Source organism: Micromonospora sp. RTBAU3-60, from assembly GCF_054963695.1.
The window spans coordinates 109,355-190,942 of sequence record NZ_JBUEGB010000013.1; the positions used below are offsets into that span (position 1 = coordinate 109,355).

At 73.5% G+C, this 81,588-nt stretch carries 83 protein-coding genes, 1 tRNA gene, 1 pseudogene and 2 riboswitches (1 of these 87 running past the window's edge); of the genes and pseudogenes, 34 read left to right on the forward strand and 51 right to left on the reverse strand.

Translation table 11 applies throughout. The annotated features are described in order from the left end of the window. On the forward strand, positions 1-373 hold the 3' portion of the coding sequence (locus ACY34I_RS15630; protein ID WP_148800621.1) for an Hsp20/alpha crystallin family protein. The gene continues 59 nt to the left of window position 1, outside the view; the window shows 373 of its 432 coding nt (coding positions 60-432); its start codon lies off the left edge, out of view; it ends in the stop codon at positions 371-373. 17 nt (positions 374-390) lie between these two features. On the opposite strand, the gene ACY34I_RS15635 is transcribed toward ACY34I_RS15630, so the two are convergent. Continuing rightward, positions 391-1,422 (reverse strand): helix-turn-helix transcriptional regulator, encoded by a 1,032-nt coding sequence (locus tag ACY34I_RS15635; RefSeq protein WP_462755758.1) that lies wholly within the window; start codon positions 1,420-1,422, stop codon positions 391-393. 166 nt (positions 1,423-1,588) lie between these two features. Here ACY34I_RS15635 and ACY34I_RS15640 point away from each other — a divergent pair, with 166 nt between their 5' ends. From ACY34I_RS15640 to ACY34I_RS15650, 3 genes are all read left to right on the forward strand, one after another. Then, positions 1,589-2,581, forward strand: coding sequence for a tyrosine-type recombinase/integrase (locus ACY34I_RS15640; RefSeq protein WP_462755759.1), 993 nt, complete (start codon positions 1,589-1,591; stop codon positions 2,579-2,581). A gap of 76 nt (positions 2,582-2,657) precedes the next feature. Then, entirely contained in the window at positions 2,658-3,293 is a 636-nt protein-coding gene (locus ACY34I_RS15645; RefSeq protein ID WP_462755760.1) for a TetR/AcrR family transcriptional regulator, read from the forward strand. Then, positions 3,290-3,664: a VOC family protein gene (locus ACY34I_RS15650; RefSeq protein WP_148800627.1), complete on the forward strand. Its 375-nt coding sequence runs from the start codon at positions 3,290-3,292 to the stop codon at positions 3,662-3,664. The genes ACY34I_RS15645 and ACY34I_RS15650 overlap by 4 nt, the downstream gene beginning before the upstream one ends. Before the next feature lie 16 nt (positions 3,665-3,680). On the opposite strand, the gene ACY34I_RS15655 is transcribed toward ACY34I_RS15650, so the two are convergent. Continuing rightward, entirely contained in the window at positions 3,681-4,085 is a 405-nt protein-coding gene (locus tag ACY34I_RS15655; RefSeq protein WP_462755761.1) for a winged helix-turn-helix transcriptional regulator, read from the reverse strand. 96 nt (positions 4,086-4,181) lie between these two features. Between ACY34I_RS15655 and ACY34I_RS15660 the strand changes: the two genes are divergently transcribed. Beyond that, positions 4,182-5,003, forward strand: coding sequence for an SDR family oxidoreductase (locus tag ACY34I_RS15660; protein WP_462755762.1), 822 nt, complete (start codon positions 4,182-4,184; stop codon positions 5,001-5,003). A gap of 47 nt (positions 5,004-5,050) precedes the next feature. On the opposite strand, the gene ACY34I_RS15665 is transcribed toward ACY34I_RS15660, so the two are convergent. Continuing rightward, the gene (locus ACY34I_RS15665) at positions 5,051-5,422 is read right to left on the reverse strand and encodes a VOC family protein (RefSeq protein ID WP_462755763.1); all 372 of its coding nucleotides are present in this window, start codon (positions 5,420-5,422) and stop codon (positions 5,051-5,053) included. Positions 5,423-5,573: 151 nt separating this feature from the next. On the opposite strand from ACY34I_RS15665, the gene ACY34I_RS15670 reads away from it, so the two are divergent. Then, positions 5,574-6,032, forward strand: a complete 459-nt coding sequence (locus ACY34I_RS15670; RefSeq protein ID WP_148800633.1) for an Rv0361 family membrane protein — start codon at positions 5,574-5,576, stop codon at positions 6,030-6,032. Between the two features lie 45 nt (positions 6,033-6,077). Then, positions 6,078-6,155: riboswitch (ZMP/ZTP riboswitch) on the forward strand. Positions 6,156-6,176: 21 nt separating this feature from the next. Continuing rightward, a complete protein-coding gene (locus ACY34I_RS15675; protein WP_462755764.1) occupies positions 6,177-7,067 on the forward strand; it encodes a metallophosphoesterase in 891 nt (296 codons plus the stop codon). 13 nt (positions 7,068-7,080) lie between these two features. Here the strand turns inward: ACY34I_RS15675 and ACY34I_RS15680 are convergent, their stop codons facing one another. Genes ACY34I_RS15680 through ACY34I_RS15690 form a run of 3 tightly spaced genes read right to left on the reverse strand, consistent with a single transcriptional unit; the run spans position 7,081 to position 10,025 of the window. Beyond that, positions 7,081-7,797 (reverse strand): thymidine kinase, encoded by a 717-nt coding sequence (locus ACY34I_RS15680; protein ID WP_148800635.1) that lies wholly within the window; start codon positions 7,795-7,797, stop codon positions 7,081-7,083. A gap of 54 nt (positions 7,798-7,851) precedes the next feature. Further along, on the reverse strand, positions 7,852-9,243 hold the full coding sequence (locus tag ACY34I_RS15685) for an MFS transporter (RefSeq protein ID WP_462755765.1): 1,392 nt from the start codon (positions 9,241-9,243) through the stop codon (positions 7,852-7,854). Between the two features lie 14 nt (positions 9,244-9,257). Further along, entirely contained in the window at positions 9,258-10,025 is a 768-nt protein-coding gene (locus ACY34I_RS15690) for a glycerophosphodiester phosphodiesterase (RefSeq protein WP_462755766.1), read from the reverse strand. A gap of 99 nt (positions 10,026-10,124) precedes the next feature. Between ACY34I_RS15690 and ACY34I_RS15695 the strand changes: the two genes are divergently transcribed. Both ACY34I_RS15695 and ACY34I_RS15700 read left to right on the forward strand, forming a co-directional pair. After that, the gene (locus ACY34I_RS15695; protein WP_462755767.1) at positions 10,125-10,580 is read left to right on the forward strand and encodes a helix-turn-helix domain-containing protein; all 456 of its coding nucleotides are present in this window, start codon (positions 10,125-10,127) and stop codon (positions 10,578-10,580) included. Beyond that, positions 10,573-10,944 (forward strand): DUF4180 domain-containing protein, encoded by a 372-nt coding sequence (locus ACY34I_RS15700; RefSeq protein WP_462755768.1) that lies wholly within the window; start codon positions 10,573-10,575, stop codon positions 10,942-10,944. Before ACY34I_RS15695 ends, ACY34I_RS15700 begins: the two co-directional genes overlap by 8 nt. 90 nt (positions 10,945-11,034) lie before the next feature. Here the strand turns inward: ACY34I_RS15700 and ACY34I_RS15705 are convergent, their stop codons facing one another. Then, positions 11,035-11,814, reverse strand: a complete 780-nt coding sequence (locus tag ACY34I_RS15705; protein ID WP_462755769.1) for a lysophospholipid acyltransferase family protein — start codon at positions 11,812-11,814, stop codon at positions 11,035-11,037. Between the two features lie 177 nt (positions 11,815-11,991). Here ACY34I_RS15705 and ACY34I_RS15710 point away from each other — a divergent pair, with 177 nt between their 5' ends. From ACY34I_RS15710 to ACY34I_RS15720, 3 genes are read left to right on the forward strand one after another with little or no spacing between them, the layout of a single operon-like run. Beyond that, positions 11,992-13,404 (forward strand): cytochrome ubiquinol oxidase subunit I, encoded by a 1,413-nt coding sequence (locus ACY34I_RS15710; RefSeq protein ID WP_462755770.1) that lies wholly within the window; start codon positions 11,992-11,994, stop codon positions 13,402-13,404. A 14-nt stretch (positions 13,405-13,418) separates the two neighbouring features. Further along, complete coding sequence (gene cydB, locus ACY34I_RS15715; RefSeq protein WP_462755771.1) at positions 13,419-14,417, forward strand: cytochrome d ubiquinol oxidase subunit II; 999 nt, start codon at positions 13,419-13,421, stop codon at positions 14,415-14,417. Between the two features lie 60 nt (positions 14,418-14,477). After that, entirely contained in the window at positions 14,478-15,515 is a 1,038-nt protein-coding gene (locus ACY34I_RS15720; RefSeq protein WP_462755772.1) for an NAD(P)H-dependent flavin oxidoreductase, read from the forward strand. Between the two features lie 17 nt (positions 15,516-15,532). Here ACY34I_RS15720 and ACY34I_RS15725 read toward each other — a convergent pair whose 3' ends face one another. Next, positions 15,533-16,219 carry a hypothetical protein gene (locus ACY34I_RS15725; protein WP_462755773.1) on the reverse strand — a complete coding sequence of 229 codons (687 nt, stop codon included), beginning with the start codon at positions 16,217-16,219 and terminating at the stop codon, positions 15,533-15,535. A gap of 187 nt (positions 16,220-16,406) precedes the next feature. Here ACY34I_RS15725 and ACY34I_RS15730 point away from each other — a divergent pair, with 187 nt between their 5' ends. Beyond that, positions 16,407-17,135 (forward strand): SDR family oxidoreductase, encoded by a 729-nt coding sequence (locus ACY34I_RS15730; protein WP_462755774.1) that lies wholly within the window; start codon positions 16,407-16,409, stop codon positions 17,133-17,135. Positions 17,136-17,166: 31 nt separating this feature from the next. On the opposite strand, the gene ACY34I_RS15735 is transcribed toward ACY34I_RS15730, so the two are convergent. The 3 genes from ACY34I_RS15735 to ACY34I_RS15745 all read right to left on the reverse strand — a co-directional run bounded on the left by ACY34I_RS15735 (position 17,167) and on the right by ACY34I_RS15745 (position 20,009). Next, on the reverse strand, positions 17,167-17,289 hold the full coding sequence (locus ACY34I_RS15735) for an MFS transporter small subunit (protein WP_255472309.1): 123 nt from the start codon (positions 17,287-17,289) through the stop codon (positions 17,167-17,169). Continuing rightward, positions 17,286-18,704 (reverse strand): OFA family MFS transporter, encoded by a 1,419-nt coding sequence (locus ACY34I_RS15740; protein ID WP_462755775.1) that lies wholly within the window; start codon positions 18,702-18,704, stop codon positions 17,286-17,288. Before ACY34I_RS15740 ends, ACY34I_RS15735 begins: the two co-directional genes overlap by 4 nt. Positions 18,705-18,851: 147 nt before the next feature. Beyond that, positions 18,852-20,009 carry an FAD-dependent monooxygenase gene (locus tag ACY34I_RS15745; protein WP_462755776.1) on the reverse strand — a complete coding sequence of 386 codons (1,158 nt, stop codon included), beginning with the start codon at positions 20,007-20,009 and terminating at the stop codon, positions 18,852-18,854. Between the two features lie 68 nt (positions 20,010-20,077). On the opposite strand from ACY34I_RS15745, the gene ACY34I_RS15750 reads away from it, so the two are divergent. Next, positions 20,078-20,707 carry a TetR/AcrR family transcriptional regulator gene (locus tag ACY34I_RS15750; protein ID WP_462755777.1) on the forward strand — a complete coding sequence of 210 codons (630 nt, stop codon included), beginning with the start codon at positions 20,078-20,080 and terminating at the stop codon, positions 20,705-20,707. 14 nt (positions 20,708-20,721) lie between these two features. Here the strand turns inward: ACY34I_RS15750 and ACY34I_RS15755 are convergent, their stop codons facing one another. Then, positions 20,722-22,131, reverse strand: a complete 1,410-nt coding sequence (locus ACY34I_RS15755) for an aminotransferase-like domain-containing protein (RefSeq protein WP_462755778.1) — start codon at positions 22,129-22,131, stop codon at positions 20,722-20,724. Between ACY34I_RS15755 and ACY34I_RS15760 the strand changes: the two genes are divergently transcribed. The 5 genes from ACY34I_RS15760 (at position 22,130) to ACY34I_RS15780 (ending at position 28,867) form a co-directional block, all read left to right on the forward strand. Continuing rightward, complete coding sequence (locus tag ACY34I_RS15760; protein WP_462755779.1) at positions 22,130-23,068, forward strand: DMT family transporter; 939 nt, start codon at positions 22,130-22,132, stop codon at positions 23,066-23,068. The genes ACY34I_RS15755 and ACY34I_RS15760 overlap by 2 nt on opposite strands. Positions 23,069-23,232: 164 nt before the next feature. Next, positions 23,233-23,682, forward strand: coding sequence for a helix-turn-helix transcriptional regulator (locus ACY34I_RS15765; RefSeq protein ID WP_148804594.1), 450 nt, complete (start codon positions 23,233-23,235; stop codon positions 23,680-23,682). A gap of 5 nt (positions 23,683-23,687) precedes the next feature. Further along, complete coding sequence (locus tag ACY34I_RS15770) at positions 23,688-24,098, forward strand: VOC family protein (RefSeq protein WP_462755780.1); 411 nt, start codon at positions 23,688-23,690, stop codon at positions 24,096-24,098. An 88-nt stretch (positions 24,099-24,186) separates the two neighbouring features. Next, positions 24,187-26,577: an ATP-binding cassette domain-containing protein gene (locus tag ACY34I_RS15775; RefSeq protein WP_462755781.1), complete on the forward strand. Its 2,391-nt coding sequence runs from the start codon at positions 24,187-24,189 to the stop codon at positions 26,575-26,577. 439 nt (positions 26,578-27,016) lie between these two features. Continuing rightward, positions 27,017-28,867 carry a CocE/NonD family hydrolase gene (locus ACY34I_RS15780; protein WP_462755782.1) on the forward strand — a complete coding sequence of 617 codons (1,851 nt, stop codon included), beginning with the start codon at positions 27,017-27,019 and terminating at the stop codon, positions 28,865-28,867. A gap of 626 nt (positions 28,868-29,493) precedes the next feature. On the opposite strand, the gene ACY34I_RS15785 is transcribed toward ACY34I_RS15780, so the two are convergent. Beyond that, a complete protein-coding gene (locus ACY34I_RS15785) occupies positions 29,494-30,261 on the reverse strand; it encodes a glucose 1-dehydrogenase (RefSeq protein WP_462755783.1) in 768 nt (255 codons plus the stop codon). Positions 30,262-31,088: 827 nt separating this feature from the next. On the opposite strand from ACY34I_RS15785, the gene ACY34I_RS15790 reads away from it, so the two are divergent. Then, positions 31,089-32,099, forward strand: a complete 1,011-nt coding sequence (locus tag ACY34I_RS15790) for a tyrosine-type recombinase/integrase (protein WP_462755784.1) — start codon at positions 31,089-31,091, stop codon at positions 32,097-32,099. A gap of 50 nt (positions 32,100-32,149) precedes the next feature. Then, a complete protein-coding gene (locus ACY34I_RS15795; protein WP_148804587.1) occupies positions 32,150-32,350 on the forward strand; it encodes a hypothetical protein in 201 nt (66 codons plus the stop codon). A 30-nt stretch (positions 32,351-32,380) separates the two neighbouring features. On the opposite strand, the gene ACY34I_RS15800 is transcribed toward ACY34I_RS15795, so the two are convergent. Together ACY34I_RS15800 and ACY34I_RS15805 are read right to left on the reverse strand one after the other, a co-directional pair. Then, positions 32,381-34,123 (reverse strand): ABC transporter permease subunit, encoded by a 1,743-nt coding sequence (locus tag ACY34I_RS15800; protein WP_462755785.1) that lies wholly within the window; start codon positions 34,121-34,123, stop codon positions 32,381-32,383. Beyond that, entirely contained in the window at positions 34,120-35,607 is a 1,488-nt protein-coding gene (locus ACY34I_RS15805; RefSeq protein WP_462755786.1) for an ABC transporter substrate-binding protein, read from the reverse strand. The genes ACY34I_RS15800 and ACY34I_RS15805 overlap by 4 nt, the downstream gene beginning before the upstream one ends. 202 nt (positions 35,608-35,809) lie before the next feature. Here ACY34I_RS15805 and ACY34I_RS15810 point away from each other — a divergent pair, with 202 nt between their 5' ends. Both ACY34I_RS15810 and ACY34I_RS15815 read left to right on the forward strand, forming a co-directional pair. Continuing rightward, positions 35,810-36,835, forward strand: a complete 1,026-nt coding sequence (locus ACY34I_RS15810; protein ID WP_462755787.1) for a hypothetical protein — start codon at positions 35,810-35,812, stop codon at positions 36,833-36,835. A 94-nt stretch (positions 36,836-36,929) separates the two neighbouring features. After that, a complete protein-coding gene (locus ACY34I_RS15815) occupies positions 36,930-37,808 on the forward strand; it encodes a bifunctional 5,10-methylenetetrahydrofolate dehydrogenase/5,10-methenyltetrahydrofolate cyclohydrolase (RefSeq protein ID WP_148801271.1) in 879 nt (292 codons plus the stop codon). A 42-nt stretch (positions 37,809-37,850) separates the two neighbouring features. Here ACY34I_RS15815 and ACY34I_RS15820 read toward each other — a convergent pair whose 3' ends face one another. From ACY34I_RS15820 to ACY34I_RS15830, 3 genes are all read right to left on the reverse strand, one after another. After that, entirely contained in the window at positions 37,851-38,879 is a 1,029-nt protein-coding gene (locus tag ACY34I_RS15820) for an alpha/beta hydrolase (protein WP_462755788.1), read from the reverse strand. A 2-nt stretch (positions 38,880-38,881) separates the two neighbouring features. Next, complete coding sequence (locus ACY34I_RS15825; RefSeq protein WP_462755789.1) at positions 38,882-39,793, reverse strand: hypothetical protein; 912 nt, start codon at positions 39,791-39,793, stop codon at positions 38,882-38,884. A 125-nt stretch (positions 39,794-39,918) separates the two neighbouring features. Continuing rightward, entirely contained in the window at positions 39,919-40,698 is a 780-nt protein-coding gene (locus tag ACY34I_RS15830; RefSeq protein ID WP_462755790.1) for an endonuclease/exonuclease/phosphatase family protein, read from the reverse strand. Positions 40,699-40,884: 186 nt separating this feature from the next. Between ACY34I_RS15830 and ACY34I_RS15835 the strand changes: the two genes are divergently transcribed. After that, positions 40,885-41,658, forward strand: coding sequence for a sulfite exporter TauE/SafE family protein (locus ACY34I_RS15835; RefSeq protein WP_264998584.1), 774 nt, complete (start codon positions 40,885-40,887; stop codon positions 41,656-41,658). A gap of 9 nt (positions 41,659-41,667) precedes the next feature. Here ACY34I_RS15835 and ACY34I_RS15840 read toward each other — a convergent pair whose 3' ends face one another. Continuing rightward, on the reverse strand, positions 41,668-42,267 hold the full coding sequence (locus ACY34I_RS15840; RefSeq protein WP_148801267.1) for a malonic semialdehyde reductase: 600 nt from the start codon (positions 42,265-42,267) through the stop codon (positions 41,668-41,670). A gap of 94 nt (positions 42,268-42,361) precedes the next feature. On the opposite strand from ACY34I_RS15840, the gene ACY34I_RS15845 reads away from it, so the two are divergent. From ACY34I_RS15845 to ACY34I_RS15855, 3 genes are all read left to right on the forward strand, one after another. Next, entirely contained in the window at positions 42,362-42,724 is a 363-nt protein-coding gene (locus tag ACY34I_RS15845; RefSeq protein ID WP_148801266.1) for a winged helix-turn-helix transcriptional regulator, read from the forward strand. A gap of 24 nt (positions 42,725-42,748) precedes the next feature. Then, on the forward strand, positions 42,749-43,522 hold the full coding sequence (locus ACY34I_RS15850; RefSeq protein ID WP_462755791.1) for a GNAT family N-acetyltransferase: 774 nt from the start codon (positions 42,749-42,751) through the stop codon (positions 43,520-43,522). A gap of 163 nt (positions 43,523-43,685) precedes the next feature. After that, positions 43,686-45,260, forward strand: a complete 1,575-nt coding sequence (locus tag ACY34I_RS15855) for a VWA domain-containing protein (protein WP_462755792.1) — start codon at positions 43,686-43,688, stop codon at positions 45,258-45,260. A gap of 46 nt (positions 45,261-45,306) precedes the next feature. Here the strand turns inward: ACY34I_RS15855 and def are convergent, their stop codons facing one another. Both def and ACY34I_RS15865 read right to left on the reverse strand, forming a co-directional pair. After that, positions 45,307-45,816, reverse strand: coding sequence for a peptide deformylase (def, locus tag ACY34I_RS15860; protein ID WP_462755793.1), 510 nt, complete (start codon positions 45,814-45,816; stop codon positions 45,307-45,309). A gap of 22 nt (positions 45,817-45,838) precedes the next feature. Next, on the reverse strand, positions 45,839-46,372 hold the full coding sequence (locus tag ACY34I_RS15865) for a MarR family winged helix-turn-helix transcriptional regulator (protein WP_462755794.1): 534 nt from the start codon (positions 46,370-46,372) through the stop codon (positions 45,839-45,841). Between the two features lie 50 nt (positions 46,373-46,422). On the opposite strand from ACY34I_RS15865, the gene pip reads away from it, so the two are divergent. After that, complete coding sequence (gene pip / locus ACY34I_RS15870) at positions 46,423-47,370, forward strand: prolyl aminopeptidase (protein WP_148801261.1); 948 nt, start codon at positions 46,423-46,425, stop codon at positions 47,368-47,370. Between the two features lie 137 nt (positions 47,371-47,507). Here pip and ACY34I_RS15875 read toward each other — a convergent pair whose 3' ends face one another. Beyond that, a complete protein-coding gene (locus ACY34I_RS15875; RefSeq protein WP_462755795.1) occupies positions 47,508-48,704 on the reverse strand; it encodes a chorismate-binding protein in 1,197 nt (398 codons plus the stop codon). A gap of 123 nt (positions 48,705-48,827) precedes the next feature. On the opposite strand from ACY34I_RS15875, the gene ACY34I_RS15880 reads away from it, so the two are divergent. After that, positions 48,828-49,028, forward strand: a complete 201-nt coding sequence (locus ACY34I_RS15880; RefSeq protein WP_088962150.1) for a DUF5999 family protein — start codon at positions 48,828-48,830, stop codon at positions 49,026-49,028. Between the two features lie 79 nt (positions 49,029-49,107). On the opposite strand, the gene gcvP is transcribed toward ACY34I_RS15880, so the two are convergent. Both gcvP and ACY34I_RS15890 read right to left on the reverse strand, forming a co-directional pair. Beyond that, the gene (gcvP, locus tag ACY34I_RS15885) at positions 49,108-51,927 is read right to left on the reverse strand and encodes an aminomethyl-transferring glycine dehydrogenase (RefSeq protein WP_462755796.1); all 2,820 of its coding nucleotides are present in this window, start codon (positions 51,925-51,927) and stop codon (positions 49,108-49,110) included. Between the two features lie 73 nt (positions 51,928-52,000). Then, a riboswitch (glycine riboswitch) is annotated at positions 52,001-52,100 on the reverse strand. A 65-nt stretch (positions 52,101-52,165) separates the two neighbouring features. After that, the gene (locus ACY34I_RS15890; protein WP_462755797.1) at positions 52,166-53,038 is read right to left on the reverse strand and encodes an NAD-dependent protein deacetylase; all 873 of its coding nucleotides are present in this window, start codon (positions 53,036-53,038) and stop codon (positions 52,166-52,168) included. 132 nt (positions 53,039-53,170) lie between these two features. Between ACY34I_RS15890 and ACY34I_RS15895 the strand changes: the two genes are divergently transcribed. After that, complete coding sequence (locus ACY34I_RS15895) at positions 53,171-53,830, forward strand: NAD(P)H-binding protein (RefSeq protein ID WP_462755798.1); 660 nt, start codon at positions 53,171-53,173, stop codon at positions 53,828-53,830. A gap of 128 nt (positions 53,831-53,958) precedes the next feature. Here ACY34I_RS15895 and ACY34I_RS15900 read toward each other — a convergent pair whose 3' ends face one another. The 15 genes from ACY34I_RS15900 to ACY34I_RS15970 all read right to left on the reverse strand — a co-directional run bounded on the left by ACY34I_RS15900 (position 53,959) and on the right by ACY34I_RS15970 (position 65,908). Further along, a complete protein-coding gene (locus ACY34I_RS15900; RefSeq protein WP_462755799.1) occupies positions 53,959-54,705 on the reverse strand; it encodes a DivIVA domain-containing protein in 747 nt (248 codons plus the stop codon). A 46-nt stretch (positions 54,706-54,751) separates the two neighbouring features. Beyond that, positions 54,752-55,918 (reverse strand): globin domain-containing protein, encoded by a 1,167-nt coding sequence (locus ACY34I_RS15905; protein WP_462755800.1) that lies wholly within the window; start codon positions 55,916-55,918, stop codon positions 54,752-54,754. Continuing rightward, complete coding sequence (locus ACY34I_RS15910) at positions 55,919-56,314, reverse strand: group I truncated hemoglobin (RefSeq protein WP_148801253.1); 396 nt, start codon at positions 56,312-56,314, stop codon at positions 55,919-55,921. It lies immediately after the preceding gene. 502 nt (positions 56,315-56,816) lie between these two features. Beyond that, a complete protein-coding gene (locus ACY34I_RS15915; protein WP_148801252.1) occupies positions 56,817-57,404 on the reverse strand; it encodes a MerR family transcriptional regulator in 588 nt (195 codons plus the stop codon). A 213-nt stretch (positions 57,405-57,617) separates the two neighbouring features. After that, the gene (locus ACY34I_RS15920) at positions 57,618-58,082 is read right to left on the reverse strand and encodes a bifunctional nuclease family protein (protein WP_073833177.1); all 465 of its coding nucleotides are present in this window, start codon (positions 58,080-58,082) and stop codon (positions 57,618-57,620) included. 213 nt (positions 58,083-58,295) lie between these two features. After that, entirely contained in the window at positions 58,296-58,997 is a 702-nt protein-coding gene (gene ftsR / locus ACY34I_RS15925) for a transcriptional regulator FtsR (protein WP_462755801.1), read from the reverse strand. 50 nt (positions 58,998-59,047) lie between these two features. Continuing rightward, positions 59,048-59,500, reverse strand: a complete 453-nt coding sequence (gene odhI / locus ACY34I_RS15930; RefSeq protein ID WP_007071101.1) for an oxoglutarate dehydrogenase inhibitor Odhl — start codon at positions 59,498-59,500, stop codon at positions 59,048-59,050. Positions 59,501-59,716: 216 nt separating this feature from the next. Further along, positions 59,717-60,097 (reverse strand): glycine cleavage system protein GcvH, encoded by a 381-nt coding sequence (gene gcvH, locus ACY34I_RS15935; RefSeq protein ID WP_462755802.1) that lies wholly within the window; start codon positions 60,095-60,097, stop codon positions 59,717-59,719. 57 nt (positions 60,098-60,154) lie between these two features. Continuing rightward, positions 60,155-61,075: a DUF881 domain-containing protein gene (locus ACY34I_RS15940; protein WP_462755803.1), complete on the reverse strand. Its 921-nt coding sequence runs from the start codon at positions 61,073-61,075 to the stop codon at positions 60,155-60,157. Between the two features lie 6 nt (positions 61,076-61,081). Continuing rightward, the gene (locus ACY34I_RS15945; protein WP_148801247.1) at positions 61,082-61,414 is read right to left on the reverse strand and encodes a small basic family protein; all 333 of its coding nucleotides are present in this window, start codon (positions 61,412-61,414) and stop codon (positions 61,082-61,084) included. Beyond that, positions 61,411-62,358, reverse strand: a complete 948-nt coding sequence (locus ACY34I_RS15950) for a DUF881 domain-containing protein (RefSeq protein ID WP_462755804.1) — start codon at positions 62,356-62,358, stop codon at positions 61,411-61,413. The genes ACY34I_RS15945 and ACY34I_RS15950 overlap by 4 nt, the downstream gene beginning before the upstream one ends. Continuing rightward, the gene (locus ACY34I_RS15955) at positions 62,355-62,996 is read right to left on the reverse strand and encodes a CDP-alcohol phosphatidyltransferase family protein (protein WP_462755805.1); all 642 of its coding nucleotides are present in this window, start codon (positions 62,994-62,996) and stop codon (positions 62,355-62,357) included. The genes ACY34I_RS15950 and ACY34I_RS15955 overlap by 4 nt, the downstream gene beginning before the upstream one ends. A gap of 326 nt (positions 62,997-63,322) precedes the next feature. Continuing rightward, positions 63,323-63,793 carry a MarR family winged helix-turn-helix transcriptional regulator gene (locus tag ACY34I_RS15960; protein WP_462755806.1) on the reverse strand — a complete coding sequence of 157 codons (471 nt, stop codon included), beginning with the start codon at positions 63,791-63,793 and terminating at the stop codon, positions 63,323-63,325. Positions 63,794-63,830: 37 nt separating this feature from the next. Continuing rightward, positions 63,831-65,018 (reverse strand): PP2C family protein-serine/threonine phosphatase, encoded by a 1,188-nt coding sequence (locus tag ACY34I_RS15965; protein WP_462755824.1) that lies wholly within the window; start codon positions 65,016-65,018, stop codon positions 63,831-63,833. A 143-nt stretch (positions 65,019-65,161) separates the two neighbouring features. Next, entirely contained in the window at positions 65,162-65,908 is a 747-nt protein-coding gene (locus ACY34I_RS15970; RefSeq protein WP_462755807.1) for an SAM-dependent methyltransferase, read from the reverse strand. A gap of 129 nt (positions 65,909-66,037) precedes the next feature. Between ACY34I_RS15970 and ACY34I_RS15975 the strand changes: the two genes are divergently transcribed. The 3 genes from ACY34I_RS15975 to ACY34I_RS15985 are packed head-to-tail and all read left to right on the forward strand — an operon-like array spanning position 66,038 to position 67,662. Then, on the forward strand, positions 66,038-66,919 hold the full coding sequence (locus tag ACY34I_RS15975) for a universal stress protein (RefSeq protein ID WP_462755808.1): 882 nt from the start codon (positions 66,038-66,040) through the stop codon (positions 66,917-66,919). A 60-nt stretch (positions 66,920-66,979) separates the two neighbouring features. After that, positions 66,980-67,189, forward strand: coding sequence for a phosphatidylethanolamine-binding protein (locus ACY34I_RS15980; protein WP_073833194.1), 210 nt, complete (start codon positions 66,980-66,982; stop codon positions 67,187-67,189). Further along, positions 67,186-67,662: a hypothetical protein gene (locus ACY34I_RS15985; protein WP_462755809.1), complete on the forward strand. Its 477-nt coding sequence runs from the start codon at positions 67,186-67,188 to the stop codon at positions 67,660-67,662. Before ACY34I_RS15980 ends, ACY34I_RS15985 begins: the two co-directional genes overlap by 4 nt. On the opposite strand, the gene ACY34I_RS15990 is transcribed toward ACY34I_RS15985, so the two are convergent. Further along, positions 67,659-67,865: a hypothetical protein gene (locus tag ACY34I_RS15990; RefSeq protein WP_148801239.1), complete on the reverse strand. Its 207-nt coding sequence runs from the start codon at positions 67,863-67,865 to the stop codon at positions 67,659-67,661. The two genes, ACY34I_RS15985 and ACY34I_RS15990, sit on opposite strands and share 4 nt — an antisense overlap. A 127-nt stretch (positions 67,866-67,992) precedes the next feature. Here ACY34I_RS15990 and ACY34I_RS15995 point away from each other — a divergent pair, with 127 nt between their 5' ends. Next, complete coding sequence (locus ACY34I_RS15995) at positions 67,993-68,646, forward strand: hypothetical protein (protein ID WP_462755810.1); 654 nt, start codon at positions 67,993-67,995, stop codon at positions 68,644-68,646. Positions 68,647-68,649: 3 nt separating this feature from the next. Here the strand turns inward: ACY34I_RS15995 and ACY34I_RS16000 are convergent, their stop codons facing one another. The 11 genes and pseudogenes from ACY34I_RS16000 to ACY34I_RS16050 all read right to left on the reverse strand — a co-directional run. Continuing rightward, the gene (locus ACY34I_RS16000; protein WP_148801237.1) at positions 68,650-68,832 is read right to left on the reverse strand and encodes a hypothetical protein; all 183 of its coding nucleotides are present in this window, start codon (positions 68,830-68,832) and stop codon (positions 68,650-68,652) included. Positions 68,833-68,907: 75 nt separating this feature from the next. Next, positions 68,908-70,185: a hemolysin family protein gene (locus tag ACY34I_RS16005; RefSeq protein WP_462755825.1), complete on the reverse strand. Its 1,278-nt coding sequence runs from the start codon at positions 70,183-70,185 to the stop codon at positions 68,908-68,910. Between the two features lie 34 nt (positions 70,186-70,219). After that, entirely contained in the window at positions 70,220-70,417 is a 198-nt protein-coding gene (locus ACY34I_RS16010) for a hypothetical protein (RefSeq protein WP_073833287.1), read from the reverse strand. Between the two features lie 79 nt (positions 70,418-70,496). Beyond that, positions 70,497-72,260: a selenocysteine-specific translation elongation factor gene (gene selB / locus ACY34I_RS16015; protein ID WP_462755811.1), complete on the reverse strand. Its 1,764-nt coding sequence runs from the start codon at positions 72,258-72,260 to the stop codon at positions 70,497-70,499. A 2-nt stretch (positions 72,261-72,262) separates the two neighbouring features. Next, positions 72,263-73,555: an L-seryl-tRNA(Sec) selenium transferase gene (selA, locus tag ACY34I_RS16020; protein ID WP_462755812.1), complete on the reverse strand. Its 1,293-nt coding sequence runs from the start codon at positions 73,553-73,555 to the stop codon at positions 72,263-72,265. A gap of 49 nt (positions 73,556-73,604) precedes the next feature. Beyond that, a tRNA-Sec gene (locus tag ACY34I_RS16025) sits at positions 73,605-73,700 on the reverse strand. 59 nt (positions 73,701-73,759) lie between these two features. Then, on the reverse strand, positions 73,760-75,049 hold the full coding sequence (locus ACY34I_RS16030; RefSeq protein WP_462755813.1) for an L-lactate MFS transporter: 1,290 nt from the start codon (positions 75,047-75,049) through the stop codon (positions 73,760-73,762). Positions 75,050-75,096: 47 nt separating this feature from the next. Next, positions 75,097-76,344, reverse strand: coding sequence for an NrfD/PsrC family molybdoenzyme membrane anchor subunit (gene nrfD / locus ACY34I_RS16035; protein WP_462755814.1), 1,248 nt, complete (start codon positions 76,342-76,344; stop codon positions 75,097-75,099). Continuing rightward, complete coding sequence (locus ACY34I_RS16040; RefSeq protein WP_462755815.1) at positions 76,341-77,384, reverse strand: 4Fe-4S dicluster domain-containing protein; 1,044 nt, start codon at positions 77,382-77,384, stop codon at positions 76,341-76,343. The genes nrfD and ACY34I_RS16040 overlap by 4 nt, the downstream gene beginning before the upstream one ends. Further along, complete coding sequence (fdh, locus tag ACY34I_RS16045) at positions 77,381-80,644, reverse strand: formate dehydrogenase (protein WP_462755816.1); 3,264 nt, start codon at positions 80,642-80,644, stop codon at positions 77,381-77,383. The genes ACY34I_RS16040 and fdh overlap by 4 nt, the downstream gene beginning before the upstream one ends. 751 nt (positions 80,645-81,395) lie before the next feature. Then, positions 81,396-81,588, reverse strand: a pseudogene (locus ACY34I_RS16050) (hypothetical protein); the annotation flags it as partial.

An 81,588-nucleotide genomic window follows, 5' to 3' on the forward strand; every position in this document is an offset into this window, starting at 1 on the left:
CACCACCGCCCGGCCGGCGGTCATGCACCTCGACGCGTACCGCGACGGCGATTACTTCTACGCCGCATTCGACCTGCCCGGCGTCGACCCGGACAGCATCGACTGCACGGTCGAACGCAACGTGCTGACGGTCCGCGCCGAGCGACGCCGGCCTACCGGGGACAAGGTCGAGCTGATCGCCGCCGAGCGGCCGATGGGCACGTTCACCCGGCAGCTCTTCCTCAGCGACACTCTCGACACCGACAAGCTGGAGGCCGGCTACGACAACGGGGTGCTGACTCTGCGCATCCCGATCGCCGATCGGGCCAAGCCGCGTCGGATCAGCGTCACCACGACCGCCAACGGCAACGGCCGCAAGCAGATCAGCGCCTGACCAGGCCCCAGCAGAGGTCAGTGCTGGTCGTCGGCTCCGGTGGGTCTATCCGGGGCGGACACCCCCACCGGCGTCCGCCCCGGATAGAGCCGGGCCAGCGCGTGGGCGGTGGCGGTGAGCCGCTCCCGCAGCTCGGCCGGCGCCAACACCTCCACCTCCGCGCCGAGCTTGAGCAGCTCGGTGTGGGCGTGCTTCACCGACTCGATCGGCACGGTGGTCTCCAGCCAGCCGTGCTCGTCCGGGTCACCGGCCGCCGCCCGGGCCGCCCGGCTCATCTCGGGCGGGAAGACGTGCTGCGTGAACTCCAGCGCGGCCACCGTCATCCGCACCCGGGCCTGCCCACGGTAGACGTCCCGCTCATAACGCGCGGTCCACTCCCGCCAGTAGTCGGCCAGGTCGAAGCCGGCCGGCCGCGCGTACCGCTCGTCGCGCACCACCACGTCGAGCACCGCGCCGACCCGGTAGGTGCGCAACTGCTCGCCGCACCGGGCCACCAGATACCAGCGGCCCGCCTTGAGCACCACCCCCAGCGGGGCCACCACACGGGTCACCTCGCGCGGGGCCCGCCAGCGCCGGTAGCGGATCTCCACCAGCCGGTCCTCCCACACCGCCCCGGCCAACGCGGCCAGGTGCGGGGTGGGTTCGGGCTGACGGAACCACCCGGGCGCGTCCAGGTGGAACCGCTGCCGTACCCGACCGCTGCGGTCGGCCAGCTCGTCGGGGAGAGCGGCGAGCAGTTTCAGCTCGGCCGCGGCCATCACCGGCCCGAGGCCCAGCTCGGCGGCCGGGCCGGGCATCCCGGCCAGGAACAGCGCCTCCGCCTCCGGCGCGGTCAGCCCGGTCAGCCTAGTCCGGTAGCCCTCCAGCAGCCGGTACCCGCCGGCCGGGCCCCGGTCGGCGTACACCGGGACGCCGGCGGCGCCGAGCGACTCCACGTCCCGGTAGACGGTCCGGACGGAGACCTCCAGGGCGTCGGCGAGCTCCTGGGCGGTCATCCGCCCCCGGGTCTGCAGGAGCAGCAACAGGGACACCAGGCGGCTGGCACGCACCCGCCGACGGTATCCCGGCCCGGAAAACCGCTGGTGGCCGGCCGGTGGGCGGGCACAGCCGGCCCGGTCGGCGACGCCGACCCGCAGGAGCCGGTGTGACGTTCGTCGGATCCTCCTCGGGCGCGCCTCGTCGCGATTCACCCCGTCGGCTGAGAGCCTTTCTCACATGTTGCGTCCCGAGGTGCTGCCCCGCGGGTCGGTGCTTCCCGCCCTGGACGGCGGGCCGGCCGACTTCACCGAGGCGTGGCTGCGCAACCGCCGGCTGTCGGAGCACACCCGCGACGCGTACCGGCGGGACGTGGCCGGCTGGCTGAGCTGGTGCGCCGGCCGCGGCCTCGACCCGCTGCGGGCCACCTTCCTCGACGTCAACGCCTACGGCCGCGAGCTGGAGGCGACGCTGGCCGTGCGCAGCGGCCGGCCGCTCACCCCGGCCACCGTCGCGCGCCGGCTGTCGGCCCTGTCCAGCTGGTACGACTTCCTGGTCAAGCTGCGCGCGGTCGACGCCAACCCGGTCGCCGCCGCCGACCGGCCCCGGGTCGACCGGGACCACTCCGCCACCGTCGGCCTGACCCCGGAGGAGGTCGACGCGCTGCTCGCGGCCGCCGAGGCGGACACCGGTCCGACCGCCGCCCGCAGCCGGGCCGCCATCGCCCTGCTGGCCGACCTGGGCCTGCGGGTCGGCGAGCTGATCTCGCTGGACCTGACCGACCTGGGCGCGGAACGCGGGCACCGCAGCGTCCGGTTCGTCGGCAAGGGCGGCAAGGTCCGTCGCCGCGCGCTCACCCCCGGCACGGCGTACGCCCTGGACGCCTACCTGGCCGCCCGGGCCGCCGCGCAGGGGGTGACCGTGCCCGAGCTGACCGGGCCGCTGCTGGTCACCGCCACCGGCGCCCGGCTGGACCGGCACGCGGTGTTCCGGCTGGTGCGCCGGCTCGCCCGGGCCGCCGGGATCCCGGCCTGGGCGAAGCTGTCCCCGCACTCGCTGCGGCACGCGTTCGCCACCACCGCCCGCGCGGAGGGGGTGCCGCTGGAGGACGTGCAGGACGCGATGGGGCACGCCGATCCGCGCACCACCCGCCGCTACGACCGGGACCGGCACAACCTCGACCGGGACCCGGCGTACGTCATCTGGGCCGCCCGGGCCCGCCGCCGCAGCTGACCCGCCACGGAGTCCTCGAAGTTCGCGCCGGCGCCGCTCTTGACGGAGTGAGTACTCACTCCGCATGCTGGGTGGCATGGCAGATCCCGCCCCCCACCGGCGCCGCGCGCCCGGCATGAGCCCCGACCAGCGCCGGGCCATGATCGTGCGGGCCGCGTTGCCGCTGCTCGCCACCCACGGCGCGGCGGTCACCACCGCCCAGGTCGCCCGCGCCGCCGGCATCGGCGAGGCGACCGTCTTCCGCGCCTTCCCCGACAAGGACGCGCTGCTCGACGCCTGCGTCGCCGAGGCGCTGCACCCCGGGGCCGCGCTCGCCGACCTGGCCGCGATCCCCCTGGCGCAGCCCCTCGGCGACCGGCTCACCGCCGCGGCCACGGCCCTGCGCGCGCACCTCGACCGGATCGGCGCGGTGCTCGCCGCCGCCCACGCCGCCGGCCGCCCCGGCCGCGGGCAGCGCGACGTCCCGCCGGTCCGCGACCGCGCTTCGGGCCGGGAGGAGTCGGTCGACGCGGTCCGGGCCGCCGTCGCCGCGCTGTTCGCGCCCGAGGGGCACCGGCTGCGGCTGCCCGCCGACCAACTCGCCGTCCTGTTCCTGGCCGTCCTGGTGCCCAGCCGCACCCCACTGGCCGGCGCCGCGCCGACCCCGGCCGAACTGGTCGACCTGTTCCTGCACGGCGCGCTCGCGCCGGCCGACCCGGAGGAGAACCGATGAGCGTCACCCTCAACCACACGATCGTCCCGGCTCGGGACCACCGGGCGGCGGCCCGGTTCTTCGCCGACGTCATGGGGCTGCCGGTGCTGCCGCCGGCCGGGCGCACCGGCCACTTCGCCCCGGTACGGGTCAACGACCAGCTCACGCTGGATTTCATGAGCGTGCCCGCGCCTGAGGGCCACCACCTGGCCTTCGACGTGGACCCGGACACCTTCGACGCGATCCTGGCCCGGCTGCGTCAGGGCGGGGTGCCGTACGGCAGCGAGCCCGGCGCACCGGACAACGGGCGAACCGACCATCCACTGTGCGCCCGGGGGCTGTTCTTCCGGGACGACTCCGGCAACCTCTACGAGGTGATGTCCCCGGCGTGACCGACGCCGGCGAAGGTCAGCGCCGGCCGGTGCCCCGCTGCCGGGCGTCGTAGTCGCGCCGGGCCCGGTCGACCAGGTCGAGGTTGGTGGCCGACCACTCGGCGAGGGTGGCGAACAGCGGCGCGAGGCTGCGGCCCAGCTCGCTGATCTCGTACTCGACGCGGGGCGGGACCTCCGCGTAGTAGGTGCGCACCACCAGGCCGTCGCGTTCCAGCTGCCGCAACCGTTGGGTGAGCACCTTGGGGGTGATGGTGACCAGCCGGCGTTCCAGCTCGACGAACCGTTGCCGCCCGTACTCGTGCAGTGCCCAGAGGATCGGAGTGGTCCAGCGGCTGAACACGATGTCGACCACGGGTGCGATCGGGCAGGCCAGCTCCGGGTCGAGCTCCGCCGGGGACATCGGCGCGGTGGTGCTGGTCACAATCGCCTCCCAGGCCATTACTTTCCTCTAGGTACCTACTATACGCAGGCGATTAGCGTCTTCGGTGTCCAGACAAGACATCGAGAGGAACAGATCATGATCGTGGTGACGGGAGCGACGGGCAATGTCGGACGGCCGCTGGTGCGGGCGCTCGCGGCGGCCGGCGAGCAGGTGACCGCCGTGTCGCGGCAGGTCGCGCCGGCCGAGCAGCCGCCCGGCGTACGAGTCGTCCCGGCCGACCTGACCGACCCGGCCGGCCTGAAGCCGGCGTTCGACGGCGCCGACGCGCTGTTCCTGCTGCTCACCGGCGAGTTGCTGGCGACCGACCCGGGTGACCTCCTCGCCGCCGCACGCGACGCCGGCGTGCGGCGGGTGGTTCTGCTGTCCTCCCAGGGCGTGGGCACCCGGCGCTACCCCCCGCACGTGGAGGAGGCGGTCCAGGCATCCGGGCTGGAGTGGACGGTGCTGCGGCCGAGCGGGTTCCACACCAACACGCTCGCCTGGGCGGAGACGGTACGCGGGGCCCGGATGGTGGCCGCGCCGTTCGGGGACGTCGGGCTGCCGTTCGTCGACCCGGCCGACGTCGCCGAGGTCGCCGCCGTCGCACTACGTGGGGACGGTCACGGCGCCGCCACGTACGAGTTGACCGGTCCGGCGCCGGTCACGCCCCGGCAGCAGGCGGCGGCGATCGGCGGCGCCCTCGGCGAACCGGTTCGGTTCGTGGAACTGAGCCACGCCGAGGCGCGGGAGCGGATGCTGCCGTTCATGCCCGAGCCCGTCGTGGCGACCACCCTCGGCATCCTGGGTACGCCGTCACCGGCCGAGCAGCGGGTCAGCCCGGACGTCGAGCGGTTGCTGGGACGGGCGCCAGGTACCTTCGCCGACTGGGCGGCGCGGAACGTGGCCGCCTTCCGCTGACCGAGCGGCTCGCCGGGCGGTCAGCCGCCCGGCGAGCCGGCCCGTGGTCAGCCCTGCGGACGGGGGCAGACGCAGAACGGCTGGCCGATCGGGTCGAGCAGCACGGTCCACCGCTCACCGCCCGGCTGGAACTCCGGCTTCGTCGCCCCGGCCGCCACGAATTCCTTCTCGGCGACGGTCACGTCGTCGACGTACACGTCCAGGTGGTAGCGCTTGCCGGCGGTGGCGTCCGGCCAGGCCGGCGGCGCGTACCCGTCGACCAGGCCGAAGCCGATGGAGGTCCCGTCCTTGCTGATCATCGCGTATTCGGCCTGGCTGTGGGTGATCTCCCAGCCCAGGACACGGGAGTAGAACCCGGCGTGGGCGGCCGGGTCGGAGCTGTCGAGGTTGACCATCGCGAGGTCGGCGTGCACTGTCATGCCAGCTATCCTGCCGACAGATCCTGACATCCTCTGGCAGGTACCGGGCCGATCTTTCAAAACACCGGGGTCGAGGCGCGCGTGTTCCACGAGCGGTGACCGACGCGATGTGCCTGCGCGGGGACGTATCGGGCGCATACGGTCGATCCCGATGGGCAAGGAGCAGCCATGGAGCCGACCGGCCCGGCCCCGCCGGCCGGTCCGCAACGGCCTGATACTGGGTGGGCTCGGGCTGGGTCTGTGCCTGATCGGCGTGGCCGGCCTGGGTGTCTGGAACGTGCAGATGATGATGCAGGCCAACGGCCCGGTGCGGGACACCGCCGACGCGTTCCTGCGGGAGGTGGCGAGCGGCGACACCGACAAGGCGTACGAGAAGCTGTGCCGCAACGCGCGCAGCCGGTGGAGCGCGGTCGGCTTCGGCAGCTGGGTACGCACCCCGCCGCAGGTCAGGGGCTACCAGATCACTGACGTGTCGGTGGCCACCCAGCGCGGCATCCCGCGCGCCACGGTGAAGGCTCGGCTGACCCGGGAGGGGGGCGCCAGTGAGGAGCGCACCCTGTCGGTGGTGCAGGAGGACGGCAAGTGGCGGGTGTGCGGGGACCCGTTCTGAGCTCAGCCGGGCGGGGACGACACGGTGGGCGGCGGTGTCCTATGGTGTCGACACCACGACTGGCGAGGGTGGGTCACCACCGGGGAGTGCGGGTCGGGGGCGTCGACCGCCTGGGTGCCCCTCATCGACGAGATGAGGAACCACATGTCCATCGCCCCGGCCGGTCGTCATCGGATCCTGCACCTGTCTGACACCCACGTCACCGCCAGCGGGGTGGACGAGGACGGCGTGGATGCCGTGGCGGCACTCGACCGCATCCTGCACGACGTGCGGTTCGTGCCGGGCATCGACCTGGTGGTCGTCAGCGGGGACATCGCCGACGACGGGTCAGTCGCCGGCTGCGCCGCCGTGCGGGCCAGGGTCGGCCGGTTCGCCCGGGACCGGGGGATCCCGCACGTCTACTGCCCCGGCAACCACGACACCCGCGAGTCGTTCGCCGCGGTGCTGGGCACCGGTCACCTGGCCGCGGACGGCGCCGACGTGGGCCAGCCGGCCGACCTCGGGTCCGGCCAGCGGGCGGCCGTGAGCGTGATCCGCGGGCTGCGGGTGGTGACGCTCGACAGCCTGGTGCCCGGGGCGGTGCACGGCGTGGTCGGTGACGAGCAGCTGCGGTGGCTGCGGTCGGTGCTGGCCCGGCCCGCCGAGGCCGGCACCGTCGTGGTGCTGCACCACCCGCCGATCGCGCTGCCCTTCTCGCCGCTGATGGGCTCGGTCAACCTGCGCGACGCCGAGCAGCTCGCCGCGGCCGTTGCCGGCGGCGACGTGCGGGCGGTCCTCTGCGGGCACTACCACCTGCAGCTGTCCGGGTCGCTGGCCGGCGTTCCGGTGTGGGTCACACCCGGCGTGGTCACCCGCATCGACCTCACCGCGCCACCGCGGCTGGAGCGGGCCGTCACGGGCGCCGGCGCGTCCGTCGTCGACCTCGGGGGTCCCGGGTCGCCGATGTTCCACACCCTGCACGCTCGCGACCCGCAGGCCGGCCGGCAGGTCTACCTGGTCGACGCGGTGTCGGGCGTGGACGTGCCCGGGGAGTGACGGCCCCGGCCGGTCAGCCGCGCGGGCCGAGGTCGCCGGAGCGGTAGTGCCGGCGGCAGAGGACCTGGTAGCGCACGTCGGCGTCGTCCACGGTGTCGCCGATGACGACCTGCTCGCCCTCGCGGACCACCCGCCCGTGGACGACGCGGGCGTTGAGCAGCCCCTCCCGGCCGCACCAGCAGAGCACCTCGACCTGGATGCGGGCCACCTCGTCGGCCAGCTCGAACAGCCGCTGGGCGGCCGGGAACAGGCAGGAGCGGAAGTCGGTGGCCAGGCCGAACGCGTACACGTCGACGTCGTAGTCGTCGACCAGCTCGGCCATCTGCTCCACGTGCTCGAGGTTGTAGAAGGACGCCTCGTCGCAGATCAGGTAGTCGACGCGTATCCCGTCGGCGAGCGCGTCGCGGACCAGGTCGCGCAGGTCGAGTGAGTCGGTGACCTCGATGGCGGCGTGCGCCAGGCCGATGCGGGTGGTGACCTGCGGGCCGAGCGACCGGTCGATGCGGGTGGTGACCAGGCCGCGGCGGCCCTGCCGGGCGTGGTTGTAGTTCATCTGCAGGGCCATCGTGGACTTGCCGCAGTCCATCGGCCCCCAGAAGAACTTCAGCGCGGCGGCGTGCAGCGGCCGCCCGTCGACGCCGCGCGCGGCGGCGCAGCCGCCGGCACGGTCGTCGCCGGAGCCGGAGAGGGGCCGGGCCAGGCAGATCGGGGCGGCGGCGTCGTCGGTCACGTCGGGGCAGCCTAGTCGATCGACCGCCCCCGATCAGGCCGGTGCGCCGCCGGCTTACAGCACCCGGGGCGGGGTGTTGCCGGCGGCGACGACGGCCCGGCGGATCGGCACCGCCGCGAGCAGCGCGAACCCGAGGACGAAGAAGATCAGCAGGGAGACCAGGCCCACCCGGTACGAGGCGGTGAGCTGGAACACCAGCCCGAAGGCGAGCGGTCCGAGCCAGCTGGTGCCCTTGTCGCTGATCTCGTAGAAGCCGTAGTACTCGCCTTCCTTTCCGGTGGGGATGAGCTGGCTGAACAGTGACCGGCTCAGCGCCTGGCTGCCGCCGAGCACCAGCCCGATGCAGCCGCCGAGCACCATGAACGGCAGTGGCGCCTCGGCGGGCAGCCGGAACGCGGCAATGATCACCGCGGTCCACAGCACCAGGGACAGCAGCACGGTCTTCCAGGCGCCGATGCGCCGGGCGAGGGCGCCGAGGGCGAGCGCCCCGCCGAAGGCGAGGAACTGCACCAGCAGGATCGTCACGATCAGGGTGCTCTGCTCGAGCTTCAGCTCCTCGGTGCCGTACTGGCTGGCCAGGGTGATGACGGTCTGGATGCCGTCGTTGTAGACCAGGAAGGCGAGCAGGAAGAACAGCGTCAGCGGGTACGCCTTGATCTCCCGCAGGGTGCGGCCGAGCTGCTTGAATCCGTCGGTGAGCACGTTGCCGCCGCCGTGCAGCGCCGCGGCGGTGGGGTGTTCGCGCAGCCAGCGCAGCGGCAGCAGGGTGAACGCGGCCCACCACACGCCGGCCGAGACGATGGACCAGCGGGCCAGGTCCAGGGTGCGCTGTGGGTTGCCCTCCTCGCTGAGCATGCTGACCGCGACCAGGTTCAGCGCGAGCAGCAGCCCGCCGCCGAGGTAGCCGATGGCCCAGCCGCGGCTGGAGATGGCGTCGCGGTCGTCGGGGCCGCCGAGTTGCGGCAGGAACGAGTTGTAGACCACGACGGCCGCGCCGAAGGAGATGTTGGCGATCAGGAACAGCGCCCCGCCGAGCAGGTACCGCTCGCCGGTGACGAAGGCGAACGCGATGGTCGCCCCGGCGCCGGTGAACGCCGCGGCGGCCAGCAGCCGTTTCTTGTGCGTCGACCGGTCGGCGATCGCTCCGATCACGGGCAGCACGAACACGGTGAGGAACACCGACAGCGAGATCAGGTACGGGTAGTAGGAGCCGGCGGCGACCCGGATGCCCAGCGGGTGCACGTACCCGTGGCAGCTGTCGGCGCCCAACTCGCAGCCGGCGGCCAGTTCGGTGACGGTGGTGAGGAACGGCCCGAGGAACACCGTGATCACGGTGGTCTGGAAGGCGGAGTTCGCCCAGTCGTAGAAGTACCAGCCGGTGCGTTCGCGGCGGGTGCTGCCCGGGCGGGCGGGCTCGGCGACGGCGGGGGTGACCGTTTCGGCCATCGGGGTCCTTCGATTCAGGCGGCCCAGTGGCCGCGGCTGCGGTAGACGTCGCGCAGCACGCCGACGTGATCGGTCATGATGCCATCCACACCAAGATCAAGTAAGTCGTGCATGTCGGCAGGTTCGTCGATCGTCCAGACGTGCACCTGCAACCCGAGCCGGTGGCAGTAGGCGAGGAACCGCCGGTCGACCACGGGGATGCGGCCGTACCGGACGGGGACCTGGGCGGCGACCACGGACGGGGGCAGCCGCAGCGGCCGCCCGTGCAGGGAGGCCATCCGCAGCCGGGCCACCGCGCGCATGCCGAGGCTGGTGGCGACCTTCGGCCCGGCCAGGGCGCGCAGCCGGGTCAGCCGGGCGTCGCTGAACGAGGCGAGCAGCACCCGGTCGGCGGCGCCGGCCCGGGTGACCGTGTCGACGGTCGGTTCGACGCCGCCGTCGGCCTTGACGTCGACGTTGAACCGGACCTCCGGCCAGGCGGCGAGCACCTCGTCGAGGCGGGGCACGACGGCGGCGCCGCCGACGCGTACCGAGGCGAGGTCGGCCCAGCGCAGGTCGGCGATGCGGCCCCGTTCGCCGGTGACCCGGCGCAGGGTGGCGTCGTGGAAGATCACCGGCACGCCGTCGGCGGTGGCGTGCACGTCGGTCTCCACGTACCGGTAGCCGAGGGCGATGGCGCGGGCGAACGCGGCGGCGGTGTTCTCGTCGCCGTCGGCCGCGCCGCCGCGGTGGGCGAAGGCCAGCGGCGCGGGGGCGTCCAGGTAGCCGTGACGGGGCTGCACGCCGGAAGTATGCCGCGCCTCGGTGGCGTCCCGGTGACAGGCCGACGTCGCCTCAACAAACTTCCCTAACCTTCCCTATCCTGCGTAGGATCGGGAACGATGAGTAATGACATGTACTCGGTGGAGCAGGTGGCCGAGCTGCTCGGGCTGCACGTACGCACCGTGCGCGGCTACATCCGCGCCGGCCGGCTGCGCGCGACGCGGATCGGCAAGCAGTACCGGATCTCCCGTGCCGACCTCGACGCGCTGACCGGACGGCCCGCGCCGGCGCCGCCCACCGGCGCACCGGCGCTGGAGGTGTCGAGCATCGTGCAGGTCGACGGTGTCGACCGGGCCGCCGCCGACCGGCTCGCCACGCTCGTGCTCGCCGGTGTCAACACCAACCACGACCCCACGCGCCCGCTGCGGGTGCAGACCGTCCACGACGAGGAGCGCCACCGTATGAAGATCATTGTGCTGGGCGACGCCGCCGCCACCGCTGACCTGCTGGGTCTGCTCGACGCGGTCCTGCACGGCGACAACGGCCTGCTCACGGGGGAGGCCGGCGATGCCTGACGTGCTCCAGGAGCGGGCCGGGGTGGCGGTGCTGGTGTGCGACCCGGCGGGGCCGCCGGTGACCACCACCGATCAGGCCCTCGACCTGATCGGTGGCGCGGCCTTCGGCGGCGCCGAGGTGGTGGCCGTGCCGGCGGACCGGCTCGACCCGCGCTTCTTCTCCCTCGGCACCCGCTTCGCCGGGGAGATCATGCAGAAGTTCGTCAACTACCGGCTGCGGCTGGTGGTCGTCGGGGACATCACCGGGCACCTCGCGGCCAGCGCGGCGCTGCGCGCCCTGGTGGCCGAGTCCAACCGCCACGACCACGTCTGGTTCGTACCCGATCTGGCCGCGCTCGACGCCCGGCTGACCGCCACCACCTGACCGCTTCGCCCCGCGTCGTGCGGTGCGGGGCGCGGGCGGTTCCGGGCATCAGCTCCGGTCGGGGCAGCAGGGCCAGCGGCCCCGCGTCGGTCAACGGCTCGGCCTGCGGCGGCGGTGGGCGCGGGCCGTGTCGGCCGGGCGGCCGGGGTCGACGTGGCGGGGCCAGTACGGCTCGTCGGGGCGCAGCGGCGCCAGGTTGTCGGTGATCGCGTCGATGATCCGATCGGTGGCCCGCCGGGCGGCGCCGGGCGTGCCGGGATCGAGGTGGCTCAGGACCACCGGGGTGCCGAAGTGCACCCGGATCACCGGTCGCCGCACGACCGCCCGGGCGACGGCCCGCAGCAGGCCCTTGGGCGCCCGGTACGGCAGCACCTCGTGGGAGCCCCACTGGGCGACCGGCAGGACCGGGGCGCCGCTGGCGAAGGCGAGCCGGGCGGCGCCGGTCTTGCCGCGTTCGGGCCACATTCCCGGGTCCAGCCCGATGCGCCCCTCCGGATACAGCAGCACCACCGAGCCGCCGGCCACGGCCGCGGCGGCGGCGTCCAGGGACTGGTGCACGGCGCTGGTGCCCCGGTCGACGCGGATGTGCCCAGCGCGGCGCATCAGCGGGCCGATGACGGGGGCGCGGAACAGCCCGCCGGTGGCCATGATCCGCGGGGCGACGCCTCGGGTCCGGCAGGCGGCGGTGAGGACCACGGGGTCGAAGGGGTTGATGTGGTTGGCGGCGAGGATCAGCGGCCCGTGGCGCAGGTCGGCCGGCACCTCGCCGGTGACCTCGAGGCGGCCGAGCAGGCCGACGACGCCGCGGGCGAGCAGTTGCGCGGCGCGCCACAGCAGCGGCGCCCGCCAAGGGGTGGTCGGGGTGTCCATCAGTGCTGGATGGTCGCACGTGTCGGGGTGGGCGCGAGACCCGATCCCGGGTCGGGTGGCCGAGGTGATCAGGGTCATTGGTCCCGGGGCGGGTCGGGCCCCCCGGCCCTGCCGATTCGTCTACGACGCCGAGTAGTATTTACTACGTCTCGTAGTACGCACAGCTGGGGGTTTCAGGTGGACGCGTTGGACGTCGCCCGCTGGCAGTTCGGTGTCACCACCGTCTATCACTTTCTCTTCGTGCCGTTGACCATCGGCCTGTCCGTGCTGGTGGCCATCCTGCAGACCATGTGGCACCGCACCGGCAAGGAGCGCTACCTCAAGCTCACCAAGTTCTACGGCAAGCTCTTCCTCATCAACTTCGCGATGGGCGTGGTCACCGGCATCGTGCAGGAATTCCAGTTCGGGATGAACTGGAGCGACTACTCCCGGTTCGTCGGGGACATCTTCGGCGCGCCCCTCGCCATCGAGGCGCTGGTCGCGTTCTTCCTCGAGTCGACCTTCATCGGGCTGTGGATCTTCGGCTGGGACCGGCTGCCCAAGCGGCTGCACCTGGCCGCCATCTGGGCCGCCGCGATCGGCACCAACCTGTCCGCGTACTTCATCCTGGCCGCGAACTCGTTCATGCAGAACCCCGTCGGGTACCGGGTCAACCCGGCCACCGGCCGGGCCGAGCTGACCGACTTCTTCGCCGTGCTCACCAACAAGGTCGCCCTGATCACCTTCCCGCACACCCTGTCCGGGGCGTTCCTGGTCGCCGGGTCGCTGATCGTCGCCGTCGGCCTGTGGCACCTCATCCGCAACCGCGGCAGCGCCGACACCGACGCCTACCGCTTCGCCAGCAAGTTCGGCTCCTGGGTGGTGCTCATCTCCTCGGCCATGGTGCTGCTCACCGGCGACATCCAAGGCAAGATCATGACCGAGGTGCAGCCGATGAAGATGGCCGCCGCCGAGGGCCTCTACACCACCGAGAGCCCCGCCTCGTTCTCCGTGCTCACCGTCGGCAGCCTCGACGGCAGCCGCGAGGTCTTCGCCCTCAAGATCCCGTACCTGCTGTCGTTCCTCGGCACCGGCGACCCCCACGGCACCGTGCAGGGCATCAACGACCTGCAGGCCCAGTACGCCGCCCAGTACGGCGCCGGCAGCTACACCCCGATCATCCCGGTCACCTACTGGAGCTTCCGGTTCATGATCGCCCTCGGGCTGGCCGCCGCCGCGATCGCCCTGCTCGTGCTCTGGACCCAGCGCAAGGGCCGCACCCCGCGCAGCAGGTGGCTGCTGCGCGCCGGCCTGGTCATGCCGCTGCTGCCGCTGCTGGCGAACTCGTTCGGGTGGATCTTCACCGAGATGGGCCGCCAGCCGTGGATCGTCTTCGGTGAGATGCTCACCCGCAACGGCGTGTCCCGCAGCGTCTCGCTGACCGAGGTGCTCACCTCGTTCACCGCGTTCACCCTCATCTACGCCACCCTCGCCGTGGTCGAGTTCAAGCTGCTGGTCCGCTACGCCAAGGCCGGGGTGCCCGACGTCACCCCGCAGCCCGTGGACGACGACACCGACGACGCCGAGCGCCCACTGGCGTTCGCCTACTGACCCCGGAGCCCATCGTGGAACTGACCACCGTCTGGTTTCTCCTCGTCGCCGTGCTGTTCACCGGCTACTTCATCCTCGAAGGCTTCGACTTCGGTGTGGGCATGCTGCTGCCCGTCCTCGGCCGCGACGACCGGGAACGCCGCGTCCTGATCAACACCATCGGCCCGGTGTGGGACGGCAACGAGGTGTGGCTGATCACCGCCGGCGGCGCCATGTTCGCCGCCTTCCCCGAGTGGTACGCCACCCTCTTCTCCGGCTTCTACCTGCCGCTGCTGCTGATCCTGCTCGCCCTGATCGCCCGTGGCGTCGCCTTCGAATACCGGCAGAAGCGTCCCGAGGCGTCCTGGAAGCGCCGCTGGGACCGGGCCATCTTCTTCGGCTCGCTGCTGCCGGCGATCCTGTGGGGTGTGGCCTTCGCCAACATCCTGCGCGGGGTGCCGCTGTCGGCCGACCACGAGTACGTCGGCGGCCTGCTCGACCTGCTCAACCCGTACGCCCTGCTCGGCGGGGTGACCACCCTGGGCCTGTTCCTCACCCACGGCGCGGTGTTCCTCGCCCTGAAGACCACCGGCGAGATCCGGGAGCGGGCCGGCGCCCTGGCCGTCAAGCTCGGCGCCGGCACCGCCGTGGTGGCGGTGGCCTTCCTGGCCTGGACCCTCAGCATCCGCTCCAGCGCGGCCGCCGTCGTGCTCGCCGCCGGCGCCACCCTCGCCCTGCTCGGTGGTCTCGCCGCCGCCCGGGTACGCCGGGAGGGCTGGGCGTTCACCGGCACCGCCGTGGCGATCGGCCTGGCCGTGGCGACTCTGTTCGCCGCGCTGTTCCCGAACGTGCTGCCGTCCACCCTGGACGCCGCCGGCACCCTGACCGCCAGCAACGCCGCGTCCACCCCGTACACCCTGAAGATCATGACCTGGGTAGCCGTGGTGTTCACCCCGATCGTGCTGGCCTACCAGGGCTGGACCTACTGGGTGTTCCGCAAGCGAATCGGGGTGGCCAACATCCCGCAGCACTGAGCGCCGACGCGGGGGCCCGGGCAACCCGTCGCCCCGGCCCCCGCGCACTACAGTGACCCTGTGACCGGTGAACCGTGGACCCACCTGTTCGGCAGCGCGACCCCGGTCGTCGGCGCCCCGCTGGGCGGCGGCGCCACCACCCCGGCCCTGGTGCGGGCCGTCACCGCGGCCGGCGGCTTCGGCTTCCTCCCCGCCGGCTACAAGACCCCCGACGCGCTCGCCGCCGACCTGGCCGACCTGCACGCCACCGGCACCCCCTACGGGGTGAACCTGTTCGTGCCCGGCCCCCGCGAGATCGACGAAACCGCCTTCCGCCGGTACGCCCGGCAGATCGCCGCCGAGGGCGAACCGTACGGCCTCGACCTGGCCGACGCGCCGCTGGTCCACGACGACGACCACTGGGCCGACAAGATCGACCTGCTGGTGCGGCACCCGGTGCCGGTGGTCAGCTTCACCTTCGGGCTGCCCGACCCGGCGGCGCTGGCCGCACTGCGCCGCGCCGGCTCCCGGCTGCTGGTCACCGTCACCTCCGTCGCCGAGGCGCTCGCCGCCCGCGACCTCGGCGTCGACGGGCTGGTCGCCCAGGGCACCGAGGCGGGCGGGCACAGCGGCACCCACACCCCGCGCCGGCCCGCCCCGCCCACCTCCACCCGGCCCCTCGTCCGCGACGTCGCCGCGGCCACCGGGCTTCCGGTGGTGGCCGCCGGCGGCGTCGCCGGCCCCGCCGACGTCCGTGACCTGCTCGCCGCCGGCGCGAGCGCGGTCGCGGTCGGCACGCTGCTGCTGCGCACCGACGAGAGCGGCGCCAGCCGCACCCACCGCGACGCCCTGGCCGACCCGGCCCGCACCAGCACCGTGCTCACCCGCGCCTTCACCGGCCGGCCCGCGCGGGGGCTGCGCAACACCTTCATCGACCGGTACGAGCCGGTCGCGCCGCTCGGCTACCCGGAGCTGCACCACCTGACCCGGGGCATGCGCGCGGCGGCCGCCGCGGCCGGGCACCCGGACCGGGTGCACCTGTGGGCCGGCACCGGCTACCGGCACGCCGCCACCGGCCCGGCCGCGGCCGTGGTCGAGCGGCTGACCGCCGCGCTCTGACCGCCGGCCCCGCCGGCTCAGTGCGCCTCGCGCAGCTCCGCCAGCCGGGCCTCGATCTCCGCCAGCTCGGCGCGCAGCTTCTCCGCCTGCTGCTCCGCCTCCGCCCGCTCCGCGGCCAGGATCTGCTCCACCGCCTCCTGCACCCCCGGCACGTCCACCAGCGCCACCATCCGCAGCGCCTCCGCCGGCTTCACCACGTACGGCTTCGCCAGGGCCTTCGCGCCCTGCTGCGCCGCCACCGTCCACTCACCCTCGGCGTAGGCAAGGGTGACCGTCAGCCCGGCCGGGCTCTTCGGCTTCGCCGCCTTCACCGCCCGGCGCGCCGGCTTGCTCTCCACCTGCTGCTCCAGCTTCGGCTCCTCCCGGCGCTGCGCCGGCACCGGCACCGGCGGCGTGTCCAGCACGAACTCGGGCTCCGCCGGCGCGGGCACCTCCTCGACCTCCGGCTTCGGCTCGGCCGGCTTGCGACCCGCGCCGCGCGGCGCGATCGCCACGTCGGCGGGGGAGAAGGGCAGCTCGTCTCGGCCGAACCGCACCACCACGAATTCCTCGGAGACCTCCGGATCGGTCAGCTCGATCACCTGACCGATTTGGCCGGCCATCTGACCCGCCGCCGCGGTGAACACCACCTTCGGTTTCCGGCCCGCGGCCAACGCCTCCCGGATCCCGTGCACCTCGTCAGTGGACAAACCCTGGCCCGCCATCACAGCCCTCTTCCGTACACACGTTTGATTGCAGCCTTGATACCAGCCGCCTGCGACACGACGAAGATCAGCCCCCCGGTCTCAGCGCCCACCGCGCGCGCCGCGTCACGTGATCTTCCCCTCGCGGCCGGGACGCGCCGGCCACGGTAACGTCGGCCCAGCAGCCACGGCAGGGGAGAGGCACACATTGGATCCCGTCACCATCGTCACCGGCGGTAGCCGCGGGATCGGCGCCGCCACCGCCCGCCGCCTCGCCGCCGCCGGGCATCACGTCGCCATCGCATACCGCCGCGACCACGACGCCGCCGCGGCCGTCGTCGCCGACGTCGAGGCCGCCGGCCGCCGCGGCGTCGCCGTGGCCGCCGACACCACCGACCCCGACCAGGTCGCCGCCCTGTTCGACGCCGCCGCCGACCTCGGCCCCCTCACCGGCCTGGTCAACAACGCAGGCGTCACCAGCCCGATCGGGCCGTTCACCGAGCTGCGCTTCGACGACCTGCGCCGGGTCGTCGACGTCAACCTCATCGGCTACGTCCTGTGCGCGCAGCAGGCGGCCCGCCGGATGACCCGCGGCAGCGCCATCGTCAACGTCTCCTCCTCCGCCGCCACCCTCGGCAGCCCCGGGGAATACATCCACTACGCGGCCGTCAAGGCCGCCACCGACACCCTCACCGTCGGCCTGGCCAAGGAACTCGCCCCGCACGGCATCCGGGTCAACGCCGTCGCCCCCGGCATCATCCGCACCGACATCCACGCCGTCTCCGGCGTGCCCGACCGCCCGGACAGCGCCGCCGGACGCATCCCGCTGGGCCGCGCCGGCGAACCCGACGAGATCGCCGGCGCCATCGCCTTCCTCCTCGGCCCGGACGCCTCCTACACCACCGGCGCCGTCCTGCGCGTCGCCGGCGGCCTCTGACCCCACGGGGCCCGGGCCGCCCGTGCTCACCTCAGCTGGTGAACAGCTTCGCCGCGGTGATCACCGTCTGCGCCACCCCGTACCCCAGCAGCACCGACACCACCAGCCAGGAGACCACCAGCCGGACCTGCTGCCCACGCGGGTTGCCGTTCATCGCGTACCGCTCCTCTCCGCCGTCGCCGGCTCGTCCTCGACCACGTTCCGGCCCGTCGCCGGTTCGTGGAACCGCTGCGGCACCGGCCGGATCAACAGGTTCGCGACGAACCCGACCGCCAGCACCCCGACCATCGTGAACAGCGCCGGCCGGTACGCCGCCGCCGTCAGCGTCCCCGGCTTGCCCTGGGCGTCGAGGAACCCGTTCACGATCAGCGGCCCGGCCACCCCCGCCGCCGACCACGCCGTCAGCAGCCGACCGTGGATCGCCCCCACCTGGAACGTGCCGAACAGGTCCCGCAGGTAGGCCGGCACCGTCGCGAACCCGCCGCCGTAGAACGACAGGATCACGCACGCCAGCAGCACGAACAGCGCCGTGGCCGCGTGCCCGACCAGGGCCAGCAGCACGTACAGCACCATGCCGACACCCAGGTACACCAGGTAGATCGGCCTGCGGCCGATCACGTCCGACGTCGACGACCACACGAACCGGCCCGCCATGTTGAACAGCGACAGCAGCCCCACGAACCCGCCGGCCGCCGCCACCGACACCGACGACGTCCCGCCGTCGCGGAAGAAGTCCTGGATCATCGGGCTCGCCTGCTCCAGGATCCCGATGCCGGCGGTCACGTTGCAGAACAGCACCACCCACAGCAACCAGAACGCGCGGGTCTTCACCGCGTTCGCCGCCGACACGCTCGCCGTGGTCACCAGCGGTCGCCGCGCCACCCGCGCCGGGTCGAACCCCGCCGGCCGCCAGTCCGCCGCCGGCACCCGCACGTTGAACACCCCGAACATCATGATCACGAAGTAGCCGATGCCCAACGTCACGAACAACCACACCAGCGCCGACCCCGACGCCGTCGAGGCCGCGTTCGCCGGGTCGTACCCGGAGTCGTAGAACGACAGCAACTGCCGGGACAGGGGAGAGGCCACCATCGCCCCACCACCGAACCCCATGATCGCCAGTCCCGTGGCCAGGCCCGGCCGGTCCGGGAACCACTTGATCAACGTGGAGACGGGGGAGATGTAGCCGATCCCCAGGCCGATCCCGCCCAGCACCCCGTACCCGAGGTACAGCAGCCACAACTGCCGCGTCGCGATGCCCAGCGCACCGACCAGGAACCCGGCCGCCCAGAAACACGCGGAGACAAACATCGCCTTACGCGGCCCGTTCGCCTCCACCCAGGTGCCCGCCACCGCCGCGGACAACCCCAGCATCACGATCGCGATGCTGAAGATCACCCCGACCGCCGTCTGGCTGGCGCCGAAATGAGCGATCAGCGAGTTCTTGTACACGCTGGTGGCGTAGACCTGCCCGATGCAGAGGTGGATCGCCAACGCCGCCGGCGGAATCAGCCAACGGCTGTACCCGGGCGGCGCGACGGTGTGCCGACGATCGAGTGCGGAAAGCATGCTGCTTCCTCTCCGGAAGGGGCCGAGAAACGTGCTCCTACATGCCCCCGCCGCACTCCGCAGGCAAACCCGCCGCGCGCCGGACGGTCGAAACGGTGAGCCGAACGGTCACCCGACTCTCCCGGCCCCGCCTGCGGCGGCGCCTGGTCAGGCGGGCGGCTGCCAGTCCGCGTACCGGGCCATCGACCGCAGCGCCACGCGCGCCGGGGTCAGCCGCAGCAGCACGTTGCGGAGCGCCACCGCCGCGGGATGGCGCAGTTGCTGGCCGAACCGCCCGGCCCGCCACGACGCCACGGCGACCGCCTGGCTGCGGGCCCGACGCTGCCGGTCGTACGCCGCCAGCGCGGCGGGCACCTCACCGCCGGGTACCCCCGCGCAGACCGCGCCGAGGGTGACCGCGTCCTCGATCGCCTGGCAGGCGCCCTGCCCCAGGTTGGGGGTCATCGCGTGCGCCGCGTCCCCCAACAGCGCCACCCGGCCCCGCACGTACGACGGCAGCGGCGCGCCGAGCTGGTAGATGTCGTTGCGCAGCACCGCCTCGGGTGGGGTCGCCGCGAGCAGCGCCGGGATCGGGTCATGCCAGGACCCGAAGCGCTGCCGCACCGCCGCCAGCTCGTCCGGCGCCCGCCCGCCGGGCGGGGCCAGGACCGCGCCGAACCAGTAGACCCGGCCACCGCCGATCGGGATCATCCCGAACTCAGTGCCCGGCCCCCAGCTGACCGCGGCGGGAACCGCCGTCGGGAAGTCGACCACCCCCCGCCACGCGGTGCTGCCCACGTACACCGGGGGCGGGGCGCCCTGCCACAGCCGGGCGCGCAGCGCGCTGCGCAGACCGTCGGCGCCGACCACCAGGTCGGCGCGCAGTTCGGCGGGCTCGCCGTGCCGGCGGTACCGGACCTCCCCGCCATCCGGGTCCACCTCCGACACCTCGGCGCCGGTGTGCAGCGCCTCGGCCGGCAGCGCCTCGCGCAGGATGCGGTGCAGGTCCGCGCGGTGCACACCCACCGCCGTGGCGCCGAGCACCCCGGTCAGCGCCGCGGCGTCCATCCGGGACAGCCACCGTCCGTCCGAGGTGCGCAACCCGCCCGGCGTCTCGAGGTGCCCCCGCGAGCGCACCGCGGACCCGAGCCCGAGCGCGTCCAACCCCCGCAGCGCGTTGGCCATCAGCGTCAGTCCCGCGCCGACCTCGCCGAGTTGGCCGGCGCGTTCGAGCACGGTCACCCGCCAGCCCCGGCGGTGCAGGGCCACCGCCGCCGCGAGCCCGCCGATGCCCCCGCCGACCACGACCGCCCGCGCCCCACCCATCCCGCCCACCCCTTCTACACCTGTAGAAGCGATACTACGACAGGGGAACCAGATGGAGGGAGGGGCGCGTGGCCGACCGCGGCAACCGGGTGGCGCTGCTGGCCGACACGGCCATCGACCTGCTCGCCGAAGGGGGCATGCGAGCCCTGACCCACCGGGCGGTCGACACCCGCGCCGGCCTGCCGCTCGGCACCACCTCCGCCTACCTGCGCACCCGGCAGGCGCTGATCCAGGCGGTGGTGCAGCGGCTGGCCGACCTCGACCGCGTCGACCTCACCGACCACGAGCTGCCCGCCGACGCGCCACCACGCCGGCCGCAGCGACCGCTCACCGCCACCGACCTCGACCAGCTCGCCGCGGCGACCGGCGACCTGCTCGACCAGTGGCTCACCGCCGGACGCCACCGCACCCTGGCCCGCTACGCCTGCCTGCTGGAAGCCACCCACCGCCCCGAACTGCGATCGATCCTCCAACACGGCACCGTCCTGCGGGCACAGGCCCGCGACCTGCTCACCCGCGCCGGCGCCCCCGACCCGCGCCGGCAGGGCGACCAGTTCATCGCGTTCGTCGACGGGCTGCTCTTCGACCGGCTGGTCGGCGCCGGCGCCCTCAGCGCCCCCGAGCCCGGCACACCGGCCAGCCGAGCCGACCTCAGCCACGCCGTCCGCACCCTGCTGCTCGCCTTCACCGGCCGCTGACCACGGCCGAAACATCACGCCGGCGGTCTCGGCTTCTGCCCAACAGCGCGAGCGAGACGACGCACCGCCTCGTCCATCAGATCGGGTGGGGCCGCGGCGTAGGTCAGGCGCAGGTGCGGCGCCGGCGGCTCGGCCGCGTACCACGGGCGGCCGGGGAAGACGACGACGCCTTCGGTGGCCGCCGCGGCGGCCACCGCGACGTCGTCGGCGCCGTCGGGCAGCCGGACCCACAGGTGCAGGCCACCGCGGGGGACCACCGGTGGGACGAGCCCCGGCAGGTGCCGGCGCAGCCCGGCCAGCAGCGCCTCCCGCCGGGCCCGCAGCGCGGTACGCAGGCCGCGACGGTGCCGCGCCCAGGCCGGCGCGGTGACGAACTCCAACGCGGCCTGCTGCAGCGGACCGGCGACGAAGAAGTCGTCGAGCAACCGGGCCGAACGCAGCCGGGCGCCGGCCGGCCCCCGGGCACCGATCGCGGCGACCCGCAGGCCGGGTGCGGCGGACTTGGTCAGTGAGCGCAGATAGATGACATGCCCGTCCGGGTCGTCGGCGGCCAGCGGCGGCGGGGCCGCCGCGTCGACGGTGAGGTCCCGGCCGTAGTCGTCCTCGATCAGGAACGCCCCGGCCTCGCGTACGGCGTCGGCGACCGCGGCCCGGCGGTGGGCCGCCAGTGTCGCACCGGTCGGGTTGGCGTAGAGCGGCTGACAGTAGAACAGTCGCGCGCCGGTCCGGGCGAACGCGGCGGCGAGCAGGTCGGGCCGTACGCCGTCGGCGTCGGCGGGCACCGGCACGACCCGCAGCCCGGCCGCCCGGGCGGCGGCCAGGGCGCCCAGGTAGGTCGGCGACTCGACGAGCACGGTGTCGCCGGGCACGGTGAGCGCCCGCAACGCCGTCGACAGCGCGGCCTGACCGCCGGGGCAGATCACCATGTCGTCGGCGCGCAGCCCGGTCCCGGCCTCGCGGGCGAACCAGGCGCGCAGATCCGCACGCCCCTCGACCGGTCCCCGCTGCCACGACGCGGGCTGCCGGGCGGCGCGGGTGAGCGCCGCGCCCAGCGCGGCGGCCGGCTGCAGATCCGCGTCCAGGTAGCCGCCGGACAGCGGGATCGCCCCTGCCGGCGGTAACGCCAGCAGCGCCTGCATCTCCTCCCCGCCTGGCCGGCCGGGGCCGAGCGCGACGGTCTGCCAGGACAGGTCGGGGGCGCGCCGCTCGTCCGGCGGGGCGGCCACGAAGGTGCCCCGGCCGGATCGGGTCTCGACCAGCCCCTGCGCCACCAGCTGCCGGATCGCCTCGGCGACGGTGACCGGCGAGGCCTGGTGCCGGGCGGTCAACTCGCGGACCGAGGGCAGCCGGGTGCCGGGATCCGCGGCCGCCACGAGCCCACGCAGATCTTGGATAACACGCTCGGCTGCATTACCGTAACTCATGAAGGATCAAAGTAGCGCTACTGCCGCCAGCACGGTAACAGCGGACCGGATCATCGGCCTCACCCTCGGCGCGCTGGGGGTGCTCGCCTTCAGCATGTCGCTGCCGGCCACCCGCGTCGCCGTCCAGCAACTCGACCCCTGGTTCGTCGCCTTCGGTCGAGCCACCGGCGCCGCGCTGCTGGCCTGGGCGTACCTGCGCCTCACCGGCGCGCCCCGACCCACCCGCGACCAGTGGCGGCGGCTGTCCATCGTCGCCCTCGGCGTCGTCGTCGGCTTCCCACTGTTCACCTCGCTGGCCCTCATCACCCAGACCTCCGCGCATGGCGCGGTCGTCATCACCGTGCTGCCCGCCACGACCGCCGTGTTCGCGGTGCTGCGGGCCGGCGAACGCCCGCCGCCGCTGTTCTGGGCCGCGAGCGCCGGTGGGCTGCTGGCCGTGCTCACCTTCCTCGGCGCCAGCGGCGCCGTCCACGGCGCCCTGTCCCTGGCCGACCTGTCCCTGCTCGCGGCGGTCGCGCTCTGCGGCCTCGGGTACGCCGAGGGCGGCGCGCTCGCCCGCGAACTCGGCGGCGCCCGGACCATCTGTTGGGCGCTGCTGCTCTCGCTGCCCGTCACCGCGCCCATCACGGCCGTCGCCGCCGTGGCCGACCCCCCGCACGCCGACGCCGCCGCCTGGTCGGCGTTCGGCTACCTCACCGCGGTGTCCATGTTCCTGGGCTTCTTCGCCTGGTACGCGGGCCTGGCCCGGGGCGGCATCGCGCAGGTCGGCCAGATCCAGCTCGCCCAACCGGTGCTCACCCTGGTCTGGTCGGCGCTGCTGCTCGGCGAGAGCGTCACCCCGGCCTCGGTCGCGGCCGCCCTGGTGGTGCTGGTCTGCGTCGTCCTGACCCAACGCACCCGCCATCGCACCCCGACCCCCGCGGTCGCAAAGACCTGACCACCGACGGCCAGGCGGGGGAGAAGAACCGTCAAGGCGGGGTCCGCCACAACGGGCGCCGCGAGCGGGTCAACGGACAGCCGGGCGACCACCGGGAGGAACCAGACACACGGCCGGGTGGGAACGTTGGGCAAACCCCGCCACCACGTGGCACGATCACGCAGGTGAGCAGCCGACCCGACCTCACGCAGCACCTGCGCGACCTCGCACTGCTGCGTCGCGTCCGCGACCGGATCGACCGCGAATACGCGCAGCCGCTGAACGTCGAGGCGCTCGCCCGCGGCGTGCACATGTCGGCCGGACACCTCAGCCGCCAGTTCCGCCTCGCCTACGGCGAGTCGCCGTACTCCTACCTGATGACCCGGCGCATCGAGCGCGCCATGGCGCTGCTGCGCCGCGGCGACCTCAGCGTCACCGAGGTCTGCTTCGCCGTCGGCTGCTCGTCCCTGGGCACCTTCAGCACCCGCTTCACCGAGCTGGTCGGTGTGCCCCCGAGCACCTACCGCACCCAAACCGCCCACGTGACGGCGGAGATGCCACCGTGCCTCGCCAAACAGGTGACCAGACCGATCAGGAATCGAGAAGCCCCGGTCACGGAGCCGCACCTAGCCTGACAGCCATGGACATCAGCATTCACTACGCCTTCCTCCCGCACACCGACGCCGACGCCGCCCTGGCCTTCTACCGCGACACCCTCGGCTTCGAGCTGCGCAACGACGTCGGATACAGCGGAATGCGCTGGCTCACCGTCGGTCCCCCCAACCAGCCGGGCACATCCATCGTCCTGCACCCACCGGCGGCCGACCCCGGCATCACCGACGACGAGCGCCGCACCATCCTCGAACTGATCGCCAAGGGCAGCTACACCGCCATCACCCTGGCCACCCACGACCTCGACGGCGTCTTCGACCGGCTGCAGGCCAGCGGCGCCAACGTCGTCCAGGAGCCCACCGAGCAGCCGTACGGCGTCCGCGACTGCGCCTTCCGCGATCCCACCGGCAACCTGATCCGCATCAACCAGCTGCGCTGAAACCATCCGACAAGCCACCACCCGCCCACTGACCCGGACGGCGAGGCACCGCCGCTGGCCACGCCGACGGACAACTGATGGAGACACGATGACCACCGCCCCGAGGACCGACACCCGGTCACCCGCGCCGCACGACGCCGACAGCCACGACCTGATCCGCGTGCACGGCGCGCGCGAGAACAACCTCAAGGACGTCAACGTCGAGATCCCGAAGCGCCGGCTGACGGTCTTCACCGGCGTCTCCGGCTCCGGCAAGAGCTCACTGGTGTTCGGCACGATCGCCGCGGAGTCGCAGCGGCTGATCAACGAGACCTACAGCACCTTCGTGCAGGGCTTCATGCCGACGCTCGCCCGCCCCGAGGTCGACGTACTCGAAGGGCTGACCACCGCGATCATCGTCGACCAGGAGCGGATGGGCGCCAACCCCCGCTCGACCGTCGGCACCGTCACCGACGCCAACGCCATGCTGCGCATCCTCTTCAGCCGGCTGGGGCAGCCGCACATCGGCTCGCCCCAGGCCTTCTCCTTCAACGTGGCCTCGGTCAGCGGCAAGGGCGCGGTCACCATCGAACGCGGCGGCGGCAAGACCGTCGAGCGCCGCAGCTTCAGCATCACCGGCGGCATGTGCCCCCGCTGCGAAGGCATGGGCCGCATCTCCGACATCGACCTGTCCCAGCTCTACGACGACTCCAAATCGCTCAACGAAGGCGCGCTCACCATCCCCGGCTACAGCATGGACGGCTGGTACGGCCGCATCTTCACCGGCTGCGGCTTCTTCGACCCGGACAAGCCGATCCGCAAGTACACCAAGAAGGAGCTCCACGACCTCCTCTACAAGGAACCGACCAAGGTCAAGGTCGACGGCATCAACCTCACCTACGAGGGGCTGATCCCGAAGCTGCAGAAGTCGATGCTGTCCAAGGACCGCGAGGCCCTGCAGCCGCACATCCGAGCGTTCGTGGACCGCGCGGTCACCTTCACCACCTGCCCCGACTGCGGCGGCACCCGGCTCAGCGAAGCCGCCCGATCCTCGAAGATCAACGGGACCAGCATCGCCGACGCCTGCGCGATGCAGATCAGCGACCTGGCCGCCTGGCTCCGCGAACTCGACGAGCCGTCGGTGGCGCCGCTGCTCACCGCGCTGCAGCACACCCTCGACTCGTTCGTGAAGATCGGGCTGGGCTACCTCTCGCTCGACCGGTCCTCCGGCACGCTCTCCGGCGGCGAGTCGCAGCGCGTGAAGATGATCCGCCACCTCGGCTCGTCGCTCACCGACGTCACCTACGTGTTCGACGAGCCGACGATCGGGCTGCACCCGCACGACATCCAGCGGATGAACGACCTGCTGCTCCAGTTGCGGAACAAGGGCAACACCGTGCTGGTCGTCGAACACAAGCCGGAGACCATCGCGATCGCCGACCACGTCGTCGACCTCGGCCCCGCCGCCGGCGTCGGCGGCGGCGAGGTGGTGTTCGAGGGCACCGTCGACGGGCTGCGCGCCAGCGGCACCCTCACCGGCCGCCACCTGGACGACCGGGCGTCCCTGAAACCGTCGGTACGGACCCCGTCGGGCATGCTCCCCGTACGCGGCGCCAGCACCCACAACCTGCGCGACGTCGACGTCGACATCCCGCTCGGCGTGCTGGTCGTGGTGACCGGCGTGGCCGGATCGGGCAAGAGTTCGCTGATCCACGGCTCGGTGTCCGGCCGCGAGGGCGTCGTGTCGGTCGACCAGGGCGCGATCAAGGGCTCGCGGCGGAGCAACCCGGCGACGTACACCGGACTGCTCGACCCGATCCGCAAGGCGTTCGCGAAGGCCAACGGTGTGAAGCCCGCGCTGTTCAGCGCCAACTCCGAGGGCGCCTGCCCCACCTGCAACGGCGCCGGCGTCATCTACACCGACCTGGCGATCATGGCCGGCGTCGCCACCATCTGCGAGGAGTGCGAGGGGAAGCGGTTCCAGGCATCGGTGCTCGAGTACCACCTCGGCGGCCGCGACATCAGCGAGGTGCTCGCGATGTCGGTGACCGAGGCCGAGGAGTTCTTCGGCGCCGGCGAGGCCCGCACACCGGCCGCGCACGCCATCCTCAACCGGCTCGCCGACGTCGGACTCGGCTATCTCATCCTCGGCCAGCCGCTCACCACGCTCTCCGGCGGCGAGCGGCAGCGGCTCAAACTGGCCACCCACATGGCCGAGAAGGGCGGCGTCTACGTCCTCGACGAGCCGACCACCGGCCTGCACCTCGCCGACGTGGAGCATCTGCTCGGCCTGCTCGACAGGCTCGTCGACTCCGGCAAGTCGGTCATCGTCATCGAGCACCACCAGGCCGTCATGGCGCACGCCGACTGGATCATCGACCTCGGCCCCGGCGCCGGCCACGACGGCGGCCGGATCGTCTTCGAGGGCACACCCGCCGACCTCGTCGCCGCCCGCTCCACCCTCACGGGCGAACACCTCGCGGCCTACGTCGGCGCCTGACGGGCCTTCCCGGCACCTCGCGTGGCGCTCTCGATCACGACGGGGGAGCAGCGCCGCTGACGCCCGTCCGGGACTCGTGCGGTGCGCCTACCAAGGCGGCTCGTCAGCACACGAGCCGCCTTGGTAGGCGCTCACCTTCGGTGCCCGGTTCCTCATCAGCGGCCCGGCCACCTGCTCGGTCACTCCGAAGGCAGGGGCCAGCGCCGTCACCGTCCGGGACAGGCGCGGGCTCCGGTCGCATCATCAACACCGGAACCGTCGATACCGCACGACATCTGTCGTAACGGGGGAGAGCCTCTCCACTACGGATGGTCATTGACCCACTCGATCAATATCGACCACGCTGTATCAACCATGTGTCTCTGGAGCTGACGGAGGTAGGGACATGGGAGTTGTACGGCGACTGCTAGCCGTCGGAACTGCTGTCGGGGTGGTGATCATGAGTGCGCCCACTTCGGCGAGCGCCACGGCGGACACACCCGGGATCGTGATCGAAAACGGTGTGACGCAACCTGTCTTCTCGTACGGCGAGGCGGTCCAGGAGGTCGTCTACGTCGAGGCGCCGATGGACAGTGACGCCGACGGCCGCCGGGACCTGATCGAGGTCGACGTGATCCGGCCAGCGGAGACCGAAGCGGGCCTGCGGGTGCCCACCATCATGGAGGCCAGCCCGTACTACGGCCGGGACCCCGGCGACCCGCTGCCAGACAAGACCCGCGGATTCCCCGGCTGGTGGGACGAGTACTTCGTCCCCCGGGGCTACGCCGTCGTCCAAGTGGAGATGCAGGGCACCGGGCGGTCCTTCGGCTGCCCGACCACCGGCCGACCCGAGGACACGATCAGCATCAAGGCGGTCGTCGACTGGCTCAACGGCCGCGCGCCGGGCTTCCACCACGACGGCAGCGCGGCGGTCGCCGACTGGAGCACCGGGAACGTGGGGATGCAGGGCGTGTCCTACGTCGGCACCCTGCCCAACGCGGTCGCCACCCAGGGCGTACCCGGCCTGCGGACCGTGGTGCCCATCTCCGCGATCTCCAGCTGGTACCGGTACGTGAACGACCAGGGGATCGCCTGGTCGACCTGGAGCGAGAACGTCAACTCCCGGTACACCGAGTACCTCGCCGACTACGTCTCCGTCGGCCGCACGCTACCGGGTTCGGCGTCGGCGCCGGCCTGCGAGTCGGTCATCACCGGGCTCGGCGACGCCGAGGAGGCCAGCGCCTCCGACTTCACCCCGTTCTGGCAGGAACGGAACTACCTGCCCGACGCCAACAAGATCAAGACAGTGGACACGTCCGTGTTCATGGTGCACGGTCTCACCGATTTCAACGTCAAGACCATGCACTTCGCCGACCTGTGGCGTGAGGTCGAGAAGCGCCAGATGCCGCGCAAGATCTGGCTCCACCGCGGCGCCCACGTGAACCCGACCAGCTTCCGGCTCACAGAGTGGCAGGCGGTCATGCACAGGTGGATGGACCACTGGCTGCACGACATCCCCAACGGGATCATGGACGAGCCGATGGCGGACATCCAGCGCCCCGACGGCACCTGGGAAACCCACTCGACCTGGCCGGACGCCAACGCCGAGAAGGTGGACCTGCGCTTCGGTCCGACGACGGCCGACGCGGCGGGCACCCTGTCGCTCAACGCGCCGAAGGGCAACCCCTCGCAGAGCTTCGTCGACCAGATCGAGTCGCAAACCGTCAAGATCGGTAACGCCGAGCAGACCAAGCCCGGCCGGCTCGCGTACGTGACCCCTCCGCTCACTGCCGACGTACGCCTCTCCGGCACGCCGGAGCTGGCGGTCCGGATGTCGACGACGGCCGAGACGGCGCTGCTGTCGGCCCTCCTCGTCGACTACGGCCCGGGGCCGACCGTCACCGTGGCCGGCAAGGACCCGCTGGAGGTGGTGCAGGAGTCCTGCGAGCCCGAGGACCTGGCCGACCGGACCGGGTGCGCCGAACCGATGGAGGCGAGCGTCGAGATCACGCCGGAGCGCGTCCTGGCCTGGGGCCACATCGACGTGAAGAACTCGCCCGACCTTCGACGGAGCCACGCGCTGACGCCGGGCGAGGAGTACAACGTGCGGTGGAAGACCCTCCCGTCCGAACACGTCATCCCGGCCGGACACCGGATCGGCGTCGTCATCACCGGCAACTACAACGCAAACCCGACGTCCAACCGCCCGGCGCGCGACGCGGCCGCGGTGGGCAGCCAGGTCACCGTGTACCTGAATGGCAGTGCCCTGACGCTTCCCGTCGTCGGGGGCACGGGCCTCCTGGGCTTCTGACCAGGAAGTCCCGTTGTTGACCGCCTGAACGAGCGGGCGGCCCCTCACCAGGGCTGGTAACCGAGGTGAGGGACCGCCCGCAGGTCACGCGTCAGGCCGCCCAGCCCGCGTGTGGGCAACAGTCCGCCGGCGTCGAGAGTGGCCCAGGGCGAATGAGAAGTAACAGCTCAGGTCCCGTGTGACCTGGCCCAACGCCAGATTCGATAATGTACATTATGTCAAGTTCACCGTCACCGGACTGCTCAGCTTCCGCCTGAGGAACATCGGGCAGCATCCGCCTGTACCGCCCTAACGACGCCCCGCCCGGCTGGCCCGCGTTCGGCGCCTCGCTGACGCGGCCGATCCGCTGGGAACTGATCGAGCAGCAGTACGACCAGATGAACGGGGCGCGTGGCGGGTGCTCGACTGATCCTGTGGCGCCCGCGAACTGCCATGGAGCTTTGTCCGAGCCCGGACGCGCGATCGCAATCCACGTCACTTCACGGTGTATCCGCCGTCGACGACGAGTGCCTCTCCCGACGCCGTATAGCCCCCTCACGCACATCCGTCGTACTGCTGCCTCTGCTTCGGCATGAGCCCCAACTTCCCGTGCAGCCACGTCTCTACGCTATGAGCGGAGGCTCACATCAGTGGGCGGTGAAGCCACCATCGACGGGGAGAGCTGTTCCGGTGACGAAGCTGGCGCCGGGGCTGCACAGCCACAGGACCGCTGCTGCGACCTCGTCCGCTCTCCCCAGTCGGCCGATGGGCTGTTCCTTGAGGATCCCGGCCATGGCCTCGGCCTGGTTCTCGACCATGTCGGCGACCATCGGGGTGTCGATGACGCCGGGGCACACGGCGTTGATGCGGATGCCCCGGGGCGCGTACTCGACCGCGGCGCTGCGGGTCAGGCCGATGACGCCGTGCTTGGAGGCGTGGTAGGCCGCACGCTCGGGCAGCCCGACGAGCCCGCCCAGGGATGAGCAGTTGACGATGGCGCCACTGCCCTGCTCTCGCATCTGTCGCAGTTCGTGTTTCATCGCCGCCCAGACGCCGCGCAGGTTGACGGCGTTGACCCGGTCGAAGGAGTCGGCCGTCTCGTCGGCCGCGTCGGTCGGCGGCACCTGGATGCCGGCGTTGTTGAACGCCATGTCCAGGCGGCCGTACTCCGTCACCGCGCGCCGCACTGCCGCTTCCACTTGCTGTTCGTCGGTGACGTCGCAGACGACACCGATCGCCCGCCGCCCGCGGCCGGTGATCTCCTCGGCTGCGTTGTGTACGGCATCGTGGTCGAGGTCGGCCAGAACCACGGCGGCGCCGGAGTCGGCGAAGGCACTGGCTGCGGCCAGGCCCATGCCGGAGGCGGCGCCGGTGACCAGGGCCACCTGCCCGGAGAAGTCGTAGGTGGGACTCACTTTTGCTCCTTCATCATCACCGGGGTGACGTAAGTGGGTGGTCGTATCGACGAGTTCCGTCGCTGCGGCGAGGCGCGATGCGCAGCTCATCGGCAGTCGCGATGCGTTCCAACTCGTCGGTGTTCCACGTGCTCATGGCGGAGATTCCTTCACTGCGCGAGGTCGTGGGGAGAGCTGTTCACCTGCCCACGAGACCCATGTGGTGCTCGTTGCAGCGATCGCCGCGGGCGCCCGCCCGCGCCCCAGTGCGTCGAGGTCCGCGATCTCGTCTGCGGACAGAGCGACATGCGTGGCTTCGACGTTCTCCCGGACGCGCTCGGTGCGGTCGAGCGCCAAGAAGGCTCACCGTGACCAGGCTGCGGTCCCCGCGGCGACAGGCCGGGGCGCTCCCAGAAGTCGCCGATGAGCACATTGTCGGTGACCTCGACCAGCTTCGGTGCGACCTCCACCAGTTTCCCGCGGTGCAGTCTGCTTCGCCATGTGATGACTCCCTGGGGTGGTACGCATACGTTCCGGACGGCCCACGCACTGCGCGTGCAGCAGGCCCGTCCCGCGGCCGCAGACAGTTCCGAACCCGTCCGGGGTGGCTGACCGCGTACCGCCGGTATCGAGGAAACAGCAGGACACGCGCGTGTGCCAGGTGCTGTCGTGACACGTACTGGCAGAACACCCCAGTCGGCCCTACGGCTGTCTCAGCCAGGCCGCCGCAGCGGCGAGCGCGCCATCACGCCGCTACTTTGCGGCTGGTGTCTGAGCTGTGAACCAGGCTGCCCCGCTCCCCCTTCCGAGGCGTGACCGGAACCCGAAAATCATGCATAATATGCCTTATGCATGACAAACCGGACGAGTCGGTAGGGCTACTGATCGAGGAGTTCCTGACCGCCCGGGCCACCCGCAAGCCCTCCCCCCACACCCTGGCGGCGTACCGGCGGGACCTCACCACCGTCGCGGCCCTGGTCGGCGAGGACGAGGCCACTCCCCTCCCCCTCGATCAACTGCCGATCACCGCCCTCTCCCCCCGCGTGATGCGGGCGGCGTTCGCCCGGTTCGCCGCCCCGCGCGCGGCCGCCTCCGTACACCGGGCCTGGTCCACCTGGAACAGCTTCTTCACGTTCCTGGTGGCGGAGGGGGTCGTACCGGGAAATCCGATGCCGGCGGTGGGGCGGCCTCGCACCCCGCTCCCCCAGCCCAAGCCGCTGCGCGGCGAGGACACCCCGGAGGAACTCCTCACGGCGGTTACCCGGGACCACGGCCGGCAGCGCGACCCGTGGCCGGAGCGTGACCTCGCGGTGCTGTCCCTGGCGCTGTGTGCCGGGCTGCGCCTGTCGGAGCTGCTGGCGTTGCGGGTGGCGTCGCTGGCCGGGCGGCCCGGCGAGCGGCGGGTGGACGTGGCCGGCAAGGGTGGGCGCCCGCGGACGGTGCCGATCGAGGCGGGTCTGGACCGGGTGCTGGCGGACTACCTGGACAGTCGGCGGCGCCGGTTCGGCGCGCGCAGCGTGCGGCCGGATTCGCCGTTGCTGGTGGATCGGCGGGGTGAGCCGTTGCGTCGGGGTGGGCTGCAGTATCTGGTGGAGTCCTGTTATCGGCGGGCCGGTATTGGTGATCGGGTGCCGCGGGGGGCGCGGTTGCACGCGTTGCGGCATACGTTCGCGACTCGGTTGGCGGAGGACGGGGCGAGCGCGGCGGAGATCATGCGGTTGCTGGGGCATGCGTCGTTGGCGTCGTCGCAGACGTACATCGAGGTGACGGCGGGTCAGCAGCGGGCGGCGGTGCGGTCGAACCGGACGAATCGTGCGTTGGTGGCGCTGGTGGGTGTTCGAGGTGTCGATGCGGGGTGAGGTTCGCCCGTTCGGGGTGTGGTCGGGCGTGGGGGCGTGATGCTGCAGCTATGCGTGACGTAGCTGATGTTCCGATCGTGGGTGGGCCGGCCGACGGGCGTACCGCGACGGTGGAGCTGGACGATCGCGGGGACCCGCCGGCCGAGTTGCACCCGGGTGAGGTCGACGTGGTCGGTGACGGCCTGTACGTGCGGGAGCCGGTGGTCGGTGCGGGGCCGCCGTGGACGTACCACTGGCAGGCGACCGCCTGACCGGGCGGGCCGGGGTGTTCGTCTCGCCGGTCAGGTGGCGGTGGCGGGTTTCTGACGGGTCCGGCGCGTGCGGATCGCGGTGGCGGTGGTGACGGCGAACGCGCCGAGCAGTGCCAGCGCGGCGGCGGGGGCGAGCGCGGCCCAGGGGGCGCGTTCGACGTAGGGCATGGCCTCGGCGAGTAGGAGTCCCCATTCGGGGGTGGGTGGCTGGGCGCCGAGCCCGACGAAGCCGAGGGAGGCGATCGCCAGTGCGATGCCGGGCAGGCGTAGGACGGCGTGGCGGGTGACCAGGGGCAGCACCCCGGGCAGCACGTGGGTGCGGAGGATGCGGGCGGGGCTGGCTCCGAGCATCCGGCTGGCCTGTACGTGGCCGCTGCCGTGTTCCTCGCGGACGAGGGCCGCGGTGTGGGCGGCCAGGGGTGCCCAGGCGGTGGCGGCGATGGCGATGGCGGCGCCGGCGGTGCTGGGCCCGAGCGCCGCGGCGACCAGCAGGCCGGCGATCACGGGTGGCAGGGTGTTGGCGACCTCGATGGCGCCGGTGGACAGTCGTGGGAGCAGGCCGGCGGCCAGGCCGGTGAGCAGGGCGGCGGCGCCGACGGCGGCGGCGGTGCCGAAGGTGTGCAGGGCGCCGTGGCCGAGGCGGGCGAGGACGTCGCGGCCGAGCGCGTCGTGGCCGAATGGGGCGTCGAGGGTGGGCCCGGCCAGTCGGAGGTGCAGGTCGACGGCGGTCGGGTCTCCGGTGAGCCCGGCCAGGGTGGTGGTCACGAGCAGGCCGCCGAGTGTTGCCGGGAGGAGCCAGCGGCGGCGGTGGGTGGGCGGGTTCGGTGGCGGTGGTGGGGTGAGCGCCGCGGCGGTGTGGGCCGGCCCGAGGGCCAGCTGGTGCGCGGCGGCGGCGAGGCCGCTCGCCGTGGTCGCGACGGCGAGCAGCATCAGCACGGCGCCCTGTAGCAGGGGCAGGTCCTGGGCGGTGGCGGCGCCGAGCGCGACGCGGCCGAGTCCGGGGATCGCGAAGAGGATCTCCACGGCGACGGCGCCGCCGACCAGGCCGACGACGACGAGGGCGAGTTGCGGGAACAGCGGGGGTAGGCAGCGGCGCAGGGCGCCGTGGGCGAGGGTTCGCCAGGGCAGGCCGGCGGCGCGCCAGGTGCGCGCCCACGGCTCCCGGTACGCCCCGGGCAGCGCGTCGTCGGCGAGTCGGCCGAGCAGCCCGCCGGCCGGGATGCCGAGGGCGAGCGCGGGCAGTACGAGGTGTGCGGGTGTCGACCAGCCGAACGGTGGCAGCCACCGTAGCCAGACCGCCCCGATGAGCAGCAGCAGCGTGCCGAGCAGGAATTCGGGTACGGCGGCGAGGGCGGCGCCGGTTGCGCCGGCGCGGGGTTGGGTGTGTCCGCGTAGGAGGCGGCGGCTGGTGAGCAGGGCGGCGATGGTGAGGGCGACGGTGAGGGCGGCGCCCATGAGGGTCAGCGACACTGCCAGGGCCTGCCACACGGTGGGTGCGACGGGGTGGCCGGTCACCCAGGAGGTGCCGAGGTCGCCGTGGGTGAGTCCGGTGAGCCAGCGGTGGGACAGCGCCAGCGGGCCGTCGTCGAGGTGCAGCCGGTCGCGGATCGCGGTGAGCGCGGCGGGGTCGGGTTCGCGTTCGCCGTACTGGGCGCGCAGGATGCTCAGCGCGGGGTCGCGGCCGGACAGCCAGGGCAGCATGCTGATCAGGGTGAGCAGGGCGGCGGTCGCGGCGAGTCGGGAGACGGCGGTCAGGGTGCGGTTGCTGTTCATCGGGTGACGCGGGTGGTGAGGCCGATGAGCAGTCGCTCGCGGGGGTCGAACACGGCGTCGATGACGCCGGGCCGGTTGCCCTGGATGACGCGTTCGTGCAGCAGTGGCACGGCGGCGTCGGTTTCCAGGATGGTTTTCTCGGCGGCGAGGATCCGGGCGCGTCGGGCGGTGAGGTCGGCTTCCGCGCCGGCCCGGGCGACGGCTCGGTCGACGGCGGGGTCGCACAATTGGGCGAGGTTGAAGCCGCCGTGGCAGGTGAAGTCGCTGGTCAGGTAGGCGACGGGGTCTCCGGAGTCGAGCATGGTGGCGCGGGAGAGGATGAACGCGTCGAAGCGGCCGGCGAGGGCGTCGGTCTCGATGTGGGCGTATTCGCGGACCACCTGCCGCACGGTGAAGCCGGCGGCCTGTAGGTGTTGGGCGAGGGTGGCGGCGACTTCGGGAAGTTCGGGGCGGTCGCTGAAGGTGGCCAGCACGATCGTTCGGCCGGGCGCGGGGGCGGCGGGGTGCTGGGCGCGGGTGGGGCGGGCGGCGGTCCAGGGCAGGGCGGGTCCGAGCAGCCCGACTGCGGGGTCGGCGCGGTTTTCGTACACCCCGCGGACGAGGTCGTCGCGGCGGACCGCGGCGCGGGCGGCGGCGCGGATGGCGGGGTCGGTGAAGGGGCCGCGTCGGGTGTTGAGGTAGAGGGTGTTGGTGCGTGGCATCGCCACCTCGCGGTAGGTGTCGGTGGTGAGCAGCGCCGCCTGGGCGGCGGGTACCGCCTCGACGATGTCGGCGGCGCCGGTGCGTAGCGCGGCGGTGCGGGCGGTGCCGTCGGGGACGAAGGCGACGTCGATGCCCGGCGCGGCGGCGCGTCCGGCCCAGTGCCCGGGGAAGCGGTCGAGGGTGGCGCCCTGGGTGCCGTTGAGGTGGGTGAGCACGAACGGGCCGGTGCCGGCCTGCCGCGGGTCGACGGTGTCGCCGGTGTACGCCTTCGCGGCGAGGATGGACAGTTGCGGGCTGGACAGGCGCTGCGGCAGCAGCGGATCCGGTGTTCCGGTCCGCGCGACGAGGGTGGTGGGGCCGTCGGGTGCGACGGTCAGGTCGACGCCGTCGAGGATGCGGGGTTTCGGTCGGGCGGTCGCCGCCCGGGTGATGGAGGCGGCGGCGCGTTCGGCGTCGAGGGTGGTGCCGTCGTGGAAGCGGACGCCGGCGCGCAGCGCGAACCGCCAGGTCCGGTCGTCGGTGCGGGACCAGGACACGGCCAGGGACGGCTGGGGTGCGCCGTCGGCGTCGAGGGTGGTGAGGGCTTCGGCGACGCCGAGGCGGGAGAGTTTGAAGGCGTCGTCGCTGAGTGGGGACAGCGCGGCGCGGGGTGGCAGCAGCATCACCACGCGCAGCCGCTGCCCGGTGGGGTGGTTCGGGGCGGGGCCGGCGAGGCAGCCGGCGGCGGCGAGCGTGACGAGCGCGGAGGAGATGGCGATGGTGCGTCGGATCGGATGTGGCATGGGCCTTCCTCAAGGTGGGGAACGGCCCGCAGCATAGTTGCTATCGGTTGTCATTTTCATATCGTCTGGACGGCATGGGTACGACCGGCCGGCAGTCGCGCCGGTGCCGGGGCTCGCTGAGGGCCGCGGAGGGCCGGCCCGACTAGGCCGGGTCTCGTAGGGCGTGGCCATCGGCCGGCCGCGCCGTGGCAGCATCGGCGGGATGCGGGTGGGTGCGGCGCGGGCGGTGGCGGTCGACTGGGTACGCGAGCGGATGCGCCGTGACCCGGCCGTGCGGGGCGCGTTGTTCAGCGGCTCGACCGTGGCGCTGCCGGACACGGCGACGCTGCCGGCGTCGTCCGATGTGGACGTGCTGCTGGTGCGCGACGAGTCGGGCGCGAAGCTGGGCAAGTTCCGCCACCGCGGGGTGCTGCTGGAGGTCACCGAGCTGACCTGGGCGGACCTGGGGTCGGCCGACGACGTGCTCGGGTCGTGGGTGTTCGCGCCGCTGTTCCGTACGGACACGGTGATCGCGGACCCGACGGGCCGGCTGGCGGCGATCCGGGAGCGGGTGGCGGCGGGGTTCGCCGATCCGGGGTGGGTGCGGCGGCGGTGCGCCGGGCTGCGCCGGCGCGTCGAGGACGGGCTGCGGCGGCTGGACGACGCGGCGCCGCCGCACGCGCAGGTGACGGCGTGGTTGTTCCCCACCTCGCTGACGGCGCTGCTGCCGGTGGTGGCGGCGCGGCGGGACCCGACGGTACGCCGCCGGTACGTGCTGGCGCGGCAGGTGCTGGCCGAGCACGGGCTGTCCGCCCGGTACCGGGAACTGCTCGGCTGGCTGGACGGTGGCGGGGTGTCCCCCGCCCGGATGCGGGAGCACCTGAACCGGCTGGCGGAGACGTTCGACGAGGCGGCGCGGGTGGCGCGGACGCCGTTCGCCTTCCGCGCGGACATCACCGCGGCGGCGCGGCCGGTGGTGGTGGACGGTGGCGCGGAGCTGGTCGCGGCGGGCGCGCACCGGGAGGCGATGTTCTGGATCGTGGCGACGTACGCCCGCTGCCACACCATCCTGGCCGCCGACGCGCCGCAGCGGGAGGTGGCGTTGCGGCCGGCGTTCGAGGCGGCGGTGGCGGACCTGGGGGTGGCGTCGGCGGCCGACCGGCGGCGGCGGGCCGACGAGGTGCTGGCGGCCCTGCCCGGCTGGTGGGAGGTGTCGCGTGCGATCGGCGGGTGGGATGTGGCAGGCTGAGCGCAGACGCGACTGGCGGCACGGGGATGGCAGCAACTATCGGGGAGCTCGTCGCGGGGGTCGACCGCCTGGGCCTCCGCGGGCGAGGTGAGCCATGTCTTCTGCGGGTACGACGGCCCGGATTCTGTCCGGCAAGCCGGTGGCCGACCAGGTGTTGGCCGAGGTCACCGAGGCCGTTCAGGCGTTGCGCGCCGCCGGGGTGACCCCGGCGCTGGCGACGGTGCTGGTGGGTGACGACGACGCCAGCGCCGGCTACATCCGGATCAAGCAGCGGCAGGCGGCGGAGCTGGGGTTCGTGTCCCCGCACGTGCACCTGCCGGCGTCGGCGTCGCAGGCGGATCTGCACGCGGTGCTGGCGGACTTCAACGCCGACAAGGACGTGCACGGGGTGCTGGTGCAGCATCCGATCCCGGGGCATCTGGACTACGACCGGGCGTTGCAGGTCCTCGACCCGGACAAGGACGTCGACGGGATGCATCCGGTGAACATGGGCCGGCTGGCGTTGGGCCTGCCGGGTCCGCTGCCGTGCACGCCGGCGGGCATCGAGGCGCTGCTGGCGTACCACGGGGTGCCGGTGTCGGGTCGTGAGGTGGTGATCCTGGGCCGGGGCGCCACGTTGGGTCGGCCGCTGGCGATGCTGCTGGCGCAGAAGCGGCCGACGGCGAACGCGGCGGTGACGGTGGTGCACACCGGGGTGGCGGACTGGCCCCGCTACACCCGGCGGGCGGAGATCCTGGTGGCGGCGGCGGGCGTGCCGGGCATCATCCAGCCGGAGCACGTGCGTCCGGGCGCGGTGGTGGTCGGCGGCGGCGTCCGCTACGAGGGGCGGCGTCTGCTGCCGGACGTGGACGAGTCGTGTGCCGCGGTGGCGGGGGCGATCACGCCGCGGGTCGGCGGGGTGGGTCCGACGACGGTGGCGATGCTGTTCCGCAACGCGGTGCGCGCGGCGGAGCGGGCGGCCGGGATGGCCTGAGGCCGACCGGCACCGCGCCGCGCCGGGTGGCGGCGGCGCCGCTCAGGCGACGGGGCGGCCCAGCCAACCGGAGAGCCAGTCGAAGGCCGGGTCCTCGGCGGCTTCCCAGACGGACATGCTGTGGCCGCCCCCGTCGACGTAGGTGGTGGTGACGGTCAGCGGCGGCCGGGCGAGCCGGCGCAGGGCCTCGGCGTCGTGGTGGGCGGTGCGGTCGGCGCGGCCGCTGGACAGGTAGAGGGCGACGGCGGGTGGGGGCAGGTGCCGCAGCCGCCACCGGTCGTCGTTGAGGGTGTGTTCGCTGCCGTCGCCGATGGTGATGCCGGGGTCGGCGTAGCCGGAGAGGCTGGCGGCGGCGGCGTACCGGTCGGGGTGGCGCAGGGCGAGGTTGGTGGCGCAGTAGCCGCCGGCGGAGTAGCCGATCAGCCCCCAGCCGGCGCGGTCGGTGCGCACCCGCAGTTGGGCTTCGGCGGCGGCGGGCACGTCGACGGTGAGGAACGTCTCGGCCTGCGGCCCGCCGACCAGGTTGGTGCATTCGGTGTCCAGCAGCGGGCTGGGCGTCTGCGGGGGGAACAGCACGACGGTGGGCGCCATCCGGCCCGCGGTGATCTCCTGGTCGAGGTGCCGGGCCGCGGCGAGGCGGTTGAGCCAGGCGGCGGGTGAGCCGGGGTAGCCGTGCAGCGCCTCGACGACGGGGAACCGTTGGGTGTCCTGCCGGTCGTAGGCGGCCGGCAGGTAGGCGGGGACGCGCAGGGTGAGGCCGCTGGCGGCGCCGGCGACGGTGAGGGTGACCAGCCGTCCCCCGCCGTGACCGGCGGCGGGTGCGGCGGCGCTGGTGGTGGCGACGGGGTCGCGGCCGAGCAGCGCCGACCAGCTGGTCCAGGTGTCGACCTGCCGGTTGACCCAGATCCCGGCGGCGGCGCCGGCGGTGAGCAGGCACAGCAGCGCGGTGGCGGCACGCACGGCGGCGCGGCGGACGCCGGCGCCGCGGTCCCAGAGCGCGGACAGCAGCACCGCGGCGGCCACCGCGGCGGTGGTGGCGGTCAGCGCGGCGGCGAGGCTGTCGGGACCCACGGTCAGCCTCCGGTGCTCGGCGAGCCGGCCTGCGGGGGCGGTGGGATCAGCGGCGCCGGCCCGTCCAGAGGTACGGGCGTCTGCCGGCACGCCCAGCGCAGGGCGACGGCGAGCCGGTCGGCGGGGCGGCCGGGGTGGTGGGTGGACGCGCCGATGACGGCGACGGTCTCCGTGGCGGGCAGGTCGGCCGGGACGGCCAGGCCGGTGGGCTCCGGCGCGTCGTCGACGAGGGCGAGGGCGGGATAGCGGGCGGGTGCGGCGCGCACGACGTCCCGGGCGAGCCCGGCCAGGTCGGCCGGGGCGATCAGCGCCCAGCTGTGGCTGGTGACCCGCAGGTCGCGGGCGAGGCCGGCGGGCAGGGCCTCGGTGAGCACGGTCCGCCCGGCGCCGGGCCGCAGGTGGGTGAACACGACGATCACCGGCCCGGTGTCCTGCTCGACCGTGCGGGCGGCGGTGACCTCCCCGGGGCCGGTGGTGTGGTCGGCGAGGACGGCGATCACCGGGTACCGCCGGGTGGGGTGCTGCGGGTAGTCGGCGGGGACGACGACGGTGGGGGCGGCGGTGACCGGCCAGCGGCCGCCGCGCGGCGGGTGCCACGGAAACGCGACGGGGGCGGTGGGAGTCGGACTCCGGCTGGCGAGCCAGCGGTCGAGGCGCCCGGCCCGGGCGGGTTCGGTGTCGTGGCGGCCGGTGCCCGCGGGCAGCAGGTCACCCCAGGTGGGATAGAACTGTTCGGCCCGGTTGACCGCGAGGCCGACGGCCAGCAGGGCGAGCACCTCGGTGAGCAGGACGGCGGCTGCTCGGGTGAGGGCCCGGCCGCGGCCACGGCGGTGCCAGGTGCGGGCGGTGACGACGGCGGCGCCGACGGCGAGGACGGCGACCGCGGTGAGCAGCGGCAGGCCGGTCAGCGACATGGCTGGCCCCTCCCCTCGTCCTCCCATCGCTATCACGGGCGCCGGGCCGACCGGACAGGATTCGGTGTTCCGTCGCACCCGGGCACAGCCGACGGTAGGGGCGGTGGCTGGGGGTTTGCTGCGAGCTAGCCGACGTCGACCAGCAGCGGCCGGTGGTCGGAGATGGTCGACAGCGGGGTGTGCACGGCGGTGACGGGCGGCAGGCGGTCCCGGCCCTGCCGGTCGGCGAGGATGTGGTCGAGCTGCACGCGGGGCTGCCCGGCCGGGTAGGTGGCGTGCCGGCCGAGGGGACGCCACCGGGACAGCAGGGCGGCGGGGCCGGCGGGCAGGTTCAGGTCGCCGAGCAGGATCCGCGGGGCGGGCAGGGTGCGCAGCGCCCGCACCACGCGGCGCAGTTGCAGGACGTTCCAGCCGGGGACGAAGGACAGGTGGGTGGCGGCGACGGTGAGCGGCCCGTACGGGGTGTCCAGCACGGCGGCGAGGACCACCCGGGGTTCGTCGCGCAGCAGCACCAGCCCGCCGCCGGGGCCGGGAACGTAGACCGGGGAGCGGACGGGGGCGGGACGCAGCCGGGTGACCTGCCAGGAGCGCACCGGGTGGCGGCTGACCAGCCCGACGCCGTAGCAGGGTTCGCCGTGCCCGTCGTCGTCGTGGGTCAGCGGGCGGAACGCTTCGCCGGGGGTGCCGACGACGGCGGCGGCGAACCGGTGTTCGGGGGCGTCGAGGGCGCGGGCGGCGATCGCGGTGAGGTCGAGGTTGCCGCTGCGGGACTGGTCGCGGTCGACCTCCTGCAGGGCGAGGACGTCGGCGTCGAGTGCGGTGACGGCGGCGGCCAGCCGGTCGGGGTCGACGAGTCCGTCGGTGAGGGACCGGCCGTGCAGCAGATTGAACGTGGCCAGGCGCACCTGGACACCCTACGACGCCGTGGCAGGCTTGCCGGGTGCTCAAGGCGTTGGTCTGTTCGATCCTGGTGTTCGTGGCGGTGGCGGCGGCCGGTCTGTGGTTGCGGCGGCTGCGGGGCCGCTGAGCGGCGGTGAGCCTGGCCACAGCGGCTCTCGTCGGGGCGGTGGGGGTCGGCAGAATGGCCGCCCGTGGACCCCCTGTCGTTGACCACCCTGCTGACCGCGGCCGCCATGGCGGGCTGGGTGGACGCGGTGGTCGGCGGCGGTGGCCTGTTGCTGTTGCCGGCGCTGCTGGTGGCCGCTCCGGGTGTGCCGGTGGCGACGGCGTTGGGCACGAACAAGCTGGCCGCGATCTTCGGCACGTCCACCGCCGCGGCGACGTACGCGCGGCGCACCAAGCTGGACTGGGCGGTGGCCGGGCCGGCCGCGGGGTTGGCGGTGCTGACCGCCGGGCTGGGCGCGGCCCTGGCGGGGGCGGTGCCGGCGGGCGCGTACCGGCCGGTGGTGCTGGTGGTGCTGGTCGCGGTGGCGGTGTTCGTGCTGACCCGGCCACGGCTGGGGGTGGTGTCGCAGCCGCACCGGCGTACGCCGGCGCGGGTGACGGCCGCGGTGGCGGTGGCCGGGGTCGGCATCGCCCTCTACGACGGGCTGATCGGCCCGGGCACGGGCACCTTCCTGGTGCTGGCGTTCACCGCGCTGATCGGCGCGGACTTCGTGCACGGTTCGGCGCTGGCGAAGGTGGTCAACGCGGGCACGAACCTGGGCGCGCTGGTGGTGTTCGCGGCGACCGGGCACGTGTGGTGGCTGCTCGGTGCGGGGATGGCGGTGTGCAACGTCGCCGGCGCCGCGCTGGGCGCGCGGATGGCGCTGCGGCGCGGCGCCGGCTTCGTGCGGGTGGTGCTGCTGGTCGTGGTGCTGGCCCTGGTGGCGAAGCTGGGCTACGACCAGTGGCGGGCGGCCTGAGCCGGCTGCTCAGGCGTGCCGCACCACGTCGTCGTAGTCGAGGCGGGGCAGCCGGGGGAACCAGGCGTCCGGGCCGGGCTTGCCGATGTTGACCACGAGCAGGGACTTCCAGGCGCTGTCGGCGAAGAACTCCTTGTCCACCCCGGCGGCGTCGAAGCCGGCCATCGGTCCGGCGGCGAGGCCGGCGGCGCGCACGGCGAACAGCCAGTAGCCGATCTGCAGGGTGGCGTTGAACCGGGCCATCTGTTCGCGGCCGGCGGGGTCCTCGGCGAGGGAGTCGCGCATCTGCGGGCGGATCGGGAAGACCCGTGGGACGAACTCGTGGAAGTCGGTGTCGGCGGCGAGGACGGCGACGACCGGCGCGGTGGCGGTCTTGGCGCGGTTGCCGTCGGCCATGTGGGTGAGCAGCCGCTCGCGGGGCTCACCCTGGCGGACGAACAGCACCCGCAGCGGCTGGGTGTTGGCGGCGGTGGGCGGGTACTTGGCGAGTTCGAAGATGGCGCGCAGCTGCGCGTCGCTGACCGGTTCGTCGGTGAACGTGTTGGCGGTGCGGGCGTCGGTGAACAGTTGGGCCTGCGCCTCGGGGTGCAGGGTGATCAGATCGCTCATATGCTCCTCGCTTCAGCCGGGCTGCTCCGAGGAAGGGAGCAGCTAGCTTTTTAGTAGTGCCTTGCAGGGCGAGGGTAGCGCGTATCCTGAGGGCATGACGACGAGGCCCCAGGTGAGCGCTGCCGCCCACGCCTGCGACGCCGGCCTGGCCCGGGCCTTCGCGTTCCTCGGCAAACGCTGGAACGGGATGCTGCTGGGCGTGCTCGCCAACGGTCCCGCCGGCTTCGCGGAGCTGGCCCGGGCGCTGCCCGGGATCAGCGAGTCGGTGCTGTCGGACCGGCTCGGTGAGCTGTGCCGGGTGGGCCTGGTGTCCCGCACCGTGCGGGAGGGGCCGCCGGTGGGGGTCAGCTACCAGCTCACCGACCCGGGAGCCGCCCTGCTGCCGGCCCTGGACGCCCTGGCCCGCTGGGCCCACGACCACCTGCCGGCCGAGGCGGGACGCGCGGGCGGCTGCTGACCACCGCCGTGTGATCATGGGAGGATGCCCGTACGCGCCGAACACGACCGGGCCGTCCTGGCCGACCTGCTGAGCCGGGACCCGGTGCTGCACGCCTACCAGCTGGGCGACCTGGACGACTTCTTCTGGCCGTACACCTCGTGGTACCGCCGCGGCGACCAGGTGGCGCTGCTCTACCACGGCGTCGACCTGCCGACGCTGCTGGCGTTCACCGCCCCGGAGCGGACCGGGGAGCTGGCGGCGCTGCTGGGCGAGCTCGCCCCGGTGCTGCCGGCCCGGCTGTGGGCGCACCTGTCCCCCGGCCTGGACGCCACCGTGGCCCGCTGGTACGAGGTGTCCGACGCGGCCGTGCACCACCGGATGGCGTTGACCGACCCGGACCGGCTGGCCCGAGCCGACGCGGCCGGGGAGGTGCTCGACCGGTCCGACCTGCCGGCGCTGCTCGACCTGTACGCGGTCGCCTACCCGGGCAACTGGTTCGACCCGCGGATGCTGGACACCGGCCAGTACGTGGGGATCCGGGAGGCCGGCGAGCTGGTCACCGTGGCCGGGGTGCACGTCTGGTCCCCCACCTGGCGGGTGGCCGCCCTGGGCAACGTCACCACCCACCCCCGGGCCCGCGGCCGCGGGCTGGCCGGCGCGGCGGTGGCCGCGCTCTGCGCCCGGCTGCGCGCCCGGGTGGAGCACGTGACGCTCAACGTCCGGGCCGACAACACCGCCGCGGTGCGCCTCTACGAGCGGCTCGGCTTCACCCGGGTCGCCGACTTCACCGAGTGCGCGCTGCACCGCCGCGCGTGACCGGGCGGCCGGCGATTCTCCCCTGTCCAGCCACCACGCCGGGTCAACAACCCGACGCTGACCTGCGCATGTGTCGGACCGGACGGCGCCGCCGGAGCGCCTAGCGTCTGCCTTCGAGGCCGCGCCCGGGGCGGGCGCGGCCGGAGCTGAAGGAGACACGACGATGGGTTTCACAGCAGTGCCCCGCGGGCGCGTCAGGGGGGTGACCGTCGCCGCCGTGACCGCGATGGTGACCGCCGTGGCGGCCCCCGCCTGGGCAGCCCCGGGAGTTGACCCGGGCACGGTGGACCGGTCCGCCGACCCCGGCGCCACGATCCCGATCAGCAAGGTCGTCTCGACCCCGCCGATCCCGCCGCAGCCGGACGTGGTGCTGCTGGTCGACACGACCGGCAGCATGGGTCCGGCGATCGCCAACGTCCGGACCAACCTCCAGCAGGTGATCAACGACGTCCGCGCCGCGCAGCCCAGCGCCGAGTTCGCGGTCGCCTCCTACCGGGACGAGGGCGACGGGCCGGAGCTGTTCCGGGTCCGGCAGAACCTCACCGCCGACGCCACCGCCCTGCAGACCGCCGTGGACGGGCTGGCCGCCGGCGGCGGCGGCGACATCCCGGAGGCGTGGGTGAACGCCCTGTTCCAGGTCTCCGACGGCGCGATCGCCTACCGGTCGGGCAGCAGCCGGATCGTGGTGCTGGTCGGCGACGCCCCCAGCCACGATCCCAGCGCCGGGCACACCCTCGCGCAGGCCACCGCCGCGTTGCAGGCCGACACCGCCCGGGTGCTCGCGGTTGACGTCACCGGCGGGGGCGGCGGCCTGAACGCCACCGGCCAGGCCAGCAGCGTGGCCGCCGCCACCGGCGGCCAGGTGGTCGGCAGCGCCCCGGACACGGTGACCGCCGCGATCCTCAGCGGGCTGCGGGACCTCGACGTCACCGTCACCCCGACCGTGACCTCCTGCGATCCGGGCCTGTCGGTCAGCTTCGACGCGGCGTCGCGCACCCAGCAGAGCGGCACCGACGTGCCGTTCGCCGAGACCATCACGGTGGCCGGAAACGCCGCCCAGGGCGCCACCCTGCACTGCACGGTGGACTTCCTGCTCAACGGGCTCTCCGGCGGGCCGGCGTTCGTCGAGCACATCAGCGTGAAGGTCAACGACGTCACCCCGCCGACCGTGGTCGTCGACGACCGGACCGTCGAGGCGACCAGCCCCGCCGGCGCGGTGATCACCTATCCGGCCAGCGCCACCGACAACGTCGACGGGCCGCTGACCCCGACCTGCGCGCCGCCGCCCGGGAGCACCTTCCCGCTGGGCGCCACCACGGTCACCTGCACCGCCACCGACGCCGCCGGCAACACCGGCAGCGACACCGCGGTGATGCGGGTGGTCGACACCACCGCCCCGACCACCCGGTGCGTGCCGACGAACAACCCGAGCGGCGAGAATGAGCCCGGCTCCTACAACCCGGACGGGTTCTACCAGCTGACCGCCACCGACCTGGTGGACACCAAGGTCGACGTGTACATCGGGGACGCCGCCGACCCGTCGGTGCGGTTCGGGCCGTTCCCCGCCGGCACGAAGATCAAGCTGGTCCAGGCGCCGGGCGCGCAGTCCCGGGTCAAGGACGGCACCGGCGACATCGACTACAAGGTCACCCTGCGCGGCGACGCGGTGATCACCGGCGTCGACGACGCCGGGAACCGGTCGACGGCGACCTGCCTGGTGGCCCCGCCGCCCAAGTGAGCCGGTGAGCGGGCGCGGGGGTGGCCGGGCGGCCACCCCCGCGTCGTCACAGCCCCCGGCTGGGCGAGTCGAACCGCCCGGCGCGGATCTCCCGCAGCGCCCGGCGGCGGGTGTCCCCGCGCAGCGTGTCCACGTACAGGCGGCCGTGCAGGTGGTCGGTCTCGTGCTGCAGCGCGCGGGCCAGGAATCCGCTGCCGGAGATGGTCAGCGGCTGGCCGTGCTGGTCGAAGCCGTGCGCGGTGGCGTGCATGGCCCGCCTGGTCGGGAAGTACAGCCCGGGAATGGACAGGCAGCCCTCGTCGTCGTCCTGCAGTTCCGTGGACAGCTCCAGCCTGGGGTTGACCAGGTGGCCGCGGTGGCCGTCGGCGTCGTAGACGAACACCTGTGCGCTCACCCCGATCTGCGGGGCGGCCACCCCGGCCCGGCCGGGCGCGCCGAGCAGCGTGTCCATCAGATCCTGCACGAGCGCGCGCAGTTCGGCGTCGAAGCTGGTCACCGGCTCGCAGGGGGTGCGCAGCACGGGGTCGCCGATGATCCGGATCGGGCGCATAGTCATGCCCGGAAGGCTATCCGGCTCGTTACCGTTGCGCGCGCGCCCGGGGGTCCGTCGGCGGGGTCGGCTCAGGCCGGCCGGTCGGTGGGGCCAGGCCGGTGTCGGCGATGCGCTCGCGCAGCGGGCGGCGGCGCAGCGCCGCGAGGACCGCGTACAGCTCGTCGGCCAGGGGTACGGGCAGTTCGGCGTCGAGCTGCCGCATGGCGGTGGTGGTGGCCGCCCACTCGGCCTCGATGACGGGCAGCAGGGCGCGGGCCCGGTCGGTGAGGGTGACGATGCGCTGCCGGGCGTCGGCGCCCGGGGTGAGGGCGACCAGGCCGGCGCGGCTCATCTGGGCGACGGTCTGGCTGGCCGCGGAGTGGGTGACCCCGACCCGGGCGGCAAGGTCCCGGATGGGCAGCGGCCCGTCGGCGACGAGCACCCGCACCAGCGGTGAGTATCGGGGCCGGTAGTCGGCCAGGTCCAGGCCGGTGTAGACGGCGGCGACGTCGCCGTCGAGCAGTTCCAGGACGTGGCGCAGCAGGGTGCCGAGCGCCTCGCGGTCGGGGGTGGCGGTCACGTCCGCTAATGTAACAGCGCTGTTGCATCTGGGCGTGGGAGGGAAACCGCATGTATCCGGAGATCGAGCCGTACGCGCACGGCATGCTCGACGTCGGCGACGGCCAGCACGTCTACTGGGAGACCTGCGGCAACCCGCACGGCCGGCCGGTCCTGATGGTGCACGGCGGTCCCGGCTCGGGCGCCACCGCGTCGTGGCGACGGCTGTGCGACCCGGCCGCCTACCGGATCATCCTGTTCGACCAGCGTGGCTGCGGGCGCAGCACCCCGCACGCCAGCGACCCGGCCGTGGACCTGTCGGTCAACACCACCGCCCACCTGCTCGCCGACATGCAACGGCTGCGCGAGCACCTCGACGTCGACCGGTGGCTGCTCTGCGGCGCCTCCTGGGGCTCCTCGCTGTCCCTGGCGTACGCGCAGCGCCACCCGGACCGGGTCACCGCGCTGGTGCTGTTCAGCGTGGTCGCCAACACCCGCCGCGAGATCGACTGGGTGACCCGGGACATGGGGCGGATCTTCCCGCAGGAGTGGGCCCGGTTCCGCGACGGCGTGCCCGAGGCCGACCGCGACGGTGACCTGTCCGCCGCGTACGCCCGGCTGGTCAACGACCCCGACCCGGCGGTGCGGGACCGGGCCGCCCGCGACTGGTGCGCCTGGGAGGACGTGCACGTCTGTCTCGCCGGCGGGTTCAAGCCCAGCCCCCGCTACGCCGACCCGGTGTTCCGGGCCTGCTTCACCCGGCTGGTAACCCACTACTTCAGCAACCTCGGTTTCCTGCCCGACGGGCAACTGCTGCGCGACGCCGGCAAGCTCGCCGGCATCCCCGGCGTGCTGGTGCAGGGCCGCCTCGACGTCAGCGGCCCGCCGGACATCGCCTGGCAGCTCACCCGCGACTGGCCGGACGCCCGCCTGGAGATCGTGGAGTCCGGCGGCCACGGCAGCGGCCACGGCGTGGGCGAACGGGTGGTCGCCGCCCTGGACGCCTTCGCCCGCGCCTGACCGACCCGTGCGCCCCGCTCCCGGCCCGCCCGGGCCCGCAGCTCACCGTGCACGTCGCGGTGGACACCCCGGAGCACGGCCCACCGCCGGCCAGCCGGCGACGACGAGCAGCCGGCCCGGCGGCCGGGCGCGGTGCGTCAGCCGGCGGTGAGCAGCGCGCGCACCGGGGCGGCCTTGGCCGCCGCCTCGGCGACCTCGGCCGCCGGGTCGCTGCCCCAGGTGATGCCGCCGCCGGCCCACAGGTGCAGCCGGTCGGCGTCGGCCGCGGCGGTGCGGATGGTCAGCCCCAGGTCGAGCCGGCCGGGCCCGACCCAGCCGAGCGCGCCCATGCTGGCGCCCCGCCCGACCGGTTCCAGGGCCGCGATCCGCTCCAGCGCGGCGAGTTTCGGGGCGCCGGTCACCGACCCGCCGGGGCACACCGCGCGCAGCAGCTCGGCCAGGCCCAGCCCGTCGGCGGGCGCCGCCGACACCGTCGACTCCGCCTGCCACAGGTCACACCACCGGCGTACGGCGAACAGCTCGTCCACCCGCACCGAACCGGTGCGGGCCACCCGGGCCAGGTCGTTGCGTTCCAGGTCGACGATCATCACGTGCTCGGCGCGTTCCTTCGCGGAGGCGAGCAGCTCGCGGCGGCCGGCGGGGGTGGCCGGGCGGGTGCCCTTGATCGGCCGGGTGACCAGCCGGCCGCCCTCGAGGGCGACCAGCGTCTCCGGGGAGGCGCAGCCGATCGCCCAGCCGGCCCCGGACAGGGTGCCGCCGTAGCGGGCGCCGGGCAGGGCGGCCAGCCGGGCCAGGGCGGGCAGCGGGTCCCCGGCGTACGGGGCGGCGGCGTGGCCGACGACGTTGACCTGGTAGACGTCGCCGCGGCCGATGGCGGCGCGCACCTCCGCGACGGCGTCGGCGTGCGCGCGGGGCGTCCAGCTGTCCCGCCAGTCCCCCAGCCGCCAGCCCCCACCGGCTGGGCGGCCGGCGCGGGCGGGCGGCCGATCGGCGTGCCCGTAGACGACCACCACCAGGTCCGGCAGCGCCGGCACGGGGCTGGGCGCGCCCGGCGGGCCGCCGGCGGTCAGGGCCCCGGCGGCGGCGGACAGGTGCAGGGCCGCGCCGCACACCCCGGACGGGTCGTGCCCGCCGGGGCGGGCCAGGTCGTGCAGGGCGATCCCGTGGGCGGCGAGGAACTCCTGTGCCAGCGTGGCCGGGTCGCCGCCGTCGGTGGTGTGCCACTGCAGGCGGGCCCGTTCCACGAGCCGGCCCCGGCAACCGTCGGGTACGCCGGGCACGTCGACCACACCCAGTGGGAGCGCTTCCACACCGTACGGCTTGTTTCCACTCATACGTTCAGCCGATTTCGGGTGAACAAGGCGGAAGCCTGCTCGATAGCGCGCGCTTCCGCTTGGTACTGTGCGTCACTGGTCATGTGAACCATGACACAGCGCCCCCACAGTCCGGAGAACCCGATGTGTCAGCACCAACCGACCTGCCCCTCCGCTGAGGCGACCGACCGCGAAGCCGCCCGCGTCATCGCCTGCTTCCGTGAGCAGGGCTGGAGCCTGCTCTGCAACGGCGTCATCGTCTTCGAGGACACCGGCGAACTGCTCCCCGACGGCAGCACCATCGCCCCGCACCGCGGTCCCGCCCGACACGCCCTCGTCGCCTGACAGATCACGCTCCGTCAGGAGCATAGGCGCCAACCCCACCGGCCGGGGCGGCGAACCGCACCGCCCCGGCGCCTGCACGTCAGTCCTCGAACGCCTCCGGTGACGGGCACGAGCAGACCAGGTTCCGGTCGCCGTACGCGCCGTCGATCCGCCGCACCGGCGGCCAGTACTTCCCCACCCGGTCCGCAGCCGGGTACGCCCCCACCGACCGCGGGTACGGGTGCGGCCACTCGTCGGCCGACACCATCGCCGCGGTGTGCGGGGCGTTGGACAGCGGATTGTCCCCGCCCGGCCACTCGCCCGAGGCCACCTTGTCGATCTCCGCCCGGATCGCGATCAGCGCCTCGCAGAACCGGTCCAGCTCGGCCAGGTCCTCACTCTCGGTCGGCTCCACCATCAGCGTCCCCGCCACCGGGAACGACATCGTCGGCGCGTGGAACCCGTAGTCGATCAGCCGCTTCGCCACGTCGTCCACGCTGACCCCGGTCGCCTTGGTCAGCGGCCGCAGGTCCAGGATGCACTCGTGCGCCACCAGGCCCTTGTTGCCGGCGTACAGCACCGGGAAGTGGTTCCGCAGCCGCGCCGCCACGTAGTTCGCGGCGAGCACCGCCACCCCGGTCGCCCGGGTCAGCCCCTCGGCGCCCATCATCCGCAGGTACGCCCACGGGATCGGCAGGATCCCCGCCGACCCGTACCGGGCCGCCGAGATCGCCGGCTGGCCTTCCCGCACCGCCTCGGCCGGGTCACCGGGCAGGAACGGCGCCAGGTGCGCCCGCACCGCCACCGGCCCCACCCCCGGCCCACCACCGCCGTGCGGGATGCAGAACGTCTTGTGCAGGTTCAGGTGCGACACGTCCGCCCCGAACCGGCCCGGCTTGGCGAACCCCACGAGGGCGTTGAGGTTCGCCCCGTCGACGTACACCTGGCCGCCGGCGTCGTGCACCTTCGCGCACAGCTGCGCGATGCCCGTCTCGTACACCCCGTGCGTCGACGGGTACGTCACCATGATCGCGGCGAGCGCGTCCCGATGCTTGTCGATCTTCGCGTCGAGGTCGACCAGGTCGACGTTGCCGTTCTCGTCGCAGGCCACCACGACCACCCGCATCCCGGCCATCACCGCCGACGCCGCGTTGGTGCCGTGCGCCGACGACGGGATCAGGCACACGTCCCGGTGCCCCTGCCCGCGCTGCCGGTGGTACGCCCGGATCGCCAGCAGACCCGCCAGCTCCCCCTGCGAGCCGGCGTTGGGCTGCACGCTGACCGCGTCGTACCCGGTCACCTCCGCCAGCCAGCCCTCCAGCTGGCCGATCAGCTCCCGGTATCCGGCCGTCTGCTCCACCGGCGCGAACGGGTGCAGGTGGGCGAACTCCGGCCAGGTGATCGCCTCCATCTCGGTGGTGGCGTTCAGCTTCATCGTGCACGACCCCAGCGGGATCATGCCCCGATCCAGCGCGTAGTCGAAGTCGGCCAGCCGCCGCAGGTAGCGCAGCATCGCCGTCTCGGAGTGGTGGCTGCGGAACACCGGGTGGGTGAGGAAGTCCGACGTGCGGGCCAGCCCCGGCGGCAGCGCCGCGTCCACGTCGCCGTCGACCCCGTCGACCCCGAACGCCGCCCACACGGCCGCCAGGTGCGCTCGCGTGGTCGTCTCGTCGCAGGAGATCCCCACCCGGTCGGCGTCGACCAGCCGCAGGTTCACGTTCCGCTCGGCCGCGGCGGCGACCACCTCGGCCGCCCGCCCCGGCACCGTCACGGTGACCGTGTCGAAGAACGCCACGTCCGCGACCTGCACGCCGCCGGCGCGCAGCCCGGCCGCGAGCCGCGCCGCCATCTCATGGGTACGCCGGGCGATCGCCCGCAACCCGTCCGGGCCGTGGTAGACCGCGTACATGCCGGCCATCACCGCCAGCAGCACCTGCGCGGTGCAGATGTTGCTGGTCGCCTTCTCCCGCCGGATGTGCTGCTCCCGGGTCTGCAACGCCAGCCGGTACGCCCGGTTGCCGTCGGCGTCCTTCGACACCCCCACGAGGCGGCCGGGCAGCATCCGCTCCAGGCCCGCCCGCACCGCCAGGTAGCCGGCGTGGGGCCCACCGAAGCCCATCGGCACGCCGAACCGCTGGGTGGTGCCGGCGGCGATGTCGGCGCCGATCTCACCCGGCGCGCGCAGCAGCGTCAACGCCAGCAGGTCCGCGGCGACGGTGACGAGCGCCCCGACCTGGTGCGCGGCCTCGACCAGGCCGGCGTGGTCGCGGACCGCCCCGGACGCGCCCGGGTACTGCAGGTGCAGGCCGAAGAACTCACCGGGCAGCTCGTCGCGCGCGACGTCGAGCACCCGCACCTCGATGCCGAGCGGCTCGGCCCGGCTGGTGATCACCGCGATGGTCTGCGGCAGCGTGTCGGCGTCCACCACGTACACCGGGCTCTTGCTCTTGGCCGCGCGGCGGGCGAGGGTCATCGCCTCCGCCGCGGCGGTGCCCTCGTCGAGCATCGACGCGTTCGCGGTGGCCAACCCGGTCAGGTCGGTGACCATCGTCTGGAAGTTCAGCAGCGCCTCCAGCCGGCCCTGGCTGATCTCCGGCTGGTACGGCGTGTACGCCGTGTACCAGGCCGGGTTCTCCAGCACGTTGCGGCGGATCACCGCCGGGGTGTGGGTGCCGTGGTAGCCCAGCCCGATCATCGACACGGCGACGGTGTTGCGGGCGGCCAGGGCACGCAGCTCGGCGATGGCCTCCCGCTCACTAGCCGGCGCCGGCAGGTCCAGGGTGCCGTGCCAGCGGATCACCTCGGGGATCGCCGCGTCCATCAGCTCGTCGATGGAGCTGTAGCCGATGGTCTCCAGCATCCGGCGCTCGTCGCCGGGGTCAGGGCCGATGTGCCGGTCGGCGAACTGCTCTGCGGTCATGCGCGGCGCTCCTTGTCGGGGCGAGGTCGACGGGTCGGCCTCCCCCTGAGTCGCGCTGACGCGCTCCACAGTGCCTGCCCACGCGGTCCTTTTGCCTGAGAGGTTCCGGGGAGGAATCTGCCCCTTCGGCGCCGTCCGGGTGGTTTCCGGGCGGTCTCTCCCGCGTGGGTGGTACCGGCATGGTCAACGCTACCAGCGACCGGGTTTCCGGCTCATGTCCGACCCCGCCGGCAGCGCCCTACACGACGGCCGGCTCCCCGGCGGCCCGGGGCGCGGCGGCCGCGTCCGGCCCGGTGATCCGGTCGGCCAGGGCGGGCAGCACCGCACCCAACGGCGCGTCCACCCGCACTGTGGCGTGCCCGTCGCCGCGCGTCGGCCCCTGGTTGACCACGGCCACCGGAATGCCGAGCTTCGCCGCCCGGATCACGAACCGCCGCCCCGACATGACCGTCAACGAGGAACCGAGCACCAGCAGCGCCCGGGCCCGTTCGACCAGGGCGAAACAGTCGGCCACCCGGGGCGCGGGCACCGTCTCGCCGAAGAACACCACGTCCGGTTTCAGCATGCCGGTGCCGCAGATGCCGCAGTCGACGGTGCGGAACCCGGCCACCGCCTCGTCGGGCAGGTCGACGTCACCGTCGGGGTTGACGTGGGCGACGTGCGCGGCGAAATCCGGGTTGGCCTCCCGCAGCCGCCGGTCCAGTTCCTCCCGGGAGGTCAGGTTGCCGCAGTCCAGGCAGATCACCTCGTCGAGCCGGCCGTGCAGCTCGATCACCCCGCGGCTGCCGGCGGCGGTGTGCAACCCGTCGACGTTCTGCGTGATGAGCCCGCCGACCAGGCCCGCCTGCTGCAGCCGCGCCACCGCCCGGTGCCCGGCGTTCGGGGCGGCCCGGGCGATCAGCCGCCACCCCAGGTGGCTGCGCGCCCAGTAGCGCCGCCGCGCGTCCGCCTCCCGGGTGAACGCCTGGTAGGTCATCGGGGTGTGCCGGCGGGCGGCGCCGCTGGGCCCCCGGTAGTCCGGGATGCCCGACTCGGTGGACAACCCGGCCCCGCTGAGCACCACCACGCCCCCGCCGCCGACCAGCCGCGCCAACGCGTCGATCTCCGTCACCCGTCCATGCTGCCTCAACTGTCGCCCCAGCTCCCACCGGGTGACCGCCCTCACCCGACCGGGCCGCGCCCGGGCCGGCGGGGGTTGCGGCTCGCCCGGCGGGCGCACCAGGCGGCGACTAGGTTGGGGCGTATGCGCGTCGTCATCGCCGGAGGCCACGGCAAGATCGCCAAGCTGCTGGAACGGGAACTCGCCGGGCGCGGCGACACCGCGGTGGGGCTGATCCGCAACCCCGACCATGCCGCCGCGCTGCGCGCCGCCGGCGCCGAACCGGTCGTCGCCGACCTGGAACACACCGACGTCGACACCGTCGCCGCCCACCTCGCCGGCGCGGACGCGGTGGTCTTCGCCGCCGGCGCCGGACCGGGCAGCGGCGCCGCCCGCAAGGACACCGTCGACCGGGCCGCCGCGGTGCTGCTCGCCGACGCCGCCCAGCGCGCCGGCGTCCGCCGCTACCTGCTCGTCTCGTCCATCGGCGTGGGCCGGCCGCCCGCGCCCGGCAGTGACGAGGTGTGGGTGGCGTACCTGCGGGCAAAGAAGGCCGCCGAGCAGGAGGTGGTCGCGCGGGACCTCGAGGTGACCGTGGTGCGGCCCGGGCGGCTCACCGACGACGAGCCCGTCGGTCGGATCACCCTAGCCCCGCACGTCGACCCTGGTGAGGTCACCCGCGCCGACGTGGCCCGCGTCGTGCTCGCGCTGCTGTACGAGCCGGCCACCGCCGGCCTCACGCTCGAACTCGTCGGCGGGGAGACACCGATCGCCGACGCGGTCCGCGCCGCCGTGCCCGGCTGACGCCGACCACTGCGGTCCGGCGCTCCGCCGCCGAGAAGGACGCGGCCGGCGCGCGCAGAACGCAAGCGGGTCGCCGCCCTACGGGTCGCGGCGGGTCGGCCCACCGTCGTGGCGGGCCGACCCGCGGTTCAGCGCTGCTGGTGGCGGGGCGGCAACGCCACCCGCACCCGGCCGCCGCCCACCGGCGCGGCACCGGCCGGCGCGCCACCGCCGACCCGCGCGGCCGCGGCCGGCGGCGCCCCGCCGGCGACCTCCGCGGCGATCCGCTCCATGGTCCGCGACAACTGCTCGCTGCCGTTGTCGAGGTGCCGGGCCGCCGCCTGCATGTGCGAGATCATCATCTCGCCGAAGATCCGCAACGCCTCCCGCGCCGCCACGGAGTCCTCGAAGTTCGCGCCGGCGCTGCTGCGGTAGTCCGCCACCGCCCGCTCGGCTTCCTGCTTCGCCTCCTCCGCCGCCGCCCGCATGTAGCTCTCGTACTGCATCCGCGCGTACTCGGCCACCCGCTGCGCGTAGTCGTGCGCCTGAGCGATGATCTGCTCGGCCTCCCGCTGCGCCGCCGACAGCAGGTTGACCTCCTTCGCCGCGGGCATCTTCGCCGCCGCCCCCGTGCTCGGGATCACCCCGTGCCGGTGCAGCTCCAGGTGGTCGTTGAGCCGCTCGTTCTCCGCCCGCAGGTTCGCCACCTGCGTCGCCAGCACATCCAGCTCGTCGGCCACCTGCATCCGGAACCGGTCCACGTCCGCCGGGTCGTACCCACGGCGGGTGAACGAGGCCCCGCCGAACTCCCACCGGCGCACCCGGTCCGAGGTCAACCGGACCTGCACGCTGGAGACCTGACCCCCGTCGTACCTGCTGATCGGGGCTGCGCTCACCGGACACCCCCTTCGCCTGCAGGATTCGCGAGCTCACTCCTCGCGCTCACCGGACACCTCCGGAATCGTCAGGGGCGGCCGCGGTCCGCCACGTCGGCCCGTACCAGTGCTTGCCGAAACCCTCATGGTGCAGCTGACCCTGGTGGTAACCCGCCCGGGTCAACGTCGTCACCGAATGACTGACCATCTCGTCCGAGCCGCAGATGTAGACGTGCCGGGACCGCCAGTCCCCGTCGGCCAGCGCCCGGTCCGCCACGTGCCCGAACTCCCCCGCCCGCTGCAGGTCCAGCCCCACCACGTAGGTGACCGCCAGCCACGGATACGACGCCGCCAGCTTCTCGATCGCCTCGTTGTCGTAGAACTCGGCCGGCGAGCGGGCCCCCACGTACAGGTCGACCCGGCGGCGGGAACCCTCCGCCGCGACCTGCTCCACCAGCGACTTCAGCGGGGCCCACCCGGTGCCGCTGCCCAACAGCAGCAGATCGGACGTCCCGGCCGGCCGCAGCGTCAACCGGTCCCCCAGCGGGGCGGCCAGGTGGATCTGGTCACCGACCGCGCACCCGTACACCAGCCGCGACGACACCGCACCGCCCGGCGCCGCGCGCACGTGCAACTCCAGCGTGCCGTCCGCGCGGGGCGCGTTCGCCGGCGAGTAGTAGCGCCACGCCCGCGCCGCCGGAGGGGACACCCCGATCGACTGGCCCGGCGTGAACGGCAGCAGGTACTGCGGGCGCAGCGTCAGCACCGCCACGTCGAACGACCGCCGCTCGTGCCCGAGGATCTCGGCCACCCACCACGGCGGGTTCACCGCCTCGGCCGCCTGCGCCGCGTCGATCATCACCTGCGACACCAGCCCGTACGCGGCCGTCCAGTCCTGCGCCAGCTCGTCGGTCCACGCCTCGCCGAGGAAATGCTGCAACGTCGCCAGCAGCGCCTCACCGACCGCCGGATAGTGCTCCGGGCGCACCGCGAACTTGCGGTGGTCGGCACCGAGGTCCTGCAGGAACCCGACCAGGCTGTCGACCTGGTCCACGTTGGACACGATGTGCCCCAACGCGGTCACCAGCCGATCCCGCTGCCCGGCCATGTTCGTGGGGAACATCTGCCGGGTGTCCGGGTGGGCCAGGAACAACATGGAATAGAAGTAGAGCGCCACCTGGTCGCCGTGCGAGGCGACCTCGGACCAGCTCTGCTTCAGCCGTGCCGCATCCACTCAGACGCCCGTTCCGCGTCCCTGGGCCACCACCTGGTCCTGCACCTTCTCCAGGACGACCTGCACGTAACCGATGGTGTCCCCGGGCACACCCAGCTCCGTCAGCGTCGCCGTAAGGTGCTCACCGACCTTCACGTAGTGCGCCACCGGGATGTTCAACGGCTGGTGCGCCTCGGCCAGCTCACGGCCGTCGTACTCGTTCGGCCCGCCGAGCACCACGGTCAGCATCAACGCCAGGTGCCGCCGCTGCTCGGCCATGTTCAGCTCGGTGAAGTAGCCGGCCAGCTCCGGGTCGGCGAGCACCTTGTCGTAGAACAGGGCCACCGCCGCCTTGACCGAACTGGCACCGCCAATCCGCTCGTAGTGGGACGGCGCGGTCTCTTCAATAACCGTCACGGTCGTTCCTTCCCAGGGTGAAAGGCCGCGCCGTTCGGCGCGGAGGGGCAACCGGTCGGCTGGCGGGAGGTGCCGTGACGTCAGTGCCAGCGCGACCGTGTGGGACCTTAGCGTGCCGACCGGACAAAGGCACGGCCGGCCTATCAGATTTTTGACAACCGCCGACCGGCCAGCGTCGTCATCGTCCGGACGGACCGTTCACCGCCACACACGCCGGACGCCGACAGCCCGTCACCGACCGGCGACCCGTCCACGTGACACCGTCCACCCCGGACCGGACCACCCACCGCCCGCACGCCCGACCAGGCAACCGGCCGGGACCACCATAGACGGGCATCGGGCGCGGTGACCCGCCGGGCCGGCCCCGGTCCCGCCCACCGGACCAACGGGACGCCTTCCCACCGCCCCGACACGCAGCGTCACCAAACAGAAGATCGCGCCGGGCCACAGCCACGACGCGATCCCCACACCAAGCCCCGGCCACCAGGCCGGGGCCGCCCGGTCAGCCCGCCTGCCGCCGCGCCCGCCGCGCCGCCAACTCGTCACCCACCGGCTCCGACGGCGCCGCCACCGGCTGCTCACCGACACGACCCGACGAATCCGCAGGCTCCGCCGGCAGCAGCGACAACGAACCCTGGATCTCCTTGAACGCACCACCGATCGCGATGCCGAACACCCCCTGGCCGCCCTGCAACAGGTCGACCACCTCCTCCGGCGACCGGCACTCGTACACCGTCGTCCCGTCGGAGATCAACGTGATGCCCGCCAGGTCCTCCACCCCACGCGACCGCAACGCCTCGATCGCCTTCCGGATGTTCTGCAACGACACCCCGGCGTCCAACAACCGCTTCACGACCTTCAACACCACCAGGTCGCGGAAGGAATACAGCCGGGACGTCCCCGAGCCCGACGCGTCCCGCACGCTCGGCACCACCAGGCCCGTACGCGCCCAGTAGTCCAACTGCCGGTAACTGATGCCCACCGCGTGACACGCCGTCACACCCCGGTAGCCCACCTCGCCGTCACCGCCCGGCGCGGCCACACCCGCCTGCTGCTCCGTACCCGGATCAGGATCTCGCGGCTCGTGCATCCGGACAACCTCCCCGCCCGTGCGGCGACCACGCCGACCCCGGCGTGGTGCACCCCTCGACACCGCAACCCTATAGCGGCCCGCAGGAGTTACCACGCAGGAAACACCGCGACACGCCGCGCAACCACCAGGAAGATCACCCACAGCAAGCCGGCGTCACCCACCGTGACACCGGCCACCGCGCCACACCGACCACAACCGGCCGGCCACCGATCAGCCCGCGAAATCCTCCGGCCGCACCTGCTCCAGGAACTCCCGGAACTTCTCCACCTCGTCCTCCTGCTCGTCCGGGATCACGATCCCCGCCTCACTGAGGACCTGCTCCGCACAACGAATCGGAGCCCCCACCCGCAACGCCAACGCGATGGAGTCACTCGGCCGCGCCGACACCCGCACCCCGTCACCGATCAACAGATCGGCGTAGAAGACGTTCTCCTTCAACTCGGTGATCTCCACCGCCCGCAACGGCGCCTGCAACGCCGCCAACACGTCCCGCAACAGATCATGCGTCAACGGCCGCGCCGGCTTGACCCCCTGCTGCTCGTAGGCGATCGCCGTCGCCTCGACCGCGCCGATCCAGATCGGCAGATAGCGGTCCCCCTCGACCTCCCGCAGCAGGACGATCGGCTGGTTGCTGGGCAGCTCCACCCGAACTCCGACCACGCTCAGCTCGCGCACCGCCGCCTCCGTGTCGTTGTCATCTACGCCCGCACCGCGCCCTTCCCTGCACGGTACACGGACCGCGACACGAGAGTCCCATGCGCTCTGTGCACCACGCCTCGCCGGAACGGGTTACCCCGGCAAGCCTACGACACGCTTCCCGAGCCAGATCTTTCCACGGCCACCGGACAACAGAGGCCGGGCGCCCCCACGACACCCGGCCCCCACACGTCACCGACCCAACGTCGACCGCAGCCCCACCCGCACCAACGCCGCGTGCAACTGCTGCGACAACGCCACCAACTCCCGCGCCGTCTCCGCCGCGCGAGCCCGCGCCGCCGGATCACTCTGCCGCGCCAACGGCGCCACCAACTGCGCGAACAGACCGACCTCACGATCCGCCGCCGTCCGGTACCCCCGCAGATGCCGCGGCTCCAACCCGTACGCCGCCAGACCCGCCACCGCCCGCGCGATGATCAACGCATCTCCGTCATACCAACCCGGCGGATCCGACACCACCACACCGAGCCGCTCCAACTCGGCCAACGTCGACTCGTCGACACCACTACGGGAGATCAGATCCGCCCGCCCCAGCCGCACCTCCGACGACTCGGCGGACTCCACCCCCTCCCGGCCCGGCACCTCACCACTGGGACCGACCGCCACCAACGCCGGCCGCTGCCGCCCCGGCGCCGCACCCGACGCGTCCCACTCCGCCAACTGGTCACGGATCACCCGCAACGGCAGATACTGGTCCCGCTGCGCGGTCAACACGAACCGCAACCGCGCCACATCGTCCCAGCTGTACTTCCGATACCCCGATGGCGTCCGCTGCGGCTCCACCAGGCCCTCGGCCTCCAGGAACCGCAACTTCGAGATCGTGACGTCCGGGAACTCCACCCGCAACTGCGCCAACACCTCACCGATACTCATCAGCGGTGTCGCACGCGCCGCCCCGGAAGGCATCGAAGCCGCAGGCCCGTTCACCCCCGGCCGGCCTCCTCCTCCGGACGCGGACCGGCGATGAACACCACCCGGAACTTACCGATCTGCACCTCGTCACCATTGCTCAACGTGGCCGCCTCGACCCGCTCACGATTCACGTACGTGCCGTTCAGACTGCCCACGTCCCGCACCGTGAACGTGCCACCATCCCGGTGGAACTCGGCGTGCCGCCGCGACACCGTCACATCATCGAGGAAAATGTCACTGTCCGGGTGCCGCCCACTCGTCGTCACATCGTGATCCAACAAGAACCGGGCACCCGCATTCGGACCGCGACGAACCACCAGCAGCGCCATCCCCGGCGGCAACGAACCGGACATCCGGCTCGGCACCACATCGGTGTCCGGACCCTCCAGCACTTCGTCGAGCGAACCGAGATTGAGCGTCGAAGTGACGTCGAGCGGGGGGAACTCGTCGTCTGGGCGCGTCATGGGGACCACCTCACGGATCTGTTCGGTCGGCGTCGGGGTAATGGCGGGTCTGGCCGCCGGGCAGTCACAACCCGGCGGCTGGCTCCCCGTGCCCGGGAAGGCGCATTCCACAACGCTCAACTATCGGCTTTTCGGTCGACTGGGCGAGCCTAGCCAGCGCCGAAATACAGGGCAACCGGACGCGCGGAGAACCAACCCCGCCGCCCGCAACGACAATCAGCTCTCAGTGAGCTCGCGGTACGCACCAGCGGTCAACAAACTCGCGACCACGGCCGGATCATCCGGAGTGATCTCCACCAACCACCCCGCACCGTACGGATCCGTGTTGATCACCTCAGGGGTGTCGGCCAACGCCTCGTTGCGCGCCGCCACCGTGCCACTCACCGGGGCGTAGATCTCCGACACACTCTTGGTCGACTCGATCTCACCCAGCGACTCACCCGCCGCCACCACCACACCCTCGTCCGGCAACTGGACGAACACGATGTCACCCAGGGCGTCCTGCGCGAAGTGCGTGATACCAACCCGGACGGCACCGCCGTCACCACCCGCCACCCACTCATGCTCGGCGGTGTACCGCAGATCCTCAGGAATCACCAGCTGCGTCCTTCATCATCGGTGCACCGGGGGGAAGACCGGCGCGGCCCCGACCGGTCAGGAAACCGGCCGGGCGTGTTCCAGCTTGATCGGCGCGTGCAACTGCGAAACCTCCACAGCCTCACGATCCTCGACGATCACGTTACCGCCGGCATCAGCCACCGATGCGACCACCCCGCCGGGAATGTTCAACGCCGTACGCATCGTCGCCGGCTCACCGATCACCAGGATCGTGTACGGGGCGCTCAACCGCCGCCCGTCCACCACCAGGCCACCGCTCTGCCCGTCCACGAAATACGTCGACGCGATGACCCGCACCGCCGTCCCGTCCGCCCCGGCGATCTGCATCGCCTCCGCGCCCGCACCCCGCAACTCCTGCACCGCGTCCAGGATCCGCGTCGACGACACCGCCTTGTCCGGGCCCTCGAACCGCACCGACAGACCCGGCCCCACCGCCGGCAACGAACCCGCCAGGATGCCCAGCTCGTCCGCCCGCCGCGTCGCCTCCTCCAGCGCCGCCGCCCGGCCCAGCTCACCCGAGCGCAACTGCCGCTGGCTCTCCTCCAACGCCGCGATGTCCTGCCGCAGCCGGCGCTCCCGCGAATCCAGATCCGACGAGATCCGGACCAGGTCCTCCTCCCGCGTCGCCGCGAGGGTCGGATCCGTCGACGTCGTCTTCAACTGCACCACCAGCGTGAAACCCAGCAACGCCAGCAGCACCGCGATCATCGCGCCCGCCGACGTCAACCGCCGCGACACCCGCTTCGCCGCCGCCGGCTCCTCCGGCGCGACATCCTCCGGCTCCGCCTCAACCGGCGACCCGTCCGCCTCCCGCTCCGGCGGCGCCAACGGGCTCAACTCGTCCGGATCCGGCGCATCCGGGCGCGGATCCGGCTCACCCGCCGGGCCCGACGGCCGCGCCGGCTCCTCCGGCTCCGGCCACCCCGTACCCGTCTCCCGGTGCTCCTCGCTCATCACCACAACCTACGCCCGGAACAGGTGCCGGCGGATCGCCGCCACGTTCCCGAAGATGCGCACCCCGAGCACGACCACCACACCGGTGGACAACTGCCCGCCCACCCCCAACTGGTCACCCAGATACACGATCACACCCGCCACCAGCACGTTCGAGATGAACGACACCACGAACTGCTTGTCGTCGAAGATCCGGTCCAGCTTCGCCCGCACGCCGCCGAACACCGCGTCCAGCGCCGCCACCACGGCGATCGGCAGGTACGGCTGCAACCCCGCGGGCACCGTGGGATCCAGATACACCCCGAGCAGCACACCGGCGAGCAACGCCAGCACCGCGATCATCGGCCACCTCCAGAGGGGCTTGGAGACGTCGCCGAGCCGGACGGCCCGGGACTGGTCGAACCGGCGACACCCGAACCCGACGGCGACGGGCTCGGACTCACCGAGGGCTCGGCGTAGCGTAGCCGTGGCTGCGGCGCGGCCGGCAGGGTGAGGTTGTCGGCCTCCTTGACCCCGAACGACAACCCGGTGGTCCGCGCCACATACCGCATCCCGGTAGCCGCCCGGCTGCCGTCGAACTTGTCCCGCATCGACCCCGGCCCGATCGCCGACACCTCGTACGGGCTCGTCACCGGCCGGTAGTCCACGAGGATCGCCTCACCCGCCGAACGGATCGTCGACGTCGCCGTCAAGCGCTGCCCGTTGATCGCGACCGCCTCCGCGCCCGCCGCCCACAGCGCGTTCGCCACCTTCTGCAGATCCGAATACAACACGTGGGACGGACCGGCGTCCGCGCCGGTCACCGCGTCCTTGTCCGCCGGCGCGTCGGCCAGCCGCACCACCACACCGTCACCGCGCACCCGGCCCAGGCCCGTACCGGCCTCCAGGTTCCGCAGCCGGGACGCCTGCGAACCGCCCAGCGCCGCGTCCCGCTGCCGGCCGACCTCCTCGCGCAACTGGTCCGCCCGCTCGGTCAACCGGTCCGTCTCGGCCTCCCGCTGCTTGATCTCGGCGATCAGCCCGGCCCGCGCCTTCGCCCGGCTCGGCTCCTCCGCGATCGTCTCCCGGTACGCCACCGCGAACAGGAACCCGATCACCACGAGCACCACCAGGCTGACCGGACGGGCCAGCAGGCGCCGCAGCCGCGAGGGCGGCCCCTCCCGACGCCCCGCCGCCGCGTCGGCGTACCCGGGATCGAGCGGGTTACGGAACAGCTCTGTCAGGAAGTCGGGGGCGTACGACCGCGCGGACGGGTCCTGGGCCTTGTCCCGAGGTGCCACGCTCATGCCGCCGCGCCCGCACGCCGCGCCCGCATCTCCCGGACCAGGCGGCTGGCCTGCACCACGTACATCCCGCCGGCCACCCAGTAGAGCACCAGACCCCACCAGGCCAGGCCCCAACCGATCGCCTCGGCCGCGGTGGCGATGCCCGGCGCGGCGGCGGCCAGCAGCAGGATCGGGAACGCGGCCAGCAGCAGGAACGTCGCCGTCTTGCCGACGTAGTGCACCGGCGGCGGGCCGTAACCGTAGCGGCGCAGCACCCCGAGCGACCCGAGCAGGAGCAGCTCGCGGGCCAGCAGCGCGGCGGTGAACTGCCACGGCACCACCTCGCGTGCGGTGAACGCCAGCAGCGTGGCCAGGATGTAGAGCCGGTCGGCGAGCGGGTCGAGCAGCTCCCCCAGCCGGCTGACCTGGTGCAACCGGCGGGCGATCCAGCCGTCCACCCAGTCGCTGGTCCCGCCGATCGCCAGCACCACGATCGCCGCCACGTCGGCCCGGGCCACCAGGAAGAGGTAGAGGAACAGCGGCACGCCGACGAGCCGGACGAAACTGATCACGTTCGGCAGGGTGAGGACACGGTCCACCACGACCGCCGTCGCACCGTCGGGAGCCGGATGCTCCGATGGAGCCGGCCGACGCGACACCGAACCCTCCCTTCGCAGCACGGCCCGGCGACCGACCACGATCGGCCGCTCCTCCAGGACGTGCGCGTTGCCGGCCGGTCAGCGCCGGCGCCCTCTGCGATCCCGGGCTGGGACCTCCCCGATGCCGCCCACGCTCGTGTCGATCGTGAACCGGCCAGTTTTGCGCTGCCACTATATCGGGCCGCTTCGGCGTGCTCCGGGGGCTGCTTTCCGTTGGCGATTCGCGTGTCTGCGTTATGTGCGGTGGCGCACCACCGCCAAGGCGTCCTAGGACACTAGTGGGGACGCTGGCGACGGCAGAAACCGCGTGGGCAGGGCCGCCGAGGTCAGGCCGTGCGGGCCGTGGAGTCGGGGCCGGTCTGCTGGCCGCCCAGCGACGCCGCCTGGCTGAACGCGAGCAGGGCCAGCAACAGCTCGTGCTGGACCCGGTTGGGCATCCGGTCCAGCACCGCCTGGACCGCCTGGTGGCGGCGCTCCTTCAGGTCCCGCAACAGGGTCTCGGCCGCGCCGGTGGGGACCAACCGCACCTCGCGCCGGTCGCGCGGATCGGCCGCCCGGCGCACCAGGCCGACCGCCTCCAGCCGGTCACAGAGCCGGCTGGCCGAGGAGGGTACGACATCCAGCAGCTCGGCCAGCCGGTTCACGTTGGTGTCCGGATGGGCCATGATCAGCGACAGCACCCGGAGCTGGGTCGGCGAGACGCTCAGCGCGTGCCGGGAGGTGGCGGAGTCGAGCACACCGATGAGCGCCTCGGCAGCCGCGTCGATGGCTGCCGCAAGATTCGGAGATCGCTCCACCCGATGTCCCCTGCGATGTGTTCGCCCGCCGGTCTGGTCACTGCCCGCCGGCGTCGTCCGGAGGGCTGGAACCGCGCCAGTCCAGGCAGACGACCACCGCGTCGTCACGGAGATCCGCGTCGGCGTGGTACGCGTGCAGTTCGCGCATCACCGTACCAACTGCTTCGGCCGCTGGCTGCAACCGAGTGGACCGCATCGATCGCGCCATGCCCCGCTCCCCGTACGGCTCCCGCCCGTCCGGCTGCGCCGCGTAGACCCCGTCGCTGACCACGAAGAGCCGGTCCCCCGGCTCCACGGTGAACTCCTGCACCTCGTACCGGGTCTCGGCGAACATGCCCAACGGCAACTGCTGCTCCAACGGGACCCGGGCGACCGTGCCGCCACGCAGCCGCAGCACGTGCGGCGAACCGGCGTCGACCGCCCGGACCACGCCCCGCCGGGTGTCGAGCTGCAGCAGCAACGTGGCCACGTGCCGGCTCCCCCGGTGCTGGTAGAAGATGGTGTCCGAGGCCAGCTCGGCCTGCTCCACCAGGCTTCCGCCCGAGCGCCGGGCGTTGCGCATCGCGTTCACGGTCACCGCGGTCAGCAGCGACGCGGCCAAGCCGCTGCCGGCGCCGTTGAGCACGGTGACGGTCAGCCGGTCGCCGTCGACCGACCAGTCGAAGTGGTCGCCGCCCACGGTGTACGCCGGTTCGAGCTGCCCGGCCAGCACGAAGTCGCCGTGCGTGACGCTGCGCCCGGGCAGCAGGTCCCACTGCATCTCCGCCGCCATGCTGAGCCGTTCCCGCCGGCGGGCCCGCCGGTAGCGGTCGGTCTCCCGGTCCGCGGCCCGCAGCGCCACCGCCAGCTCGCCCGCCACGTCCCGGGCCACCTCCAGGGTCGCCGCGTCCGGGTGCACCGGCAGCTCCAGCATCAGCACCCCGAGCCGCTCACCCCACAGCGACAGGGGCAGGTAGACCCGGCAGCGACCGTCCTCACCGGCGTCCAGCACCGGCTGCTGACTGCTGAAGCAGCGCTGCGCCACGCCCTGACAGGCGAGGAAGCCGCCGTCGGGCAGGTTCGGGTCGAGCACCGGCCAGAGCCCGCTGGACCGGTAGTCGGCGATGAACACCTCGGTCCGCGACGCGTCCAGCGCCAGGCGGACCGCCCGGTCGGCGGCCTCCGCCAACTGGTCGGGCGACGCCGCGCGCAGGGCACGCGACACCTGTCCGGGCCCATCCGGCATGCTCATCCTCCGAAGGCGACTATTGCTACGGAGCAAGCATCATACGGAGGGCGCTCAGCCGCCGGCCGTCCCGGCTCCCGCCGGTTCGCCGGCGGGCGACGGTGGCGGGTCCGGGACGTGCCAGGAGGCCGGAACGGCCGCGGTTAGGCCGCGGTCCTGGTGGCGACCGCGCCGTAGAAGGCGTCGGGCACCGGGTCGGACTCACCGGCCGGGCGCCACTCGGCGACCGGGACGATGCCGTCCACCGTGGGCTGCCAGCGGCCGAGCAGTGGCGCGAACGCGGCCGGCGATCGCATTCGGAACGCCGGCCCCATCATCGCCAGCGCCTCCGGATGTCCGAACAGCTCCTCGCTGTCGAAGTCGATCGCCAGGAAACTGCCCGGCGCGGCCGCCTCGTACAGCTCGTCGAGGGTGCGGGCCAGCGTGGCGTCGTCCAGGAACGCGGCCAGCCCGAGGAAGACCACCCCGACCGGCCTGCGCCCCCACCCCGGTACGAAGCGGTGCAGTTGGGCCGGATCGATGGTGCCGATGTCGGTGGCGTCGCCGAAGCCGTACCCGGCGCGGTCGCTGCCGGCCAGCAGGCGCTGGCCCAGCCGGATGGTCACCGGGTCGACGTCGGTGTAGAGCACGGTGGCGTCCGGGGCGACCTCGTGCACGTTGCCCCGGGTCGGCACGCCGGCACCGAAGACCAGGAAACCGTCCACCCCGGCGCCGGCGATCGACCCGACCGCCCGGCCGAGGAAGCCCCGCAGCGAGCGGAAGATCGCCGCACAGGGCCCGTACGCGCCCTCGAAGGCGCGGGCCGCGGCCACGTCCACCGGGAAGTGGTGCTCGCCGCCGAGCCAAAAGTCGATCATACGGGCGGTGCTCGGCTGGTCGGGCTCGGCCATCGACGAGGCTCCCTTCCTCGGGCGGTGGTCGACAGCGTACCCACGGGCCGGCTCCGGCGGTATGGCCCCGACGACGCACGGCCGACCGCGATACTGGCCGCGGGCGTCCGGCGGCCAGGAGGTGCAACGGTGAACTCGGCGAACGGCGCGGCGGTGGTGGTCGGCGTCGACGGCTCGGAACCCGCGCTGCGGGCCGTCCGGCTGGCGGCGGCCGAGGCCGCCCGGCGGCACCGGCCGCTGCGGGTGGTGCACGGGTTCATCTGGCCGCTGTTGCGCGTACCGGTCAACCCGCCCGCCGGGGCGCCAGCCGGCGGCGGCCTACGGCAGCAGGCGGAACAGCTCGTCGCCGCGGCCGTGGCGGCGGCGGAGACGGCGGCGCCCGGCGTCCGGGTCTCCGGCGAGATCATCGACGGCGAGGCGGCGGCGGTGCTGCTCGGCGAGTCCCCCACCGCCGCGATGATCGTCCTGGGCGACCGCGGCCTCGGCGGCTTCGCCGCCCTGGTGGTCGGCTCCGTGGCCATCCAGGTCGCCGCGCACGCCGACTGCCCGGTGCTGGTGGCCCGCGGCGCGGAGCGGGCCGCCGGCCCGGTGGTGGTCGGGGTCGACGGCTCCCCGCCGTCCCGGGCCGCGGTCGACTTCGCCGCCGAGGAGGCGGCACTGCGCGGGGCTCCGCTGCGGGCCGTGCTCGCCTACACCCATCCCGTCTCCACCGGCCCCGGCGACATGCAGCCGCTGGTCTACCAGGAGGACCGGCTGCACGACGCGGAGGACCAGGTCCTGGCCCGGTCGCTCGCCCCGCTGACCGAACGTCACCCGGAGGTGCCGGTGAGCCGGGAGGCGGTGCACGGCCGGCCGGTCGCCGTGCTCACCGACGCCGCCCGCGACGCCCAACTGGTGGTCGTCGGCGGGCAGGGCCGTGGCGAGCTGAGCGGGCTGCTGCTGGGGTCGGTGAGCCAGGGCGTGCTGCACCACGCCGACTGCCCGGTGGCGGTGGTCCGCTCCGCCGGCTGAACGGTTGGTGCCGCCGTGGGTGGGTAGACGGTGCGGGTACCCACACCGGAGGAGGCAGCGATGCCAGGACCACGGCCGGGCAGCAACGCGTACGACAAGGAGCGGGCGCGGCTGCGCGATCTGATCGAGAATTCCGGGCGGGCCGCCGACCAGGAGGCGAACCAGGTGGCGAACCGGATCCTCCAGGACGACCGCGGCCAGCGGGGCATCGTCCGGGGGGAACGGACGTTCGGCCCCAAGGGTGAGCGCGAACCGGGCGACCCGAAGTGAGGGCGGCACCCGTCGTCGACGGCGCCATCGCGGGCGCCGTCGGCACCGCCGCGTTGAACGTCGTCAGTTTCCTGGACATGGTGGTCCGGGCCCGCCCGGCGAGCAGCACCCCGGACGAGACCGCCGGCCGCATGGCCCACGCCGCGCACCTCGACCTCGGGCCCGAGGAGAAGGCGACCAACCGCCGCTCCGGGCTCGGGGCGGTGCTCGGCTACGGCACCGGCATCGCCGCCGGGGCCGTGTTCGGGTTACTTGCCGCCCGTCGCCGCATCCCGCTGCCGGTCGCCGCGGGAGTGCTCGGCGGCGGGGTGATGGCGACCACCGACGGGTCGATCGCCACCCTCGGCGTGAGCGATCCCCGGACCTGGCGGCCCAAGGACTGGCTGTCCGACATCGTGCCGCATCTGGCGTACGGAATGGCGACCGCAGCCACCTGGCGGAGGCTGCGGCCGCCGTCGCGGCGGGGCCGTTAGCCCCGCTGGCCGCTCTCGTCGTCGGCCACCTGCTTATCGGCGGGGCCGTGCGGCGACACCTGGCCCTTCGGAACCGGTCGCCCGACGTCCGCGTTGGAGGAGCCACGGTTCCGCGGGGCTCCCGCGGCGCCGGGAACCTTGCTGTCCTGGCTGGTGGTGCCTCGGTTGTTGCGGCGCAACTCCGGCTGCTGCGGATTGACCACGGGTCTCTCCTTCCGGTGGGTGCGCGCGACGTGGGCCGCGCACATGACCGGGGTACCCGCACCGACCAGCCGCATTCCGGGTCCGGCGCGGGCGTCTGCCCCTCGCCGGGGCGGGTACCCGGACCGGATGCCAGACGATCGGAACGTGGCGCGGGTGCTACTGGACCGGCAGGCCCGCACGTACGCGGAGGAGGCGGGGATCGCGCTCGCCGACCGGCCGGCACCGCTCTACCAACTGCTGGTGCTCACCACGCTGTTGAGCACCCGGATCCGGGCCTCGGTGGCGATGGCGGCCGCGCGGGAACTCTTCGCCGCCGGTTACCGCACCCCCCAGGCGATGGAGGCGGCGACCTGGCAGGACCGGGTGGACGCGCTCGGGCGGGGGCACTACCGCCGATACGACGAACGCACCGCCACCATGCTCGGCAGGGGCGCCCGGCTCTGCCTGGACCGGTGGCACGGGGACCTACGCCGGATGCACCGGGAGGCCGACGACGACCGGGACGCCCTGCGCCGGCTGCTGATCGAGTTTCCCGGCATCGGCCCGACCGGGGCGGACATCTTCCTGCGCGAGGCGCAGGCGGTCTGGCCGGACCTGCGCCCGTACGCCGACCGGCGGACCCTCGCCGGCGCGAAGCGGCTCGGCCTGCCGGCGAATCCGGGCCGGCTGGCCGGGCTGGTCGGCGAGGCCGACTTCGGGCGGCTCGCCTCGGCGCTGGTCCGGGTGGCGCTCGGCCAGGAATCGGCCGGCGAGGTCAGCCGCACGGCGGCCGGCCGCTGAGCGTCACTTGGCCGGACCCGGCCTGGTCAGGTACCAGACCAGCAGCGACGCGGCCACGGCGAGCAGGACCAGACCACCCGAGATACCGCCCTCGCCGCCGCCGCTGCGATGTCCGGTGACCCCGAAGTAGATCACCGCCACCCCGGCGAGCACCGCGAGGAATGTGCGCAGATTTCGGTCCCTCACGCTCCGCACCGTACGGCCTAACCGGTGCCAGTTCGTCCGGTTCGCTGTGGTTTCCCCCGTCCGGGTTCCGCCCGGTCAGTCGGCCCCGGAGCCGGTGGCGGGGCCCCGCAACCGCACCCGGCGCACCGCCCGGTCGGCCACCTCGACCACCTCCACGGTCAGCCCGGGCAGCCGCACCGTCTCACCGGGTCCACCGGGCAGCCGGCCGAGGCCGGCCAGCACCAGCCCGGCCACCGTGGTGTATTCGTGGGTCAGCGGGAAGGTCAGCCGCACGCCCACGTCGGGCAGGTCGTGCAGGGGGAAGTTGCCGGGGAGCACCAGTGCGCCGTCCGGCTCCCGCAGCACGCCGCGGACGTCCCGGTCGGTCTCGTCGTACAGCTCGCCCACCACCTCCTCGAGCAGGTCCTCCATGGTGACCAGCCCGTCGATGCCGCCGTACTCGTCGACCACCAGGGCGAGCTGCTCGTGGCGCTGGCGGAGCTGGCGCATCGCGTCGGCCACCGGCAGCGTGCCCGGCAGCAGCACCGGCGGGCGGGCCCGCTCGCCGACCGTGGCGCCGTCCCCGTCGACCAGGTCCCGGATGTGCACCACGCCGCACACGTCGTCCAGGCCGCCCGGGCCGGTCACCGGGGCGCGGGAGCGACCGGTCCGGGCGAGCCGCCGCATCGCCTCGGCCGCCGTCATCGAGGCCGGCAGGAACGTCACGTCGCGTCGGGTGACCAGGACCTCCCGCAGCCGCCGGCCGGCGATGTCGAACGCCCCGGCGAGGATCTCCCGCTGCTGGGCGGACAGGCCCCGCTGGCTGACCAGCATCTCCCGCAACTCCTCCTCGGTCACCTCCGTCCGGCGGGCACGCGGGTCGCCGCCGGCGAGCCGGACCAGCAGGTCGGTGGCGCGGCTGAGCAGCCACACCGCCGGACGGGACAGCCGGCTCAGCAGATCCAGCGGCCCCGCGCTGAGCAGCGCCCACCGTTCCGTCCACTGCATGGCCAGCCGCTTCGGGGCCAACTCCCCCACCACCAGGGTGACGAAGGTCAGCACGAGGGTCACCAGCAGCACGGCGACCGGGTGGGCGGCCCTGCCGAGGAAGCCCAGCGGTCCCACCAGGGGCCCGGCCAGCGACACCGCGGCGGCCGCCGAGGCGAGGAAACCCGCCAGGGTGATACCGAGCTGGACGGTGGCCAGGTAGCGGTTCGGCTCGCGGGCCAGCCGAACCAGCCGGGCTCCGTTCTGCCCCGCCCGCGCCAGCCGCCGCAGCTGGGCCTCCCGGAGCGTGACCAGCGCCATCTCGCTGCCGGACAGGGCGGCGTTGACCAGCACCAGGACGACGACCAGGACGAGTTGCCCGACCATCACGCCCCCTCCCGCCGCCCGGCGCCGCGGCCGGTCAGTCCTTCTCCAGGTCGTCCAGGGAGATCTTGTGCGTCATCAGCCAGCGGGCCAGCGCGTTCATCCCGAACAGCCACAACGGCGCGGACTCGGTGGTGCCGTTGGTGGCGAAGATGGCGAACCGCAGGTCCGGCGCCCGGTACGCCTCGATCCGCCACCGGTGCTGCTTGTCCCGCCAGATCGCCGCAGGATCCATGGCGTCACCGTAGGTGACCGGACCGGGCCGGCGGGCCGTCTTGGCGGCCCCGCCACCACCCACCCCGACCGACCGGCGGTCAGCTGGGCGGGGCGACCACCTCGCGGGCGTCGTCGGGCAGCCGGCGGGTGGCGCCGCGCCGGTCCAGCAGCTCCAACAGCGGCACCGCCACCCGGCGGGTGGTGTCCAGGGCCTGGCGCGCGGCGCTGAGCGTGAACGGCTGCGGCAGCCGGGCGAGGATCCGGACCGCGTCGTCGAGCGCGCCCGGCAGCAGGACCACGTTGTCGGCCAGCCGCAGCAGGGCCCCGGCCCGGACCGCCGCGCCGATCTCCCGCGGACCGAGGCCGAGGTCGGCCAGGCGGTGCGCCTCGGGAGCCTGGAACGGGCGGTCGCCGTACTCGGCGCGGACCCGGTCGACGGCGCGGGCCACCGGGTCCGGCAGCAGGTCGCCCGCGGTGGCGGTGACCCGGCCGGCCCGCAGCCGCAGCGGTGGCCGCAGCAGCGCCGCCACCAGCGCCCGGTCGGGCAGGTCAAGGCGCTGGCGCAGCACCTCGACCGGCACCCCGGGTTCCAGGGGGTGCGTCCGGCCGTACCGGGCGACCTCCTCGGCGAGGCGGACGCCCAGGGCGTGCCAGTGTTCCGGGTCGGCCAGCCAGTCTCCGGCGAGCGGGGCGGCGTCGACCGTCACCCCCATCCGGGTCAGTTCGCCGGCCCGGACCAGCCGCCGGCGGCGCAGCTCCCCGGCCAGGTCGGGCCGGCCGTCCAGCCCCGCCAGGGTGGTCGCGCGGGCGGCGGCCGCGCCCCGCCGGCGCAGCGGCGGCGGGTCCACGTCCAGCACAGTCACCCCACCGGCGACGTGGTGCCGGCCGGGGTCGCGCAGCAGCGCCCGATCCCCGATCAGCAGCGGCAGCGGCCGGGCCAGCCGCAGCCGCACGGTGTCCGGGCCGAGCGGGCGTACCTGGGCCGGCACGGCGGCGGAGCCGACGTGCAGGTTGAGGGTGGCCGGCAGGTCGGCGGCGGGGTCGCCGGCGAGCCGGACGTCCAGCAGGTCGGTGCGGCGGAAACGGCCGGGGCTGAGCAGGGCGTCGCCGCGGGCGATCCGCTCCCGGGGCACGCCGCGCAGGTTCACGGCCACCCGGGCCACCGCGTCGACCCGCTCGTGTGCGACGCCCAGGGAATGCAGGCCGCGTACCCGCACCGGCTCACCGGTGGCGGCGAGTTCGAGTTGGTCACCGACGTGCAGCCGGCCGCGGCCGAGGGTGCCGGTGACCACCGTGCCGCTGCCCCGGATGGTGAACGAGCGGTCCACCCAGAGCCGTACCGGTGCGTCCCGCAACGGGTCGGGCAGCCGGGCGACGAGGCGGTCCAGGGCCGCCCGCAGCTCGGGCAGGCCGACGCCGGTGGCGCCGCTGACCGCCACCGCCTCGACCTCGCCCAGGGAGGTGGCGGCGATCTCCTTCCGCGCCCGCGCAACGGCGGGCCCGGGATCGGCCAGGTCCGCGCGGGTCACCGCCAGCAGCCCGTACGACACCCCCAGCGCATGCAGCGCGGCCAGGTGCTCGGCGGACTGGGGCATCCAGCCCTCGTCCGCCCCGACGACGATCAGCGCGGCCGGGACGGGGCCGACCCCGGCCAGCATGTTCGGCACGAACCGTTCGTGCCCGGGCACGTCGACGAAGGCGACGGTCCCGCCGGAGGGCAGGGTGGTCCAGGCGAAGCCGAGGTCGATGGTCATGCCCCGGCGGCGTTCCTCCGCCCACCGGTCGGGTTCCATTCCGGTCAACGCCCGGACCAGGGTGGACTTGCCGTGGTCGACGTGCCCGGCGGTGGCGACGACCCACACGACTAGCTGCCCACCCGCAGGATCGCCGCCCGGACCGCCCCGTCGGCGCCGGCCGGTACGCAGCGCAGGTCGAGCAGGAGCCGGCCGTGCAGCACCCGGCCGAGGACCGGCGGCTCGCCGATGCGCAGCGGCTCGGCGTACCGCTCGGGCAGGCTCAGCGCCCACGAGTCCAGCTCCACGCCGGGCGCGCCCCCGCCGCCGACCACCGCGACGCTGGGCACCACCTCGGCCTTGCACCCGTCCTCGCCGAGCCGGTCGCGCAGCCGTTCCACCCGGTCCCGCAGCGCGGCCGGGTCGGCGTGCAGCGCCTCCCGGGTCGGGGTGGTCGGGCCGTGCAGGGTGGCGGCGAGCGCGGCCAGGGTGAGCTTGTCCACCCGCAGCGCCCGGGCGAGCGGGTGGCGGCGCAGCCGGTCGACCAGGTCGGCGGCGCCGAGCAGCAGGCCGGTCTGCGGGCCGCCGAGCAGCTTGTCGCCGCTGGCGGTGACCAGGTGGGCCCCGGCGCGCAGGGTGGTGGCGGCGTCGGGCTCGTCGGGCAGCAGCGGATCGGGGGCGAGCAGCCCGGAGCCGATGTCGGCGATCACGGGCACGCCCAGGGTGGCCAGGTCCCGCACCGGCACCGCCGAGGTGAAGCCGCGGACCACGAAGTTCGACGGGTGCACCTTCAGCACGAACCCGGTACGCGGGCCGAGCGCCGCGGCGTAGTCGGCCAGGGTGGTGCGGTTGGTGGTGCCCACCTCGCGCAGCCGGGCGCCGGTGCTCTCCAGCAGGTCCGGCAGGCGGAAGCCGTCGCCGATCTCGACCAGTTCGCCCCGGCTGACCACGATCTCGCGGTCGGCGGCGAGGGCGGTGGCGGCGAGCACCAGCGCGGCGGCGCCGTTGTTGACCACGTGCACGGCGGGCGCGTCGGGCACGGCGGCGGCGAGCGCGTCGAGGGCGTCCCGGCCGCGCCGGGCCCGCCGGCCGGTACGCAGGTCCAGTTCCACGTCGGTGTGCCCGGCGGCGGCGACGAGGGCCGCCACGGCCGGGGCGGACAGCGGGGCCCGGCCGAGGTTGGTGTGCAGCACGACGCCGGTGGCGTTCAGCACCGCTCGGGGGGTGGGCGCGGGCAGGTCGGCCAGCGCGGCGTCGCGTACCTCGTCGGGGCTGATCTCACCGCGGCGGGCGCGCTGCTGGGCCCGGACGACGGCGGCCTTGACCCGGTCGCGGCCGAGCGTGCCGACGGCGGCGGCCAATTCGGGGTCGGCCAGCAGCGCGTCGGTGCGCGGCACCCGCCGCCGCGGGTCGACGTCACGCATCGGGTCATCTCCCTGGCCTGCCCCGCGGAGGCGGAGCCGCACGGTTGCTTGGCGGAGACGGACGGGAATCGAACCCGCCTGGCCCGGGTCCCGGACCACACCGGTTTTGAAGACCGGGAGGGGCACCAGCCTCCTGAACGCCTCCACCGAGCACTTAACCACATGTGATCTCCGTCCGCCCGTGGGAGGGGAGAACCGACACGGTCAGGGCCCGGGCGTCTCGAAGTGCGGCCGGGGCCGGCCGGGGGCGGTGGGCAGGTGGGTGATCGGCGGCAGCACCAGTGCGGCGAACGCGAGCAGGCCGATCACCGTGAACGGCAGGGTGTAGCTTCTGCCGCTGGCGTCGTAGAGCAGCGCGGTAACCAGCGGACCGACGACGCCGCCGATGCTCCAGGCCACGATCATCGCGCCGTAGATGGCGCCGGCGTTCGGGGTGCCGAAGTAGTCCGCGGCGGTGGCCGGCATGGTGCCGAACCCGCCGCCGTAGGCGAGATAGACCAGGGCGGCGAGCACCGCGAACAGCCAGAAGGCGGAGGCGTGCGGCAGGATCAGGAAACAGATCCCCTGCAGGGCGAGCATGCCGAGGAACGCGGTCATCCGGCCGATCCGGTCGGACAGCCACGCCCAGATCACCCGCCCGCCGCCGTTGAACAGGCCGAGGACGCCCACCAGTCCGGCGGCGGTCGCGGCGCTCGCCCCGGCGACCGCCTGGGCCGCGTCCGCGGCCTGGGAGATGAGCGCGATGCCGCAGGTCACGTTGAGCGTGAGGATCAGGGTGAGCAGGTACCACTGCCGGGTGCGCAGGGCCTCGCCGAAGGTGTAGACGCGGGTGCCGGCGACCGCGCGCCCGCCGACCGCCGGGGTGAAGCCGGGCACCTGGTACCCGGCGGGTGGGTCGCGGAAGAACGACGCCCCCAGCAGCACCGCGATCAGGTACGCGATGCCCAGCGGCAGGAAGACGCTGGTCTTGTGGCTGGTGCCGGCGAGCAGCGCCTTCGCCACCGGGGCGGTGATCACCGCGCCGAAGCCGAAGCCGGCCACCGCGATGCCGGTGATCAGGCCCCGCTTGTCCGGGAACCACTTGCCGAGCATGGCGATCGGCGTGATGTACGCGGCGCCGAGGCCGATCCCGCCCAGCACTCCGTAGGTGAGCAGCAGCAGCCACAGCTGATCGCTGGTGGACACCAGGGACGCCAGCATGGTCCCCACGGCGTAGAGGACACCGCCGCCGAGCGCGACGGGTCGGGGCCCGCGCCGGTCCTGGATGCGCCCGCCGATCAGGCTACCGATGAAGATGGTGCCGATCGCCACCTCGAACGGCAGCACCACCTCGGCCTTGCTCCAGCCGAACTCGGCCTGCAGCGGTTTGTTGAACACGCTCCACGCGTAGACGGCGCCCAGCGCGAGCTGGACGAGCACGGCCGCTACCACGAGGCCCCACCGGCCCCGCGTCGGTCTGGGTTGTCCGCGCGATCCCGCGGCTGTCGTGGCCATGAGCGTTACCCCCGTATCGGCTCATGGGCCTGGCGTCTGCTGCCTGGCTACCCCCCGGTCGGGCCGACGCCCGGCCCGTTGACGTCTGGTGCGAGCTCCCCCTGCCGGGCGCGCTCCCGCTGCGGCACCACCGTGTACTTCGGATCCCGAGCGGAGGCGACCCCGCCGTGGAAGATGCCGAACCGGGTGCACGCCGCGGCGGCGAGCAGCGCTCCTCCGGACAGGGCCGACAGGACCCGGTTGCGTCGCCCGACCAGCGCGCCGGCCACGCCGACGGCGGTCAGCGCCCGGCCGGCGCGCAGCAGCCGGCCGGGGGTGCCCGTCGCGTAGGGCTCGCTGAGCAGGCCGAGCCGGTTCTCCACGCGGTGCGAACCCCACAGCTCCAGGGCGGCGCCGGCGACCGCGAGCCGCCGCGCGGGGCCGGTCTGCCCGGTGGGCGCGGCGAGCAGCCCCACGCCGGCGCCGCTGGCCAGCGCGCTGCCCGCGAAGATCACCGGCAGTTCCGGGTACGCCTCGTGCCAGGACGGCACGGCGGTGTCGGCGAGCAGCACCCCGGTGTACGTGGCCAGCGCCGGTGCGGTGGCGGCGGCGAGCAGCCCCGCGGCGTGCCCGACCGGGGGCAGCAGCCGCCGGCCGAGGCCGAGCAGGCCCCGCTCGGGCAGCCACGGTGCCGCCTCGGCGACGGCCGCCACCCCGGCGGCGGGGCCGAAGGCGCTGAGGATCCAGGTGCCCACCGACATCGGCGAGGTCGGCTTCGCCACCCGCAGCATGTGGTGGAACCGGCTCGGTTTGCCCAGGTCGTGAATGAGGAAGTACGCGCTGGCGGTCACGGCCGCGAGGGAGGTGACCCGGCCGGCCCGGCGCAGCGCCGGCCGGCCGGTGAGCTGCCCACCGGCCGCCAGCAGCGAGGACCCGGCCGCGACGCCACCGGAGAACAGGTAGGCGGCGATGTCCCACTTCCACACCGGCGGCTTGAGAATGGGGCGGCCGTAGTAGGAGGTGAACTCGGCCGGCGGCACCGCGAGCTGCTCCCCGCCGCCGCCCTTGCGCCGACCGGCGCGCCGGTCGGTGGGCGGGACGTCACGGGGCGGCACCGGCCGCAGCCCGGCCTCGACGGCACCGGCGTCGGTGCGCGCGCCCGCGCCGGTCGCCCGACTGCCGTAGCTGGCCTCGCCGGAGCGGCCCGCCTTCGGGCCGTGGCTGCCCGGCGCGCCGGGCAGCGCGGGCGCCTGGGCGGCGAGCCGCTCCCGGAACCGGCGGAACAGGGCACCGACCGGTGGGCGGTCCGAACTCACGACGAACCTCCGACGAACGCGGCGACGGCGGCCGCCGCCATGGCCAGGGCGGCCAGCCCCGCCCGCTTCCACATCTTCGGCAGGTCCCGGGTGGTGACCACCGGGTCCGGCGGCAGGCCGTACACCTCGGGCTCGTCGAGGAGCAGGAAGAACGCGCCGTCGCCGCCGACCCCGTCGGTCGGGTCGTGGCCGTAGAGCCGGGCCTCGGGCACGCCCCGCTCGTGCAGCTGCGCCACCCGCGTCGCCGCCCGTTCCCGCAGCTCGTCGAGGGGGCCGAACTGGATCGACTCGGTCGGGCAGGCCTGCGCGCAGGCCGGCGTCTGCCCCGCGCCCAGCCGGTCGTAGCAGAGCGTGCACTTCCACGCCCGGCCATCGCCCTTGCGCTGGTCGATCACCCCGTAGGGGCAGGCGGAGATGCAGTAGCCGCAGCCGTTGCAGATGTCCTCCTGTACTACGACCGTGCCGAACTCGGTGCGGAACAGGCTGCCGGTCGGGCAGACGTCCAGGCAGGCGGCGTGGGTGCAGTGCTTGCAGACATCCGACATCATCAGCCAGCGGAAGTCGGTGCGCGACTCGGCGCCGGTGGCCCGGCCGGGCGGCTGGGCGCCGGGCATGCCGAGGAACTCCGGCCCGGCGGCCATCCGGGCGGCCGGCTCCGGCTGCCCCGGCCCGACGCCCGGGATCGTCCCGGTGTCCGCCCTGGTGCCGGCGGCGGCCGCCGCGCTGCCCGGGCTGGCCGGCTCCCCGGTCGGGTTGCCGGCGAAGGGCGGGGTGCGGTGCCCGGCCGGGCGGGGCTGCTCGATGAAGGCGACGTGGCGCCAGGAGTTGGCGGTGAGCGCCCCGGTGTTGTCGTAGGACATGCCGAGCAGGTCGAAGCCCGAGTCGGGTACCCCGTTCCACTCCTTGCAGGCGACCTCGCACGCCTTGCAGCCGATGCAGACGCTGGTGTCGGTGAAGAAGCCCATCCGCGGCGGCGCCTCGACCCAGCCGGCGTCCGGTGCCGGATCGAGCGGCCCGTACAGGCTGTTGGCCTCGATCATCCGACCTCCCGTTCGGACGCCTTCGTGGTGACGATCGGCGCGCCGCCCCCGGTCAGCCCGGCCCGGCGCCGGTAGTCGTCGACCAGGTCGAGCAGCGCCCGACCCGTCGGGCGCCGGCCGGGCCGGATGTTACAGGTGCCGACCTTGCTCTCCTGGATCAGCACGTTCGGGTCCAGGGTGATGCCGAACAGGTCGTTGACCGAGTCGCCGGTGACGATCCCCTCGCGACCGAAGTGGTACGGCAGCCACACCTGGTGGATCACCCGGCCGTCCAGCCGCAACGGGGTGAGCCGGTCGGTGACCAGCACCCGGGCCTCGATCGCCGCCCGCCCGCTGATCAGATGGGCCCAGCCGAGGTGGTCCAGGCCGATCTCACCCGCCAGCTCCGGGGAGACCTCGACGAACATCTCCGGCTGGAGCTCCGCCAGGCGCGGCACCGTCCGGCTCATGCCGCCGGCCGTGTGGTGCTCGGTGAGCCGGCTGACGGTGAACACGTACGGGAAGACGTCGGTGTGCGGCTGCGGCGGGCTCGGGTTCACCGAGTTGACCGGGTTGTCGTAGACCTTGCGGGTCGGGTTGGCCTGCTGCCCGTACAGCGGGTTGCGGATCGGCGACTCCGCCGGCTCGTAGTGCGTCGGCATCGGCCCGTCCTGCAGCCCGGTCGGCACGTACAGCCAGCCCTTACCGTCGCCCTGCATGATGAACGCGTCGTCGCCGGCGAGCCCCTCCACCCCGGTGGCGCCGTGCGGCGGCCGGTAGGTCGGCGGCTTCTTCTTCTCGAAGTCCGGCACGTCGTAGCCGGTCCACTCGCCCCGGTCGGGGTCCCACCACACGTACTTCTTGCGTTCGCTCCAGGGCCGCCCCTGCGGGTCGGCCGAGGCGCGGTTGTAGAGGATGCGGCGGTTGGCCGGCCAGGCCCAGCCCCACTCGGCGGCCACCCAGTCCTGGTCGTGCCGCGACCTGCGCCGGGCGGACTGGTTGACCCCGTCGGCGTACACCCCGGTGTAGATCCAGCAGCCGATGGCGGTGGAGCCGTCGTCCCTGGCCTCGGTGAACGCGGACAGCGGCCGGCCGGTCGCCACCTCGTACCCGTTGATCTCCTTCAGCACCGCCTCGGCGCTCGGCTCCGCGTGCTCGCCCTGGGTGGGGTAGTCCCAGGTGAGGTCGCGGATCCCGCGGTCGCGCGGCTTGTCGGACGCGGCCAGCTTCTGCCGGATGATCCGGCCCAGGTGGTAGAAGAACCACAGCTCGGAGCGGCAGTCGCCCGGTGGCTCGACCGCCTTCTCCCGCCACTGCAGCAGCCGCTGCGTCTGGGTGAACGTGCCCTCCTTCTCCACGTGCGACGCCGCCGGGATGAAGAACACCTCGGTACGGCACTCCTCCGGCACGATCTCGCCGGTCTCCACCTCCGGGCTGTTCTTCCAGAACGTGGCGCTCTCGATCATGAAGAGGTCGCGGACCACCAACCAGTCCAGGTTCGCCATGCCCAGCCGCTGGGCCTTGCCGTGCGCCGAGCCGACCGCCGGGTTCTGGCCGAGCAGGAAGTATCCCCGGACCATGCCGTCGATCATGTTCAGCACCGTCTGGTACGTCCCGTGGTCGCCGGTCATCCTCGGCAGGTAGTCGTAGCAGAAGTCGTTCGCCGGGGTCGCCGCATCGCCCCAGTACGCCTTGAGCAGGCTGGCGCCGAACGCGCGGGCGTTGTCCCAGAAGCCCTTCTGGCCCGGGTGCCGGATGCTGTCCACCCAGTCGGTGAAGCTCGTGTGGTCGGTGAAGTGCGGCATCGGCAGGTAGCCCGGCAGCAGGTTGAACAGCGTCGGGATGTCCGTCGAGCCCTGAATGCTGGCATGCCCGCGCAGGGCGAGCACCCCACCACCCGGGCGGCCCATGTTGCCCAGCAGCAGTTGGATGATGGCGCCGGTACGGATGTACTGCACGCCCACGCTGTGCTGCGTCCAGCCGACCGAGTAGATGAGCACCCCGGTGCGCTCCCGGCCGGAGTTCTCCGTCCAGGCTCGGGCCAGCTCCAGGAACTTCTCCCGCGGGATACCGCAGACCCGTTCCACCATCTCCGGCGTGTAGCGGGAGAAGTGCCGCTTGAGGATCTGGTAGACGCACCGCGGGTGCTGCAACGTCTCGTCCCGCTGGACCTGGCCGCCGACGGGCATGCCGTGCGACTCGTGGCGCAGGCCCGCCGCCGACTCCCGCTCCTTGTGCGTGTTGCGGTCGCCGGTCGACTCCTCGTGCCCGTGGTACTGCCAGCTCCGCTGGCCGTACGTGTTCGTCTTCGGGTTGTAGCCGGAGAACAGACCGTCCAGATCCTCGGTGTCGACGAACTCCTCGCTGACGATGCTCGCCGCGTTGGTGTACGCCACCACGTACTCCCGGAAATCCAGCTCGTTCTCCAGGATGTAGCGCACCACGCCGCCGAGCAGCGCGATGTCGCTGCCCGCCCGGATCGGCAGGTACGTGTCGGCCAGCGCGCTGGTGCGGGTGAACCGGGGGTCGACGTGGAAGACCTTCGCCCCCCGCCGCTTGGCCTCCATCACCCACTGGAAGCCCACCGGGTGGGCCTCGGCCATGTTGGAGCCCTGGATGATGATGACGTCAGCGTTCGCGACATCCTGCTGGAAGACCGTCGCGCCGCCGCGACCGAAGCTGGTCCCCAGACCGGGGACGGTGGCGGAGTGTCAAATCCGCGCCTGGTTCTCGATCTGTAGTGCGCCGAGCGCGGTGAAGAGCTTCTTGATCAGGTAGTTCTCTTCGTTGTCCAGGGTGGCGCCACCGAGGCTGGCGATACCGAGCGTGCGGTTCAACAACCGACCCTGCCCGTCGGTGTCCTCCCAGGTGGCATCCCGGGCCGCGAGCACCCGATCAGCGATCATCTCCATCGCCGTGTCGAGAGCGAGGTCCTCCCACTCGGTGCCGTACGGCCGGCGGTAGCGGACCTTCGTCTGCCGCAGCGGGCTGGTCACCAGACTCTTGCTGGCCGAGCCCTTCGGACAGAGCCGACCACGCGAGATCGGGCTGTCCGGGTCACCCTCGATCTGGGTGACCCGTCCGTCCTTGACGTACACCCGCTGCCCGCAGCCCACCGCACAGTACGGGCAGACGGACCGGGCCATGCTGTCGGCGGTCTCGGTGCGCGCCTGCAGGGCCGCCGAGCGGGCCGACTGGGCCGCCGCACCCCGCCCGAGCGGGTCCGTGCCCGTGAGCTGCCGGTAGACCGGCCAACCCTCGATGAAGGTCTTCAGACCCATCCCGGGGCACCCCCTCCCCCGCCGGCGGAAGCTGACCTCCTGACACTAGGCCAGCCACCGCGCCGTCGCGACACGAGTCGCGGATCATTTTCGGCAAATCCGGAGGGCGGAGAAACAGCGGCGCCCCGACCGGGTGGCCGGGGCGCCGCTGGGCGTCGGTGTGCAGGTCGCCTCTCGGCGAGTGGCGCGACGCGGCTCCAGCCGGACGGTATTCCGCGAAGGCAAATTAGGTGAGGCCCGGGGACACTGGACACACCGACGCTCTGCACAACGGTACGGGGGGTCTGGTTCTTCCGCTGCGCTTCGTGACCGCTGTCACCTGGCTTTCGCCTGGGTGGCTCTTGTGGGCTCGGCCCGGGTCGTTGGTTGCGCTTGTGGACTGCGTCTCGGTGGGTCGGTGGTTGCGCTTGGGGGCTGGGGGCGAGGGTGACCGGCTCCGGGCGGTCAGGCTTGATCCCTACGCCGGTCACCCTCGCCCCCAGCCCCGTCGCGGTCCTTCGCCGCCCGTGCGTCACGCCGTTGTCGGGTACGAACGAACCTGCCGGAGATCGGGGCGGTGAAGAGCTTCGCATGGGAGGCGCTCACCCGTGCCGCTTCCCGATCTTGGACCGTTTCCGTTCGCTGCGGGCGGTAACTGTCCACGATCCCTGGAGACGGCGTTCTCTGGAGACGGCGCTGGCCGGCACCCGTCTTCGGGTACCGGCCAGCGGCTTGTGCGTGTTCTTCAATCGGTCTGCTCGGTCAGCTTGGGTCAGCTGTTCCAGTGCTGGGCGACCAGGTCGGCGGCCTGCTGCTCCCACTGGGCGTAGGCGTCCGGGTACGCCGACACCTGCACCGTCTGCGCGGCCTGGGTCAGGGGCATGTCCTGCCAGCCGTCGATCTGCTTCAGGCCCTTCTCGAACGCCAGGGTCGCGTACTCGGGGTTGGTGATCTGCTCCGGCGTA

Bases quoted from the DNA above. Each gene is read 5' to 3' on its own strand.
- ACY34I_RS15640 (WP_462755759.1), top strand. From the start codon at position 1,589: ATGTTGCGTCCCGAGGTGCTGCCCCGCGGGTCGGTGCTTCCCGCCCTG.
- ACY34I_RS15645 (WP_462755760.1), top strand. From the start codon at position 2,658: ATGGCAGATCCCGCCCCCCACCGGCGCCGCGCGCCCGGCATGAGCCCC.
- ACY34I_RS15650 (WP_148800627.1), top strand. From the start codon at position 3,290: ATGAGCGTCACCCTCAACCACACGATCGTCCCGGCTCGGGACCACCGG.
- ACY34I_RS15660 (WP_462755762.1), top strand. From the start codon at position 4,182: ATGATCGTGGTGACGGGAGCGACGGGCAATGTCGGACGGCCGCTGGTG.
- ACY34I_RS15665 (WP_462755763.1), bottom strand. From the start codon at position 5,422: ATGACAGTGCACGCCGACCTCGCGATGGTCAACCTCGACAGCTCCGAC.
- ACY34I_RS15670 (WP_148800633.1), top strand. From the start codon at position 5,574: ATGGGCAAGGAGCAGCCATGGAGCCGACCGGCCCGGCCCCGCCGGCCG.
- ACY34I_RS15675 (WP_462755764.1), top strand. From the start codon at position 6,177: ATGTCCATCGCCCCGGCCGGTCGTCATCGGATCCTGCACCTGTCTGAC.
- ACY34I_RS15685 (WP_462755765.1), bottom strand. From the start codon at position 9,243: ATGGCCGAAACGGTCACCCCCGCCGTCGCCGAGCCCGCCCGCCCGGGC.
- ACY34I_RS15695 (WP_462755767.1), top strand. From the start codon at position 10,125: ATGAGTAATGACATGTACTCGGTGGAGCAGGTGGCCGAGCTGCTCGGG.
- ACY34I_RS15700 (WP_462755768.1), top strand. From the start codon at position 10,573: ATGCCTGACGTGCTCCAGGAGCGGGCCGGGGTGGCGGTGCTGGTGTGC.
- ACY34I_RS15705 (WP_462755769.1), bottom strand. From the start codon at position 11,814: ATGGACACCCCGACCACCCCTTGGCGGGCGCCGCTGCTGTGGCGCGCC.
- ACY34I_RS15725 (WP_462755773.1), bottom strand. From the start codon at position 16,219: ATGGCGGGCCAGGGTTTGTCCACTGACGAGGTGCACGGGATCCGGGAG.
- ACY34I_RS15735 (WP_255472309.1), bottom strand. From the start codon at position 17,289: ATGAACGGCAACCCGCGTGGGCAGCAGGTCCGGCTGGTGGTCTCCTGG.
- ACY34I_RS15740 (WP_462755775.1), bottom strand. From the start codon at position 18,704: ATGCTTTCCGCACTCGATCGTCGGCACACCGTCGCGCCGCCCGGGTAC.
- ACY34I_RS15745 (WP_462755776.1), bottom strand. From the start codon at position 20,009: ATGGGTGGGGCGCGGGCGGTCGTGGTCGGCGGGGGCATCGGCGGGCTC.
- ACY34I_RS15760 (WP_462755779.1), top strand. From the start codon at position 22,130: ATGAAGGATCAAAGTAGCGCTACTGCCGCCAGCACGGTAACAGCGGAC.
- ACY34I_RS15755 (WP_462755778.1), bottom strand. From the start codon at position 22,131: ATGAGTTACGGTAATGCAGCCGAGCGTGTTATCCAAGATCTGCGTGGG.
- ACY34I_RS15770 (WP_462755780.1), top strand. From the start codon at position 23,688: ATGGACATCAGCATTCACTACGCCTTCCTCCCGCACACCGACGCCGAC.
- ACY34I_RS15775 (WP_462755781.1), top strand. From the start codon at position 24,187: ATGACCACCGCCCCGAGGACCGACACCCGGTCACCCGCGCCGCACGAC.
- ACY34I_RS15780 (WP_462755782.1), top strand. From the start codon at position 27,017: ATGAGTGCGCCCACTTCGGCGAGCGCCACGGCGGACACACCCGGGATC.
- ACY34I_RS15790 (WP_462755784.1), top strand. From the start codon at position 31,089: ATGCATGACAAACCGGACGAGTCGGTAGGGCTACTGATCGAGGAGTTC.
- ACY34I_RS15795 (WP_148804587.1), top strand. From the start codon at position 32,150: ATGCGTGACGTAGCTGATGTTCCGATCGTGGGTGGGCCGGCCGACGGG.
- ACY34I_RS15800 (WP_462755785.1), bottom strand. From the start codon at position 34,123: ATGAACAGCAACCGCACCCTGACCGCCGTCTCCCGACTCGCCGCGACC.
- ACY34I_RS15805 (WP_462755786.1), bottom strand. From the start codon at position 35,607: ATGCCACATCCGATCCGACGCACCATCGCCATCTCCTCCGCGCTCGTC.
- ACY34I_RS15810 (WP_462755787.1), top strand. From the start codon at position 35,810: ATGCGGGTGGGTGCGGCGCGGGCGGTGGCGGTCGACTGGGTACGCGAG.
- ACY34I_RS15815 (WP_148801271.1), top strand. From the start codon at position 36,930: ATGTCTTCTGCGGGTACGACGGCCCGGATTCTGTCCGGCAAGCCGGTG.
- ACY34I_RS15825 (WP_462755789.1), bottom strand. From the start codon at position 39,793: ATGTCGCTGACCGGCCTGCCGCTGCTCACCGCGGTCGCCGTCCTCGCC.
- ACY34I_RS15840 (WP_148801267.1), bottom strand. From the start codon at position 42,267: ATGAGCGATCTGATCACCCTGCACCCCGAGGCGCAGGCCCAACTGTTC.
- ACY34I_RS15845 (WP_148801266.1), top strand. From the start codon at position 42,362: ATGACGACGAGGCCCCAGGTGAGCGCTGCCGCCCACGCCTGCGACGCC.
- ACY34I_RS15850 (WP_462755791.1), top strand. From the start codon at position 42,749: ATGCCCGTACGCGCCGAACACGACCGGGCCGTCCTGGCCGACCTGCTG.
- ACY34I_RS15855 (WP_462755792.1), top strand. From the start codon at position 43,686: ATGGGTTTCACAGCAGTGCCCCGCGGGCGCGTCAGGGGGGTGACCGTC.
- def (WP_462755793.1), bottom strand. From the start codon at position 45,816: ATGACTATGCGCCCGATCCGGATCATCGGCGACCCCGTGCTGCGCACC.
- pip (WP_148801261.1), top strand. From the start codon at position 46,423: ATGTATCCGGAGATCGAGCCGTACGCGCACGGCATGCTCGACGTCGGC.
- ACY34I_RS15875 (WP_462755795.1), bottom strand. From the start codon at position 48,704: ATGAGTGGAAACAAGCCGTACGGTGTGGAAGCGCTCCCACTGGGTGTG.
- ACY34I_RS15880 (WP_088962150.1), top strand. From the start codon at position 48,828: ATGTGTCAGCACCAACCGACCTGCCCCTCCGCTGAGGCGACCGACCGC.
- gcvP (WP_462755796.1), bottom strand. From the start codon at position 51,927: ATGACCGCAGAGCAGTTCGCCGACCGGCACATCGGCCCTGACCCCGGC.
- ACY34I_RS15895 (WP_462755798.1), top strand. From the start codon at position 53,171: ATGCGCGTCGTCATCGCCGGAGGCCACGGCAAGATCGCCAAGCTGCTG.
- ACY34I_RS15915 (WP_148801252.1), bottom strand. From the start codon at position 57,404: ATGCACGAGCCGCGAGATCCTGATCCGGGTACGGAGCAGCAGGCGGGT.
- ftsR (WP_462755801.1), bottom strand. From the start codon at position 58,997: ATGAGTATCGGTGAGGTGTTGGCGCAGTTGCGGGTGGAGTTCCCGGAC.
- odhI (WP_007071101.1), bottom strand. From the start codon at position 59,500: ATGACGCGCCCAGACGACGAGTTCCCCCCGCTCGACGTCACTTCGACG.
- ACY34I_RS15945 (WP_148801247.1), bottom strand. From the start codon at position 61,414: ATGATCGCGGTGCTGGCGTTGCTCGCCGGTGTGCTGCTCGGGGTGTAT.
- ACY34I_RS15950 (WP_462755804.1), bottom strand. From the start codon at position 62,358: ATGAGCGTGGCACCTCGGGACAAGGCCCAGGACCCGTCCGCGCGGTCG.
- ACY34I_RS15965 (WP_462755824.1), bottom strand. From the start codon at position 65,018: ATGCCGGATGGGCCCGGACAGGTGTCGCGTGCCCTGCGCGCGGCGTCG.
- ACY34I_RS15970 (WP_462755807.1), bottom strand. From the start codon at position 65,908: ATGGCCGAGCCCGACCAGCCGAGCACCGCCCGTATGATCGACTTTTGG.
- ACY34I_RS15980 (WP_073833194.1), top strand. From the start codon at position 66,980: ATGCCAGGACCACGGCCGGGCAGCAACGCGTACGACAAGGAGCGGGCG.
- ACY34I_RS15995 (WP_462755810.1), top strand. From the start codon at position 67,993: ATGCCAGACGATCGGAACGTGGCGCGGGTGCTACTGGACCGGCAGGCC.
- ACY34I_RS16005 (WP_462755825.1), bottom strand. From the start codon at position 70,185: ATGGTCGGGCAACTCGTCCTGGTCGTCGTCCTGGTGCTGGTCAACGCC.
- ACY34I_RS16010 (WP_073833287.1), bottom strand. From the start codon at position 70,417: ATGGATCCTGCGGCGATCTGGCGGGACAAGCAGCACCGGTGGCGGATC.
- selA (WP_462755812.1), bottom strand. From the start codon at position 73,555: ATGCGTGACGTCGACCCGCGGCGGCGGGTGCCGCGCACCGACGCGCTG.
- ACY34I_RS16030 (WP_462755813.1), bottom strand. From the start codon at position 75,049: ATGGCCACGACAGCCGCGGGATCGCGCGGACAACCCAGACCGACGCGG.
- ACY34I_RS16040 (WP_462755815.1), bottom strand. From the start codon at position 77,384: ATGATCGAGGCCAACAGCCTGTACGGGCCGCTCGATCCGGCACCGGAC.